The sequence below is a fragment of the Vibrio campbellii CAIM 519 = NBRC 15631 = ATCC 25920 genome (assembly GCF_002163755.1).
Lineage (GTDB): Bacteria > Pseudomonadota > Gammaproteobacteria > Enterobacterales > Vibrionaceae > Vibrio > Vibrio campbellii.
The window spans coordinates 461,372-576,714 of sequence record NZ_CP015864.1 but is presented as its reverse complement, the minus strand read 5'-3'; the positions used below and the strand labels follow the sequence as shown (position 1 = coordinate 576,714).

Annotated in this window: 110 protein-coding genes, 7 tRNA genes and 7 pseudogenes; 38 read left to right on the top strand and 86 right to left on the bottom strand. The window is 43.6% G+C overall.

From position 1 onward, the window contains the following. The first annotated feature begins 123 nt into the window (after positions 1 to 123). From A8140_RS18400 to A8140_RS18380, 5 genes are all read left to right on the top strand, one after another. The gene (locus A8140_RS18400; protein ID WP_005531361.1) at positions 124 to 369 is read left to right on the top strand and encodes a hypothetical protein; all 246 of its coding nucleotides are present in this window, start codon (positions 124 to 126) and stop codon (positions 367 to 369) included. A 577-nt stretch (positions 370 to 946) separates the two neighbouring features. After that, positions 947 to 1,819: a DUF5677 domain-containing protein gene (locus A8140_RS18395; protein ID WP_005531364.1), complete on the top strand. Its 873-nt coding sequence runs from the start codon at positions 947 to 949 to the stop codon at positions 1,817 to 1,819. A gap of 104 nt (positions 1,820 to 1,923) precedes the next feature. Next, entirely contained in the window at positions 1,924 to 2,532 is a 609-nt protein-coding gene (locus A8140_RS18390) for a hypothetical protein (RefSeq protein WP_005531365.1), read from the top strand. Positions 2,533 to 2,537: 5 nt separating this feature from the next. Further along, entirely contained in the window at positions 2,538 to 3,524 is a 987-nt protein-coding gene (locus A8140_RS18385) for a DUF262 domain-containing protein (protein ID WP_005531367.1), read from the top strand. A gap of 136 nt (positions 3,525 to 3,660) precedes the next feature. After that, positions 3,661 to 4,371: a phospholipase D family protein gene (locus A8140_RS18380; protein ID WP_005531369.1), complete on the top strand. Its 711-nt coding sequence runs from the start codon at positions 3,661 to 3,663 to the stop codon at positions 4,369 to 4,371. A 33-nt stretch (positions 4,372 to 4,404) separates the two neighbouring features. On the opposite strand, the pseudogene A8140_RS25700 reads toward A8140_RS18380, so the two are convergent. Continuing rightward, positions 4,405 to 4,497: pseudogene (locus A8140_RS25700) on the bottom strand (regulator); the annotation flags it as partial. A gap of 74 nt (positions 4,498 to 4,571) precedes the next feature. On the opposite strand from A8140_RS25700, the gene A8140_RS18375 reads away from it, so the two are divergent. Beyond that, positions 4,572 to 4,757: an antitoxin MazE-like protein gene (locus A8140_RS18375; RefSeq protein WP_005531371.1), complete on the top strand. Its 186-nt coding sequence runs from the start codon at positions 4,572 to 4,574 to the stop codon at positions 4,755 to 4,757. A 225-nt stretch (positions 4,758 to 4,982) separates the two neighbouring features. On the opposite strand, the gene A8140_RS25450 is transcribed toward A8140_RS18375, so the two are convergent. Next, positions 4,983 to 5,351 carry a hypothetical protein gene (locus tag A8140_RS25450; RefSeq protein WP_005531372.1) on the bottom strand — a complete coding sequence of 123 codons (369 nt, stop codon included), beginning with the start codon at positions 5,349 to 5,351 and terminating at the stop codon, positions 4,983 to 4,985. A gap of 207 nt (positions 5,352 to 5,558) precedes the next feature. Here A8140_RS25450 and A8140_RS18365 point away from each other — a divergent pair, with 207 nt between their 5' ends. The 3 genes from A8140_RS18365 (at position 5,559) to A8140_RS18355 (ending at position 7,611) form a co-directional block, all read left to right on the top strand. Next, positions 5,559 to 5,933 (top strand): hypothetical protein, encoded by a 375-nt coding sequence (locus A8140_RS18365; protein ID WP_005531375.1) that lies wholly within the window; start codon positions 5,559 to 5,561, stop codon positions 5,931 to 5,933. A gap of 129 nt (positions 5,934 to 6,062) precedes the next feature. Further along, a complete protein-coding gene (locus A8140_RS18360) occupies positions 6,063 to 7,106 on the top strand; it encodes a hypothetical protein (protein WP_005531376.1) in 1,044 nt (347 codons plus the stop codon). After that, on the top strand, positions 7,081 to 7,611 hold the full coding sequence (locus tag A8140_RS18355; protein ID WP_157722012.1) for a hypothetical protein: 531 nt from the start codon (positions 7,081 to 7,083) through the stop codon (positions 7,609 to 7,611). The genes A8140_RS18360 and A8140_RS18355 overlap by 26 nt, the downstream gene beginning before the upstream one ends. Positions 7,612 to 7,631: 20 nt before the next feature. Here A8140_RS18355 and A8140_RS18350 read toward each other — a convergent pair whose 3' ends face one another. Next, positions 7,632 to 7,997, bottom strand: coding sequence for a phage protein (locus A8140_RS18350; RefSeq protein ID WP_005531381.1), 366 nt, complete (start codon positions 7,995 to 7,997; stop codon positions 7,632 to 7,634). A gap of 273 nt (positions 7,998 to 8,270) precedes the next feature. Here A8140_RS18350 and A8140_RS26020 point away from each other — a divergent pair, with 273 nt between their 5' ends. Both A8140_RS26020 and A8140_RS18340 read left to right on the top strand, forming a co-directional pair. Next, positions 8,271 to 8,600, top strand: coding sequence for a helix-turn-helix domain-containing protein (locus tag A8140_RS26020; protein ID WP_005531383.1), 330 nt, complete (start codon positions 8,271 to 8,273; stop codon positions 8,598 to 8,600). Positions 8,601 to 8,911: 311 nt separating this feature from the next. Then, positions 8,912 to 9,442 carry a hypothetical protein gene (locus tag A8140_RS18340; protein ID WP_038862909.1) on the top strand — a complete coding sequence of 177 codons (531 nt, stop codon included), beginning with the start codon at positions 8,912 to 8,914 and terminating at the stop codon, positions 9,440 to 9,442. 1,190 nt (positions 9,443 to 10,632) lie between these two features. On the opposite strand, the gene A8140_RS18335 is transcribed toward A8140_RS18340, so the two are convergent. From A8140_RS18335 to A8140_RS18295, 9 genes are all read right to left on the bottom strand, one after another. Next, complete coding sequence (locus A8140_RS18335; protein WP_005427041.1) at positions 10,633 to 10,788, bottom strand: YoaH family protein; 156 nt, start codon at positions 10,786 to 10,788, stop codon at positions 10,633 to 10,635. A 42-nt stretch (positions 10,789 to 10,830) separates the two neighbouring features. Continuing rightward, positions 10,831 to 11,952 (bottom strand): conjugal transfer protein TraF, encoded by a 1,122-nt coding sequence (locus tag A8140_RS18330; protein ID WP_005535370.1) that lies wholly within the window; start codon positions 11,950 to 11,952, stop codon positions 10,831 to 10,833. A gap of 59 nt (positions 11,953 to 12,011) precedes the next feature. After that, positions 12,012 to 12,893, bottom strand: coding sequence for a DUF2861 family protein (locus A8140_RS18325; protein WP_005535372.1), 882 nt, complete (start codon positions 12,891 to 12,893; stop codon positions 12,012 to 12,014). A gap of 8 nt (positions 12,894 to 12,901) precedes the next feature. Further along, positions 12,902 to 13,564, bottom strand: a complete 663-nt coding sequence (vxrB, locus tag A8140_RS18320; protein ID WP_005427102.1) for a response regulator transcription factor VxrB — start codon at positions 13,562 to 13,564, stop codon at positions 12,902 to 12,904. After that, entirely contained in the window at positions 13,539 to 14,960 is a 1,422-nt protein-coding gene (vxrA, locus tag A8140_RS18315) for a sensor histidine kinase VxrA (RefSeq protein ID WP_305799927.1), read from the bottom strand. The genes vxrB and vxrA overlap by 26 nt, the downstream gene beginning before the upstream one ends. A gap of 187 nt (positions 14,961 to 15,147) precedes the next feature. Next, on the bottom strand, positions 15,148 to 16,542 hold the full coding sequence (gene pntB / locus A8140_RS18310; protein WP_005535376.1) for a Re/Si-specific NAD(P)(+) transhydrogenase subunit beta: 1,395 nt from the start codon (positions 16,540 to 16,542) through the stop codon (positions 15,148 to 15,150). Positions 16,543 to 16,554: 12 nt separating this feature from the next. After that, positions 16,555 to 18,111 carry a Re/Si-specific NAD(P)(+) transhydrogenase subunit alpha gene (locus A8140_RS18305; protein WP_005535378.1) on the bottom strand — a complete coding sequence of 519 codons (1,557 nt, stop codon included), beginning with the start codon at positions 18,109 to 18,111 and terminating at the stop codon, positions 16,555 to 16,557. A 434-nt stretch (positions 18,112 to 18,545) separates the two neighbouring features. Next, positions 18,546 to 18,827 (bottom strand): HlyU family transcriptional regulator, encoded by a 282-nt coding sequence (locus tag A8140_RS18300; protein ID WP_005535380.1) that lies wholly within the window; start codon positions 18,825 to 18,827, stop codon positions 18,546 to 18,548. 64 nt (positions 18,828 to 18,891) lie between these two features. Then, positions 18,892 to 19,260: a late competence development ComFB family protein gene (locus A8140_RS18295; protein ID WP_005535381.1), complete on the bottom strand. Its 369-nt coding sequence runs from the start codon at positions 19,258 to 19,260 to the stop codon at positions 18,892 to 18,894. A 255-nt stretch (positions 19,261 to 19,515) separates the two neighbouring features. Here A8140_RS18295 and A8140_RS18290 point away from each other — a divergent pair, with 255 nt between their 5' ends. Next, positions 19,516 to 20,760 (top strand): GGDEF domain-containing protein, encoded by a 1,245-nt coding sequence (locus tag A8140_RS18290; RefSeq protein WP_005535382.1) that lies wholly within the window; start codon positions 19,516 to 19,518, stop codon positions 20,758 to 20,760. 122 nt (positions 20,761 to 20,882) lie between these two features. On the opposite strand, the gene A8140_RS18285 is transcribed toward A8140_RS18290, so the two are convergent. Beyond that, positions 20,883 to 21,842, bottom strand: coding sequence for a diguanylate cyclase (locus tag A8140_RS18285; RefSeq protein WP_005535383.1), 960 nt, complete (start codon positions 21,840 to 21,842; stop codon positions 20,883 to 20,885). Positions 21,843 to 22,086: 244 nt separating this feature from the next. On the opposite strand from A8140_RS18285, the gene A8140_RS18280 reads away from it, so the two are divergent. Beyond that, on the top strand, positions 22,087 to 22,524 hold the full coding sequence (locus A8140_RS18280) for a DUF3069 domain-containing protein (protein WP_005427129.1): 438 nt from the start codon (positions 22,087 to 22,089) through the stop codon (positions 22,522 to 22,524). Between the two features lie 67 nt (positions 22,525 to 22,591). On the opposite strand, the gene modC is transcribed toward A8140_RS18280, so the two are convergent. The 4 genes from modC to A8140_RS18260 form a co-directional block, all read right to left on the bottom strand. Further along, a complete protein-coding gene (gene modC / locus A8140_RS18275) occupies positions 22,592 to 23,698 on the bottom strand; it encodes a molybdenum ABC transporter ATP-binding protein ModC (protein WP_005535386.1) in 1,107 nt (368 codons plus the stop codon). Further along, positions 23,695 to 24,384, bottom strand: coding sequence for a molybdate ABC transporter permease subunit (gene modB, locus A8140_RS18270; RefSeq protein WP_005535387.1), 690 nt, complete (start codon positions 24,382 to 24,384; stop codon positions 23,695 to 23,697). Before modB ends, modC begins: the two co-directional genes overlap by 4 nt. 12 nt (positions 24,385 to 24,396) lie before the next feature. After that, the gene (gene modA / locus A8140_RS18265) at positions 24,397 to 25,149 is read right to left on the bottom strand and encodes a molybdate ABC transporter substrate-binding protein (RefSeq protein WP_005535389.1); all 753 of its coding nucleotides are present in this window, start codon (positions 25,147 to 25,149) and stop codon (positions 24,397 to 24,399) included. A 90-nt stretch (positions 25,150 to 25,239) separates the two neighbouring features. After that, positions 25,240 to 26,691 (bottom strand): cobyric acid synthase, encoded by a 1,452-nt coding sequence (locus tag A8140_RS18260; RefSeq protein WP_033000569.1) that lies wholly within the window; start codon positions 26,689 to 26,691, stop codon positions 25,240 to 25,242. Positions 26,692 to 26,855: 164 nt separating this feature from the next. Between A8140_RS18260 and A8140_RS18255 the strand changes: the two genes are divergently transcribed. Together A8140_RS18255 and A8140_RS18250 are read left to right on the top strand one after the other, a co-directional pair. Continuing rightward, a complete protein-coding gene (locus tag A8140_RS18255) occupies positions 26,856 to 27,227 on the top strand; it encodes a YgiW/YdeI family stress tolerance OB fold protein (protein WP_005535393.1) in 372 nt (123 codons plus the stop codon). A 165-nt stretch (positions 27,228 to 27,392) separates the two neighbouring features. Next, on the top strand, positions 27,393 to 27,929 hold the full coding sequence (locus A8140_RS18250; protein ID WP_005535395.1) for a hypothetical protein: 537 nt from the start codon (positions 27,393 to 27,395) through the stop codon (positions 27,927 to 27,929). A gap of 112 nt (positions 27,930 to 28,041) precedes the next feature. On the opposite strand, the gene tnpA is transcribed toward A8140_RS18250, so the two are convergent. The 4 genes from tnpA to A8140_RS18230 form a co-directional block, all read right to left on the bottom strand. Further along, positions 28,042 to 28,476 carry an IS200/IS605 family transposase gene (tnpA, locus tag A8140_RS18245; protein WP_033007908.1) on the bottom strand — a complete coding sequence of 145 codons (435 nt, stop codon included), beginning with the start codon at positions 28,474 to 28,476 and terminating at the stop codon, positions 28,042 to 28,044. A gap of 185 nt (positions 28,477 to 28,661) precedes the next feature. Continuing rightward, on the bottom strand, positions 28,662 to 29,339 hold the full coding sequence (locus A8140_RS18240) for an ATP-dependent zinc protease family protein (protein WP_005536078.1): 678 nt from the start codon (positions 29,337 to 29,339) through the stop codon (positions 28,662 to 28,664). Between the two features lie 12 nt (positions 29,340 to 29,351). Next, the gene (locus tag A8140_RS18235; RefSeq protein ID WP_005536081.1) at positions 29,352 to 30,539 is read right to left on the bottom strand and encodes an amino acid aminotransferase; all 1,188 of its coding nucleotides are present in this window, start codon (positions 30,537 to 30,539) and stop codon (positions 29,352 to 29,354) included. 155 nt (positions 30,540 to 30,694) lie between these two features. Beyond that, complete coding sequence (locus A8140_RS18230) at positions 30,695 to 31,552, bottom strand: AraC family transcriptional regulator (RefSeq protein ID WP_005536083.1); 858 nt, start codon at positions 31,550 to 31,552, stop codon at positions 30,695 to 30,697. Positions 31,553 to 31,707: 155 nt separating this feature from the next. Here A8140_RS18230 and A8140_RS18225 point away from each other — a divergent pair. Then, positions 31,708 to 33,092: pseudogene (locus A8140_RS18225) on the top strand (MATE family efflux transporter). Between the two features lie 148 nt (positions 33,093 to 33,240). Here A8140_RS18225 and nrdG read toward each other — a convergent pair. Next, positions 33,241 to 33,711: an anaerobic ribonucleoside-triphosphate reductase-activating protein gene (gene nrdG / locus A8140_RS18220; RefSeq protein WP_005536085.1), complete on the bottom strand. Its 471-nt coding sequence runs from the start codon at positions 33,709 to 33,711 to the stop codon at positions 33,241 to 33,243. 85 nt (positions 33,712 to 33,796) lie between these two features. Further along, positions 33,797 to 35,917, bottom strand: coding sequence for an anaerobic ribonucleoside-triphosphate reductase (gene nrdD, locus A8140_RS18215; RefSeq protein ID WP_005536087.1), 2,121 nt, complete (start codon positions 35,915 to 35,917; stop codon positions 33,797 to 33,799). A gap of 308 nt (positions 35,918 to 36,225) precedes the next feature. Here nrdD and A8140_RS18210 point away from each other — a divergent pair, with 308 nt between their 5' ends. After that, on the top strand, positions 36,226 to 37,089 hold the full coding sequence (locus A8140_RS18210) for an endonuclease/exonuclease/phosphatase family protein (RefSeq protein WP_005536091.1): 864 nt from the start codon (positions 36,226 to 36,228) through the stop codon (positions 37,087 to 37,089). 54 nt (positions 37,090 to 37,143) lie between these two features. Here the strand turns inward: A8140_RS18210 and A8140_RS18205 are convergent, their stop codons facing one another. From A8140_RS18205 to A8140_RS18195, 3 genes are read right to left on the bottom strand one after another with little or no spacing between them, the layout of a single operon-like run. After that, complete coding sequence (locus A8140_RS18205; protein ID WP_005536093.1) at positions 37,144 to 37,584, bottom strand: YeeE/YedE family protein; 441 nt, start codon at positions 37,582 to 37,584, stop codon at positions 37,144 to 37,146. Positions 37,585 to 37,598: 14 nt separating this feature from the next. After that, entirely contained in the window at positions 37,599 to 38,000 is a 402-nt protein-coding gene (locus tag A8140_RS18200) for a YeeE/YedE family protein (RefSeq protein WP_033000633.1), read from the bottom strand. Between the two features lie 26 nt (positions 38,001 to 38,026). Continuing rightward, complete coding sequence (locus A8140_RS18195) at positions 38,027 to 38,320, bottom strand: ArsR/SmtB family transcription factor (protein WP_005536098.1); 294 nt, start codon at positions 38,318 to 38,320, stop codon at positions 38,027 to 38,029. Between the two features lie 151 nt (positions 38,321 to 38,471). On the opposite strand from A8140_RS18195, the pseudogene A8140_RS18190 reads away from it, so the two are divergent. Next, positions 38,472 to 40,175: pseudogene (locus tag A8140_RS18190) on the top strand (FAD-dependent oxidoreductase). 48 nt (positions 40,176 to 40,223) lie between these two features. Here A8140_RS18190 and A8140_RS18185 read toward each other — a convergent pair. Next, a complete protein-coding gene (locus A8140_RS18185) occupies positions 40,224 to 40,442 on the bottom strand; it encodes a DUF6500 family protein (protein WP_005536101.1) in 219 nt (72 codons plus the stop codon). Positions 40,443 to 40,724: 282 nt separating this feature from the next. Next, positions 40,725 to 41,357: a DUF3299 domain-containing protein gene (locus A8140_RS18180; protein ID WP_005536104.1), complete on the bottom strand. Its 633-nt coding sequence runs from the start codon at positions 41,355 to 41,357 to the stop codon at positions 40,725 to 40,727. Between the two features lie 696 nt (positions 41,358 to 42,053). On the opposite strand from A8140_RS18180, the gene A8140_RS18175 reads away from it, so the two are divergent. From A8140_RS18175 to A8140_RS18165, 3 genes are all read left to right on the top strand, one after another. After that, positions 42,054 to 43,316 carry a hydroxymethylglutaryl-CoA reductase gene (locus A8140_RS18175; protein ID WP_005427148.1) on the top strand — a complete coding sequence of 421 codons (1,263 nt, stop codon included), beginning with the start codon at positions 42,054 to 42,056 and terminating at the stop codon, positions 43,314 to 43,316. A 534-nt stretch (positions 43,317 to 43,850) separates the two neighbouring features. Continuing rightward, on the top strand, positions 43,851 to 45,413 hold the full coding sequence (locus A8140_RS18170; RefSeq protein ID WP_005532159.1) for a DUF1800 domain-containing protein: 1,563 nt from the start codon (positions 43,851 to 43,853) through the stop codon (positions 45,411 to 45,413). Between the two features lie 9 nt (positions 45,414 to 45,422). Beyond that, the gene (locus A8140_RS18165; protein WP_005532157.1) at positions 45,423 to 46,748 is read left to right on the top strand and encodes a DUF1501 domain-containing protein; all 1,326 of its coding nucleotides are present in this window, start codon (positions 45,423 to 45,425) and stop codon (positions 46,746 to 46,748) included. Positions 46,749 to 46,816: 68 nt separating this feature from the next. On the opposite strand, the gene A8140_RS18160 is transcribed toward A8140_RS18165, so the two are convergent. Next, a complete protein-coding gene (locus tag A8140_RS18160; RefSeq protein WP_005532156.1) occupies positions 46,817 to 47,914 on the bottom strand; it encodes a ketoacyl-ACP synthase III in 1,098 nt (365 codons plus the stop codon). Between the two features lie 165 nt (positions 47,915 to 48,079). Here A8140_RS18160 and trxC point away from each other — a divergent pair, with 165 nt between their 5' ends. Next, a complete protein-coding gene (trxC, locus tag A8140_RS18155) occupies positions 48,080 to 48,514 on the top strand; it encodes a thioredoxin TrxC (protein WP_005532152.1) in 435 nt (144 codons plus the stop codon). Positions 48,515 to 48,690: 176 nt separating this feature from the next. Then, positions 48,691 to 49,851 carry an MFS transporter gene (locus A8140_RS18150; RefSeq protein WP_005532149.1) on the top strand — a complete coding sequence of 387 codons (1,161 nt, stop codon included), beginning with the start codon at positions 48,691 to 48,693 and terminating at the stop codon, positions 49,849 to 49,851. Positions 49,852 to 49,891: 40 nt separating this feature from the next. On the opposite strand, the gene A8140_RS18145 is transcribed toward A8140_RS18150, so the two are convergent. Then, complete coding sequence (locus A8140_RS18145) at positions 49,892 to 50,278, bottom strand: nitrous oxide-stimulated promoter family protein (protein WP_005532146.1); 387 nt, start codon at positions 50,276 to 50,278, stop codon at positions 49,892 to 49,894. A 57-nt stretch (positions 50,279 to 50,335) separates the two neighbouring features. Then, complete coding sequence (locus A8140_RS18140; RefSeq protein ID WP_005532142.1) at positions 50,336 to 50,845, bottom strand: GNAT family N-acetyltransferase; 510 nt, start codon at positions 50,843 to 50,845, stop codon at positions 50,336 to 50,338. A 72-nt stretch (positions 50,846 to 50,917) separates the two neighbouring features. Between A8140_RS18140 and A8140_RS18135 the strand changes: the two genes are divergently transcribed. Continuing rightward, positions 50,918 to 51,106 (top strand): DUF2986 domain-containing protein, encoded by a 189-nt coding sequence (locus A8140_RS18135; protein WP_005427046.1) that lies wholly within the window; start codon positions 50,918 to 50,920, stop codon positions 51,104 to 51,106. 58 nt (positions 51,107 to 51,164) lie between these two features. Here the strand turns inward: A8140_RS18135 and A8140_RS18130 are convergent, their stop codons facing one another. Next, positions 51,165 to 52,781, bottom strand: a complete 1,617-nt coding sequence (locus tag A8140_RS18130; protein WP_005532139.1) for a methyl-accepting chemotaxis protein — start codon at positions 52,779 to 52,781, stop codon at positions 51,165 to 51,167. Positions 52,782 to 53,246: 465 nt separating this feature from the next. Here A8140_RS18130 and A8140_RS18125 point away from each other — a divergent pair, with 465 nt between their 5' ends. After that, positions 53,247 to 54,578: an anaerobic C4-dicarboxylate transporter gene (locus A8140_RS18125; protein WP_005532136.1), complete on the top strand. Its 1,332-nt coding sequence runs from the start codon at positions 53,247 to 53,249 to the stop codon at positions 54,576 to 54,578. Between the two features lie 102 nt (positions 54,579 to 54,680). On the opposite strand, the gene A8140_RS18120 is transcribed toward A8140_RS18125, so the two are convergent. Continuing rightward, positions 54,681 to 55,169 (bottom strand): LabA-like NYN domain-containing protein, encoded by a 489-nt coding sequence (locus A8140_RS18120; RefSeq protein ID WP_005532134.1) that lies wholly within the window; start codon positions 55,167 to 55,169, stop codon positions 54,681 to 54,683. Positions 55,170 to 55,289: 120 nt separating this feature from the next. On the opposite strand from A8140_RS18120, the gene A8140_RS18115 reads away from it, so the two are divergent. Continuing rightward, complete coding sequence (locus A8140_RS18115; RefSeq protein WP_005532132.1) at positions 55,290 to 55,730, top strand: DUF4174 domain-containing protein; 441 nt, start codon at positions 55,290 to 55,292, stop codon at positions 55,728 to 55,730. Positions 55,731 to 55,751: 21 nt separating this feature from the next. On the opposite strand, the pseudogene A8140_RS18110 reads toward A8140_RS18115, so the two are convergent. From A8140_RS18110 to A8140_RS18085, 6 genes and pseudogenes are all read right to left on the bottom strand, one after another. Beyond that, positions 55,752 to 55,919 (bottom strand): annotated as a pseudogene (locus tag A8140_RS18110) (uroporphyrinogen-III C-methyltransferase); the annotation flags it as partial. 100 nt (positions 55,920 to 56,019) lie between these two features. Further along, positions 56,020 to 56,268, bottom strand: coding sequence for a hypothetical protein (locus A8140_RS25690; protein ID WP_086015955.1), 249 nt, complete (start codon positions 56,266 to 56,268; stop codon positions 56,020 to 56,022). 6 nt (positions 56,269 to 56,274) lie between these two features. Then, positions 56,275 to 56,717, bottom strand: a pseudogene (locus A8140_RS18100) (hypothetical protein). A gap of 172 nt (positions 56,718 to 56,889) precedes the next feature. Beyond that, positions 56,890 to 56,963: transfer RNA gene (locus A8140_RS18095), tRNA-Cys, on the bottom strand. A gap of 180 nt (positions 56,964 to 57,143) precedes the next feature. Next, positions 57,144 to 57,217 (bottom strand) — tRNA-Cys (locus tag A8140_RS18090). Positions 57,218 to 57,355: 138 nt separating this feature from the next. Continuing rightward, a tRNA-Leu gene (locus tag A8140_RS18085) sits at positions 57,356 to 57,442 on the bottom strand. A 385-nt stretch (positions 57,443 to 57,827) separates the two neighbouring features. Here A8140_RS18085 and A8140_RS18080 point away from each other — a divergent pair. Beyond that, positions 57,828 to 58,616, top strand: coding sequence for a lipase family protein (locus tag A8140_RS18080; RefSeq protein WP_005532123.1), 789 nt, complete (start codon positions 57,828 to 57,830; stop codon positions 58,614 to 58,616). Between the two features lie 82 nt (positions 58,617 to 58,698). Here A8140_RS18080 and A8140_RS18075 read toward each other — a convergent pair whose 3' ends face one another. The 11 genes from A8140_RS18075 to A8140_RS18025 all read right to left on the bottom strand — a co-directional run bounded on the left by A8140_RS18075 (position 58,699) and on the right by A8140_RS18025 (position 69,333). Next, positions 58,699 to 58,944, bottom strand: a complete 246-nt coding sequence (locus tag A8140_RS18075) for a hypothetical protein (RefSeq protein ID WP_005532120.1) — start codon at positions 58,942 to 58,944, stop codon at positions 58,699 to 58,701. A 137-nt stretch (positions 58,945 to 59,081) separates the two neighbouring features. Then, positions 59,082 to 60,605 (bottom strand): alpha-amylase, encoded by a 1,524-nt coding sequence (amyS, locus tag A8140_RS18070; RefSeq protein WP_033000179.1) that lies wholly within the window; start codon positions 60,603 to 60,605, stop codon positions 59,082 to 59,084. A 319-nt stretch (positions 60,606 to 60,924) separates the two neighbouring features. Further along, positions 60,925 to 60,998, bottom strand: a tRNA-Cys gene (locus A8140_RS18065). Between the two features lie 5 nt (positions 60,999 to 61,003). Continuing rightward, positions 61,004 to 61,079, bottom strand: a tRNA-Gly gene (locus A8140_RS18060). A 97-nt stretch (positions 61,080 to 61,176) separates the two neighbouring features. Further along, positions 61,177 to 61,263, bottom strand: a tRNA-Leu gene (locus A8140_RS18055). Positions 61,264 to 61,508: 245 nt separating this feature from the next. Then, positions 61,509 to 63,215, bottom strand: a complete 1,707-nt coding sequence (dld, locus tag A8140_RS18050; protein WP_005532117.1) for a D-lactate dehydrogenase — start codon at positions 63,213 to 63,215, stop codon at positions 61,509 to 61,511. 447 nt (positions 63,216 to 63,662) lie between these two features. Continuing rightward, the gene (locus A8140_RS18045; protein WP_005532115.1) at positions 63,663 to 64,565 is read right to left on the bottom strand and encodes a LysR family transcriptional regulator; all 903 of its coding nucleotides are present in this window, start codon (positions 64,563 to 64,565) and stop codon (positions 63,663 to 63,665) included. A 152-nt stretch (positions 64,566 to 64,717) separates the two neighbouring features. Beyond that, on the bottom strand, positions 64,718 to 65,485 hold the full coding sequence (locus A8140_RS18040) for a hypothetical protein (RefSeq protein WP_005532112.1): 768 nt from the start codon (positions 65,483 to 65,485) through the stop codon (positions 64,718 to 64,720). A gap of 414 nt (positions 65,486 to 65,899) precedes the next feature. Next, positions 65,900 to 65,973: transfer RNA gene (locus A8140_RS18035), tRNA-Cys, on the bottom strand. 234 nt (positions 65,974 to 66,207) lie between these two features. Beyond that, the gene (gene viaA / locus A8140_RS18030) at positions 66,208 to 67,662 is read right to left on the bottom strand and encodes an ATPase RavA stimulator ViaA (protein WP_005532110.1); all 1,455 of its coding nucleotides are present in this window, start codon (positions 67,660 to 67,662) and stop codon (positions 66,208 to 66,210) included. A gap of 9 nt (positions 67,663 to 67,671) precedes the next feature. Next, positions 67,672 to 69,333, bottom strand: coding sequence for an ATPase RavA domain-containing protein (locus A8140_RS18025; RefSeq protein ID WP_005532109.1), 1,662 nt, complete (start codon positions 69,331 to 69,333; stop codon positions 67,672 to 67,674). A 271-nt stretch (positions 69,334 to 69,604) separates the two neighbouring features. On the opposite strand from A8140_RS18025, the gene A8140_RS18020 reads away from it, so the two are divergent. From A8140_RS18020 to A8140_RS18000, 5 genes are all read left to right on the top strand, one after another. After that, positions 69,605 to 70,120 (top strand): NUDIX hydrolase, encoded by a 516-nt coding sequence (locus tag A8140_RS18020; RefSeq protein ID WP_005532107.1) that lies wholly within the window; start codon positions 69,605 to 69,607, stop codon positions 70,118 to 70,120. 24 nt (positions 70,121 to 70,144) lie between these two features. Next, positions 70,145 to 71,149, top strand: a complete 1,005-nt coding sequence (ltaE, locus tag A8140_RS18015) for a low-specificity L-threonine aldolase (protein ID WP_005532104.1) — start codon at positions 70,145 to 70,147, stop codon at positions 71,147 to 71,149. A gap of 81 nt (positions 71,150 to 71,230) precedes the next feature. Continuing rightward, positions 71,231 to 71,557, top strand: coding sequence for a c-type cytochrome (locus A8140_RS18010; RefSeq protein WP_005532103.1), 327 nt, complete (start codon positions 71,231 to 71,233; stop codon positions 71,555 to 71,557). A gap of 218 nt (positions 71,558 to 71,775) precedes the next feature. Next, positions 71,776 to 73,308 (top strand): putative basic amino acid antiporter YfcC, encoded by a 1,533-nt coding sequence (gene yfcC / locus A8140_RS18005; RefSeq protein WP_080619524.1) that lies wholly within the window; start codon positions 71,776 to 71,778, stop codon positions 73,306 to 73,308. A gap of 146 nt (positions 73,309 to 73,454) precedes the next feature. Beyond that, a complete protein-coding gene (locus A8140_RS18000; protein WP_005532098.1) occupies positions 73,455 to 74,450 on the top strand; it encodes a succinylglutamate desuccinylase/aspartoacylase family protein in 996 nt (331 codons plus the stop codon). A 65-nt stretch (positions 74,451 to 74,515) separates the two neighbouring features. Here A8140_RS18000 and A8140_RS17995 read toward each other — a convergent pair whose 3' ends face one another. The 7 genes from A8140_RS17995 to A8140_RS17965 form a co-directional block, all read right to left on the bottom strand. Then, entirely contained in the window at positions 74,516 to 75,037 is a 522-nt protein-coding gene (locus A8140_RS17995; RefSeq protein ID WP_005532090.1) for a lipocalin family protein, read from the bottom strand. Positions 75,038 to 75,093: 56 nt separating this feature from the next. After that, positions 75,094 to 75,621, bottom strand: a complete 528-nt coding sequence (locus tag A8140_RS17990) for a histidine phosphatase family protein (protein WP_005532088.1) — start codon at positions 75,619 to 75,621, stop codon at positions 75,094 to 75,096. 27 nt (positions 75,622 to 75,648) lie between these two features. Beyond that, on the bottom strand, positions 75,649 to 76,077 hold the full coding sequence (locus tag A8140_RS17985; RefSeq protein ID WP_005532086.1) for a hypothetical protein: 429 nt from the start codon (positions 76,075 to 76,077) through the stop codon (positions 75,649 to 75,651). Continuing rightward, a complete protein-coding gene (locus A8140_RS17980; protein WP_005532083.1) occupies positions 76,064 to 76,717 on the bottom strand; it encodes an aspartate/glutamate racemase family protein in 654 nt (217 codons plus the stop codon). Before A8140_RS17980 ends, A8140_RS17985 begins: the two co-directional genes overlap by 14 nt. Before the next feature lie 70 nt (positions 76,718 to 76,787). Then, a complete protein-coding gene (locus A8140_RS25915) occupies positions 76,788 to 76,976 on the bottom strand; it encodes a hypothetical protein (RefSeq protein WP_331437029.1) in 189 nt (62 codons plus the stop codon). A 121-nt stretch (positions 76,977 to 77,097) separates the two neighbouring features. Continuing rightward, positions 77,098 to 77,640, bottom strand: coding sequence for a P-loop NTPase family protein (locus A8140_RS17970; protein ID WP_005532081.1), 543 nt, complete (start codon positions 77,638 to 77,640; stop codon positions 77,098 to 77,100). Between the two features lie 190 nt (positions 77,641 to 77,830). Next, positions 77,831 to 79,513, bottom strand: a complete 1,683-nt coding sequence (locus A8140_RS17965; protein ID WP_005532076.1) for an immunoglobulin-like domain-containing protein — start codon at positions 79,511 to 79,513, stop codon at positions 77,831 to 77,833. Between the two features lie 373 nt (positions 79,514 to 79,886). Here A8140_RS17965 and A8140_RS17960 point away from each other — a divergent pair, with 373 nt between their 5' ends. Next, the gene (locus tag A8140_RS17960; RefSeq protein WP_005532074.1) at positions 79,887 to 80,267 is read left to right on the top strand and encodes a cystatin domain-containing protein; all 381 of its coding nucleotides are present in this window, start codon (positions 79,887 to 79,889) and stop codon (positions 80,265 to 80,267) included. Between the two features lie 87 nt (positions 80,268 to 80,354). Here A8140_RS17960 and A8140_RS17955 read toward each other — a convergent pair whose 3' ends face one another. The 8 genes from A8140_RS17955 to A8140_RS17920 all read right to left on the bottom strand — a co-directional run bounded on the left by A8140_RS17955 (position 80,355) and on the right by A8140_RS17920 (position 89,826). Then, positions 80,355 to 83,411 carry an AAA family ATPase gene (locus A8140_RS17955; protein ID WP_005532072.1) on the bottom strand — a complete coding sequence of 1,019 codons (3,057 nt, stop codon included), beginning with the start codon at positions 83,409 to 83,411 and terminating at the stop codon, positions 80,355 to 80,357. Positions 83,412 to 83,420: 9 nt separating this feature from the next. Beyond that, complete coding sequence (locus tag A8140_RS17950; protein ID WP_005532071.1) at positions 83,421 to 84,560, bottom strand: exonuclease SbcCD subunit D; 1,140 nt, start codon at positions 84,558 to 84,560, stop codon at positions 83,421 to 83,423. A gap of 304 nt (positions 84,561 to 84,864) precedes the next feature. Continuing rightward, on the bottom strand, positions 84,865 to 85,830 hold the full coding sequence (gene pip / locus A8140_RS17945; RefSeq protein WP_005532070.1) for a prolyl aminopeptidase: 966 nt from the start codon (positions 85,828 to 85,830) through the stop codon (positions 84,865 to 84,867). A 174-nt stretch (positions 85,831 to 86,004) separates the two neighbouring features. Beyond that, on the bottom strand, positions 86,005 to 86,523 hold the full coding sequence (locus A8140_RS17940) for a GNAT family N-acetyltransferase (RefSeq protein WP_005532069.1): 519 nt from the start codon (positions 86,521 to 86,523) through the stop codon (positions 86,005 to 86,007). Positions 86,524 to 86,619: 96 nt separating this feature from the next. After that, on the bottom strand, positions 86,620 to 87,150 hold the full coding sequence (locus tag A8140_RS17935; protein ID WP_005532067.1) for a GNAT family N-acetyltransferase: 531 nt from the start codon (positions 87,148 to 87,150) through the stop codon (positions 86,620 to 86,622). Between the two features lie 110 nt (positions 87,151 to 87,260). Next, positions 87,261 to 87,719, bottom strand: coding sequence for a GNAT family N-acetyltransferase (locus A8140_RS17930; protein WP_005532064.1), 459 nt, complete (start codon positions 87,717 to 87,719; stop codon positions 87,261 to 87,263). A gap of 237 nt (positions 87,720 to 87,956) precedes the next feature. Then, entirely contained in the window at positions 87,957 to 88,949 is a 993-nt protein-coding gene (locus A8140_RS17925; protein WP_005532063.1) for a D-2-hydroxyacid dehydrogenase family protein, read from the bottom strand. 259 nt (positions 88,950 to 89,208) lie between these two features. Further along, positions 89,209 to 89,826, bottom strand: a complete 618-nt coding sequence (locus A8140_RS17920) for an RraA family protein (RefSeq protein WP_005532060.1) — start codon at positions 89,824 to 89,826, stop codon at positions 89,209 to 89,211. Positions 89,827 to 90,177: 351 nt separating this feature from the next. Between A8140_RS17920 and A8140_RS17915 the strand changes: the two genes are divergently transcribed. Continuing rightward, positions 90,178 to 91,707: a response regulator gene (locus A8140_RS17915; RefSeq protein ID WP_005532058.1), complete on the top strand. Its 1,530-nt coding sequence runs from the start codon at positions 90,178 to 90,180 to the stop codon at positions 91,705 to 91,707. 12 nt (positions 91,708 to 91,719) lie between these two features. Further along, complete coding sequence (locus tag A8140_RS17910; RefSeq protein ID WP_005532056.1) at positions 91,720 to 92,055, top strand: Hpt domain-containing protein; 336 nt, start codon at positions 91,720 to 91,722, stop codon at positions 92,053 to 92,055. Between the two features lie 99 nt (positions 92,056 to 92,154). Here A8140_RS17910 and A8140_RS17905 read toward each other — a convergent pair whose 3' ends face one another. The 5 genes from A8140_RS17905 to A8140_RS17885 form a co-directional block, all read right to left on the bottom strand. Beyond that, on the bottom strand, positions 92,155 to 93,792 hold the full coding sequence (locus tag A8140_RS17905) for a methyl-accepting chemotaxis protein (RefSeq protein ID WP_038863269.1): 1,638 nt from the start codon (positions 93,790 to 93,792) through the stop codon (positions 92,155 to 92,157). A 466-nt stretch (positions 93,793 to 94,258) separates the two neighbouring features. Beyond that, positions 94,259 to 94,696 carry a GNAT family N-acetyltransferase gene (locus tag A8140_RS17900; RefSeq protein WP_005535909.1) on the bottom strand — a complete coding sequence of 146 codons (438 nt, stop codon included), beginning with the start codon at positions 94,694 to 94,696 and terminating at the stop codon, positions 94,259 to 94,261. A gap of 45 nt (positions 94,697 to 94,741) precedes the next feature. Beyond that, the gene (locus A8140_RS17895) at positions 94,742 to 95,263 is read right to left on the bottom strand and encodes a GNAT family N-acetyltransferase (protein WP_005535907.1); all 522 of its coding nucleotides are present in this window, start codon (positions 95,261 to 95,263) and stop codon (positions 94,742 to 94,744) included. Next, positions 95,253 to 95,630 carry a MazG nucleotide pyrophosphohydrolase domain-containing protein gene (locus tag A8140_RS25445; protein ID WP_033000616.1) on the bottom strand — a complete coding sequence of 126 codons (378 nt, stop codon included), beginning with the start codon at positions 95,628 to 95,630 and terminating at the stop codon, positions 95,253 to 95,255. The genes A8140_RS17895 and A8140_RS25445 overlap by 11 nt, the downstream gene beginning before the upstream one ends. A 998-nt stretch (positions 95,631 to 96,628) precedes the next feature. Next, positions 96,629 to 96,904, bottom strand: a complete 276-nt coding sequence (locus A8140_RS17885; RefSeq protein ID WP_005535903.1) for a nitrogenase-stabilizing/protective NifW family protein — start codon at positions 96,902 to 96,904, stop codon at positions 96,629 to 96,631. A gap of 253 nt (positions 96,905 to 97,157) precedes the next feature. On the opposite strand from A8140_RS17885, the gene A8140_RS17880 reads away from it, so the two are divergent. Then, a complete protein-coding gene (locus tag A8140_RS17880; protein WP_005535901.1) occupies positions 97,158 to 99,005 on the top strand; it encodes an acyltransferase family protein in 1,848 nt (615 codons plus the stop codon). 55 nt (positions 99,006 to 99,060) lie between these two features. Here the strand turns inward: A8140_RS17880 and A8140_RS17875 are convergent, their stop codons facing one another. The 6 genes from A8140_RS17875 to A8140_RS17850 form a co-directional block, all read right to left on the bottom strand. Then, positions 99,061 to 99,531: an RES family NAD+ phosphorylase gene (locus A8140_RS17875; protein ID WP_005447071.1), complete on the bottom strand. Its 471-nt coding sequence runs from the start codon at positions 99,529 to 99,531 to the stop codon at positions 99,061 to 99,063. 1 nt (position 99,532) lies between these two features. Then, the gene (gene parS, locus A8140_RS17870) at positions 99,533 to 99,985 is read right to left on the bottom strand and encodes a type II RES/Xre toxin-antitoxin system antitoxin (RefSeq protein WP_005426938.1); all 453 of its coding nucleotides are present in this window, start codon (positions 99,983 to 99,985) and stop codon (positions 99,533 to 99,535) included. Between the two features lie 219 nt (positions 99,986 to 100,204). After that, on the bottom strand, positions 100,205 to 101,617 hold the full coding sequence (locus tag A8140_RS17865) for a coniferyl aldehyde dehydrogenase (RefSeq protein WP_005535899.1): 1,413 nt from the start codon (positions 101,615 to 101,617) through the stop codon (positions 100,205 to 100,207). Positions 101,618 to 101,745: 128 nt separating this feature from the next. Beyond that, positions 101,746 to 102,156, bottom strand: a complete 411-nt coding sequence (locus tag A8140_RS17860) for a GNAT family N-acetyltransferase (protein WP_005535897.1) — start codon at positions 102,154 to 102,156, stop codon at positions 101,746 to 101,748. A gap of 3 nt (positions 102,157 to 102,159) precedes the next feature. Next, a complete protein-coding gene (locus tag A8140_RS17855; protein ID WP_005535895.1) occupies positions 102,160 to 102,714 on the bottom strand; it encodes a GNAT family N-acetyltransferase in 555 nt (184 codons plus the stop codon). Positions 102,715 to 102,727: 13 nt separating this feature from the next. Next, a complete protein-coding gene (locus tag A8140_RS17850) occupies positions 102,728 to 103,180 on the bottom strand; it encodes an NUDIX hydrolase (protein ID WP_005535892.1) in 453 nt (150 codons plus the stop codon). 150 nt (positions 103,181 to 103,330) lie between these two features. Between A8140_RS17850 and A8140_RS17845 the strand changes: the two genes are divergently transcribed. After that, the gene (locus tag A8140_RS17845; protein ID WP_005535889.1) at positions 103,331 to 104,230 is read left to right on the top strand and encodes a DMT family transporter; all 900 of its coding nucleotides are present in this window, start codon (positions 103,331 to 103,333) and stop codon (positions 104,228 to 104,230) included. 110 nt (positions 104,231 to 104,340) lie between these two features. Here A8140_RS17845 and A8140_RS17840 read toward each other — a convergent pair. Next, positions 104,341 to 104,487 (bottom strand): annotated as a pseudogene (locus tag A8140_RS17840) (DMT family transporter); the annotation flags it as partial. Between the two features lie 338 nt (positions 104,488 to 104,825). Between A8140_RS17840 and A8140_RS17830 the strand changes: the two are divergent. Beyond that, the gene (locus A8140_RS17830) at positions 104,826 to 106,190 is read left to right on the top strand and encodes an endonuclease/exonuclease/phosphatase family protein (RefSeq protein ID WP_005535885.1); all 1,365 of its coding nucleotides are present in this window, start codon (positions 104,826 to 104,828) and stop codon (positions 106,188 to 106,190) included. A 73-nt stretch (positions 106,191 to 106,263) separates the two neighbouring features. Here the strand turns inward: A8140_RS17830 and A8140_RS17825 are convergent, their stop codons facing one another. From A8140_RS17825 to A8140_RS17775, 9 genes and pseudogenes are all read right to left on the bottom strand, one after another. Next, a complete protein-coding gene (locus A8140_RS17825; protein ID WP_005535882.1) occupies positions 106,264 to 106,803 on the bottom strand; it encodes a phosphatase PAP2 family protein in 540 nt (179 codons plus the stop codon). Positions 106,804 to 107,167: 364 nt separating this feature from the next. After that, positions 107,168 to 107,380: pseudogene (locus tag A8140_RS17820) on the bottom strand (DNA mismatch repair protein); the annotation flags it as partial. 62 nt (positions 107,381 to 107,442) lie between these two features. Beyond that, on the bottom strand, positions 107,443 to 108,348 hold the full coding sequence (gene rarD / locus A8140_RS17815) for an EamA family transporter RarD (protein WP_005532449.1): 906 nt from the start codon (positions 108,346 to 108,348) through the stop codon (positions 107,443 to 107,445). Between the two features lie 82 nt (positions 108,349 to 108,430). Further along, on the bottom strand, positions 108,431 to 109,153 hold the full coding sequence (locus A8140_RS17810) for a sulfite exporter TauE/SafE family protein (RefSeq protein ID WP_005532450.1): 723 nt from the start codon (positions 109,151 to 109,153) through the stop codon (positions 108,431 to 108,433). A gap of 179 nt (positions 109,154 to 109,332) precedes the next feature. Continuing rightward, positions 109,333 to 110,313: a chemotaxis protein gene (locus A8140_RS17805; protein WP_005532451.1), complete on the bottom strand. Its 981-nt coding sequence runs from the start codon at positions 110,311 to 110,313 to the stop codon at positions 109,333 to 109,335. Between the two features lie 260 nt (positions 110,314 to 110,573). Next, positions 110,574 to 111,296 carry a nitroreductase family protein gene (locus A8140_RS17795; RefSeq protein ID WP_005532452.1) on the bottom strand — a complete coding sequence of 241 codons (723 nt, stop codon included), beginning with the start codon at positions 111,294 to 111,296 and terminating at the stop codon, positions 110,574 to 110,576. A 368-nt stretch (positions 111,297 to 111,664) separates the two neighbouring features. Continuing rightward, on the bottom strand, positions 111,665 to 112,075 hold the full coding sequence (locus A8140_RS17790) for an outer membrane protein assembly factor BamD (protein WP_005532453.1): 411 nt from the start codon (positions 112,073 to 112,075) through the stop codon (positions 111,665 to 111,667). Positions 112,076 to 112,489: 414 nt separating this feature from the next. Then, positions 112,490 to 112,891, bottom strand: coding sequence for a hypothetical protein (locus A8140_RS17780; RefSeq protein ID WP_005532455.1), 402 nt, complete (start codon positions 112,889 to 112,891; stop codon positions 112,490 to 112,492). After that, positions 112,888 to 114,867 carry a lysozyme family protein gene (locus A8140_RS17775; protein WP_005532457.1) on the bottom strand — a complete coding sequence of 660 codons (1,980 nt, stop codon included), beginning with the start codon at positions 114,865 to 114,867 and terminating at the stop codon, positions 112,888 to 112,890. The genes A8140_RS17780 and A8140_RS17775 overlap by 4 nt, the downstream gene beginning before the upstream one ends. Positions 114,868 to 115,343 lie beyond the last annotated feature (476 nt).

The window sequence follows — 115,343 nt, the reverse complement described above, 5'->3', positions numbered from 1 at the left end:
CAATGAGCAAGGCCATATATGGGTAAGTTCATTTGCTATCAAAATACGAACCGGTACCAGGATTAATCATGACATTTTGCAATCGTAACCGAACCAGGGAACCAGCTGCAGCAAGGAAAAATGATGGCAATTACCATTAGAGATACACAAGAACACTCCGAAATGCTCTCACAACTCAAAGAACAAACTGGCACGTCAACAATGAGTAAAGCGTTGCTCAAAGGTGGCTATGATGCGCTTAGGTACAAAGAGCTATACCTAGCAGAATGTAAGAAGAACAAACAGCTTAGAGATGAGCTCTATCAGCACACTGAAGCGATAAGTGACTATGTGAGTGCGCTGGATGGCCTACGAGAACTGGCAGAATAAGTGGGCATCGCCCCGACCGAAGGGAGTCACCGAGATATAAGGAGTTGCGAAGCGACGACGAGGCACCAAGCCGCTCACAAAATTCAACATAGCGTAACAATCAAATCGGCGCGGTTAGCAGCCAAAACACACTTGGATGCTGCCGCCCTCCTTCCTGCCAGACCAGCCTTGCAGAGACGGCCAACACCAAAGGCGCGTTAACCTACCGGAACCCTGCGTAATATCAACAACAAAGCTTTGCGAGTGCCGAGCAAGGCTTATGCTGCTTTTTGGGTGTCACACCGACGGGAGCGCGGAGCAAATGAGGACGGACTAGGACGAGAGCGCGACGAGCGGCGGGAGGTCAAAACCCCCGTATCTGTATTACGGGGGTAAATTCCACCATACCTCAACGGTTCGATGAAATCGTGATTAGGCTCAAATAAGCAACCAAACATCTATGCAATTAATTTATATTATTGAAACTAAGAAGTTTATCTATTGAGATGATTACTAAAAAACGGCACAATGTGCGGATAAATGAGGCTAAAAGCCGCATAACAAGCGTTAGCCATTTTGATAACTATCGAGGTAGTCTTTGGAAGAGTTCGAGGCAATTTTACAAAAATACGAGCCTAGCTTTATTTCGTCTAGATTAGGTTCTTTAGAAGACATCAATGAACTTGCAACGATCTTTTATCGAGATGTTGCGGAAATATATGACTGTCTTACGAGAGTCAAAAACATCGAAAGAAACCCTTCAGGTTACTCTTTGGATGATGCACCTATTATCGGTTTACTGGTAAAGGTGTGGAAGTTAATGAAAGAAATCGTTAGTTATTATGAGGTTGAGAACGCTGAAATAATTAGTGTGCTAGAGCGCCCTTTGCTTGAGTCAGCGGTTACTGCTAGCTTTCTATTGAAGTCAAATTCTGAAGTTATAGAGGATTATAGGAAAGTGTCATATAAAGATCGCTTACGAATCCTTCGAGAGTGCGATGATGGTAATTCTTTTTTTGAGACTAAAGCAGGGAAGCGTATTTATCAATCCGTGATGGATAAGCTCGATATTGAAGGCTTTGATCGCGATTCATTCTCTACACAGAAGAAAAACCGCTGGAAGCTTCAAGGTAAGAATTTCTTTGAAATATTCAAAGAGGTTGAAGACCCCAAACAATATACTTACACATTTGGGATGATGTCTGAGTCAATTCATGCATCGTGGAATGACTCATTGGACTGGTGCCTAGCTCGGAATGAAGATCATACATACGATCCATTTCCTTTTTACCATCCGCCAGATATTCGATATATGGCGACGACTTTAACTTTTTGCAACAGACCTTATAAGTTGTGGTTAGAGCATATTGGAATTGATGGCTACCCTATTGAGGTGTTGGACTGGATAGAACGAGTAAACTCAATTCTGTATGTTCATTTCGACAAATTATATGGTGATGAAAACGGCTAACAAAGCATTTAAGAGTGATTCGCAACGCTTGGCAGTTTCGCTTCGCTCAAGTATAGCCAAGCGTAGCTCACACCTTAATGTGGCGTTAGAAGGTAGGAGGTCTATTGGAACTTAGTGATTTTATAGATGAGTTAGTTAAGCTTGATACACCGGATAAGATTTTCGACTTCAGTAGGAAACATGTTCTTCATGGTACACCACATGTTTTTAAGGAGAGAGAAAATGACTTCTATGAGTTCAGGAAAAAAATAGCTAGCAAGTTTGATATTTCATTCCATGAAATATACATAACGGGCTCTGGGAAGTTGGGGTTTAGCCCTTTCAAGAGAAAGGTGTTTGACTATGACTCAGATATTGATGTAGCGATTATCTCGCCAAGTCTATTTGAGAATATTATGTGGGATATCTCGAAATATCAGATGCGTTTCAGAAAAGCCCGGGCGACAGTGCAAGAGCATGAACTAGAAATGTATCACGAATTTCTGGAGTATGTCGCTTTAGGTTGGGTGAGACCTGACAAATTGCCTGTTTCTTTCCAGATGGGAAGCGTCAAATCAGATTGGTTTGATTTTTTTAATACTTTGTCATACGGTCGTTCCGAGGTCGGAAACTACAAAGTTAGTGCTGGTGTATTTAAGAGTTATAAGCATCTAGAAAACTACATTGTTAGTGGTCTTATTGACGTACAAAAAAGAGCCAAACTTAGGAAGTAATTATCATGGGACATCAAATTAAACCTTCAGTTACAAACCCGACCATTGCAGACTTGTATGAGAAAATCGAAGATAACAAGTTAGATATATCTCCAGACTTCCAACGTAAGTTTGTATGGACTCAAGAGCACCAAGAGCAGTTTCTAGACACCATTATTAACGGTTACCCATTTCCTGAAATATATGTTTGCCAAGGGAAAATCGACACTAAGAAGTTAAGAACTTCTCAAAAAGTGATTGATGGACAGCAGCGCTTGACCACTATTCGCAACTATATCGATGATACGTTTGAAAAGCCTTTGAGCTTAGTTAAAAGGTTTGAAGACCTAACCGAAGAGGAGAGAATTAACTTCTTGGAGTATCAGGTTGTCGTACGAGATATTGGTAAAGTTGAAGAATCGTTAGTTAGAGAAATTTTCAGACGTATCAATCTAACGAAATTCAAGCTTGAAGATATTGAGATTCAGAATGCTATCTATGACGGTAAGTTTATTCAAGTTGCTAAGGAACTCTCAAGTGAGATCGAACTTGGCGAGTTTGGTGTATTCCATGATTCCGAATTTACGAGAATGGCTGATGTACATTTCTTTTTACAAGTAATGTCGACTATAGAGCGAGGCGGTTACTATCATAGGGATAATGAACTAGAGAAGTGCGTTGCGGAGTTCAATGAAGAATATATTAACGCCCATAAAACGAAGTCTCTTATTCTAGAGGCTATCAGTGTAGTCAAAACATTGGAACTTGAGCTAGATTCAATCTGGTTTAGGAAATCAAACTTTTTCACTTTAGTAGTTGAGATCTGTCTCGCCGAAAGTATTCCAACGGACTTTAAGTCTAAGTTACTAGAGTTAGAGGGACACGTAATGGCTAACCGCAATACTAAAGACAATGATTTTGGCGTTTATTACGGGTATATGTACGCTGGAACAAATAATAGGAAGTCTCGCGTCACTAGGTCAGAAATCTTTAGAAATTTCGTATTCGGTTAGAACCTTCTAACAAACTGTTTAAGAGTGATTCGCAACGCGTGGCATTTGACCACGCGTTTTTCATTTCAGCTACTTGATCCCATATGCCCTTAGAAGTAGCCTATATGCGCTAGGTTTTATATGTCAAGGATATGAAATGGCTAAGTTTTTAAATACAAGTGCTACAAACTACTATCTCGAAGAACTTATCAAAAACGCTTCAGAGAGACTGATTCTTATCAGTCCTTTCCTCAAACTTAATGATCGTATTCGAGAGCTTTTAGAGGACAAAGACCGCTTAAAAATCGACATCAGAATTGTCTATGGTAAGAGCGAATTGCAGCCCGATGAGATTAACTGGCTCAAAGGACTCTCTTTTGTTCGCACTAGCTTTTGTAAGAACCTTCACGCCAAGTGCTACATGAACGAGAGCTCTTGCATTATTACAAGCTTGAACCTGTATGAGTTTAGTCAGGTAAACAACAATGAAATGGGTATCTTTATTGGCCGTGATGAAGATGCAGAGATTTACAAAGACTCTTACGAAGAAGCACAACGCATCATCCGTATAAGTGATGAGGTGAGAATATCTTTAGAGAAGGTGCAAGCTGAATCAGCCCCTTCCGAAAGTAGTGAGCCAGCTTCTAACGTTCAAGAACAAACGAAGATCACCTCTTCTAAGTTAGCGCAAAAGCACAAACTCAAAACGGACGATTTCCTTAAACTGTGTGTGACCAAGGGTTACCTATCTTTTAGTGATGGCAAGCATTCGTTAACAGATGAGGGTAAGTCGCTTGGTGGCGAGTTCAAATACAGTAAGCGTTTCGGCCCCTACTTCATTTGGCCTGAGTCACTCGAGGTCGTATAGATTCAAAGAAGGCTCCACTCGGAGCCTTTTTTATTACACCATATTCTTCAACACTCTCGCATACTTCAGTATTTGTTGAGCAATTGCCATATCATTTGAAGCGCTTAACTCTAACAATGCTGCACCTGTTTTTAACGAGAGTGAATCTTGCACTGAACGATCTTGTATGATCAAATACTTATGATTTTGGAGAACGTTCAATGAGTAGAAACAAGAAATACGAAGAAAAGATGAAATCACAAGGATTTAAGAAGGTAACTATCTGGGTTCCTGCTGATAGAGAATCAGATCTAAAACAAGCTGCATCTGAAATGTGTGAACACGAAAACCTAACCGTCGGTGTGTTAAAAGACTTGAATACGGGTCGTATGGTTTCTATGCATTAAAAGGTATGTCACTGGTGACAGGCGTAAAAAAACCGAACCCCATCGCTAATAAGGTTCGGCCTGTTTAACTGTCGAGGTCAATCGACGTTGGAAATATAATGCTTTTAACGCTTTGCTACATGTGGGAGTGACCTATTCTCGATACACATCGCAATATCTCCTACTTTAACAACTTACTTACTGAACATTTCGCGGCTCAAATCGCTTTGTCCACTTTTATCCAACTCAGTTTTTTGTTCTCTCGAATGCAGCGATACCTGCTTCACATAGAGGTCTTGTTACAGGTTTGAAGGCATTTTCCGTTTTTTTTAGCCCAGAATCCGTATATCTAGCACACCACACATTATCCTTTCTTCCTGTAGTCTTATTCAAATAGTGGACACTTAGATAACTGTAATCGTTGATCTCGACTTTTAGTATGTCAGATACATCATAGTTGTTAGGTAGTGAGACCACCACTTCGTTGTTATTCCTTGTCTGGTGATTTGTACGGTTCGCAGGCTCACTTGAGGTGTAGTCGTGAAAAGCAGATGTCTGACCGTGTGCAAGGCCTGAGACAGTAGCAAGGGCAATTATTAGAGGGGTATATTTCATCTTCTAGTTTTCCTCCTTGGGATGTTTGTGATTTTGTTAGCGCGAATTCTCATTAAAATCACATTTAAGATCAATTGCACATGAGTAACCTGATGAATAGATCACAAGCTTCTCTTTTCAACTTTTTTATCAATATCGGAGGTTTGGGTTTATGTATTAGAGCCACCTTTGCTAATATATGTATATACATACAGTATTGGTGATTTTATGCTGATTAGATACGTAAAGAGCCACGTTGGCTACCTACTCGACTCTGACGGTTTAGACATATACGGGAAGCGGATTGACGTCCCCGCTTTACTTCGTGATGGTGAACATAGGCACAGTAAATTTGGAGGTATGATTAACGCTTTTGAGTGTGGTTCCTTCCAACGAGTTAAGTTGGTTGGTTTCACTGAGTACAGTTTCGATGATGGTAAGAACTGGATAAAGATACCAAAGAATCACTATCTGATTGGTATCAGGAAATGTGGCGAGTTTTATGTTGTTCTGTTCAACGGTAAACCTAGAGTCAATGAATACTCACCAAAACAACCAGAACGTTACACTAACAATGTTCACTTCATTCGCAAGACACGCTGACAATAAAACCTCAATTCGGCTGTATTGGGGAGTAAGCCCATAAAAAACATAAGGCTTATTAGCTCTCACCATTGCAAAACAAGTATCATATTAATTAAAATACCGCAAAAACAAACATAGAGATTAATTATGATAAAAAAGATTGAGCTAACTTGTTATCGCTTAGATAAGCTAGGTATTTATAGCAACGAACACGAACCTTATCTCACACCAAAGAGCTTAATGAAAGAGTTGAAAGGATGGGCCTTTGACTCGAAAAAACCTTTAGTAGAGACTCAAACTTTCATGCCTAATAGCCAAACTCTAGAGGCATATTGTCTAGATTTTATTGAGCGAGATGGTGACTACATACTTGGGCTTTGGAACAAAGTGCAAGCTTCAACAAAGGGTGTTGGCTCTGTAAAGAAAAACACAACACCAGAAAATGCGAAGGTAAGCCACACTAAAATAGACGAAGATAGCATTCCCGGCTTCCCAACTTACTTTTTTATCTCACCGAAGCGTAACTTAATCGCCCCTATCAAAATGGATCTGAAACAGAGCGGCATTTTGGCATTTCGCTATTACATGAGGGGTTATCTAAGACACTTTTCGTCTCACTATGTTGACCGTGTTGATGGAGAGACTCGCATACGTGGACTATGTAAAACTTCAAAAATCGGAATGATAGAAGATAATAGGTTTCCTGATAAAGGTGCACAACCTCTGGTCATGTTTGCTTTGGATATTGAAAGTGTAGAAAAGAGACATTTTATTGAAAATGCACACAACATAACCAAAGTGGTAAAAGACTTATCTACTGAAGAGCTTGTTTATGATGAGGACCAGACGCACATTGAGCATCTCGTTAGAGCTTTTAGAGGGCTGCCAATGACAAAGAGAAAGTCAAGCCGTGTTACAATGCCTGTTAACCTTACACAAGTACATGTTGAAAGCATGTTTGAGTCATACGAGGCTAACGAAGGCTCTGATGAGTACAATGTTGGATTCGTAATGAAGGGTGAAAGTAGTAAAATCCATTGGATGTCTGGAGCAGCCAAAACAATCGAATTAGAGGGTCGTGTTGACTTCCATGAAGTAGACCAACCTGACCTAGAATCACTTATGAAATTAATACAAAGCGCGGGAGTTGGTTCAAGTGTACAAAGTGGAGAACAACAAGACGTTGCTTAGATACGCCAACGTAGCGTGTCTAATTTTCGTTATAGCCACTGGTTTTGGTTACGGTGATAATGTTAAAGGATCTAGCCAAAAAGATTTTGTAAATATGCTCATTACGGTCTCAGCAATTGTCTTCGGTGTTATGGGAGCTTGGTTGAGCTTGATGAAAATTGAACTTCAAGTCGGGATAGAGAGTGCTAGCACTGTCCAAGAAGCGTCTTCTCACATGAAGCGCGGTCGCGGTCTGATTTATCCGATCACAATCTCATCCATGATTTTGATTGGAAGCGTGTTGTTTTCATTATCATTCTATATTTTACCGAACTTGGCGCTAAGCTCTGACTGGATTGGCTATATTAAAAAGGTTAGTTTTTCTGCAATATGTACGGGTGCTTACGGGATAATTTATACACTCTGTATTGTCATCTTCCAAGGAGCCGAGTTTTTGATTCAGTTATCGGACATAAATCAGGAAACTAGAGCCCGTCTGCAACGAAATCAACATAGAAAAGAATAGGCTCCAATCGGAGCCTTTTTTTATACCATATTCTTTAACACTCTCGCATACTTCAGGATTTGGTGAGCAACTGCCATATCATTTGAAGCACCTAACTCTAACAATGCTACGCCAATCAATACTTGCTGAGCCGTCACCCGCTGGCCAGTTGGAAGCTCTAGGCGATCATGCCTCATTACGAAGTTTTCCCACTCATCGCAGATGCTCAGTTCCCTGCCCTTGTTCATACGCATTAGCCGTCTACACTCTGGCGGAATGGCTTTTCCCTTATCCCACTGTTTGACCGTCCTCACACTTTTTAAACAAAGTTCAGCTGCTTCCTCAACGCTTAAACCACATTCAAATTCACGAAAAATATAGTTTTTTGTCATTTCGTGATACTTCATTGAACTGTCCCTCAAAAGCGGGACATTTTATAAATAAGTGATATGCAACTGCATTAAGCATAAGGGCCCATAATGCGCACTGAATCTGTTAGGGCAATTTAGTAATGTCCGGTTTTAGCCACTTTAAAATGTCCTCCTAAGATTAACAACATTGCTTTTGAGGCTTTAACCGATGTTGATTACGATGAGTGAAAAAGATATTTACCGATTTAAGGTTCTGTCTGACGCCCGTGAAAGCGATTACGTCAAGTTGATGCTGCAGTTATTCTATATGTGTCTGTTCGTCATGTCCGGCGTTTACTCAATCGACTTTCCACTTTAGGAGCTCAAAGTCTCGCGCACGCAGCTCGCGGTCGCCCAAGTAACCGACGTTACTCTGAAGATTTTAAAGTTGAAATACTAAAGATCATTCACAAGTATTATTCTGATTTCTCACCAACGCTCGCTCTAGAAAAACTCTCAGAGCAACACAACATCGCTGTATCTAAAGAGACTCTACGTCGATGGATGATCGCCGACGGACTTTGGGTCCCACACTCTAAACGCAAGCCCCGAATTTACCAACCTCGCTACCGACGTGATTTTTTAGGCGAGCTCGTTTAAATTGATAGCTCTCACCATGATTGGTTTGAAGGATGCGCTGGCAAATGTTGTTTACTGGTCTTCATCGATGATACGGCTGATCGTCTGATGAACTCAAGGTTCAGCGAAACCGAATCGGCCTTTGATTACATGCTCACTCTGACGGTTTATTAAGCCAAACGATAGTTCTATTTAAAATGAGAACTAAAGTTTAATCTGGTCGTTTATGGGATCCTCGATAGATTATCGTGATTTTATAAAATTAACCATTGCACTCAATTACCTCAGAGAATATATATTGCTCGCAAATTCATAATAAGAGTCAATATGTTGTGCTAATTACAAAATCAAAAGCATTATGCCTACCCCTACTTTTCCTATCTTGCAATGCAGTGGCTGAAAGCGATTTCTCTGTAGAAACGATCTTAAGTGGTCATCAAGTGTCTCAGTTTGCTTTGGGTGACACAGATGGAGATGGCAGAGACGAGATCATTTTTCTTGATCAATATGGCACCATGAGAATCGCCAGAAACTTCGCGAACCCAAGCTCGATCAACATGCTAACGAACACCAGGTGGAGTCTATCTGATAATTGGAAGCTTCAGTTCTTAGATCAAGCTTACCCAACTACCGATATCCGAGTACAAATGACCTACGAGCATAATGGCAATGTATTTAAATCCGGTGTTGGTGTCGCAACTAAAAAAGATGGAAAAATAGAAATCAATATTAACGGATATAGTGGAAACCCAGCTGTGACGATCAACTATCTGTCTGTTTCCAATGGTTCAATGAAAGGCAACTATAAAGACATCCAATACGGTAACTCAAGAAGCTACCCTATGAATGCCCGTATGGATTGATACTAAAGATTAGTTTGGCCTTGTATTCCAACTAACACGGTAAGCCTTTCATCGACACGCTATTTCGTCGTTGTTACGGTTGGAAAAGAAGCGGATCAACATACCATTAAGAACAAAAAGCCGAACCCCATCACCAAGGGTTCGGCTTTTTAGTAACCTTCTCACTGATCATGGAAACGTAAGTATTAACATTTTCGAAGCCCGTCTAGGTCAATAGACATGCCCAAGGTATCGGTTCAGATTATGCTGTGTAAATAATCATTAGTACGGTTCTGAACTCACTCGAAAGGTTTAAACGTTTTGAAGTTCCACATTACACAATGTTTAGACACACTCTACATAACTAACCCAGCAGAACACGCTTCTGTTTCCTTTTGGATCCCGCCACTCCGGTTTCTGTTTTGAGGGTTTCCGTCTTGAAGCGAAATCAAGTAAAGAAAGGAAGCGACCCTCCAAGCAGTAATTAATGTTCGTTACCAATGTTTGCTCTCTGTATCCGTTATCAAAGGCACGAGCGTCTGGTCTTCTCCCTTTTTATTAGACTAAAAGTTACGATGTAACACGAAAGTAAAACTGCTCTCTAAAGTGCTATGGTTCGCTATGTAGCCCAGTGATCATTTTCTCTCACATAACGGCTCTAACTGGACGTCCAACCAATCTCAATTCTTACGATTTAGGCTTTTAGATTTTCTGTTTTCCTCGAGTATTTCTGATCCGATGGAATTTAGTCCGCAAGTACTTACTGCCTTTAAAAGACCCTATAAAACTGAGTTAAATTATCATCAATCAAAGTGACGGTGTCTCTTTTAGATTTTTACAGGATATTCCACTACTCGGAAATTCCTCTTAATTAAGCTTTGTAATTTAATTACAACCTCCAATGAAAAGCAAGTATACACCAGTTATTTATATTGATATAAGCCACTGTATTTAAACAAGTTGATGCTTGTGGTGGATTTTTTTTGCAGGGTTTTCGGCTGTTTGGAGAAAGAGACAGTTAATTGTAATTAGTAAAATTTTACCAGTGTATTATGGCAGTGTTTTCCACTCTACTTTGATTTCATGAGTGTGACGCGGTAACTAAATGTTTTGTCAGATGAAACTGGCGGAAAGGTGGTGAGTTGTTTGTTTTCGAGGGATATACAACGGGCGTAAAAAAGCAGGGTCTGTGCCCTGCTCTTTGTAATTTCTTAGTCTTGTTTCTTTGCGGCGTATTCTGCTCGAATTTGCTCTGCAACGATCTTAATCGCTTCTGCGGTACTTGTGCCCTTTTGCATTAGTTCTTGAATACGTTCTACAGCTTGTTGCTGTTCTTGATGGGACAGAGGTGGTAAATCGTCAAACATAAAAAAGCTCCTCAATGTGAGGAGCTGACTATAACGATTCGCTTAATAGGTCGCAAGGAAATTAATTGAAGCGCCCATTGCATCCGCGTTGGTGTATCGGGCAGCAATGTCTATTTCAATTAAGTTAAGTGGCGATAAGCCAAGACCGGCAGTGATCGTCCCCTCGTCATCTGAACGAGCCAGGTTTGTCATATAACCGCCACGAAGTGCAAGCTGGCGAAGTACGTCAATCTCAAAACCGGCGCGTAGCATTTGTGTGTTGTCATCAAATGTAGTGAACTTCTTCTCTTCGTTTAAATCGTAATCAACACTAAAGCTAAAGTAATCGGCTACGTAACCCGCACCAACGGTGTAAACTGGTCGCATGCTGTACTCATAGGATTGGATCGTGTCGCCGATGTATGTGAACGATTTGGTTTTCACGTCGCGGCCAATCAAGTTCTTGGCAGAGATACCCACGCGATATGGTCCAAAGAACCAAAGTGCGCCGGCATCTAAGTTGAACATGGTTTCTGCGGTTTCATTTTCACGCAGGTTTTTAGTGTCAAATGCGGCAAAGCTGGTCGCGTATGAATAGGTGTAGATGCGTTGAAGTTTTGGTGTGATACCAAATGACAGGTGCTGGTTCATGAAGTTGGTGTACTTCGCCAGTGAAATACCCGCTTCCGCTACGCCAATGGAGACACCGCGCACGTAACTGTCATTTAACGGATCGCCGCTCACTGTATCGATGGTCGGCTCAACGAAAGATTCAGTATACAGTTTGCCGTATGCTGTTGCAGATAAGAACTTGTTTGGGATACCAACTGCAACCACACCGCCTAAATCGAAGTCCATTTTCTGGCCATCAATGGCATTTAATGAGTTCACGATCTCGGTTGGGTCCGTGAGTTTGCCTATTCGCTCAATCTCATCGATTAAACCGTTTTGGTCGTTATAGTTGATACCAAAGCTTGGCACAATCATACCTGCGTCGTCGTTACGTCGGTAAATGGCGGTAAGCGCTGGGTTAAAGAATGGTGCGGTTAGGTAAGAGGCAGATACGGTGCCCACGCCACCCATTGCATCACTGCGCGCTTCAATTGCGTAAGTGGCAGCAGAAGCAGCGCCTGAGAATAGCGCTGCAGTCATAGTGGTGGCTAAAATTTTGTATTGTGTCTTCATACTACATTTGTGTTTTCGTTCTTCCTGAACTTATATCGGCACAAGTGTAATATCTTTAGCTATTCTTCGAGGGAAACATCATAAGTTCGGCTAATAGTTTGAGCTTGCTCAACAATAATGTCTCCTTGCCAACGGCGACTGTTAATGCTTACAGCCAAAACGTAGCGATCGTTGGGAACACCATCGAGTTCAAGTGCATTTGGGTAGTTCGATTCGTAGGTCTTTTTCCACACTTTATCGTATTGCCCCCCGATGTAGTCGTATAAACTTACTTCCAATTGCGGTAAAGGACAGTGCGGATTACGAAGCGCACTCTTTTCTACTTTCCAATTCTCTTTTGATGTCCAACGAACGTATTGCGATGAGCTTGAATCCCCTAAAATCACCCAAGTGCGATAAGTGCGCTTGTCTTTTGTGGTGATAGAGAGATGGTACAACCCCGCGTCTAAATTACCGGTTAAGTTATAACGTTTAATAAAGTTGCGTTCGTTAGCCAGCTCCGTTTCCTCTTGCGGCTCTTCATAATTGAAGGAGCTATCGGAAGAGATTGAGCTATCAACCCAACGACGAAATAAGACGTTTTCGATATCGGTTGTCGCGCGCAGCTTAACCACAAGTCGGTAGGTATCTCGCCCTGGGCTTTGAATGGTTTGACGGATAACGTTAATTCCGCTGATCCAATCTGGAAGCGTAACGCCAGTGAGAGACTTACCACAGTCTTTTGATAATGATTGAGCGAGCAAGTCATTGAGATGCGGTATGGTTTCTTTGTTGGGTTCGCTTTGCCAAAGTTCAACAAGGGAGTTGAACATGCCACCAAGGTCATCCTCTAGCAGATGTTGGTGTGCTTGAGTTAAAGGCACATTGGACTGAAACCAGTCCGCTGCATGGACTGGTCTCACTAACAGTAATGAGAAAACTACAGGAAGTAGTGTTTTCATTCTTGTGATTACGCTTTCATCTTGTAGCCAACGCCACGAAGTGTTTCGATTTCAAGACCTGGCAGTTTCTGACGAAGCTGCAGTACGTGTGTGTCTACGGTACGAGTTGTCGGGAAGTGGTTGTAACCCCAAACGTGGTCTAGTAGTTCATCCCGTGTAAACACGCGCCCAAGGTTTGATGCCAAGAACAACAACAGGTCAAACTCAGTTCGAGTCAGTGTGATCATTTCGCCTTTGAATACAACTTCGCGTGTCGCGCGGTCGATTTCTAAGTCTTTGGTCATCACTTTGTCAGCGTTGCCCTGTTCTGCTGCATCTGGTGCACGAAGTTGTGCACGAATACGAGCAAATAGCTCGGCTTCAGCGAAAGGTTTTGTTAAGTAGTCGTTCGCGCCAGAATCTAGGCCAGCAACTTTATCTTTAACAGTAACAAGTGCAGTAAGCAGGATTACTGGAACATCTTTAATTTTTTTCCATTCAGGAAGAGATTGTACTGAATCGCCATCTGGTAGTTGGCGGTCCAGAATGACTAAGTCAGCCTTTTTCCATTGTGGCTCAACGTCTGAAATACGCTCCACATGTAAACACTCATATCCTGCTTGTTCCAGGCTTACTAACAGGCCGTCAGCCAAGTTTTTATCGTCCTCAACGAGAAGCAGTGTCTGTTTCACAAGGTATCTCCAATATAAAGGTTGTAGGTGGTCCCATTAGGGACATTTTTCCGCCCATGCGGCCTACCATTGATTCAACTATTGTTAATCCAAGCCCTAATCCGCTCTTACTTACGAACGGTTTTCTTAGGTTTGCCCAATCTTTTGCAGTCAAGCTGCCGGCATCTATGACTTGGATAATGATCTTATCCGCACGGGTTTCTACACGTAGTTCTACCGGTGCTTCACCATACTTCAGTGCGTTTCGTAGCAAGTTGTCGATACAGGTCCCAAGCCAGTACACGTTAACTTTAGCAGCTACATCTTCATTTATTTTGAATAGTACAGCGTTATCAAATTCTTCTTCAATCTTATATTCTAGCCATTCTGCAACCGATGGAACCCAGTCTGTTGCAAGCATTTGGTTATCAGATTGCAAATAATCTTTACTTGCCTCCGCTAACTGGCGTAATCGGCGCGTATCTTCACACAATCGGCGAAATTCGTCGTAAACACTTTCAGGTAAATGTTCAAACTCGCGACGAAATCCCTCAACGGTTAAAGACAACGATGCAATTGGCGTTCTTAGTTCGTGCGTTAGAATCTGCAGTACCAGCATCCGGCTGCGCATTTCTTCACGCTTGCTGTTCCAACGATACACTGCCCAGCCTATTACCAGCAAGATGTTGGCAATCACAAGGACGATCATGCTGATCCGTAACACTTGTGAGTGATCTTCTACACCCCAGCAGATATTGCCGCGTTTTACGAAACAGCTTCGGCTTTCTGATGCTAATTCGTAAGACAGGCCTGCGTTTGCAACGTTTTCTTGCCATACGTTTTCGGCGAATACAAAATAATGATCGCCACGGCGTAACCACAACTCTTTACCCTCAATAAACATGCTCGCGCCGGCGATGAGTGCGTTGATCGCATCGTCATCCATATTCTGTAGGCTTGCGAGTAGTTCGTCACCTTCATCGTTAGTTCGCTCTTTAATATGCATGTATTGAGCAAGTTTAAGACGAAGATCTGGATACTTTTCTACATAACGCGCTGCATAGGTTCCCCCCCCGGGGTGGATCAAGCCGCTGCGCGAGAACCAACGCGGTGTCAGTTGCGTCCCCTTACATATGGCACGCGTAAAGACTAAAGGTTCAGTAATTAAAGGGCTTAACGGTAATTTTCCGCGACACGTGTTGGCTAAACGGTACAACTGCTGAATATCTTTCAGCGGATAGTCTGCCGTTTGCGGCAACATTGAGTCCGGCGAGAGCAATTTGGTTGGGTAGTTAGATTGCAGTATGCGTATATCATACGATTTAAGGGCTACTTCGTAATTAAATAGCTCTGTAAACGTATCTATTCGTTCTGGTAATGAATCTGCAAATGCGGGTGCCGAGAAAATTGACAGCATTAAAGCAGAACGGAGCAAAAACTGTTTAATCAACTTGTTACCGTTACTTGTTATATTAGCCAGAACTATACATCAATAAACAAGCGAATGACATTGGGCTGCTCAAGGATTTGCAGTACTATAACATTGAAGCCCCACAAAAAAAGGCCAGCGAATGCTGGCCTTGGTTAGTTTTAGAGCAAATATTTTACAATGCTTTGAAAATTGCCTCGACGCTTTCTTTCGCATCACCGAATAGCATTGAAGTGTTTTCTTTAAAGAACAGTGGGTTTTGTACGCCAGCGTAACCGGTATTCATTGAACGCTTGAATACGACTACGTTTTGCGCGTTCCAAACTTCTAATACAGGCATGCCTGCGATTGGGCTGTTTGGATCTTCAAGCGCTGCTGGGTTCACTGTATCGTTCGCGCCGATAACCAGAACCGTATCTGTCTCTGGGAAATCATCGTTGATCTCATCCATTTCTAGCACGATATCGTAAGGGACTTTTGCTTCTGCCAGTAGAACGTTCATGTGACCAGGCAGACGGCCCGCTACTGGGTGAATACCGAAGCGAACTTCAATACCTTGCGCGCGTAGCTTCTCAGTAATCTCATGCACAGGGTATTGCGCTTGAGCTACTGCCATGCCGTATCCCGGTGTGATGATCACTGATTTTGAGTTCTTCAGCATTTCTGCCACTTCTTCAGCTGACGTTTCGCGGTGTTCGCCCTGCTCTTCATCACTTGAAATCACAACTTCTTGACCGAAGCCGCCAGCGATAACGCTGATGAACGAGCGGTTCATCGCTTTACACATGATGTAAGAAAGGATCGCACCCGAAGAACCAACTAGTGCACCTGTCACAATCAATAGGTCGTTTGCAAGCATGAAACCTGCCGCCGCCGCTGCCCAACCTGAGTATGAGTTCAGCATTGAAACCACAACTGGCATATCTGCACCACCGATAGACGCCACTAAGTGGTAACCGAATGCGAATGCAATCAGCGTCATTACGATCAGTGCGAACATGCTGCCGTCCGCTTTTATGAAGTAAATCATAAGAAGCGTAGAAACAACGATCGCCGCAAGGTTCATTTTGTGCTTGTGAGGCAAGTTAAGTGGCGAAGATGAGATCGTGCCGCGTAGCTTACCGAAAGCAACGACTGAACCCGTAAAGGTTACCGCACCGATGAACACGCCAAGGAAGACTTCCACTAGGTGAATCACGTGCTCAGCGTGAATACCAGCAAGATCAGTTGAAACTGGTGCTGGTGGCTCAAGGTAGCTGTTGTAACCTACCAAAACTGCAGCCATACCTACAAAGCTGTGTAGGATCGCAACCAGTTCTGGCATTTGAGTCATTTCTACTTTCTTCGCGTAGTGGATACCGATGCTCCCACCGATGACCATCGCGATGATGACCCAAACAAACCCTTCCGCATTCGGGCTAAAGATTGTCGCAATAAGCGCAATCACCATACCCGCAATACCGTAGTAGTTGCCCTTTCTTGCCGATTCTTGTTTAGAAAGTCCCGCGAGACTTAAGATGAAAAATAGCGCAGCAATAATGTACGCCGCTTGTACTAATCCTGCAGACATTGGTCACTCCTATTATTTATCTTTGCGGAACATTTCAAGCATACGTTTGGTCACGGTAAAGCCACCAAAGATGTTTATGCTTGCAATGAGTACAGCAATGAATGATAGGAAGGTAACGACGCCATTACCCTGACCAATTTGCAGCAGTGCACCTACTACGATGATGCCTGAAATCGCGTTGGTTACAGACATAAGTGGAGTATGCAGTGCATGTGTTACGTTCCAAACTACGTAGTAACCTACCACACACGCCAGTACGAATACGGTGAAGTGAGATAAGAACGCAGCCGGAGCAACAGAAGCAACCCAAGCAAAGGCACCTAAACCGACAGCGAGTGCACCGAATTTCTTCACTGGTGAGGTTGGCTCTTCAACTTTAGGCTGAGGCTTAACGGGTTCTTGCTGTTTAGCTTGTGGCTGTGCCGACACCTGAATTGGTGGCGCAGGCCATGTCAATTCGCCTTCTTTTACTACTGTTACGCCACGAAGTACAACGTCTTCGAAGTCGATATCGATGTTGCCATCTTTCTCTTTGCAAAGCAGTTTTAGAAGGTTTACAAGGTTGGTTGCGTAGAGCTGAGAAGATTGCGTAGGCAGGCGACCTACCATGTCGGTATAGCCAACGATTTTCACGCCGTTCGCCGTGGTGATCACTTGATCTTTTACTGTGTATTCGCAGTTACCACCGTTTGCGGCAGCAAGGTCGACGATTACGCTGCCCGCTTTCATGCTATCCACCATTTCTTTGGTGATAAGCGTTGGCGCAGGTTTACCAGGAATCAGAGCCGTTGTGACGATGATATCAACGTCTTTCGCTTGCTCAGCGTATAGCTCAGCGGCTTTTTTGTTGAATTCGTCCGACATTTCTTTCGCATAGCCGTCACCTGAACCGGAATCTTCTTTGAAGTCTACGGTTAGGAACTCTGCGCCCATCGATTCAACTTGCTCTTTTACTTCAGGACGAACGTCAAAAGAGCGAACTATAGCGCCAAGGCTACCAGCAGCGCCGATAGCAGCAAGACCTGCAACACCTGCACCTGCAACCAGTACTTTCGCTGGCGGCACTTTACCTGCTGCGGTAATTTGACCGGTGAAGAATCGACCGAATTCATGGGCAGCTTCAACCACCGCACGGTAACCGGCAATGTTCGCCATAGAAGAGAGTGCGTCTAATGCTTGCGCACGAGAGATACGAGGAACCGCGTCCATTGCGAGAACGTTGATGTTCTTGCTAGAGAGTTGTTCCATTAACTCAGCATTTTGAGCTGGCCAGATAAAGCTCACTAATGTTGCGCCATCTTGCAGTAATGCGATTTCGTCGATGCCTTTTTCTTCATCTACGAGTGGCGCGTTCACTTTAAGGATTAAACCTGACGTCCATACTTCTTCACTAGATACAATTTTCGCCCCTGCTGCTTCATAAGCGGCATCATCGAAACTGGCTAGCACCCCCGCTTGTGATTCGATTGCGACATCGAACCCCAACTTAATTAACTGCTCGACCGATTTAGGTGATGCAGCTACTCGCGATTCACCTGCGAGTATTTCCTTAGGTACACCGATTTGCAAAACGCATACTCCTTGTATACATATCAATAATTAGTCCCAAAACAGAGCGTCGCTCTACTCTAATTCTTTTTTATTTCTATCTGTTTACTACGCAAGAAAACACAAACGAATGATGGTGTTTGGGGTCACCCATTTGCACAGCCACATCTTGACTAACAGCCCTGTTATTCTTCTGTTTTTATCGAACGTCTACCGTGACTTCAAGTATTTTGTAATAAAAATACTAAAATTCATTACATATAACGCTAAGTAATGAATATTTGCCTACTTCGCACTGAAAAATAACTACGACTGGCGCTACTCAGCAGAGGTCTAACCAGGCATGTGTTAATTGCTTGTTTTACAGATATTTAAGCCTAAAAAAGAAAGAGAGCCATCAGCATATACACTAATGGCTCTCTTTAAGATGATTCGTATCAAGTTGCTGTGATTTCTTAATAGAAGATCTTTTCGCCCATTTGGTCGATAAACATCTGCGATTTTTTCAACATCAACTCGTTGGCGTCTTGCTCTGACCCCATCAAATCCGATCGGATAAAACGGTGTGATTTAACTTCTCCGTCGAAGTCTTTTTCGATGCGTCCAGCAATGCGGTACTGGCCGCCTTCTGAAAGGCTTTCTTGATAGATCAGGTAGCCCTTGTACTCGACAGGTTCGACGGTTTTTACTTCAGCAGTTTTATCACTGCCACCAAACAAGCGCGAAAAAAATCCCACGGTTCCTCCTTGGGGACGCCCACTCTTCTGTATATTGATTCTTATATACGGTAGCGAACATCATTTACTTTATGTTGACGTTGAGAATCGGTTTTTCGAACCAATCCAGTTCTTTGTCTTCATCATAACTGGTATGCGACAAAATTACAGGAACATCATTGTTACGATTTTTGCGTCTGTCTTCTTGAATCATTGTTGCTGCATTCTCAACAGCGACATCAACACTTTGTTTGAACTGCGCCAATTTGCGTTCTGGGAGTGCCGACAGAAAATCGATATCATGACGAATATAAACAGGCTTAAGCTGGAACAGAGCTAAACACGCGATATCCGCCAGTTGTTCGTTGTCGAATTGATCTACGTATTGGTCTGAAGCGAGCACCTGTCCAACCAAGGTTTCCATGTAATTGTGTACGTCTGAACTGATCTGCATCGATTTTTCTCCTTTGTTCAACACCTTGAAATTATAGCAGTCGAACTCGCTCTGCAACTCGTTGATTGCTCTTAATTTAATCAACCTCTCTCTTTTTGTCAGCGTTCGCTGTAAAACACTTGGAAAATTCGGAAATACACGTATTCTTGTTAGTTTTGAAAGCGTCTGAAATTATACTGTTTACGCACGGTATTAATTGAATGCTTAATGTAACCCTCTAGATATATTTAACTATTTTTAGGTAATTTGTAGTAGATGGCATCATCTTTAATGACCTCCCCAGGCTTCCGCTTCCTATTCCCAGTCTTGTTATTGGTCATGGTCAGTTTGGGTATGGATAACATCATTCAGATGACCCAATCTAACTGGGGAATTGCTGCAAACTTGCCCTATATTTTGCTCGGTTGTGCGTTGTTGATGTGTTACTCGTTCAAGCAAGGACGAGAGTCCATGGTGTGTATTGCCATGTTGCTCGCCTACTTTGTGATTCAACATCGTTTACAGGTGCCACTACAAACTGGCACGGCGCTTTTAGAGCTCACTATTTTAGCAAGCCTCCTTCCCGTTTCGTTCTTGGCCGTGTTCCTCTTCAATAAAGAGGGCTTCGATTCCAAAGCGACACTCACTTATGTACTTATGTTGAGTATGTTTGTGTTTTGGTCTTACGTAACCTTGACCTACTATGTAGAAGGTGGGTTTGAGGAGTGGACCAATGGCATCTTGTTTATTGTTCCAACCGTTTCAAAGTTACCATTGGTTTTAGTGCTGTATTGCATTGGCATTGTGTGCTTTTTGGGCATTTTGGTCTTAAAGAAAAACAAGATCATTCATGCCATGACATACTCAGCCATGGTATTGGCATCAGCGACGTTTATCTTCTTCGATGTTCAATACATTTCGAGCACCATGTTTACCCTTACGGGTTTGCTGATCATCATCTACTCGACATCAGCCAGCCACCAACTGGCTTTCACCGACAGTTTGACGCTCATCCCTAGCCGTCGCGCATTGGATCTCGACCTTAAGCATATGGGACGCAAGTTTACTATCGCGATGCTGGATGTTGACCACTTTAAGAAGTTCAACGATACCTATGGCCACGATACCGGCGATGATGTGCTCAAAATGGTCGCTTCTCGATTGATGAAGACACAAGGCGGCGCAAAGGTTTACCGATTTGGTGGAGAAGAGTTCACCATCGTGTTTAAAGGTAAATACACCGAAGATTGCGAAGCGCATTTAGAAGAAGTTCGTGAGCTTATTGCTCAGTATGACATGATTCTACGTGACCAAGACAACCGTCCTGACGACAATAAACAAGGACGCAAAAAACGCGGTAACGCAGAATCGAAGCAGAAAACGGTATCTGTAACAGCCAGTTTTGGTGTTGCGGATAGCCGTAGCGCGTGTAACCCTGCTGATGTGATTAAGCTGGCAGATGATGCTCTATATAAAGCAAAAAAAGCGGGCCGTAACTGTGTGAAGTACTGCCACGCGTAATTCTTTCTTCCCAATTCTTTAAAGCTTGTTTTTTGGTTCTAAGACTTCTCAAGCCTTACCTAAGAAAACCCCCAATATAAGTGACAATGTCACTACGCTTTGGTGTTTTCTATCCTTATGATTTATCTAGCATTTACTACAGTGTAAGTATTTCTCCCCAAGGATTTAGACGTATATAACGCCCTGTCTGCAGTTGCGTACAAATCGGCGACTTTATCTTTCCCCGTTGGTTGGAGTGCAAATACACCTTGTGACACTGTCACTCTACTTGCTACGCTTGAATATGCATGTGGGTAATCTAAGAAGTATAATGCCTCTTGAATCCTCTCCGCTTCTCTTTCTGCGGTTTGCGCGTCGGTACTATTTAGAAGGATGACAAATTCTTCACCACCATAACGGCCGACATATTCTCCAGAACGACAGAAGGTTGCTTTAAGTTGATTTGCGATGGCTTGTAGGCAGCGATCCCCTTCTATATGGCCGTAGTTGTCATTGAATGGCTTAAAGAAGTCTACATCCAAAAGAATCAACGCCATTGGCATATGATGACGTCCATGCCACGCAATCATGGTTTCTAGCTTTTGGTCTATATAGCGACGGTTATAGAGCTTGGTCAAACTATCTTCGTTGGCTTGTTCTTGCAATAAAGAGTTCATTTCCTCTAACTGGGCAGTCGCTTGCTTGAGCTCACGACGCATATGCGCAATACGCTGCATTGCCATGAGCTTAGAGTTGAGAACAAGTTTGTCGACAGGTTTGATCAAGTAGTCATCACCACCTGCTTCTATTGCTTTTGCGATCATTTCGGGCTCTTCGTGACTACTCAAGAAGATGATTGGGATCCAATCTGGGAAGGTTTCTCTGATATGAAGTGAGACTTCGAAACCATTCATGTCTGGCATCGCGATATCCAGCAGTACGAGCTCTGGGTCGAAGCTTTCATAAGTGTTCAGTGCTTCTATCCCGTTGCCAACGGCTTTTACAATGTGACCTTGCTGTTTTAATCGTATAGCCAACTGCATTCGGTCTAGTTGTACGTCATCAACCAGGAGAATGCGCATAGAGGTCCCTGTCGGTTGCATAGCGCGTTCCATTTTTTTCTCAGTCTTTACTAAACATATATCATACGCGCACGGTTGTTGCATTATGCGACAAATTTCGTGCTATATTTTTTTGTTGAACGGTCACGTAATCAAATAGTTCTTATGGTAGCTATTTGATGCATTTGGTATTAATATTCCCGCCTTTTGTAGCAAGAGCCACTCGAATCTCGTTACAACATGCACTATAAATAATGTGCGCTTTTATGTACTAACAGGACTCACCATGTCAGAAGCAACTAACAACGAAAGCAAAAAAATCGATCTAGAAACTATTTCTCCAGAACTACGTAAAGTTATCGAATTTGACGAAGTTCCTGAGCAAATGTTTGAGATGGTTACCTCTATCCATGAAGTGTCTGAAGAAGCTGTTCGTGAATCTTGGAATGAAATGCCAGCAAGTGCACAAAACATTCTGGACAACTTCGAGCAATTCCACGCTCTAGTATCTGTAGGCCAAGCTTTCGCTGGTCTAAACGTAATGGAAGAATTCCCGACTCTAAACCTGCCAGAAAACATGACAGATGAAGATAAAGAAGACTACCGTGCTCAACTGCTAGACAATGTTCTACACAACTGCGTGAAAGACATGGTTAAGCAACTTAAGAAAGCACGTCGTGATCCTCTTCTTAAGCGTGAATTCAAAGAAGTATTCGTGAAGTAATTCCGACACTCTCTTTAATAATAAAGGCCGCACCTGCGGCCTTTTGCGTATCTGCGGTTTAGTCAATTTAATGGTGCCCCAAAGCAATATCGCGTTGTGTGACACTCACACCTTTAACTTGCGCATAAACCTTATCACCGACTTTTAAGTTCAAGTCATCCAATGCCCACGGTGTTATCGTCGCCCATAAGTGGCATTCTTCATCTAACTTAAGTGAAACGGTGATACTTTGCTTGTCGTCGCCCTTAGTCAGCTCTTCTATAGATGCAACGGTCGCTAGTAGCACGTTACGAATCGACGTAGAGACCGGTTTTTCTAACGCGATAGAAACATCGTTTGCACGCACTTGAAGCCGGATTGGCGTATCTGGCTCGCCATCGACTTTTTGCACCCACAGACAAGCATTTGGTGCGAGCTTCACACACGTCAACGCGTATTTCTCGTGATGAGTCGCGATCTTTCCTTCAAACAAGCTACTGTGGTCTGAGAATGACTGCCAAGGGCGCATGGCATGAGAAGCCCACACCTCTTCTAATTTACCCGACGTCATGATTCTGCCTTTATCGAGAATCGACAGGTGCTGTGCCAGGCGAAGGATCTCTTGCAAGCTATGAGTAACGTAAACGATTGGAATGTTGACCTGCTCAGACAACTCCTCCAAAAATGGCATCACTTCGCGCTTACGTGGCATATCTAATGATGCCAATGGTTCATCCATCAATAGTAGGTTAGGTTTTGAGAGCAAGGCTCGAGCGATGGCGACACGTTGTTTCTCACCACCGGATAAAGAGATTGGGAAGCGCTTCAATAGTGGTTTAATAGCGAGTAGCTCTGTCACTTTATCGAAATAATCATCATCTTTTTCGACTACGCCGTAGAGTAAGTTGCCTTTCACGGAGTAATGCGGAAACAAACGAGAGTCTTGGAATACATAGCCAATCTTGCGCTTGTGTGTCGGTAAATTAATTCCGGCATCACTATCGAAAAGAAGGTGTTCACCAATCGACACTTTACCTTGCTTTGGCGTCACCAACCCGCTGATAACGTTGATTAGTGTGGTCTTTCCGGCACCAGAACGGCCAAACAACGCACTTATTCCGTTACCCGGTAACGATAAGGCGATATCAAAATCAGTTTCACCAAGTGATTGTTTAAATTGAATTTCTATGCTCATCGTTTAGCTCCTAGACGCGCTGAAGCCTTGCGATTTAACCACTCTGACATCATTAATGTCGAGAGAGCCAAAGCAATGGAAATGATGCACAAGCGCGCGGCTTCCATCTCTGCTCCCGGCGTTTCGATGAAGTTGTACATCGCCAAAGGAATGGTTTGGGTCTCGCCGGGAATGTTAGAAACAAAGCTGATCGTTGCTCCAAATTCGCCCAAGCTGCGAGCGAAAGAAAGCATAGTGCCAGTGATAATGCCTGGGATCGTCAAAGGCAGCGTGATGGTAAGGAATACCTTTAAAGGTGATGCGCCTAACGTTGAAGCCGCGTGTTCTAGTTTAGGATCAACATTATCTAAGCTAAGGCGAACGGAACGCACCATCAAAGGCAGCGCAACAACGATACAAGCGATAACCGCCCCCTTCCAGTTGAAGCTGAACACCAAACCAAAGTGTTCATAAAGCCAACTGCCAAGAAACCCCTGTCGACCTAATGAGATCAGCAATAGATAACCAATCACCACTGGCGGCAATACCAGAGGTAAATGGATCAGACTGTCGAGAATGGATTTACCGATAAACTGTTTTCGAGAAAGTAACCAAGCGAGAGCAATGCCGAGTGGTATTAACCAAACAACGGCATAGGCGCCGACTTTTAGGCTTAGTATTAAGGCTTGGTATTCAAGTTCTGTCACTCTGTGCCCTTTTTATTGAAATCCGTATTGCACAAATACTTGTTTGGCATCGTCGGATTTCAAGTATTCAAAAAACTGCTTAGATTGCGTTGAGTCTTTTACGATTGCCGCTGGATAAACAATGTCCGCGTGGGTGTTATTGGCAAACTCACCGACCACTTTTACTTTATTCGTTAAGAGTGCATCGGTTTTGTAGACAACGCCAAGTGGTGCCTCACCGCGTTCAACTAACGCTAATGCAAGACGAACATTTTTTGCTGGCGCCACTTGTCGCTCAAGCTGCTTCCAAACGCCAAGGTTGGTAAGAGATTCACGAGCATACATACCAGCAGGCACCGAGACCGGGTTGCCAAGCGCAAGGCGATTACCTGCTAATGCTTGACTCCATGCATTGGCATCTGAAAAGTTGAAAGAAGTAACCGTTGAAGCTTGTAGTGCAATAAGAACGAGACTGTTGTGAACTAATTTAGTGACATTGTCACTCTTTACTGCTTTTGATTTTACTAGATAGTTCATCCACTTAGTGTTTGCAGAGATAAACACATCAGCTGGTGCGCCGTTTAGAATTTGGCGAGCGATGGATGAGGAGCCTCCGTAAACCGGCGTGACTTTTACGTCATACTGTTGCTCAAACTTTTGCGCGATATCATCAATCGCGTTAGTCATTGACGAGGCCGCGTAGACTTTAATATCAGTCGTTGCGTTTGCTGTTGATGAAACGCTCAATATTGCCACTAGGCAAGCATGAATCTTCCATGCTTTCATAAAAACACTCCAGTGCTAGAGAGGCAGAAAAAGAAAATGTAGAGCACAATGCCTACTTTTATTTATGCTTCAAACAGTTAAAAACTGGTTTTATTTGAACAGAAAGTCAAGATTCATATGTTGTTCTATCGCATCTGCAATGCGATTAATGCCCTGTTCTTTGAGCTGTTCAAAATCTTGCTGTTTGATTTGAGTGCCGTTTACCCATTCAGACACGAGGCTCAACACATCGGCCTCATCGAAAAAACCGTGTAGGTAGGTTCCCATAATTTGGCCACACTCACTGATCGCACCATCTGCTTCGCCAGAACTTAACCTCAAAGGTTGCGCACCCTGCACTTCACTTCGTCCAACATGGATTTCGTAACCTTTCACATTCGCTGTTTTACCGTTTAAGCAAAGCTGCGCTTGTGTGTTGGTCAGTTGTTTGCTGTCGGTTAGCGTCGTAGTAATGTCTAGCAACCCAAGCCCTTCACTCTTCCCTGGACTGCCTTCGACGCCATTAGGGTCGTCAATTAATTTGCCAAGCATCTGGTAACCACCACAAATGCCAATGACTTTGCCGCCCAGACGAATGTGACGTTGAATGTCTTTATCCCAGCCTTGGCTGCGCAAATAATCTAAGTCATCACGAACTGATTTGGTTCCCGGTAGGATCACCAGATCGGCTTTGTCGATCTTTTCGCCTTTGCCAACGTAGCGAAGATTAATGTCTGGGTTTAGGCGCAACACATCAAAATCGGTATGATTACTAATGCGCGTTAATACGGGTACCACAACATTGAGTTTCACTTTTGAAGACAGCTCTTGCTCTGCCGTTATGGCGTCTTCTGCCTCTAGGTTTAAACCGTGCAGAAACGGCAATACCCCCAACACTGGTTTGCCTGTCTTTTCTTCTAACCAATCAAGGCCAGATTCAAGTAAACCGATGTCACCACGGAAACGGTTGATCACGAAGCCTTTAACGCGTGCTTTTTCTGATTCGGATAATAACGCCAAAGTGCCGTACAAGTGGGCAAATACGCCTCCTCGGTCGATATCCGCAATAATAATAACGGGTACGTCAGCTTCTTCAGCAAACCCCATGTTCGCGATATCATTCTCTCTTAAGTTGATTTCTGCAGGGCTGCCAGCGCCTTCAATCATGACGGATTCGTATTCATCCGTTAGTTTTGCAAATGAATCCAGCACCGTTCCCATTGCCACTCTCTTGTAATCATGAAACCCGACAGCGTCCATATTCGACAATGCTTTGCCTTGTAAGATGATCTGAGCACCTGTATCGCTGTTAGGCTTAATCAGCACAGGATTCATGTGCACCGTAGGCTCAACATTGCAAGCTTGGGCCTGAACGGCTTGAGCACGCCCAATCTCTCCGCCATCTTTGGTTACTGCGCTATTGAGGGCCATATTCTGTGGCTTGAATGGGGCAACCTTTATCCCTTTTCGGGCTAAGACACGGCATAAACCTGCCACAAGGACGCTTTTTCCGGCATCTGAGGTGGTGCCTTGAACCATTAATGATGGGATTGGTGATTTCATGAACGTTTAATACGAGAAAAAAGAAGGTGAACAATCATAACGTTATCTCAGCATAGGACTCAAGAAAATGAATCGAATATGAATGTTCGAATCAGTAATGGTTCAAATAAGGTTTGTTTTAATAGCACCATCAAAAACGAACACCTATATAGAGAAACCAAATTATGAAAAACACTGTTATCGCTACTATCGCTGCACTTGCTATCGCTCCTACTGTTGCAATGGCAAAAGACCACAACCATGACCAATCAAGCATTCAATTTAATGGCCCTGTTACGGTTGAGAAAGTCGATGCACTGATGAAAGACTCAAGTATGTTCACCGAAAAAGACGTGGTTGTAGAAGGCAACCTACTTCGTCAAACTCGTGCCGACCAATTTATCTTTAGCGACGGTTCTGGTGAAATCATGGTTGAGCTAGATGATGATATTCGACTAACGACGCCAATCGACCAAACGACAAAAGTACGTCTATTTGGCGAGTTTGAAGGCGGCAGCAAGCCTGAAATTGAAGTTGAACACCTCGTTGTTATGTAATCTGACTTCTTAGCCGCTCAATTGAGCAGCAAAACATTGATCAGTTAGCACTTTGTCCTAGTACATTGGGTGACTATAAACGCCTAAAATGATATTTTGTAAATCTTGGTCTGCATTTTGCAGACCTTTTTTTCGTTCGTATTATTTTCTTGCCCGGAGACACCCATGCTAGGTAAAGCTCTAAAGGTTGCAGCCTTTGGTTTGTGCGCTGTTTTGCCGCTTTCTGCACATGCAAACAACTTCAACTACAACATGATGGAATTCCGCATGGGTACCAGTCCTGGTACGTTTGGTGGTGAAGTCACAACTTACTTCACCGAAAACACCCATTTCATTGGTCGTGCCGACAGTGAATTTAGCGGAGATTGGGACCTTGCCGGTGGTATTGGTTTTAACGGTCCTGCTGGACAGTTTGCCGATATTTACGGCCAAATGCTGGTTCACAACATCAAAAAAGAGAGTGGTGATCTTGTCGGTGACAAATGGAAGACCGAAGTTAACATCGGTACTCGTGTTTGGTTCATGCAGAACATTGAATTGCACGGCCGTATTGGTCAGTTAATCGATAATGATGACTCTGAGACCATCTATAACCTTGGTGCCCGCTTCCACTCGACACAGCAGTTGTCACTTGGTGCCGATTTTAAAAACAACGGTACTTACGGTCAGCAACTTGTGTTGTCAGCGCGTTTCGCTTACTAAGTTTAACTGACTAAGCTCATGCACTGACACTGAGCTAACCAATTGAATAAAGTAAATTACCACCTTCTAAAGAAGGTGGCTTTGTGTGAGCCCCCTAAAAGGGGGCCTTTGTTTAATCCAACGCCAACTGGTGCTGCTCTACTCGCTCTTGCTTCTCTTGGTGTCTTACATATCGGCGTATGATTTCTTCATTGATTCCTACACTATCGACAAAATAGCCTCTTTGCCAAAAGTGATTACCCCAAAGCCTGTTCTTCCTGAGATGAGGAAACTTACTAAATAGCTTTAAGGCTATTTTGCCTTTCAATACCCCCATCAACTTGGATATCGATAGCTTTGGTGGAATCTTTACTACTAAATGCACGTGGTCAACTTGTATATTTAACTCTACTACTTCACATCCAAGTTGATTACAGTAAACATAAATACATCGATAAACTTCTTTACCTATATTGTTCTTCAAGATCCTAAATCGATACTTTGGAGTCCACACTATATGATATTGACATCGCCAAAATACGTGGGAAGCTTGATTGTATCTACTCATGTTATTTGTCCTCTTTGACTTCTGGAAAAATCAAAGACGCATTTAGCATGAGTAGTTTTACAGGCAAAGCCGAAACGGATGATAACCACCTACTGAAGTAGGTGGTTTAGGGCTGAAAATAAAAAAGCCTCTCAGTTGAGAGGCTTTTTGTTATTCGATACGATATTTAGCGTCCGAGTATTGGATTACTTACCGCTTGGTTTGTTCTGGACGTATTTCTTAGATACATCCACAACCGCAACGTCACGGAAGAAGCTACGCCCCAACAAGATTGGGAACTTCATATGACCACGTTCTGTTAACGTAAACTCGGTTTGTTCTTTTAAGTCGCCAACTTGGATGTAGGCAACCACAACTGGGCGCTTGTCGACATCTTCTGAAGAAGACTGACGAATTTTAGCCCAGCGCTCAACAGGCAGTTTGAACTCTTTGCTCGCCTTACCATTGATGTCAATTTTGAACTGAACCCAATCTTTACCGTCACGCTCAAATGGAACCACTTCAGTCGCACTGATTGAAGATGTTGTTGCACCGGTATCAACACGACCTTTGAAAGTCTGGTTAATAGCAGGAATGTGCACCCACTCTTCCGCACCTAGAATCAGCATGCCATCAGGTGTTTTCTGTACCGTAGCTGGCTTTTCTGGTTTAGGTTCTGGCTTCTTCTCAGGTTTCGTTTCCGGTGTTGGTTCCGGCTTCACCTCAGGTTTTGACTCTACTTCAGGTTTTACTTCCGGCTTTTCAGCCGGTTGCTCCACGACTGGTTTTTCTGGCTCAACAGGCTCAGTGGTCGTCGGTGTCGACGTACAAGCAATAAGACCACCGCTCATCATTAGCGGCAGAATCAGTTTCCAGTTCTTCATTAACTCTCCCAATTAACGTTGAGATACTTTTTGGATCGCGTCAGCAACGTAAGGAATATGAGTTTCGGTCAAACCAGCGATGTTGATACGACCATCACCGACACCATAAATGCCATAATCTTCACGCAGTTGCGCCATTTGGTTTTCACTAAAGCCTAGCACAGTAAACATGCCTTTGTGACTCTCAATGAAATCAAATTGATCTGTATTATGGTTGTTTCTCAATTCGTTACACAAAGTTTGACGAAGATTCAGCAAGCGTTGCTGCATTTCGTTCAATTCTTGTTTCCAAACAGAAGTAAGGTTGGCATCTTGAAGAATGGTTTTCACCAATGCAGAACCGTGATCTGGCGGCATAGTGTAAGTTGAACGAGCTAATGTAAGAAGCTTACCTTTTGCATTTGCCACGTCTTTCGTGTTTTTACCGATCACAATTGCAGCACCAGTACGTTCACGGTACAAACCAAAGTTCTTAGAACATGAGGTTGTGATCAGCATTTCTTCAACGTTGTCAGCCATAAAGCGGAGACCTTTTGCGTCTTCCTCTAGACCGTCACCAAAACCTTGGTAAGCAATATCCACAAATGGGGTAAAACCGTTCTTTTGTGAAAGCTCTGTAATCGCTTGCCACGCAGAAAAATCAATATCTGCTCCCGTTGGGTTGTGGCAACAGCCATGCAGAAGCACGACGTCAGAAGGACCTGCTTTAGATAGGTCTTCTAGCATTTTCGCCGTATCAACTTGTTTCGTTTCTGGTGAGAAGTAATGGTAGAACTTCACCTTAAGCCCAGCCGCTTCCATCACTGGCTTGTGGTTTACGTAGCTTGGGTTTGAAATCCAAACCGTCGTATCTGGTTGTGCTACCTTCATTAGGTCACCCAGCATACGCAACGCACCACTTGCACCAGGCGTTTGAATCGCTGCCACACGATCTGTTGCTGACGTACCCGTCAGAAGTAGATCGATCATGCTTTGGTTGAATTCTTCACAGCCTGCAAGCCCAACGTAGGATTTGGTCTTTTGGTTTTCGACAACCACTTCTTGTGCCATTTGAATGGCTTTCATGATTGGCGTTTCACCAGCGCTGTTTTTGTACACGCCAATACCAAGGTCAACCTTGTTTGGACGTTCATCGCCGCGGTATGCGACGGAAAGAGATAAAATAGGATCTAATACAGGAGTTGGTAGATTAGAAAACATGAAAGTCATAACCCTTTGAAATTCAAGTATCGAACCTCACGGTAACACTTTCGTTATAAATGGCGAAACGATTTTTCACACATTTCGCCAATTAGAGTACAAAATTCTGGTGACCGGGAAGTTTTATGAGCTCAATCGGTCATAAAAAGAACGATTCACTCATTGAAGTTTGAATCTAGCTTGCCGTTTTTCCTAAATTCACGTGGCGTCATGCTCGACCAAGCTTTGAATCGTGTACTGAAGTTGGCGCCCGTTGGGTACCCTACTATTTCACCGATGTGCTGAATTGACCATTCTGTTGAGCGCAACAAACGCGCAGCATACTCCATTCGCATCCGAGTTAGATGTGCCATTGGGCTTCGCCCAAACTGCTGTTGGGTCAAACGATGCAAGTGGGGTTCAGAGCATGGGTACAAGGCTGCAAGTTGTTCTACCGTCCATTCTTTATGGAGTTGTCTCTGAACCAAATCGAATACGCGGCGCAACTTTAACTGGTTGCGTGATATGGAATCTGAGTGCGGCATATTCAGCATGAGCTCTAACTGGGCAACACTGTGTGCACCGACTTCACCGCCGTAATCGATAGGTAGATTGATACTTCGCAATAGAGCCTGAATACAGAAATACATCACTTCTGGTGCTGGCGTAAGTTGATACTCAATCTCGTCATTCACCATTGACCATTCTTTATCTTGGGAAAGAAACACCCACGCGATTTGCCACGTTTCGTCTTCCATTCCAAAGCCATTTTCGATACCTGCTGGCACGATCACTAACGATCCGGGCTCCAGTTCATAACGACAGGCTCCGCTCTCCAACCAGCCTTTGCCACGAACCGTGTACAACAACATGTGTTTCTTCTGGTTTTTTCGATAAACGGAAAAGAACTCTCGGCAAGTGGCGATTCCACATTGAACGATGCCTCTTTCTTCAAGAGCAAGCACGCGAGTGTGGTCGATGAACTCTTGATAAGTCTTTTCTGAAATGGTGTAACGTTCTTGCTTTTCTTCCATGATTCGATGGCTCACAAATGCACTCACGGCAAACGTGTTCTATCAAACCATCGATAAAGACTGGATAGTTTGACAAAACTTTTGGATGTCTTCGAAAAATACACCGCCAAATCATACGGATAAACTACTCACATTGTTCTTAGAGGAGAAATGCGATGCTCTTAACACGTCAATACATAGACAAAGCATTTTGGAAAAAGCTGATTGCGATCGGCGTCCCTGTGTCACTGCAATCCATGCTGTTTTCACTGCTCGGCGCGGTGGACATTTTTATGGTGAGCCAACTTGGTGAATCTGCAACGGCCGCGGTTGGCGTTGGTAACCGAATCTTTTTCTTTAACCTCGCCGTGGTGTTTGGATTGTGTGGCGCAGTGACGGTTTTAGCTTCTCAGTATTATGGCTCTGGGAACCTCTCTGGTATACGCAGAACGTTAGCGCAATCTTGGTTTATTTCGCTAGTGGTGACTTTGCCATTTATTTGGCTGTATGTGGTTTATGACAAAGAGATAGTCTCTTTTATGGCGGACGATCCTGAGTATGTTGGTTAGGCGAGAGATTACTTAGTAGTGACTGGCTTGAGTCTCATAGGTACCGCTATCGTCGTTCCCATTGAGTCGGTGTTGAAATCCGTCGGTGAGGCGAAGATGCCAACTTACGTCAGCATTGCTGCCATCGTTGTGAATGTCTTCCTCAATGCGGTTTTAATCTTTGGCTTACTCGGGTTTCCACAATGGGGTGTGTTTGGGGCTGCTGTCGGTACTTTTATCTCACGCTTTTTCCAAACTGCGGTGCTGGTTTACTTCTTTTGTCGTCGATATTCACATCTGCTCCCTACTCGCTCAGACTGGCTTGAAGGCACAGTAAAGAAGTACCGAAACAAATATTTCAAAGTCTCAATGCCAATGCTTATCCATGATGCGTTGTGGACTGGCGGCTTGATTGTCTACAGCATCATTTACGGCCAATTAGGCGTAACTGAGCTGGCGATTATCTCGTTCCTATCACCCATTGAAGGTGTGTTGATTTCAACGTTTATGGGATTTGCTGTCGCAGCCTCTGTACTTTTGGGTAATGACATTGGCGCTCAAGAATATGACCGTGTAGAGAAAACCGCTTGGTGGTATGTGTTTACCAGCGCTGTACTCGCAACGATATTATTCTTAGTTGTTTGGGCATGTTCAACATTGATTCTGAACTTGCTGGAGATGAGTCCGCTTACCGATAAGCAAATGGCACTGAATGTATGCTTGGTGTTAGCACTGGGTATGATTCTTCGAGTATTCAACATGGTCGGTATTGGCGGCGTGTTGAAAAGTGGCGCTGATATTCGCTATAGCATCTTCATTGATACATTTGGTCAATGGGCGATTGGCATTCCGCTCACTTACTACACCGGGATGGTGTTAGGTTTACCGCTGCACTGGGTGTTGATGTCTCTACTGGTCGAAGAGTTGGTAAAAGGCATTCTGACCACACACCGAATCCAATCTAAGCGTGGATTAACAACATGGTTGAAGATGACTCTGGAGTGACGGCGTAACTATAAAGTTGTGCTATGTTTATACAAGGAAGAGCTAAGATAACTCTCTGTTTTTAATAAAGAGCTTTAAAGAACTCACACCAAAAGGGCACATTCGAAATATCCGAATGTGCCCTTTTTATATTTGGTTTTTCTTGAGTTGAAACCTTTAAAGCTCAGTAAATCGATGGATGATTTGATTCGAGCTGCCTCGCCATTCTAGATTGAGGTCTCGTTTATCTTGCTCGTATTTGCCATCGATTAATGTGTCGATGTATTGCGTCACTTCACGCTGCGCATCGTCGAGCTCTTCAAGCGTGTAACCTGTCCAAACCCAAATATCTTTGCCTAGGCACTCTTCTCTTACGCGTTTTACAAGCTTAAGAATGTGCGGCACGTTCGCTGGATGCAAAGGATCACCACCAGACAGAGATAAACCGCGGCGCTTGATGCGAGTGTCGTTTAGGTCTGCAATGATTTTGTCTTCCGCTTCTTGCGTGAAAAACACACCAGAATCCAAGCGTTGCGTCGACTGGTTATAACAGCCGCGGCACTGGTGTACACAGCCCGACACAAATAACGTGCAGCGTGTACCTGGTCCGTTAACAACGTCGATTGGATAGTATTGGTGGTAATTCATAATCGTGCCTTGTTTTGCTGGCTAGAAAAGAAAATCAACCCACGACAGGTTGATTTTCATTATTGGGTTTGAGCTTAAGTAAACCTTACAGGTGCTTAACTCGACGCTTCACTTCTTCTTGCTTACCGAAGTTAAACGGACGCGCATCTGGGCTGCCTAGGTAGCCACAAACGCGGCGTGTTACTGACACTTTGGTTGAGTCATGGTTGCCACAGCTTGGGCAAGTGAAGCCTTTACTAGTACAGTCAAACTCGCCGTTGTAGCCACACTCGTAACACTCATCAATTGGCGTGTTAGTACCGTAGTAAGGTACGCGGGTGTAACTGTAGTCCCATACGTTTTCTAGTGCTTCAACGTTACGTTGCATGTTTGGGAACTCGCCGTAACAGATAAAGCCGCCGCTTGAGATTTCTGGGTAAGGCATCTCAAAGTCGATCTTGTCGTATGGGTTCACCTTCTTTTCAACATCTAGGTGGAAGCTGTTGGTGTAGTAACCTTTGTCTGTTACGCCTTCAATTACACCGAATTCTTTCGCGTCGATGCGGCAGAAACGGCTACATAGGTTTTCACTTGGCGTCGCGTATAGGCTGAAACCGTAACCAGTATCTTCTGCCCAACCGTTTACTGTGTCTTTCAGGTGCTTGATGATTGCTACTGCTTTTTCACGTAGAACAGCGTCATCGTAAACGTGCGCTTCTGTACCGAATAGCGCGTTGATTGTCTCGTGTACACCGATGTAACCAAGAGAAATAGACGCACGACCGTTCTTGAAGATATCTGCGATTGAGTCGTCTGCTTTCAGACGAACACCACACGCACCTTCCATGTAAAGGATCGGAGCAACACGTGCTTTCACGTTTTCTAGACGAGAGATACGTGTTTCTAGTGCTTTACGTGCAAGACGTAGGCGATCGTTTAGAAGCTCGTAGAATTTCTCTTCACTGCCGTTTGCACGAATAGCGATGCGAGGAAGGTTCAAGCTTACTACACCAATGTTGTTACGACCTTCGTGAATCAACTCGCCGTTTTCTTCGTAAGTACCAAGGAAGCTACGACAGCCCATTGGCGTTTTGAATGAACCCGTTACTTCCACTACTTTGTCGTAGTTAAGAATGTCTGGGTACATACGCTTAGACGCACACTCAAGCGCAAGTTGCTTGATGTCGTAGTTTGGATCTTCTGATTTGTGGTTCAAGCCATCTTTGATGCCGAATACCAGTTTAGGGAATACCGCTGTTTTACGGTTCTTACCTAGACCTGCAATGCGGTTCTTCAGAATCGATTTCTGGATAAGGCGTGATGCGCAGCTTGTACCAAGACCAAAACCGAACGTAACGAATGGTGTTTGACCGTTCGCTGTGTGTAGCGTGTTTACTTCGTATTCTAGAGATTGGAACGCGTCGTAACACTCTTTCTCAGTGCGTGCATTTGCGAACTCTTCTGGTTCAGCAATGTTCCACTCTTTTGCAATCTCTAGGTGTTTCTCGTAGCTTGTGATTACGTACGGTTCTAGAACTTCATCAATACGGTTGATGGTTGTGCCGCCGTAAATGTGGCTCGCTACTTGAGCAATGATCTGTGCTGTTACTGCTGTTGCAGTCGAGATTGATTTAGGAGTATCAATCTCAGCGTTACCCATTTTAAAGCCGTGCGTTAGCATGCCTTTAAGATCGATAAGCATACAGTTAAACATTGGGAAGAACGGAGCGTAATCCAAATCGTGGTAGTGAATGTCACCCACTTCGTGCGCTTGAACCACATCGCGAGGAAGGATGTGTGTCTTCGCGTAGTGTTTCGCTACGATACCAGCCAACAAGTCACGTTGAGTCGGAATTACTTTACCGTCTTTGTTCGCGTTCTCGTTGATTAGGTCTAGGTTACTTTCTTCAATCAGGCCTTCGATTTCGCGAGTGAGTGCATTTTGCTTCTCACGAGCGATGTCGCGATCATGGCGGTATTCAATGTAAGAACGTGCTAGGGCTTTGTAAGGACCTTGCATGAGTTCATTTTCGACTAAGTCTTGAATCTCATGAATGTGAACTTCATCGTGATCCTGAAGCTGCAACTCAACTGCCAGAGCAACATTTAGTGCATAAATGGCGACATCTTTGTCTTTGTTTTCCGCTGCGGCTTCTACTGCTGCTTGGATACGATCCCTGTTGAACGGAGCTCTTGAGCCGTCACGCTTGATTACGATTGGTTTCACTTTTTCTCCTTACCCCAAAATACTCACAGACTTATCCACAAATACACTATATGGGGTTATTTCTTATTCTGATGACACAATATATTGTGGCGTATTTAACGAGAAGCACCAATTGAAAACATTGATTTTGATCAATAAAAAATGGGTAGCGAACAAGAACAAATCGATCTTATTAGCGTTGATCTCAGTTGCGAAGAAAACTGTGAAAATTGCAAAATTGGAGCGAAATCCACTTGCTTTTTTTCGAGGTCTTATAGGATAAAGGATAGAAAGGAATGCGCTAAATAATAGGAGTGCTACAGACCAAAATGCGATCACTTTTTGTTACGACGATATTACTTTTTAGTTCTTTTTCATTTGCTCAAAATTCCGTCAACTTAACCAGCTGGAATATTGAATGGTTATCTATAGATGGTGGAAAAGTGTCGAGAACACTACAAGATTTTGAAAAGCTGAACCACTATGTGGATAAAACACAAGCCGACATTCTCGCTTTTCAAGAAGTCGAGAGTGCTGCTGCTGTCCAAAAAGCCGTTGGCAATGACTTCACTATTTATCTTTCCGATCGTTCAAACGCCTCTAACCGACACCTTCAGTTCAATGACACCAATCAATATACAGGTTTTGCGGTACGTAATGGTGTGAGCGTGTTGGACAAGCCAGACTTTTCTATCACACGAGGCAACAGCAAGCTCCGCTTCGCCAGCTACCTTGTTTTGAATCCAGACCAAGATAACGAAACTCACCTACTCTCTGTGCATCTAAAAGCGGGGTGCAGTGGTGCGTATCGCAATAATCGTGACTGTAAGATCGTGAAACAACAAGGACAGGCACTAGCCAAATGGATAAAAACGCGCGAGGACAACAAACAACAATATGTGGTGCTTGGCGACTTTAACCACAATTTGGGTTATCAAGGAGATTGGTTATGGGACGTGCTATCGGACAATACCAATGCAAGGCTAGTAACCCAAAATACCAAAGCGGAATGTAAAGTACGTTCTAATCGTAATCCGAAGAAAACCCACCAATTCCGCTCTGTGATCGATCACATCATTGTGAGTGGTGATTTAAAGGCGTCGTCTGGTGTTCAAACCGTTTTCAAAACACAAGATGTGCTCGACTACAAACTGAGTGATCATTGCCCGGTTTCAACGACGCTCTCTTTTTAGCGTTTAAGATCTCTTTTTAACGTTAAGATTCTCTTTTTTGCATCAAACAACTCTTTAGCCGCGAACCATTCTTTTAGCGGTAAACGAACCAACCAACATTGCCGCTATAAAGAACAAGACTTGTGTGTTGCCAGTGAAAAGGCTGGCAACCGCAGGACCAGGACACACACCGAGTAAGCCCCACCCAAAACCAAACAGAGCTGCACCACCAACTAGCTTTTTATCTATCGTTTTAGAAGTCGGACAGACAATCTCATCACCAAACACAGATTCGCTTCTTGGCTTTATTAATAAAAGATAAGCAGGAAAGAACACCGCAAGTGCTCCTCCCATAATGAAGGCTAAGCTTGGATCCAATTCTCCGGTAATATCTAGGAAGCCGATCACTTTTGCCGGCTCAGCCATACCGGAAATCACCATACCAATACCAAAAACCACACCAGAAAATGCAACGATGGAAATTTGTTTAATACTTTTCATTACGTGAGTTTTCATAACGACACTATTCCTCACGATACCAGTAAGACGGTTAACATCGCTGCGGCCATAAAAGTACACGTCGCAACGACGGAACGGACAGAGAAACGCCCCACCCCACAAATGCCATGGCCACTTGTACAACCGTTGCCGATACGTGTACCGACCCCAACAAACAAACCAGCTACTACAACTAAAACAAGATTGCCGCTGTACTCAGTTGGTACATGCCCGCCAAGAACATAAACGGCAAACACACCGCCCAATGCCATCGCAATTAAAAACACAATTCGCCAAATTCTGTCGGCATTCTCAACGGCACCATTTAAGATCCCGCTGATTCCCGCGGTCTTGCCATTGAAAAGCATCAATACTACCGCTGATGCGCCAACCATGACCCCGCCCAAAAGCGACACCCAAGAAACTTCAAATATAACAACCACCTGTATAAAGTTCTGAATTACTGCTTACAGAAAACTTGGTTAAACGCTTCGATCAGCGGAGCGACTCTTCCATCAGAAATCGAATAGAACACCTGCTGAGAAACCTTTCGTGCTTTGATGATGTTGTGTTTTCTCAATACGGTGAGGTGTTGTGAAAAGGCAGATTGGCTTAATGTTGAGCCTTCAAACAGTTCACCGACCCCTTTTTCACCTTCAATCAGCTTGCACATCACGATTAAGCGCTCTGGATGAGCCATTATTTTAAGTAGCTCACTCGCTTCGGTCGCGCTTTGTAGCATACTGTCGCCCATTCTTACGCCCCTTCATCAATACGTTAAATTTTATTAGATATTACTAATGAATATAATTAAGTCAATGCTAATGTAGATTATATAACATTAGATAAAGCTAATTCGTTTAAGTGAGGTGTAGGCGTTTTCGATCATTCAGTAGGAGAAATCCATGAGCAAAATCGTGATTATTGGTGGTGTTGCTGGCGGTGCGTCTGCAGCAGCTCGCGCTCGTCGTCTTAGTGAAGACGCAGAAATCATCATGTTTGAACGCGGTCCATTTGTATCATTTGCAAACTGTGGCTTGCCGTACCACATTGGTGGTGATATCCAAGAACGCAGCAAACTGCTTCTTCAAACGCCTGAAAGCTTTTTAGCGCGCTTCAATGTTGATGTCCGTGTGATGAACGAAGTGGTTTCAATTAACCGCCAAGACAAATCGGTTACGGTTAAGAACCTGCTTGATGGGTCAGAATACCAAGAGAACTACGACTTTCTTCTACTCAGTCCTGGCGCAGGTCCAGTTGTGCCGCCTATTCCGGGGATTGATAACCCACTAACGCACTCGCTGCGCAATATTCCAGATATGGATCGCATCATTAAAACGATCGAAACCAACAAAGTTGAACACGCTTCGGTCGTTGGCGGTGGTTTTATCGGTTTGGAAATGATGGAAGCGTTCCACCAGCTTGGCGTAAAAACCACATTAGTTGAAATGGCGGATCAAGTGATGACGCCCGTTGACCGAGAAATGGCAGGCTTTGCGCATGCTGAAATCCGAGAGAAAGGTATCGACCTACGTTTAGGCGTTGCTCTATCTTCTGTTGAGTATGTGGCGAACCAATCTATCGCGAACATAGAAACGGGTGAAGATGACGCACACCAACACCTTCAAGGAAAACTGACGCTGTCTCTAAACAATGGTGACCAGCTTGATACCGATATCCTGATCATGGCAATTGGTGTTCGCCCTGAGACAAAACTCGCACAAGAAGCTGGCCTTCAAATCGGCTCGCTAGGCGGTATTTACACCAACGAGTACATGCAGACCAGCGACCCTTAAATCTACGCTGTTGGTGATGCGGTTGAAGAGAAAGACTTTGTCACTGGCGAACAAACACTTGTTCCGCTGGCAGGGCCAGCAAACCGTCAAGGTCGTATGGCAGCAGACAATATGCTTGGTCGCCAAGAAAATTACCAAGGTACACAAGGCACAGCGATCTGTAAGATCTTCGATTTAGCCGTCGCTTCTACTGGTAAAAATGAGAAGCAGCTTAAACGTGACAACATCACTTATGAAAAAGTGTATGTCCACACAGCAAGCCACGCGAGTTACTACCCTGGCGCAGAAACTGTGTCGTTCAAAATGCTGTTTGATCCAGCAACCGGCAAAATTTTAGGTGCACAAGCCGTAGGTAAAGATGGCGTTGATAAACGTATCGACGTAATGGCAGTTGCACAGCGTGCTGGTATGACGGTAGAACAACTGCAACACCTTGAACTCACTTACGCGCCGCCGTATGGTTCAGCGAAAGATGTGATTAACCAAGCGGCTTTCGTTGCGAATAACATCATTAACGGTGACGCAACAGCGATTCATTTTGATGAAATCGACAACCTGTCAGAAGATCAAGTGCTGCTTGATGTTCGTAATCCGGGAGAATCAGAATCCGTAGGTTTCATTGAAGGCGCGATCAATATTCCTGTCGACCAGCTTCGCCAACGTATGAGTGAACTGCCTAAAGACAAAGAGATCGTGATTTATTGTCAGGTCGGCTTGCGCGGTAACGTCGCTTATCGTCAACTGGTCAACTCCGGGTTTAAAGCACGTAACCTGCTTGGTGGTTACCGTACTTACAAGTTCGCAAAAGCTTAATCTCTAATTCTGCTTAGTTAGACAAAGGGGCACGGTATGTGCCCCTTTCTACATTTCGGATTCGACTAAATGAATAATCTTGGTCGCTTTTTCGAAGTGATCGAGTTGATGAGTTTGAATCCACCAAGTCGCCGCTTCCATCAGTAACTCAGGGTTGTCATTCTTATTAGCGAAAAAGGCATAAAAGGACACGCCAACATTGTCGCCTTTCTGCTCTATTTTCTTCTTACACACCTGAATGATTTTGTCTCTTAACGCGATGTTCATTGCCTTTCCCTTTATCTTTCTCTTTGCGATAGCAAAATTAACCCAAAACAAGAATAACTGTATTTATATACAGTTATTCTTGGTGAGGCAAATAAACATAATCATCTAGATGAATATTCTCGCACGAAGACCAAAACCGCTATCGATTGAGCTAAACCTTTCTTGACGTATCGCCTCAAGCATGGAGATGTTCGACCTTCCAAACCAAATGTAACTTATGATCTCCCGCTAGTGACTCTCGCCAAGGGCGTTTCTCACGAGTATTTCAGCAATGGTGTACTCTTATCGGTAAGGTCGAATTGTAACCTCGTCCATTTGGTAGATGGTTTCTACGTTCGCAGCACCATCAGAGTATGAAACATCAGCTTTGGTCTTTTTCACATGCAGATCCCCTTTCACCCAAATTGGCTCGTAAAGAGAAGTTAGCTTTAAGCCTTTTGGATAATCGACCAAAACAATTTGGTTTGCAGGTGGTGGTGGCGTATGGATGCAAGCCCCCATGGTTGGAACCAGGAAAAACTTTGTGACAACGTCATTATAAAATTCTACTGGCGTTACAAAGCCAGGAATTTCATAAGTGTCTTCTGTTAGCGTTGCGTTTGGCATCGATGCAAGCATGCGACGATGCTCAGTAATTTCTTCGCGCTTTTTGAACAACCATTCAATGTCTAAGTCTTCAGCCTTTAAACTATCTTCTAACTCTTTCATGGTTTGCTTTTGTTGCTCATTAAGATTTTGAGAATCGCGATATCTTGCAAGAGAGCCCAGTTCAAAAAGTTGTTGGTCTGTGAGTTTTACAAATGGGTCTTCAATCTGAGGAACATTCACTGGCAACAATTGCTCCCAGCTTAATTGATCGGCGGATACATTTGTTGAAGCCAGCAAAACTAAGCCAGCCAATAGGTACTTCTTCATACGTTCCCTTGAATAGTTTTTTGTCTTTTAGAGAAAAATTTGGGGACATCCAACGTCCCCAAATAATCGAAACAGTTTACTACAAGGTATTCTTGAGGGTCTTCCCGTCTTTCATAATTACTTTAAATTTATCTTGGAAATGGTTAAGAATTGTGATGTCTTGCAAAGGATTTCCATACACCAGTATCAGCCTCCAGTACTACCACGCCTATTTTCGTATTTTTGTGGATTCATGCGAACAACACAGCACTTCTACGTCCTGAACTCGAAAATAAACAATCATACGTTACCCTCAATTGAAAACGTGGGGCTATTATGCCGCGGCGCAACTCAAATTATTTACCATTTTACGCCATGCCAGAACATTTCAATCCCATCTTTTTGATGTTCAAAATTAGAGTAATTAACCCACCTTGAGCAATTTTAACAATAATAAGAATTTAGACTTTCGGTCATTTCTCACTCATTCACCATCCGTAACAAGCTATCTTTAAAGTTATTTTTTTCAATGAGTTAAGCTGGTTCGCAATTGTATTGTTTGTTTTTTGTCTCGCCGATAGCTCGTAATCTTCGGTTCAAGACAAATGCTCATCCCTTTGAAGCTGAGCAACCTTTTGTTGCAAAACGTATACGCGGGATTGTAATCACGTTTTGTATCACTACAATTCCAAACTAAATGAATAAAGAAACGTTTGTATGCCGAAATTAAATTTAGACAGCGCAAGGAATAGCTCTGCACTCTCTGAGAATGGAACCTGCGAAAAAGTACAATCGGCATTAGAACCGAAATACCACAAGCCAGAAAAGAAACTCTGCCTTAGCGCAGGTCTGACGGAAAAGCACATTGCACGCCGTTGGAAGGTGCTAGAATCCATGACGGACAAAGATCTTCTTCTGGATCCTTTTACTCAATCGCATTACGACCAATACGCCAACAACATCGAACACTTTATTGGTACAGTTAATGTTCCTGTTGGTGTTGCCGGCCCGCTGCGTATTAACGGTCTTTATGCGAACGACGACTACTTAGTCCCTCTCGCAACAACAGAAGCTGCATTGGTCGCTTCTTATAACCGCGGTGCAAACTTAATTACTGCCGCTGGTGGCGCAAGTACCCTCTTGATCAGCGAAGGTGTTAGCCGTACACCTGTGTTTGGCTTCCAATCTCTTGCAGAAGCCGCGCAGTTCGTCAGTTGGGTGGTGACTCAATACGATATCTTCCGTAAAGAAGCAGAATCCACCACCACGCACGGCAAGCTAAAAGACATCAACGTGAATATTGAAGGCAATCATGTTTACTTGGTGTTTGAATACGTGACGGGCGATGCGTCCGGTCAGAACATGGTGACCATCGCGACACATAAGGTATTCCACTACATTCTCGAACACAGTCCTATCGCTCCGGTTGATGCTTACCTTGACGGCAACTTGTCTGGTGATAAGAAGGCCAACGCTCACACCTTGCGTTCCGTTCGCGGTAAAAAAGTATCCGCTGAAGTGACGATTCCTGCGGCTTTGGTTGAGAAATACCTGCACACCACGCCAGAAGCCATGGTCAAATTTGGCAAGATGAATACGGTCGGTGGCTTACTAAGTGGCACCATAGGTATTAACGCACACTACGCCAATGCCCTCACCGCTTTGTACATCGCATGCGGCCAAGATGCGGCTTGCGTAGCAGAATCTGCGGTTGGTATTACTCGAATGGACGTGGATTCTCAAGGAAACTTGTATACCTCTGTCACCCTGCCAAACATCATGGTTGGTACTGTAGGCGGTGGTACTGGCTTGCCAACTCAAAAAGCGTGTTTGGATATCCTTGGTTTGCACGGCAATGGTAAAGCAAAGGCGTTAGCAGAAGTCGCTGCTGGTCTGTGTTTGGCTGGTGAGCTTTCAATTGTTGGTGCATTCTGTGCCGATCATTTCTCTCGTGCACATCATAAGCTAGCAAGAAAGTAACAGCTCGAAATCTAGGAAAGCCACTCTTTGCCATTCATAGAGTGGTTTCTTTTACTACATGCCGCTAATGGCACCTCAATCAAACACTGTACAACCCCCCAGTAACCACGAACATTTCGCCTTTGGCGAGCAGTATTCCCTGAGTAACACTGGATTGAGCCATTCCTCATTCAAAATTCCTTTAAAAGCTCACACCAAGGCAACTAAGCGTTATGTCATTTACCGTACCTTACTCAAACTTGACGAAAACGTTCTCGCTACCAAAGTATGAATTCAAAAAAGTTTCATATTTTATTTGAGCCAACTCACATCAAAATACTCAATTACTATTCAATTACTTATCATTATTTCTTGTGAAAAATTAAGCTTCCACGCGACTATTTTCTGTAATTAACAACTTTGATAGCAAATTTTACCGTCTATAATCCGTTCTGCAGCTGCTTGATTTCACTAAATTTATTAATTAGCTCACCATGAGCTTCATTACTCCCGTTAAATGGATTTAAGTCGTTCCTTTGGGTAAGCGAGTTAACTATGAGACGTCAGAAACAGAATGAGATTTCTTGCTGGGTATTAGGCTTTGTTGCCATGCTGCTTTTCTTTGTTGGGCCAGTATCGGCTGACGAAGACGATCCAGATCTACCTACTGCACGCTTTTTATATCAAACCACATTTGGTCCTACTCCTACTTTAATCGACCAGGTCAACCAGACCAATTACGAGGACTGGATTTCAGAACAAATTCTTCTCCCACCGACTTATCACAGTGATCTTTACTTCACGCCCTTTAGTAAAGGGGCTCAAGCAAACCGTGAAAACGCTTGGTATCAAATCGCCCTCACCGCAGAGGATCAACTCAGACAACGCATGGCCTTTGCCCTTAGTCAAATCCTGGTTGTATCTAAGCATGGTGGTATTCTGAGCAGCAAGCCTGAAGGTCTCGTGAATTATTATGATCTACTGGTTGAAAACGCGTTTGGGAACTACCGGGAGTTACTGCTAAAAACGGCAAAGCACCCTGTTATGGGGAACTATTTGTCGATGATGGGCAGCGCCAAAGAAAACGTAAACACTGGTGCGCTTCCAGACGAGAACTTTGCTCGCGAACTAATGCAGCTTTTCAGTATTGGTTTGTATCAGCTCAACCTAGACGGGAGCATTAAATACGATCAAAAAACGGGGCATGCTCTCGCAACTTACACGCAAACCGACATCCAAGAGCTAGCTCGTGCGCTAACTGGTTGGAATAAATCGGATACTGCGTTCGTTTTGCCGATGCGAGTAATTAAAAATCGGCATGATACGAATGAAAAAACGGTACTGGGCACTACCATTCCTGCAGGTCTAACCGCGGAGGAAGAGCTTGAGCGAGTGGTCGATACTTTAATGAGCCACGATAATATTGCTCCTTTTATCTCTAAGCTGCTCATCCAACGTTTTGTGACGTCAAACCCTACGCCGGGATACGTAGCCCGAGTAGCAACCGTGTTCAATAACAATGGCCACGGCACCAAAGGCGATCTTGATGCAGTTATTCGCGCCATCTTACTTGACGATGAGGCTCGGGGGCTGACTCAAGTTCGCCCTATCAAAGTGAAAGAGCCAATCTTAGTTCTTACCAATTTCCATCGTGCTGCAGGGTTCACGCTTAGTGCAGCTCGATACGATGGCGCCGTTTCAGTGATGAACATCGCCAATCAAGGTCCGTTGCGCTCACCTTCTGTATTTAACTTCTATTCACCCGATTACCAACCTTCGGCAGACTTTGTCTTTAACGGTATAGTTTCTCCTGAGTACGAGTTACTGGATTGGTCTGTGTACACAGAGTCGGTTAACTTCATGCTTTACAGTGTTCGTAAGGGAGAGGGCTCGACCTACACACTCGACATGACAGAGCTGTACGCGTTACTCGACGATCATGACGCGTTAGTTGAAGCCATCGATGCGCGCTTCTTTGCAAGTACAGCGTCACCACAGCTGCAACAAAACATGCATAACGCATTGAATGAGTACGAAACCAATTATGTTCCCACCACCAAACTTGCCTTAGTGATTTTCACCGCAATTTCTGGCAGCGAATTCTACATTCAAAATTAGGGGTGAATTATGAAACTATCACGACGCAATTTTATGAAAGGAACCGCTTCTCTGGGCGCATTCGCTTCCGTTGGGCTTCCCGGCTATGCCTTGGCTTCACCAAGTAATGATTTTCGTGCTCTAATCTGCGTGTATTTAGATGGCGGCAATGATGCAATCAATACATTCTTACCTCTGTCTGATTTTCATTACGACCAATACGCGAATGTTAGAGGCAAACTTTCCGTCGCTAAAAACAGCATCACCCCCATCGGGTTGAATGCGGAAGATAGACAAGGAAATGATGTGCCGTTAGGCATGCACCCTAAGTTGGCTCGATTGACGGAGCTGTTTGACAACGGAGATGCAACTGTTGTTCTTAATAGCGGAGTTCTTGAACAACCCATGACTAAGGGAATGATCGACGCGGGTGAAGTCCCGTTACCCGACCAGCTCTTCTCCCATAACTCACAAACCAATGCCTTGATGCGCGGCGGCATGAATTCGTTCGCTAATCTTGGCTGGGCAGGCAGAATGCTTGATGTGATGAGTTCACATTCGGACATCACGCCACTATATAGCGTACACGGTGATTCTTTGTGGTTGCGCTCCCTTGAACACAGACAAACGGTTCTTAAGAAAGACCGAGCGGTTCAATTGAGTGCGCTTGGGAATCCTCGTTACAAAGAAGTGTACGATCAGCTTCTTGCTACTTCTGCCAGTAACCCTTTCAGTGGTCATTTTAATCTGATGGTCGATGAGTCAATGACCATGAGCGGTGTTTTAGCGGAACAACTGCACAACGTAGAAAACGCCCCGTTGTTCACATCGACAACGCTCGGTAAACAGATGCAAACGGTCTACAAGTTGATCGCAAGCCAAAGTCATTTAAGCCAGCAGCGACAAGTTTTCTTTGTAAAACATACGGGATATGACGTTCATGATTCTCAGCTTTCCAAACACCCTGCGTTACTTGGCGATCTAGCCACCAACCTATTGGCCATGTATCGTGCAATAGATGCTTTGGGCACGCGTGACAATGTCACTACATTTACCATGTCTGACTTTGGCCGCCGGATGACAAACAACGGTAATGGTACCGATCACGGTTGGGGTGGACATCAGTTGGTTATGGGTGGTGCGGTAAAAGGCTCGAAGCCGATTGGCACTTGGCCTGAATTGGTGTTAGGTGGAGAGGATGACTATTCGAAAGGGCGTTTGATTCCTAAAATCGGAACCGACCAAGTAGGATCAACTCTAGCGCAATGGATGGGTATTACCGATGGTGCAGCGTTGGATTACGTGTTCCCTAACATCCGAAATTTCTCGTCACCAAACCTTGGCTTTATGTCTTAATACCTCTGGAACTAGAAACTAAAAAGGGAGCGATATGCTCCCTTTTTATGTGATGCTAATACAAGCGCTTATGCGTCATCACCACGAGGGCGTTCATTACATAGCTTGATTGCTCGCTCTAAAAGCTCAAGTGCTGTCTTATCGCTTTCAGGTAGCGCTGCGTCACTTTCAGCAATAGGCGTTACGCGGTCACCCCATTTCAGTACCGCTGCACCCCATGTTAGACCAGCACCGAACGCTGCTAATAGCATGTTGTCGCCTGGCTTAACACGGCCTTGTTCTAGCGCTTCACACAGTGCGATTGGCACTGTCGCTGCTGATGTGTTGCCGTAGTTTTGGATGTTCACAAACGCTTTTTCTTGTGGAATACCAGAAAGGTCACACAGCGTTTGGATAATACGAATGTTTGCTTGGTGCGGGATTACCACGTCGATTTGATCTGTTGTTAGTTCAGAAGCTTTCAGAACCGTTTTCGCAGCCAGACCCATGCCTTTAACTGCGCGTTTGAAGATCTCTTGTCCGACAAAGTTGAAGTCCCAGTAACCGTTATCTTCAGCAAAGCGATCCATACATGTACCAAACTTAGGCACGGAAAGAATTTCACGACCTTTCGCGTCACAACCAATTTGCGATTGCAGTAGACCGGTTTCTTGTTCTGTACGAGTCAGAACAACTGCCCCTGCACCATCGCCGAACAATACAGCAGTATCGCGCATTGCCCAGTCAATGTAGAAAGACAGGCGCTCAGCACCAATAATGATCGCGTTACGGTAATTACCTGATTGAATCAAACGTGTGCCAGTTTCTAGGCCATACACAAAGCCAGTACATGCTGCGTTTAAATCGAATGCGGCAGCAGAACGGATACCAAGGTTCTGTTGTACTTTAGACGCAATGTTTGGGATAAGTGAGTCAGGAGAGCAAGTCGCAACAATGATTAGGTCGATGTCACTCGCTTCTACACCTGCACGGGCCATCGCATGTTGCGCAGCGACCGTTGCCATATCCGACGTGTTTACGTGGCTAATACGACGGTTTTCGATACCAGTGCGGGTGCGAATCCATTCATCTGAAGTTTCAAGGAAAGTGCTAAGGTCATCGTTAGAGAGCGTAGCTGGTGGAAGACATTTTCCCCAACCGGTAATTTCAGCGTAGTAATTTGTCATCGCAGACCTATTTATTGTTGTATTTTAATGAAATTTCTTAGAACCTGTTCGGGTCCAAATACAGACTCGCCGTCTTATATTTCGGCAGGCTAAAAAATAAGTATACAAATTATGAGGCTGACTGGTAAGTCATGTTTTCATGAAGTTGTCATAAAGGAAGAAGTCATGTCATCGTTTAAAACTCGTTGTCCGTCTTGTGGCGGTTTAAATCGTGTCCCTAATGAGCGAGTTGCAGAAGCTGCTAGTTGTGGTAAATGCAAGAACGCTCTATTTGATGGTTCACCGGTAGAAGGCACTATCGATAACTTTTCGGCGCTGCTAGAGAGCAACACGCCGGTTGTGGTCGATTTTTGGGCACCGTGGTGTAACCCTTGTGTTGGTTTTGCTCCTGTTTTTGAGGATGTCGCGCAAGAAAAGACCGGAAACGCACGTTTTGTCAAGATTGATACCGAAGCGCAACAACAGTTGGCTGCGCAATATGGTATTCGTAGTATCCCAACCATTATGGTTTTTAAGAACGGCCAACGCGTCGACATGATCAACGGCGCCCTACCAAAAACTCAATTTGATCAGTGGTTAAATCAAGCACTTAGCAAATAAATCTCTTCGCCAGCCTTATTCTTAGGCTGGCGTTTTTATTCAGCTTTTCTTCATAGAATTTCGATAAATTTCTTTTGTCGAAACGACACAAATATATCATTTTACTTGCCTATTAATTAGCCTCATATTCGCGCCGAATAAACCCTGATTTTCACTTAACTTATAGGCGCAAAACATTGGAAAACACAGCCATTCCTTCAGTATCACCACGAGTCACAGTTCCTGTCGTAGCACTGTCTCTTTATGCGGTGGCATCAGGCTATTTGATGAGCTTGATCCCTCTTATGCTTGGTGAATACAACATCTCTGCTGATTACGCGAGTTGGTTGGCGAGTGTGTTTTATGGCGGCCTATTAGTTGGTGCTATTTTCTTTGAGCGTATTGTTCGTCGTGTTGGACACCGCAAAGCGTTTGTCGGCTGTTTGGCGACCTTCTCACTGACGATCGTTGCCCTTCCACTAATTCCAAATGGCATGGTATGGCTGGCTGCACGTTTCATCGCAGGTATGGCGGTTGCTGGCGTATTTGTGATTGTGGAATCATGGTTGATGTCCGGCGATGAGTCTTCGCGCGCAAAACGCTTAAGCCTTTACATGCTATCTCTATACGGTGGCTCTGCTCTTGGTCAGTTTGGTATTGGTATCCTAGGTGTAAGCGGCGGCGTTCCTTTTGTTGCGATCACCACTCTGATCCTAATGGCAATTCTGGTTTTGCTTTTTATTGATTGCGAACAGCCAAACAGCCATGAATCAACAGCACTATCGTTTAAGCAAATTTCTAAGCTAAGCCACGCAGCCATCATTGGTTGTATTGTTTCGGGTTTAACTTTGGGTGCAATCTACGGCCTGATGCCAGTAGAGCTTGCAAACCGTAAGATTAGCCATCAAGACATTGGGACGTTGATGGCGCTTGTGATCCTTGGCGGTATGCTGGTTCAACCTATGGTTACCACGTTAAACAAATACATGGCTCGTACTGTATTGATGGCGTTTTTCTGTATCCTTGGTATTTTTTCTATCGGCCTGACTTTTGTATCTTCATCAGCGGTAGTACTCGCAGCGGCACTGTTCCTATTGGGCATGGCGACATTTGCACTATACCCAATCGCAATTAATCTGGGTTGTGAAGGATTAGAAGAGCGTTTCATCGTGTCCGCAGCGCAAGTTATGTTGTTCAGTTACAGCGTGGGTTCAGTGGCTGGCCCAGTGGTTGCTGATAAATTCATGGGTCAAATGCACGGACTGTTGGGTTACTTGTTCGCCGCTCTGCTTGCGACTTGTATCTACATGCTCATCGCAGCAACTAAGTCAAAACACCAAATGGCTGCTGGGCTGTAATATCGACAAAACAAAATATAAATACAAAAACGAGGGACTATCACCCTCGTTTTTTATTTTCCATCCGCTTATGGCGATTCGAAGCATTAGCTACGGGCTTTTTCGGATCATCACGTTTCTCGTGCACTAAATGCCGTATTGCTAGAATTGGGTGCTTAAGCAGCATTCTCGGCCCCGAGTAACGCATTACTAAACGCATTTGCTCTTTAGGCTCTGGCTTGTAACAGTGAATCGGACATTTGTTGCAAGTCGGCTTGTCTTCTCCGTAAGGGCAACGATCAAGCCGTACTTCCGCATACTCTAACAATTCGCGACATTCTGAGCATAACTCACCTCTTGTGCCATAGTGATCTTTACAATAGACCTCCACCATCGCCTTAACGGTTTTTAATTCTGTGGCGAGTTTGCCCAATAAAATGTCGCCCATTCTTTTCCTCTAGCTAACGCGCCGTTGATTGCTGCATCTTAATCGAAGCTTATCTGGTTACAACTTCATGGTGTAGAGTTGCAGAGTCCGGCCATTATCGTAAGTCTGCTCGACGCGTTCAAACTGAAACCCCAATTTTTCTAGTAAACTTATACTACGAATATTGTCATTACTGGTGATGGCGACTAAGTTTTCTATTTTCATTTCATCACGAGCAAAACCCACAACGACACGAGCGGCTTCTGCAGCGTAGCCTTTACCATAAGCACTCGTTAAGTAACCGTAGACAATATCAAACGCAGTTAATGTGTCACGCTTGACCAAACCACAAATACCGATGGGTTCTCTTTCGTGCTTGGTTTCTACCACCAGCAAGCTGACTCCTTTGAGCTCTTGCATGCGTAGCATGTTGTCATCGATATAACGCTCAGCTTCTTCTAGGGTTCGAATTTGCTTGTCACCAACGAAGCGATAAAAATCCGGTTGGTTATAGAGTTCTAAAATAAACGGCGCATCTTCTACACTGACAAGACGCAGTGTGAGGCGCTCAGTAATAAGTGTTTTCATAGGAAATCCATTAGGGTTGTAACTTGACGGAAAAATCACTATCCTGCTTCGCTAAATTAAAGGACCAACACCATGAACCGCAAGAAGAAAATCAACTCGATCTTGAAAGCGAAGTTGAAAAAACAAAATGCAAAGCTTCATAAGAGCAACAAGCCTCGCTACATCTCAAAAGCAGAACGCGCGAAGATGGAAGCCGAAGAGCAAGCAAACGAGCAAACTTCACAAGTAGCTGAAGAGACTCAAGCAACAGATGAAGCATAAAAGAAAAGCCGCATAACGCGGCTTTTCTTTTACTTGTACTTGTCTTCGCACTTAAAAATTAGACTTTAAAGTATCTCAGTTGATCATGAAGAATCTCAGAGGTTGCCGCTAAGTGCTGGCTTTCCTCTGCAAGCATTTGCGACGCTTCTTTCACTTCATTTGCTGCTAGGTGAATGGTCGTGACATTTTGTGTCATCTCGTTCGCCACTAAGCCTTGCTGCTCTGACGCTGCGGCAATCTGAGCCACCATATCATTCGAACGTATCAACTCCTCAACCATGGTTTCTAATTGCGTTTGTGTAGATTCTGAAATGCCGACACTCAGCTCCACTTTTGCATTGCTGCGCTCCATCGCTTTAACTGTACGCTCTGTACGATCAATCAATGAATCGATGGTCTGTTGAACTTCGTCGGTCGATTGTTGTGTGCGACTCGCAAGGTTTCGTACCTCATCGGCAACAACGGCAAATCCACGGCCCTGCTCACCTGCACGTGCTGCTTCAATCGCTGCATTTAAAGCAAGCAAGTTTGTTTGCTCAGAAACTTCTCGAATCACACTCACAACCGCTCGGATTTCATTCACACCCGCTTGAAGTTCTGCGACCATCTGGTCCGCAGCGGCAATGTCTTGAGAAACCTCAGCAATGGTTTGTGAAGTTTGCTGCATCTCTTTCCCGCTTTGCTCAGCATGATTGGTTACAAGTGCCGTGCTGTGCGCAGTATTCTCTGCATTGTTGGCAACATCTGAAATGGTGGTACTCATTTCCGTCATGGCTGTTGAAAGTTGCTCTAATTGTGCATGCTGACTGTTTACACTGGTCGCAGCCTCTTCACTTGCTTGTGCAATGCTTTGTGCCATATTGGCAGACTGCTGCGCAGATTCGTGGGCCGCTAGTAAAGTCCCTTGTAGCTTTTCTAGCATACGGTCAATCTCGTTACTCATCTCACCCAGCTCATCTTTACGAGATGCATTTAGGCGCACAGTGAGATCACCATCGGCAATTTTGTGGGTGTTGCTAATCAGTCTTTGAAGAGGATCGATGATGTTACTTGAAATGATGTAACCAAGAGCCGCTAGCGCACCAATTAATACCGTAGCGATGATTACCTCTTTGATCGCTTCTTTATAAAAGGCTTCTTTAATATCGGCAACAAGGATGCCTGAACCAACGATCCATTGCCACTCAGGGTAGATTTGTACGTAGGAGACCTTATCTTTTAATTTCCCTTCTGGGCTTTTCCAGTGGTAATCCAAAAAGCCTGAGCGCGTGGTTTTGGCTATCTGAGCCATTTCACGCCAGTGGAACTTACCTGCACCATCTTTAAAGTTGCTCGCATCTGCACCGTTGAGGTCAGGTTTAGTCGGATGAAGCAAGACTTTGAGTTCAGGCGTCAGTACCCAGAAGTAGTTGTTGCTGTCATAGCGCAATGTTTGGATCGCATTCAGCGCTTGTTGTTTTGCATCCTCAACCCCCAACTCACTTCGCTGCTGGTAGTAATGGTCAATCAAGCTAATGGCAACTTCAACTTGTGCACTGAGTTTGCTCTCTCGTTCGCTTAACGAGTTTTTACGTTGTTCATTTAAGTTGTATACGCAAGCCGCAATCAGAAGGAATGCAGAGAAAATAACAAGCGCAAGCAGCTTGTTTCTAACGGACAGGTTACTAAGTTTCATAATTAAGCCATTTTTATTGTGTTTTCCAACTGGAAAGCAAAATCTACAAAACAACCAGATACTTATCCTGATGCATATCAATTTTTCTAATATTTGTTATCGCGAAGTATCTTACCTGCTTACGTGCTCACATTATTATGCGTTGCGGTTATTATGAAAGCAGCCAATATAGCTAAGCCCATCACTTATTACGTTTTTATTCACCTGTTGCTCATTGCTTAAATTACAACCTGTTAACGTCGATTATTGCACCATTTTGGACGCAATTAACTTAACCACCCGCGGATAAAAACATTCGATCAACACTGCGACAAACGCCGCGTAACACTTGTGCTTCGTAGCGTGAGTTATTCCCAATTATTGGACATTGCTGTTTCTTATAAAATGGAATGTGAACAAGGCTAAGTATTTTTTCCTTCAATACCGAAACAATAGAAGTCCCTGTTTCTAAAAAGGAAATTAAACATGTTGTATCTTGAGTTCCTATTTTTGCTCGTGATGCTGTATATCGGCTCACGGTATGGCGGCATTGGTCTTGGTGTCGTTTCTGGTATTGGTCTGGTGATTGAGGTTTTCATCTTCAAGATGCCTCCAACGTCTCCGCCAGTGACCGTAATGCTGATCATCCTCGCGGTGGTCACTTGTGCCTCCATTCTTGAAGCCGCAGGTGGCTTAAAATACATGTTGCAGGTGGCAGAACGCGCACTGCGTAAGAACCCCAAGCGCGTCACTCTTATTGCACCGTTCGTAACTTACTTTATGACTTTCCTACTTGGTACTGGTCACGCGGTTTACTCTATCATGCCAATCATTGGCGACGTTGCGCTGAAAAACGGCATTCGTCCCGAGCGCCCAATGGCTGCAGCATCGGTTGCCTCTCAAATCGCCATCACAGCATCCCCGATTTCGGCGGCAGTGATTTACTACCTAGCGCAGCTTTCAAACATTCAACACGAAATTACCCTGCTCTCGATTCTTCTTGTCACAGTTCCTGCGACCTTGTTCGGTACATTACTGATGTCTCTTTACAGCTTGAAACGCGGCAAAGAGCTTGAAGACGACGAAGAGTATCAAGAGCGTCTGGAAGATCCGGTTTGGCGCGACAAGATCTTAAACACAACGACAACCTCTTTGGATGAAGTACTGCCGTCTAGTGCTCGTAACTCTGTTCTGCTGTTCATCCTATCGATTCTTGTGATTGTCGTTATCGCGATGTGGCCAGAAGTCCGTACCATCGCTGAAGGCTCCAAGCCAATCAGTATGGCAGTTGTGATTCAAATGATGATGCTCTGCTTCGGCGGTATCATTTTGCTAGCGACTAAGACCGATCCTCGCGACGTACCAAATGGCGTGGTGTTCAAATCAGGTATGGTTGCAGCGATTGCGATCTTCGGTATTGCATGGATGTCAGATACCTACTTCCAATACGCAATGCCTCAGTTTAAGTCAGGTATCGTAGAGATGGTAACCAACTACCCTTGGACATTCGCACTAGCACTATTCATTGTGTCTGTTGTGGTGAACTCTCAAGCAGCGACAGCTCGTATGATGTTACCAGTCGGTTTAGGTCTAGGTTTGGAGCCTGCACTGCTTATCGGCTTGATGCCAGCGGTTTACGGCTACTTCTTTATTCCAAACTACCCTTCAGATATCGCGACTGTGAACTTCGATACCTCAGGTACTACTAAGATTGGCAAGTGGTACTTCAACCACTCATTCATGTCTGTGGGTTTAATCGGCGTGATTGGTGCGTGTTGTTTGGGTTACTTGTTAGGGCAAATGATCATTCCGTCATAACCTATTCATTTGACAGCATATGGGGCGAGTCATTGTACGTTTGCGTACAGCCTGAAGTGACTCGCCCTTTCTTCTTTCTCGAAGCTATACCGTGAGGAGAGATTAAAGAAGAAAGTCTTCATCGACAGCAACAAAATGGTCCGCGCAATCAATCAAGGTTTGGGAAGTTAACTTTGGTACCCCATACACAGTGACTTTCTTGTTGAAGCGTTGCTGAATGCGTTCCACCAACAGACTGAAATCACCGTCGCCAGACACCAAAATCACTTCATCCACTTCAGGGGCAATTTCAATCGCATCTAGCGTGATACCCACATCCCAGTCACCTTTAGCACTGCCGTCACGACGTTGAATATAAGGTTTAAGCATCACCTCAAAGCCAACACCACGCAAAATATGGTGGAACTGACGCTGTTTTGGGTCATTACTCGCAATTGCATAAGCTCGTGCACTCACCACTTCTTTCCCTTGTGTCGCAACATACCAAAACTGGTTGTAATCAAAATTACTGCGGTACGCTTCACGACAGGTGTAGTACACGTTTTGTACATCGACCAAGATTGCGATCTTTTGTTTGCTTTCAGAATTCATCTATTTAATACGCTTTATTTGTTTGTCGCATACCCTATGCCACTTTGCACCAAAGCACAATGAGCTAATTCCACTAAACTTACCGTATAACTTGGTATTCGCGTTACTAGGAGTGAAGCCATGAGTAATACAACCATTGCCCTGTTGCTTTCATGCCTCATATCGAGCCAGGTATTTGGCTATCCAGCGCATGCCCAATACTGGCCGCATCGTAGCGTGTTGTATTTTGCGCCTGCTAATGACGACCACGTTAAACAGTTTTTGCTTGAGGCCCTCATGAATGAATGTGAATTGGAAGATCGCGACGTGATCACTTTAGTGATTGCTGAGGACGGTTTTACTGAACCTTCATGGCTAAAAGAGGAGTTCGACTTAAAAATGTTGGCTGCTCTCTACGAAGTCAAAGCAGGTCAACACACTGCGATTCTTTTGGGTAAAGATGGCGAAGAGAAACACCGCTGGGGAGCGAAGACCGATTGGCAATTCATCAACAACCTTATCGATGAAATGCCAATGCGGAAAAGAGAGATGCAACAGAAACGCAATCCTTGCGCGATTTAGTATTAAACAAAAAGTCCGTTGTTATCGTCCAAACCAATCCAGTTTGTTGCGCAGCTGTGTCACACTTCCCACCACAATCAGTGCATGACTCACTGCTTGCTCTGTCTCGCTAGAAAGTTCGTTCAACTTACCTTGGAGCACTCGTTGTTCTGGGCGCGTTCCATTCTCAATGATCGTTGACATTAATTCGCCACACTTGGTTCGATTTAAACAGATAGCGCACTGCTACATTTTGAGTTTTGTAATCTGAAACACCCGATATCTCAATAAACAGAAGATCATCGATCGCTCAGAAGCTTTCTTTCGTCGATGGCATCATCAGGTTGGCGTAGTTGCGACCAGCTATCGAGCCAGACAAAAACGTTACTTGAGAAGATAAATGGGTTTTCGCTATGGTTGCGGCATGCTCAATACGCATGTCCCATTCACTTTGGAAACGCGTAAACGATAAACCTAAGATAATGGAAAGAACCAACACTAGAGGCGAAAAAAACAGCACCTGGTTAATCGTCAACCAGCCGAAGACTCGATTACTCACAATCAACTACTGTTTGTCTTTATAAACACCTAGAACGGGCTCAGCACATGTACCATTGATATAAATGTCCTGATATGTCGTGTGGCAGCTCTGACAAAATGAGGGCTCTAAGGATGAGTATGGCTAATATCTTTGCCTTGACGATCATAACTACCATAGATGGCCATGCCACCGATATGCTCGGTCACCCAAACGATCCCGTCAACTTCTGAAATAGCCACAGCCGTTGGACCGTCAGTATATGGGCCGTGAGTTTTGTATTGTTCGATTTTCTGAGGGTTTACGCGGATCGTGAGTGGTGATCCTTGACCATTATTGATCCAGCTATACGATCGAACGGATTCTTGAATAAACAATTAGGTTTCAGGTGGCAGAACAGTGTCTGCAGGTAGGTTTTGTGACTCTTTAACCACTGGCCAATCTTGCCACCCTTCTGGGTAACTCGCCATTGAGGCTGCGAAAGCAGTGAGTAATGAGGGTTCTTTCGAAATTACTCACGTAAATAGTAATCAAGCGTAACGATTTTGTGGGTTCTAAGAAGTGAGTTTTGTTGGGAATTTCCAATGGTCAAAGGTCTGAACTAAGGCTTCGGATTCAATTTACGGGGGAAAAGAAAGATAATGGAGGCGCCTCCCGGAATCGAACCGAGGTCCACGGATTTGCAATCCGCTGCATAGCCACTCTGCCAAGGCGCCATTTTGTTGTTTCTAAGATGAAACATTGAGGTTTTTGTTAGGGCTTACCCTTCCGATGGTCATTGTGAAAAATTCTATTTAAACTTGCTAGAAGCTAAATCAGCTTCAAATCATTTAAATAATCACACTATCCTAATCGCACATTCGATAATGAGATGCGATGGTACTCACTCTATCGAATGGAGGCGCCTCCCGGAGTCGAACCGAGGTCCACGGATTTGCAATCCGCTGCATAGCCACTCTGCCAAGGCGCCTTACCGAATTATTGTTCTCGATGAAGTAAGTTGCTCTTACTTCTATAAGTAGATGGTGACCCGGCCGGAATTGATGGTCCGACACTCGGCCGGTCAACTCGACGACGGGATATCATATCCACGCACTCAATTAGCGGATGGTGCCCCGGGCCGGACTTGAACCGGCACAACGCGAACGTCGAGGGATTTTAAATCCCTTGTGTCTACCAATTCCACCACCAGGGCAACGCAATCAATGCGATGGTAACACCACCTGCTCTAACGACCTTCGCCGTGAGAACGAGGCGTACTTTAACGGATTAAGATTCTAGGTCAACAACAAATTTTATATTTTTATTCATGCGGTTAAAAAGCAGACTTGCATGCACAATCTGCGATCATTTTGCGCAATTGATATACATACCAAATGGCTTACCTACTATTCACTGTGGTGCCTACACAAACAAAAACACTTCAAAATCCTCATACATTGAATGAATACTGGCGCAATAATCTGCTTTCATTGACTCTTGATAAAAATGCTTCGCGATCTTGTGTCCATTTCTCTTCGTCATTTATTTTTCATATTTCACGTCTAGAGTTTATGTTGATTAAAAAACAGAACGACAACGTGAAGCCTCTAAAACGATACCAATACGAACGCTACGCCGTACTCTGCAACCTTGCCTACCCCAGAGTCTTTAAACAGACCCGCTATGGGTTTGATCCTAATGGACAGCGGATCATTAAAAACGAGTTTGGCAAAACTATGATCCGTGTTTTATGGAGTAAAAAGCGCACAGAAGTCGTTGTTGTCATTAAGGGGTCGCACAGCATTAGCGATTGGCTTTTGAACTTTGCCATGTGGACTCGTAGCTGCAAGCGCCTTGGGCTTAACTATCGCATCCATGCAGGTTTCTACCATTTGCTATTTCAAGAAAGCCAACCTTCTCGAAATGAAGATCGTCTTGGTTTGAGCGTGATTGAGCGACTAGAAGCCACCGTCGTACCACTGATTCTACAAGGCAAACGAATCACAATTACTGGGCATTCATCGGGCGGCGCAATTGGCAGCGTGTTTGCCGACTATATCGAACGAAAGTACCCCAAAAGCATCAAGCGAGTCGTAACGTTTGGTCAGCCAGCAATTGGTGATTGGACATTCAAAAAGAGATACCAGTTAGGACACAAAACCTATCGTATTTGTTGTGATATCGACATTGTGACCTTTATGCCTCCGGTACCTTTTCTCTACTGGCATGTGGGTAAAATGCTTTGGCTTTATAACGGAAGAATTTATGAGAATACGCCAACATTAATGCGGCTTGGACGTTCTTTGGTGAGTTGGATGATCCGCCCTTTTTCTTATCACTTGATGAGTAAGTACATTCGAAACAAAGACTTCTTTGACGAGCGGTAGTCAATTGCTTCACTTAGTTTGGAAAAAGAAGCAGATACAAAAAGAGCCAGTATTAAACTGGCTCTTTCCTCTTGGTTCGGAATTACAAAGACGCAATTTCTTTATCAAGTTGGTATCTGTTGTCAGTAACGATGCGCTCTAATACTTCAACACGTTGTTTTAGGTCTTCTACTTGCTTGTTCAGACCATCTCGCTCTTCTTGACTCATCTGGTTGCGTTCAGAAATCTCTAACGCTCTTACTTCCTTACGATGATTAAGAATCAGCTTAACGATACCACCACCAAATATTGCACCGAATATAATCGCAATAGTTGCAACTTCCTGCATAGATTCCTTTCCTTAATCTGCCTGTTGATAATACTTAGCTATAAAGTTACGCATATGTTTTATGAATATCAAACAAGACATTGATTAAATTTGCACTATTTTCGAAATTAGTCACACCTATAATTCTGTGAGCCTGTTTATTTAACGCCGACCCAAACAGAAACCGAACCGCCGTTCACTGGGAACTGTGCCCATCCATTAGCATTCGTCCAAACTTCTTCAGTCCGAATACCTAACTTATCGACGTAACGCGTACTTGGTGAGCCTGTGTACATCCATTTTGTACCGCCAGGGCCATCACTCATGATAACCGCCATTGAGTTCGGGTGTTCTGCATCCCCTTCTCGCGTCCAACCAATCACATCCCAATGATCAAGGTAAGAGTGCTGCTTGCCATAAGCATAATCTTTACGGGCTTTCACCAATTTCTCAATATACGGCACTTTCACCATGTTGATGTCGTGCCCTTTATCACTGTATTGCGCGCCGTAGTAATCAGCATAAAAGACTGACGGATAGCCCTCTTCACGTAACAAGATAAACGCGTACGCGAGAGGCTTAAACCACCAATCGACTGGAGATTCTAGCGCTTGAAGAGGCTGCGTATCGTGGTTCTCAACCAGAGTCACTGCTTTCACTGGGTTGTCCTTCATCAAGGTACCATCCATGATACGACGCATGTCGAAGTTACCACCTGAGCGTGAAGCGTTATAGAAGTTCATGTGTAACGGTGCATCAAACAACGACATACTGCCAGACGTCTTGGTGATAAAGTTGTGCAGATTGTTAACGTCGTAGTTCCAGTACTCACCGACAGTAAACAACTCTTTGCCCGTTTTCTGTCGCAAGTAATCGACCCACTCTTGTAGGTACTGGTATTTGATGTGTTTCACCGCGTCCATCCGGAAGCCATCCACACCCGTCATGTTTAAGTACCACTCACCCCAATCTTTCAGCTCTTGCTTAACCTCTGGGTGGTCCATGTCTAAATCTGCGTACATGAGGTAGTCGTAGTTGCCTTTTTCAGAACTGACTTCCCAATCCCATGCTTTGCCATCGCCTTTGAATTTGAAGATCGCTTTTTCTTTACCTGCGTCATCCCAGTCAACGCCGTCAAAGTGATACCACGTCCAATGGAAATCTGAGTATTTGTCGTTACGCCCCGGAAAGCTAAATTCAACCCAAGCTTCAATCCATTTGTCGCCGAGTTCAATGTTCCGATTGTTCCAATCGACTCGCTTGGTGTCGACCCACGATTTACCATCCGCACCGCCACGGTGGTTAAACACCACATCACCATAAATTTGAATGTTGTTTGCGTGTGCCGCTTTGATGGCATCGAGGTATTGGTCTTTCGTACCGTATTTGGTTCGCACCGATCCTTTTTGATCAAACTCCCCCAAGTCATACATATCGTAAACGCCATATCCTACGTCGTTGCTGCCACCAGCACCTTTATAGGCAGGCGGTAGCCATAATGCGGTAAAGCCGTTGTCAGACAGTGCTGGCGCGTTGTTTTCAACTTGTGTCCAGAGTGCACCATCATTTGGCACATACCAATGGAAATACTGCATCATGGTTCCATTTTGAGCCGCCATTACCGGCGAACTGAGCAGCAAAGTTAAAGGTAAAAGTGTGGGTGTAAGGTTGAATGTTTTCATTATTTTTCTCTCACGTTTTAGAAGGAAGTTCGAGCTTAGAGAACCAACATGACAGGAAGAAAAGATCCAACTAACCGTCTGTTGTACAACAAAAAGTTCGGACTACAATCGTGGAGAAATTATCACCAATCACCCTCTACAATTATTGAGTTGTGTAACATTTATAAAACCAATAACTAATTGAACGAAATTATTGAAACACGATCAAATAATCAGGGAGGAGATAATAAGTAAACAGCAGAAAGAGGAAGTAAGGCGCGTCAATTCTGTTGCGCTAAAACGAAGAAAGCCCGTCATGATGACGAGCTTTCGAAAATAATGGAGGCGCCTCCCGGAGTCGAACCGAGGTCCACGGATTTGCAATCCGCTGCATAGCCACTCTGCCAAGGCGCCTCAACTGGAGCGACACACGAGGTTCGAACTCGTGACCTCAACCTTGGCAAGGTTGCGCTCTACCAACTGAGCTAGTGTCGCATATTTTGAGATGATGCCCCGAGCCGGAATTGATGGTCCGACACTCGGCCGGTCAACTCGGCGGCGGGATATTAAATTCACCCACTCAATTTTCGGATGGTGCCCCGGGCCGGACTTGAACCGGCACAACGCGAACGTCGAGGGATTTTAAATCCCTTGTGTCTACCAATTCCACCACCAGGGCAACGCAATAAATGCGATGGTAACACCATCTGTTCTAACGACCTTCGCCGTGAGAACGAGGTGTACTTTAACGGATTAAGATTTTAGGTCAACAAAAATTTATTCTTTTTGATTCAGATGGTTAAAAACACGACTGAACGTATGGGAGTTGAGCGATTCGATTAAAACTCAAACGACTACTACCACCATTTATTACTAAAAAGAGCCGCTGTTAAAGCGACTCTCCACATCATATTGACTTAATGCTTAAGCACAACAGTTACAATTGCGCTTATAGCGGTCCATTTTACCTATGCCTGGGTTAAAGGTGTTGGTTGGATCAAGTTGGTGATAGAACTTTTGTAGCGAGTTTTCCGCTTCGTACAAATGCCCTACGTTGTGTTCTGCTGGGTATTTCGCGCCGCGACTATTTAGGTGATCCAGCATCAACTTCTTCATTAACTTGGTGTCGGTGCCCTTTTTGAAAACATAGTCTTGATGGAATACATAACACATAAAGTGCCCGTAATAGAGGGACTTAACGAGGTTTTTACTTACTTCCTCAGGTAATGTTTCTAACCATTCTTCATCGTTACGTCGTAACGCAATATCGAGAGCAACAATGTCTTCCACTTCATTGCGGTGAATGGTTTCGTAACGAATGGCTGCACCTGCTGCTGCAAAACGGTGTAAATATGCTTTCTTACCCTCTTCTGGCGTACATTCGAAGAAGTCACTATCCTGTTCAGCCGCCCACACCTCTTTTAGGTATTTCTGCGCTTCGGCAATGCCGCCGTCACTCATTTTAAGTACAAGATGGTGCTCGTACTTATCACGGTATTCCAACATGCGCTTAGGAAGATGCTGCGGGAATAACTTACTTGCGTAGTACAAAATCGTATCTGGCAGATATTTACTGACCAACGGAACGCGCTCTAAGAAGTTTTCAACCTTAGCTTTAAGCGAGAACATCTTAGGTAGGTTGTCCGTGCCTAATAAATCGATGGAAAGGAACACATCTTTACCGTATTTCTCTGCCATATTGAAGATATCTCGGTGAAGGTACTCACCCATCTCTGGCAAGTTTTCGAATTGAGTAAGGAAGTCTTTTCTCAGCTTGGTCAGTTTATCTGGATTGTTAGTACCCAAGTAGAACACCTGCTCTTTCTCAGGGATTGGATAGCTATCGACGCGAACAGCGAACACGCCAAGCTTACCCGCACAACCGCTCGCCTCGTAAAGACGTCTTTCATCGGCATTAAAGCGCGATGGGATATCAGAAGTCACATCACGAACACGTTCGTCGTATTCTTTATCCGATGCCATACGTTCATCATGAACCACTTTATCTGGGTCGAAATTACCATCTTGGATGTTCTGTAAGATCTCTTCAGGCGTCGAGCCTAATCCTTCAATACCAAGGTGGTTAACAAGATTGAGCTTACCGTCTTTGTCCACCTGAGCGAATGTGGCTAACTCTGTATATGCCGGACCACGTTTAACCAAAGCGCCACCAGAGTTGTTTGCAATACCGCCCACGACGGTTGCGCCAAGAGAGGAAGAACCAATCACTGAATGCGGCGCGCGATTAACCGCTCGCAACTCTTTTTCTAATGAATGTAAGCTTGCTCCCGGAAGACAAACCGCTTGCTTACCGCCGTCTAACAGATAGATTTGCTTCATCTTGGTAATATTGATCACCACCACGTCGCGGTCGTAATCACTACCATTTGGCGCTGAGCCTTCGGTCAGCCCCGTCTTAGCCGCTTGCATGATGATGATGCAATTATTGTCTACACATTGTTGGATGACCTTCCACTGCTCTAGTAAAGTCTTAGGAAAAACCACCGCCAATGCCGTGCCACTTCCTGAGCGAAAACCGCTGCGGTAATACTTGGTTTTGATTTGATCGGTAAGGACATTTTCTTCCCCGACAATGGTGACAAACGCGTCGATGAGCTGCTTCTGTTTCATATCCGTATCTCTAGTTATTATGCCCAGCCAATATAAGTAGTCCGAATCTGAACGTCCATGCCACCAAAGTCCGATAACAACGTCCAGATAAAGTTAACCACATTAATTACCAACATATTCAATTACTTAAAATCATAAGAGCTATAAAATCAACAAAGAAATTTATCGTTTCCAAAAAGAAACAATAGCAAAGTACATTGTTAACAAATGTGCACGATATCGAAGAAAAAGAAAGTCAAAAGGCTCAACAAGGCCTTATATACCTAACCTTGAAAGAATATTCAGCCAAAACAAAACCACAACATGTGAATACCATGACGTTATAGAAGCGTTATATGGCTGTGACATTGTCGGTTAATGAAGAAAGTCGATAGATTGGAGAGTTTAAAATTTAGAGCGAATTCCTTTGATCAAAGAAGAATCATTACTTTGAGAAAAGTTGAGCCACTAGAATTGATGGCTACGACGTTGAAAGCATTGATACAGATGCTCGATAAAGATCTTAATCTTTTCTGGTTGCTGACGAGTGTATGGGTACACGGCATAAATGCCCAAACACTTAGCCGTTTCGTCTTTAAACAACTGAATCAGCTTACCTTGCTGCAAGTCTTCATAAACCAGCACCCGAGGCACATAAATGATACCTTGCCCTAGCAAAGCGACGTTGCGTAACGCAGATGAGTTATTGGTACATAGATTCCCATCCACCTTAACCTGATGCACCTCGTCATCACGCTTGAAAGCCCACTCACGAGCTCCTGTCTCTTGATAGGCGTAAACCAAGCAGTTGTGCTTAGTGAGATCGTCTGGCGTTTTTGGTTTGCCATGTTTAGCGACGTACCTAGGCGATGCACACACAATCCAGTTTGCATCGACGAGCTTGCGTGCTATCAGGCTTGAGTCAGGCAAAACCCCAGTACGAATGGCAAGGTCAAAACCTTCGTTGACGATGTCGGCAAACCGGTTGTCCAGCTCCATATCAATGTTGATATCTGGATAAGCTTGGTTGAATTCAGAAATAACGGTAGGAAGGATAAGTTCACCAGAGATGGTCGGAACGGTAATCTTGATGTTGCCGGATAGGCTCTTGCCTAAACCAACAATCGACTCCTCTGCGGTTGCGACGGCTTGGTAAACGCTGCGAGCATGCTCGAAGAAGGATTGCCCTGCTTCTGTCAGTTTAAGCGTGCGTGTGGTTCGATATAGCAGTTGAACACCTATCTCCTGCTCTAATTTGGCAATGCGCTTACTGACGACCGACTTAGTGAGTTCCATTTGTCTTGCAGCGGCGCTAAATGAACCCTGTTCAACCAAATGAAAGAAAATAATGTAGTCGTCGGTATTTCTCATGTGTCTTCACTGCTTCCCTGTCGAAGAAGACATTCTAAAGAGATTTCCAATAGATTGCCGCAAGAAAGTTCACACTTGGCTTTTAAAGGCTTCCTCAACGAGAAAGGCGAGCTGGTATGGCTCGCCCTTGTTGTCAGAATTAATCGGTGGTTCTAGTTAATCCATGATACTGATGTGTCATTGTTTAACCATCCCTCTTTTGCAGAGTTACCGTTTTGCTTCAGCTCAATTTTCCTTGTATTAGGCTGAAATGTGACAGACGTTTCATCAAAATTGAAATCATCTGACGACAACTTAAAACTGTATTCAGCCCACTGATTTGTTTCTCTGTATGAGATGGCAAGTTGATTGCCGTCATCGTTACTCTCGCACGTGAGAGATGGTTTATCAAAAACACTTATTATCAAAGAGCAATATATCTGGTTAGGTATCGAAACAAGCCCTATATTAGTGTAATGATCCCCTCGCAATTCAGATTGGTCCTCAAAAATATCTTTTAGGCCAAAGGCGAGGTAAGAATTTGATTCAATATGGAAGCTCACACCAGAATCGTAAATAGAATACACTCTGTCATACCCATGTTCCGTTTCGCCAACTGGGGCTGAAAGCTTGTTTCTTAAGTCGTCTATTGTCGAATTGTCAGGTAAACCTACAGCGGAAAAGAGTCTCTCCATTTCTTCATCATAAAAAGCAGAAACAAGTCGACTTGTATTTTCAACACGTTCGACATTAATGTCTCTATTATCTTTTAAGTTTAGAACTAAACTTTCAGAAGCAAATTTAGGGGTGTATGGAGTTTGAGGTTCCCCAAGCGGTGTAACAGTTGTACCGCCGGAGTCACCTCCACAGCCTGCTAAAGCAAATAGGGTGGTAAACATCAAAAGGGAATATGCATGAGCAGCATGTATTCTAAAGGTCACGTATTGTTTTCCTGTTGTCGTATCGATTGTAAGGAGCGTTCTCCCCGTGGCACATGGGAGAGGCTACAAAGCTACAGAGATGTTAATCAGCTGCAGCTCTTATTGACAAAAATGATAACAACAAAGATTGATATACAAAATACTATACACACTCAAGAAAAGATATCGCCTCACTAAACATCAGCAGAGCGAAGCCAAAAACTTCTTTGTATCATCGGGTTAAAGATAAACTAGCAACAGCGTATTAGTTTGTATGGTGAGGTAAACTTTTGTAAGGCCGTTCTTGAGGGCTATCTAAGATACTGAATATAGCGTATTCACACACCAAATGTCGGGCACAAAAAAAACCAGCTCTCGCTGGTCTATTGTTGATGCTCTCGCATCTGAATATCGCTATTGCCATATCCGACAATATGGAGGCGCCTCCCGGAGTCGAACCGAGGTCCACGGATTTGCAATCCGCTGCATAGCCACTCTGCCAAGGCGCCAAATTGTTTACGCTTAAAGGCTCTGCCCCGTTGCGTTGGTTGCTACTTTACGGATTCAGGAAATATAGTCAAACAAAAATCCAAAATTTCTGTTTGTTTGCTTTGTTTTAAACCAATCCGATGTTAATTCGACCTACACCGCCCAGATTTACTCACTTTGGTTAAGTCAAATCAAAACAGATAGACAAAAGAAAAGCGGCAATCGATGCCGCTTTAGTATCTTTATTCTCGCGATTAACCGTTGGCAACGCGTTTAAACAAGCGCCCCACTACATTTGGATGGTAAGACCAAGTGTGGTCAAACATCGACATTAAGGCTGGGTTGCCGTACTTCGACAAGCTAATGGCATGGAATCGGTTCTTCTTCGCTTTTAACGCATCGACTTTTGCGAGCAACTCATCTTGCTGTTTTGGCGCAATGAAGTCTGAAATCACAACCATGTCGGCGTTTTTATATTTGTCGCTGTTCATCAAATCGATGGATTTAATCAACGTTGGCTCCAAATCCGTGCCACCATGGAAGCTGTAAGTTAAAAAGTCGGCAGCTTCACGTAAGCCATCCTGACGCGTTAACTCGTAAGTAATGTGCTCAGTGGAGAAGATGATCACATAACAATCACGCTGTTCAGCCAGAGCGATTTGCATAAGTGCATAAGCCATAGCTTTTGCACATTGTTCTGGGAAGCCACTCATCGAGCCTGACGCATCAACACAAACGATAAACGGTCCTTTTTCAACGTCCACCGCTTTATGATCTGGTTTGTGCGCCTTCACTTTACGCAGTGTGCGAGACTTACCTTGCGTACGGTAATTCATCAAGCGTTTATCAACCAAATGCTTGTAGAACACGACTTCCAGCTCTGGGTACGCCAAAAACATGGTTTCGTTAGGTAGCAGTTTGTTGAGATCATCACTTTCATGAATACCGACGATATCGTCTGTCGCTTCGTCACTCTTTTCCTCAACCATTTGCAGCTCTTCTGCTGGTGCGCGGTTGAGGTCAGGATCATTCACTTGTCCCGCCATGCGACCAAGCTGTTCTGCGATATCTCGCAAGCCTTTGTGCTTTTTAAGGAACTCTGCGTGGCGCTTCATCACAGTTAAGTCTGTTTTGCTCAACTTAGCTGACGCCATGTCCCATAAGCGCCCTACGCTTTCTTCGTCACCAGCTTCCGTCACTTTGTCCATGTTGCGCATGGTTTCCATACGTTGATAAAGGTCGTTAAGGACTTTTTCTTTGTTCTCTTCAAGCTCAGAAACTTGTGCTTGTTTGATTGCTTCAGCAAGGCTTTGATACCACTGGTCACAGAAGTAATGAGGGAACATTGGATTGTTCACCCCTTTGTTCTTCTCCATCATACGACGCGCTTGCATGTAAAACGCTGAGTGCCATTCAAGCTTCTTGATTACGTCATCAATGCGTTCAAAGAACTCGTTCTCATCCCAATAAATGACTTCTTGGTAAAGTGCGAGTTCTTGTTGGAAACGTTCTGTCTCACAGACTTTCGTCATGCGCTTTTTCACGTTGCCACGCCATTTAAGTAGATGGTTTTTTACTGAGGATTTCATTCCTCGGTTTTCCGCCATCATCATGACTTGTGAACGCGCCATTAAATCGTTAACCGCACTATCAATGATGCCTGAATCTGCCACCATGAGCGCTAAGTTGAGTCCGTCTGCACCTAACATGTCGTCTCCTTAAGAGAAAAACTGATGTAAGTTTTTGAAGCGTTGAATGATCTTCTCGCTTTCACCTTGGATAGACTCAAGTCTCTGGCTAACCTGTTGCAGACTCGACTCCATTAGACGTGGTAACTCTGGATCCACGAAACTGTGCGGCAATGCGCCATGGAAGTTGGCTTTAACCTTTCGCATATGATGTTCAGCTTCGCTCAATTGGCTTACTGCTTTTTCGCTTTCTGCCAACCATTTTTGGTAAAGCTCAACGTCTAAACCTTGTTGGGTAACCAAGCTCACCAACACGCCTCGGTTAGCAATGTCACGGATCACTAGGTTGTTGGCTGCATCGACATCAAAACGCAGACGACACATATTGGTGTTTTGGTTCACGTAACCATACACATCGCCATGACCTTCTTTGATCACTCGGTCAAGCTCGTCTTTTGGTACGTATACCCAGCGACTGTCGCCCTTCTCTGATTCAGAAACCGACATGTTGCTTTGCAGAATAACCAGCTTAACCAGATTCACCGCCGCGCCTACTTTGTAAGTTTTCGCTTTGGATGTATCAAAGCTCATGGTTTCTTTGCGAAGCAGACCTGTTGCCGCTTCAGCGTTTAGTGTCATGCGATATTTGTCTTCAAGCTCATGCTGTACATCAACCAAAGATTCACGACAGTATTCGATCTCTTGCTCTGCTTCTTGTTGGTCGAAGGCATGCTTAAGAGCGAACTCTTGAATCACACCGCGAACGACATCGCGTGACTCAGGGCTATTCCATAAACAATCTTGCAATAGCAGAAGATCAAGTGGGTTGATTTCGTCACGCCCATTAAAGAACGCACTTGCTTTAAGCAGTTTCACCGCTTTTTTCCAACGGCGGTCAGACACGTACATGTCTGTTAATGATGCGTCGCCAAACTCAGACTCAACTTTGGTTTCCAACATGGTTTTTAGTTGAAAAAGCTTTTCGAATGCGTTGTCCGTCAGAGTGAGTTTGTCGAGTTGCTGCTGCCAGCGGTGGTATTCTTCGTCTGTGATCGCCAAGCCCTCTGGAACTTGCGCTTCTTGAGACGTACCCACTGTCAGCATGGATTTGAAATTCTGTTTGTCCTGAATGCGGTTTACGAACACGCGCACCAACATACGATCGTAAAGTGCGTCTAAACCGCTGTCTTCATCTGGTAGCTCGTTAGATGCAGAAACCAAAAGACGCATCGGTACACGTTCAATATCGCTGCCGTTTTTAAATGTCTTTTCGTTCACAACGGTCAACAACGTGTTCAGAATGGCAGGGCCTGCTTTCCAGATCTCGTCAAGGAAAACCACCTGCGCCGTTGGCAGGTAACCTTGGGTAAGACGGACATAACGACCATTATCTTTCAGCTCTTGAATGCTCAACGGACCAAACACTTCTTCTGGTGTTGAGAAGCGAGTCATTAAGTACTCAAAGTAACTACTGTTATCAAATGCTTGAATAAGACGTTTGGCGATTAAGCTTTTTGCGATCCCAGGAGGACCAAGAAGGAAGACGCTTTCGCCGGCAAGAGCGGCAAGAAGACAAAGTTTGATGGTGTGTTCGCGTTCGTAAACGCCTTCGGTCAGTGCTTTAGCCAGCTTGTTGATACGTTCTGAAAGAAGCGCCTTTTCTGCATTTGATGCGAAAGATGGTTGAATCATAAAAGCTCCGGCTGTTGAACTGAGGCTGTATATTTAATTTTATACATTTGTTATCACTTTGTTACAAGTGTATTTTTTATTGAACCTCGGTTATACCAGATGCTCCTCGCGCGCGTGCGCGGGTAACCATAGTTTTCATTTATGGGACATAACTCACTGAAAGTGCAGTTTTCATAAGAGTATGAAACCATTTTCTACTTTTGTTTCACGCGGTTTGTGGTTAATGTGCAAAACACGTCAACACGCGGTTACAGCTAGGATCCACAACTGCATGAGCAAAACAATTCATACATGGAAGCAGATCTCTCTGGTCGAAGAGGAAATCAAGCTACCAACTGGTCGGATGATCACACATACCACTATCCAACACCCCGGTGCTGCCGTTATCTTACCCATTACTTCAGATGGCAACATCGTTCTTGTTAATCAATTCCGCCCCTCTCTTAACAAATGGCTGCTTGAATTGCCTGCTGGCACACGTGAAGGAGATGAAGATCCTTTGCACTGCGCTCAAAGAGAGTTGGAAGAAGAAACAGGATACAGCGCCGAAAAGTTCACATCGCTTGGTCAAGTTACCCCTCTTGCTGGTTTCTGTGATGAAATCCAGTACTTGTTTGTTGCTGAGCAACTGAACAGGACCAATCGATACGAGTGTGACGACGATGAAGTCATTGAAGTGGTGACATTGTCACGAGAAGAACTCGAACAACAGATTATTCAAGGCATGATTACTGATGCCAAAACTATCGCTTGCCTAAGCAAAGCTCGTCTTTGCGGTTATATTTAGGTCTTTTCGACCGAGGAGAGAATTATGGACTTTCGATCAGATACCGTTACACAACCTACCCAAGCAATGCGTGAAGCAATGTTTACCGCTCCTGTCGGCGATGATGTGTACGGTGATGACCCAACCGTTAACGAGTTAGAACATTTTGCTGCTGAGCTTGCGGGCTTTGAAGCGGCAATGTTCACAACCTCTGGCACACAAGCAAACTTACTTGGCTTAATGGCGCATTGTGAGCGCGGTGACGAATACCTATGTGGTCAGCAAGCACATAACTACAAGTACGAAGCTGGCGGTGCGGCGGTACTGGGCTCTATCCAACCTCAACCGATTGAAAACAACCCAGACGGTACTTTGCCATTCGATAAGCTAGAAGCTGCAATCAAGCCAGATGACGCGCACTTTGCACGCACTCGCCTACTTAGTCTAGAAAACACCATCAACGGTAAAGTGATTCCTCTTTCCTACCTTGCAGAGGCCCGTGAGTTTGTGAACAAACATAACTTGCAGATGCACCTAGATGGCGCTCGCGTATTCAACGCAGCCGTTGCGCTTGATGTTCCGGTGAAAGAGATTGGTCAGTACTTTGATTCAATGACCATCTGTCTGTCGAAAGGTCTGGCTGCCCCTGTTGGTTCACTGCTGCTTGGTAGTAAAGAGTACATCGCAAAAGCTCGTCGCCTAAGAAAGATGGTCGGCGGTGGTATGCGCCAAGCGGGTATCCTTGCAGCAGCTGGCAAACTAGCCCTTACCGAGCAAGTGGAACAACTAAAACAAGACCACATCAATGCAAAGACATTAGCGGAAGGTTTAGCGGAATTGCCTGGTTTCTCTGTTAATCCAGAATTTGTTCAAACCAACATCGTCTTTGCCAAGCTTGATCCACAAGTGGATATCGCTGGTATTGCAGAAAAGATGAAAGAGCAAGGCATCACGATTACTCCAGGAAACCCAATCCGTTTCGTGACGCATAAAGATATTTCGGCACAAGACATCGATACTTTCCTATCTAGCCTTAAATCTCTGCTTTAACTTGATTTTGATCATTGAGCTTCCCCTAAGGGGAAGCTTTATTCTATCTCGAAACCAATATTTTAAATTCGAGAACTATCCATGCTTAGATACGTGCTTCTAGCGTCTCTTATTCTCTCTTCCTCTGTTGTGGCGAAACCTTTTGGTGACGTTGATAAAGGCAAACTTAAATCACCAAGCTGTGTCTATTGTCATGGCTCAAACGGCATAACGACAAACGACGCTTACCCTAACCTAGCCGGTCAGAATGCTCAGTACCTGTATGATTCTATGAAAGCCTATCAAGATGGGCTTCGCTTAAGCCCTATGGCTGAGATGATGGCAGCCCAATTACGCATGTTGAATGATGAAGATTTACGCGATGTTGCCGTGTTTTATTCAGAACAAACACCTCATGCAGAAAGGTGAATAATTATGGGACTTGTGAATAGCCACAAGTCCTAACTCTATTTTCATTCGCACAACATCCAACCCAAATAATTAACCAATAAATTATTGATAATCAACCCAACCCTCTTCAGATCAAATTATTGATGAATTTATAGTTCACCAACTCAGTTAATATTGACTTTTTATTCTATTTTATCGATATTTCATGCTTTCTATTATTCGACGTGAAATAGGTTATGTCTCACACACAAGCTCAGCCATCGGAATCGGCGGCGACCCCTAAATCATGGCAGATGCCTGATACCCTCATTTTGATCTTCATTGTTGGTATTCTTGCTGCGATTCTTACCTACTTAATTCCTGCTGGTCATTTCGATAGCCAACAGGTGGCCTACATGGTCGACGGTGCAGAAAAAACTCGCACAGTTATCGATCCATCTTCTTTCTCTTATGCAACCGACGAAAATGGTGAATTGGTTTACAACAAGGTTGGACTGTTCGCTTCAGGTGGTGGCATTGGTCTAATGAACTTCCCATTCGAAGGTCTGGTTTCAGGCTCTAAATGGGGCAGCGCGATTGGCGTTATCATGTTCATGCTGGTTATCGGTGGTGCATTTGGCGTGGTAATGCGCACAGGCACAATTGACAACGGTATCCTTCGCCTTATCGATAAGACCAAAGGTAACGAAGCACTATTCATTCCAGTTCTGTTCTTGCTGTTCTCTTTGGGCGGCGCAGTATTTGGTATGGGTGAAGAAGCCGTAGCATTTGCGATTATCATCGCGCCACTAATGGTTCGCCTTGGTTACGATGGTATCACTACAGTAATGGTGACCTACGTTGCGACTCAAATTGGTTTCGCAACGTCTTGGATGAACCCATTCTCGGTAGCGATCGCACAAGGCATCGCTGGTATTCCGGTTCTGTCTGGTATGACTATGCGTATGGGTCTTTGGGCTGCGTTTACCGCGATTGGTATTGCTTTCACTATGATCTATGCTGCGCGTATCAAAGCAAACCCTGAGCTTTCTTACAGCCGCCGTACTGACAAATACTTCCGCCAGCAAGAGCTTGGTGATCACGACTCTCGTTGGAACCTAGGTGATACGATGGTTATCCTTACGGTTATCGCAACCACAGTATGGGTCGTATGGGGCGTAGTGGCTAACGCATGGTACATCCCGGAAATCGCGTCTCAATTCTTCACTATGGGCTTTGTCGTTGCGATCATCGGTACGATCTTCCGTCTAAACGACATGACGCTAAACTGCGCGGCTGACGCATTTAAAGAAGGCGCAGCAATCATGCTTGCTCCTGCTCTATTGGTTGGTTGTGCGAAAGGTGTATTGCTTATCCTAGGTGGCGGTACTACTGATGAAGCGAGCGTACTGAACTCGATCCTGAACAGCGCTGGCGGCGTGATCAGCGGTCTTCCAGATGTTGCTGCGGCTTGGTTGATGTATGTTTTCCAATCTATCTTCAACTTCTTCGTGACTTCAGGTTCTGGTCAAGCAGCGCTGACAATGCCTCTATTGTCTCCTCTTGCAGACATCGCTGGCGTTACACGTCAGGTTGCGGTTCTAGCATTCCAGCTTGGTGACGGTTTCACTAACGTTATCGTTCCTACTTCAGCGTCTCTAATGGCAACACTGGGAGTGTGTCGTATCGACTGGGGTGACTGGGCGAAATTCTGCTGGCGCTTTATGCTATTACTCTTTACCCTATCGAGCATTGTCGTCGTCGCAGCTCACTTGATGGGTTTTGCGTAAACTGATTACTAATATCCCCAAGTAACTTAAACGCGAAAGCGGAGCTTGGGTATAAAGAATAAGGCGAGACAAGGTTCTCGCCTTTTTTAATTTAAGCCGTATGGCAAACAAGCATCGAAGTAAGATGTTTTGGAGTGACAACTTTAATGGCAACACAATTTCTGGATGACGTAATTCAAGGTCATCAAGTCATTCAATCTCTTGACGTAACAGACTTGCCTGCAGGCGAGCATAAGTTTTGGTTCCGTATCGCAACCAACTCCCTATCTCAATGGCAACATTTGCCTGTGTTGGTTTTCAAAGGCGAAAAACCGGGTAAGAAAATCATGATCACAGCAGGTGTTCATGGTGACGAATACAACGGTGTTTTAGCGGCGCAAAAGACCGCACGTGAACTGATTGGTAAAGACATCGCGGGTACTGTAACTGTCGTTCCGACCATCAACCTGACGGGTATGCTGAACCACAGCCGTGACTTCTTCTCTGCGGATCCAGATGCATCTCCTGCAAACTTAAACCGTTTCTTCCCTGGCGATGCAAATGGCAACGAAGCAAACCGCTTCCTGTTTGCTTTGTGGAATAACCTTCTTAAGCCGAACGCAGAACTGGCGATTGATTTGCACACTCAAACCACTGGTGCTGCTTACCCGCTGTACGTTTTTGCCGATTTCCGTATCGAGCAATCTGTGGAAATGGCTCGCCTCATTAACCCTGACGTGATTCTTAACGATCCGGGTGACGCTGGTGTACTTGAAACTGTATGGAACAACAGCGGCATTCCAAGCATTACCATCGAGGTGGGCATGGGCCGTTACACAGAACAAGAGCTGATCGACCGTACCGTGACTGGCATCTTCAATATCCTTGCTCGTCATGACGTCGTGTCTGGTGAAGTTGCAGAGATCACGCCTTGTCTAGAAGGTAAAAACATCATCAGCATTCGCGCCGAACTGGGTGGCTTTGTACTGCCACAAGTGAAGATGATGGATAAGGTAGAACAAGGTCAGTTAGTTGCGATTCAATACGACAGCTTTGGTGATGAGATTCAGCGTTATACCGCGCCAACAGAGGGTACAGTTCTGAGTCACAACATTGAATCGATCCGCGCACCTGGTTCTTTGGTTGTTCGACTGATTAAGTAATCCCGGACTAAATAAAATGCATGCCCTACTTTTTGTAGGGCATGTTTCATTTGTCGCTGTGACTATTACTTGGTTTGGTCTACGAGAATCAATTCGTCCAACGCGAAGCCTTTCTCTTTTGCTACTTTTTTGAAGCGCTCGATCGTTGCTTTATCGACGGTTGGTGTGCGTGACAGTAGCCATAGGTAGTCGTGATTGAAACCAGAGATAAACGCGTAGTCGTAGTTCTCACCTAGCTCAAATACGATGTAAGACGAATAAAATGGACCGAAGAAAGACACTTTCAAATGCCCTGTGTTTTCACCATCGACGAAATACGCTTTGCCGTCAGCTTGCGTCCATTCTTTATCTTCTTCTGAATAGCCTCGGTTGATAACCGTTATGCCACCATCCTCACGTAACTCGTATTCAGCCGTCACATTCGATAAACCACGCTCAAAGGAATGATCAAGACGCGCAATTTCATACCACTTGCCTAGATATGGTTGAAGTTCAAAGTTGTTGACCGGCTCCACGCCGTCCGGTTTAGACGTACAGCCAAACAACGTTGCAAGGGACAAAAGTAAAAGTGTTTTAAGAGATTTCATACAGCAACCTGAAATTAAATTAGTGTCTGATTTTACTATAGAAGATAAAAATTCGATCAGAAATTAATGTATCGAAATTCTCCACAGGACAGTCCTACGTCCTGGAAACCTTGTAGTGCTTCAAACACATTAAAGTGGCTCACGACAACAACCTTTCGATATTGACGGTAACGCTCCAACACTAGCTCTGCACGCGCTTTTAACTCGTCAACATGTTCGTAGCGGGTATCAGTCATTGGAATACCTACTTTTAATAGCTCTCGATATTCGTGCCAACGTCGGTCTCTCTCATTCAAGGTAATGTAGCCACCTTCTTTGTCAGCACGCCACTCTCTCAAGTCATGCTCAACAAACAAAGGCAAACCGCGATGACGATTGAGAATTTCTGCAGTTTGAAGAGTACGCGTATAAGGTGAGCTTATGATGATTTCAGCATCATTGAAGACTGGATGATTGAGTTTTTCTTGCAGCTCGGGCAAATGCTCTTGGCAAAGCGGCGCATAATCCTTCTCAAGTTGAGTCATCTGCCGCTCATCCGCTAACGTAAAATCTGGCACGCCATGCCTTACAAATACAATATCCATATTGTGGTACTCGTCCTTGTTAAATTGCTATTGAGAAATTGGAGTCAGTTTTAGATGGGAGTGCACTTCTCCATTTTTGAATTCAATCGCAGAGTGGATGGAAGGTTCACGGTTTCCTACAACAGAAAGTTCATAAGTGTTTTCGCCTTTGTAGAGCGTGATATGAAGTACGCCAGCCTCTAGCTCCCAATACCCTTTGGTATGAAGGCGTCCAAACAAAGTGTATTCATCGAGTGAACCATCCGCATGTAAGTGCACCTCTGTGATGTAGCCACCTGTGCAGCTCTTGATCCAGCAACGATCACTGACTTCTTCCAAGCGTACTTCTCTTTTGCTTGCCTTCCATTTTGAGAAACGTTCAGACTCCGCAAAAGACACGTCGATATCGGAATGTTCTTTTATGGGCGTACCTTCAAGCTCACGTAAGCAAAGCTGAATCCAACTAGATATTTGCATGGAATGTCCTTAAGGTTTCAATCGCCCTTTTTACTCCTAAACGTGGGCTGCTTAATACTGGTATATCGACATCAACTAATGATGCCGCACCTGACATCGAAGCTTGTGCCAATACGATTACGTCATAATCACGAGCCTTTTGCTCTATTACCGCTTTGATCTTGTCGTAATAACCTTGGTTATCTTGGTCGAGAAAACGCTCCCAAGCACCTTCAACCACAAACGTATCTAACTGAAGAATACAATTGCCCTCACTTGTCTCAAGTAACGCCAAACTAGGTTCAATGGTTGTCGATAATGCCGCAAGTAACAATACTCGCTCATGAGTTACGGCTTGATCACCCATTGCGCGGTCGATACGCTGAACGTTAACGCCCTGCTCCGTAAGCGATTCAGCAAAGCGACCAATTGAAGAACAGGTACAAACCACCAAGTTTGCTTGCTCAGAAAGCTCGCTTACTTTGTCTTGTACTGATTGCTTCACCTTAGATTCGTCTTCCCCAGCAACCAAACGCTGTAACAAGTCAGCATTGGCAAAGTGTGCGACTTTTAAATCAGGTGCGAGCTCTGTCATCAGTTCGAAGAAAGGTGAAATGTGTACGGGTGAAGTATGAAGAAAATATATGTCGTATGGCTTCATGCTAAGTTGTCGATTTTTATTTCAATTTCGACAACTTAGCACAAGGCGACGGGAATTAATGCGATCAAAGTTATTGTTGTGCTTCCCAAAGACCAAGAAAGTACTTGCCGTAAACCACTTCGGTTTGCATATGCATAATCAGTAGAAATGCAATCAAAGCTAATACTATACGATTGAAATAACGGCTGACCTTGGTACGGACTTTTATATCGAATACACCGATATGAATACCAACATAGGCAAAGGGATAAACCAACAAAACAGCGAGTAATCAACCTAGGTAGCCGGATATCGCCATTTCCTCGTAACCGATCATAATACCGAATGTCAGAATTCGCACAGCTGCGATCTGTGACAGAAAAGTCACTTAAATAAGTTAGCTATTTATTTATAAAATCTTGAGAAAGCAAAAAATCTTCTGCCATTTTGGGCGAAGTGATGTGGATGAACTCGATAGGCGAACCTTTTAAATCCTCCTTCAGCTTTAAATAACGCTTCCGATTCTTTCGGTAATTCTTAATCGACCACCAAATAATCGAATCCTTACTCAAAAACGCTTTTCTAAAACTTTCTCTATTTCCAGTTCCTTCCCAGAACTCTTCTTGAGTCCATGCCCTTTTGATAGCACGAGTTACGGAGCGATAAGTGGTAATAAAACGTGAATAATCGAGCCAGATGATGGTATCGACCCTTCGCCATTTGTATGGTTGTGTTCTGCTGTAGTTCCCATCGAGTACCCAAGCGTCTTGTTGAGTCACGTCCACGACTTTATAGAAGAACGTCTCATCATCGAGTTCTTTCCAATCGGGAAGCCAGAACAACCTGTCCATTTCTATGTACGTGACACCTAATTTCATTGCGAGCTGCTTTGAAAACGTTGATTTACCGCTTCCACTGCTGCCTACTACATTGATCCTTTTCATTAAATCCTCCTAGGTGACCGTACCAAATTGACAAAGAGCGACGCACACCAACTATAGGAAAGTCGGGAAAATGCGGAGGCGAAATACTAATGATTACGCTTTAAATTTCTAGTGTAGATTCAATTAGATGTGAAGTTACGCGCATAAAAAAGCCTCCAATTAAGGAGGCTTGCAACAACTAATGGGCTAATTACAACTTATCCCAAGCGTCTGACCAGTAAACGGTTTCACCTGGCGCATAAGAAGGGTTTGAACACCAGCCCGTGTATGGCCATGGTTTACATTGATACAAGTTGCCATCTGAACCTGTGACAATGTCACCTGCTTCATACGTTTTTCCAGATTCATACGGAGGGTAACTGCTGCCATCAGAAACAATCACAGAGCGTTGTGCAGTCGTAGTTTGATTAGCACTGTCCGTTACGCGGTAAACCAAGTCGTAGACACCTAGTACGTTCAAATCTACGCTGCCTTCTACACGCACTTGATCAGTCAAATCACCGTCTTCTGCATCCGTCGCTTTTACGCCTGCCATTGGGTCAAAAGCGTCACCAAGCTGGATGGTCGTATCTGCGACACCTTCAAACTCAGGCACTAGGCTGTAAACAACAACCGTTCTACTTTGCTTGGTTTCATTGTTGTCGCTATCTTTTACACTGTAAACCAAAACATATGTGCCTACCGTGTTCACATCAACTGAACCTTCGACAGTGATGCTGTTGGTTAGGTCTCCATCTTCTTTATCAGACGCAGTAACACCTGCATACGGGTCAAATGAACTACCGTGATGCACACGAACATCGTTGAGGCCACTAAACACTGGTTCACCTTCACTTGGTGGTGGAGTCTGCCCGTGGATAAACGGACCGTAATCCTTCACGAATTTTTCACCGTACGCTTGGCCATTTTTATCGGTGCCCATATCCCAGTTCACCGACCATGTCATTACGCCACGAAGTGCCTGCCCTTGCGCTTTAAGTTGATCAAACGCGTCGTAAAGGTCTTGAGGGTTTTGAACAAAGCCCGTTGCAGCAGCATCAATGTTAGATGGGATACCAAACACCAGTTTGTCATGCGGGATTTTGTGGAAACCGCGTGTACCGTTCGATAGAGCGTCCGAAATGTAGTAAATAAACTCTTGTTTTAACTCATCATTGTTTTGCGCTATCCAACCCACGCCATCAACCCAAATACCGTCACCACCTTGATTGTAAAACTGAGGGTTGATCCAATCGTAGTACCCTTCTAAACCAGTAATGTAAGGAACATACTTGCCACCTTCTGTTAGATAAGGGAATTCAGGCGCCATCGTAATTAGGAAGTTCTTACCTTGTTGTTGATAATGCTCTTTTACAAGGCGAAGTGCAGCTGGAATTACGGTTTGGTTGTTCTCTGCCGTTACTGCTGACTGCTCTAGATCGATATCTAGACCATCAAAACCGAACTTATCCGTTAAACGAATAATCTCTTGTGCGAACGCTTGTTCGTCACCAGTTCTAAGTTCAACGTGAGCATCTGCGCCACCAAGAGCGATGAGAACGGCACGTCCTTGTTGGTTTAGAGCTTCAATTTGGTCAATAAATTGTTGTTCTGAAAGGCCGATATTTGGATCGAGCTTAAAGGTTGGAATACGACCTTCACTGGTATTGAATACCTTCATAAAGGAGACGTTAACCACATTGTACATAGGATCAACTTCATCCAATGTTACACACGGTGCATTACCTCCCTTGTAACCAGCGCCATCGCACCAGTTATGCCAGTAACCCACTACGACACCACCATCAGGATTTACCATCTCATTAGCGGATGCGACGTTCGCAAGACCACTCAAACCCATTGCTACTGCTAGATATAGCGCTTTTTGCTTCATCGTGTTACCTCTCATCCATTTTGTTTCATCACAACAATCATTCAGTACTTTGTATTGGCACTTAATGAATTTCGTTTGGATTATATTGCCGAGCTAAGAAAACAGATACACTTACAAAGTTATGTTTTTAATGTCTATTTTATAATTGTGATCTTAATTCACGACGCGAAATGAACCGTAAAGCTGCGCTCGCAATTAAGCGTGACGTTCTATCAAAATCCCACAAAAACTTAACCAATCTTCTTTTTTTGGAGCTCGCTCGCAACGATTTCATCAGGATTTAACCCTCTGCATATCAAAAGTTTGCACAACGTAGACATTGTGCTTTAACGCCGAGCTTTATAATACGTGCTTGCAAACAGAGGTTAATTTTATGAAATTAAAAACCGTGTCAGCTTGCGCTATCTTGATTCTTCTTGCTGGATGTCAGCAAAATACTCAAGATGAAGCGGCACAACCAACAACCTCGGCAGATGTATGTAATACACAAGGAAATATGCCAGGTGGGTGGAATGAATTTGACGCCACCCCAGACGCTCAAAAGGCTATGGCCTTTGTCCTAAAGAAAATGGAAACTCTCGCTTCGTTTAAACAGATCTTGTCCATTCATGCACAGGTTGTTAGTGGTGTGAACTACGCGATAGAGTTTGAATTGAATGATGGCTCAGTTTGGAACACGGTTGTTTACCGCAACCTTGATGGTGAATATGCGATTACGCAATCGCCGAAGGAAGGTCGCTTCTGCGAACAGTAAGTGCTTCGAGACAGAGAAACAAAAAGCCCCGCTACTTTACACCGTAATCTAGCGGGGCTTTTGTTTATTTACGTTTACAGGTATTGATTAAGAATCAAATGCCATCTGAGATTTCACAGAAACTGTAGAACCAAGTCGCGATGGTTCAACATCAATACGCTGTGCCATTTGCTCTTTCAGTTCAGATACGTGAGAAATCACGCCAATCATGCGACCCGTTTGCTGTAAGTCGACCAAGGTTTGAATCGCAAGATCCAATGATTCCGGATCTAAGCTGCCAAAACCTTCATCAATAAACAGCGTATCCAAGCGAATACCACCACTGTAAGACTGCACAACATCAGATAGACCGAGCGCTAATGCCAACGCTGCCATGAAAGATTCACCACCTGATAACGTCGCAACATCGCGGGTTTTACCTGTGTAGCTGTCCTCTACTACCAAATCCAAGCCCCGCCCTGCCGCACCTTTGAAGCCTTCAGTTTTACGAGCCAAGATATAACGGCCTTTGCTCATCAGGCTTAAACGCTGTGACGCTTGAATCAACACGTCGTCTAATAACACACCAAGGACAAATCGGTGCAAACTGATACGGCTACCCGTTTTACCGCTTGCAACGTCATACAAGGTGCCAAACACTTTGTATTCGTCTTCTAACTTGGTGTTCTTGTCATGTAACGTCGCGATGTCATTACGGACTTTCTCTAGACGTTCAAACAAAGAGCGCGTGCTATCAAGCTGATTACGCGCTTCAACGTAACCTTGCTGGACACTGTTTAATTTAACGTTAAACCCTTCTAAATCAGGTAACGCCAGGTCTTTCAACATGGAGCTCAAGTCTGCCAAGGTTTGTTCTAGCTTGATTTGAGTCTGTTTGAACGCCTCAATTTCTTGCTGCCAAACCTGCATCTCAGCTTCATCAACTTTACTTGCTAGGAATTGTGCTTCATCCTCGAATGCGCTCGCCTGCAACGCTTGCGCCCAATCAGTTTTGGCTGTGTTCAAACGCTCTAGTGCCTCATTCAACCACTGTTGATTGGTTGTCAGTTGGCTTTCAATATTGGTCTTCGCCAGCACGGCTTGTTGTAAATGGTTTTGTGCAGACTCGAATGCGGTATTCAACTCCGTAATCTGTTTTTGAATCACAACAATGTCTTGCTCAAGAACTTCAAGAGATGAGTACTTGGCATCTAACGAAGCAGACAGTTTAGCCAGTTGCTCTTGGTTCCCTTTTATCGTCGATTCATTCGCTGCCATCTGGTTTTGCAGATCATTGATCTTACCTTCCCCAGTAACACAACGCTGGTTTAACTCATTGACAATTTGTTCCAGCTGAACCAAGTTAATCGATGACAATTGCTGTAAACGTTCATTGAGCTGCTGCATGGACGCTTGTAACGCGCTTAAATCCATCGATGCGTTTTGGCCAAGTTCAACGGATAGTTGCTCTATCTGCTGTTTGTATTGTCCGACTGCGATATTGTGCTGCTCCAATTGATTGCTCAATTGGTTAAGCGCAACTTGCCCTTCTCGCTCCGTATTTCGAGCACGCTGAACTTGCTCTTTTGTTACCTCTTCAGCAAAAAATTGAGCGGGTTGAGGGTGTTCTACACTACCGCACACTGGACACATTTCACCGGCTTGTAAGCGCTGAGCCAATACAGCAGCTTGAGCATTGTGCCAGCTCAATTCAAGTGTATCTGCTGAGCGTTGAAGTTCTACGTATCGCGCTTTTGCTTGGTCAACCAAAGCTTGCTTGCTAGGCGTCAATGCATCCAATTTCGCTAGCTCTTGGTTTAAGCCAGTGAGCTTCTGTAGGTCTTGCATCAAACGTTGTTGCTGTTTTATCTCAGCCTCTACACTGCCAATACTTGCAACATTGACTCGGGCTTGATCCAGAGACTTCTGACCTCGTTGCGCCTCTAGCGTTAACTTCTCTTTCAGAGCGATATATTTCTTAAGCGTTGCCTCAAACTCCGACTTTTGCGTCAAACCTGCGTTAATGGCTTTCTCTAGCTCTGACTTTTCAACCAACTTTCCTTTCATGCCTTCAAGTTGGTATTGCTGCTCTGTCAGTTTTGGCAATTGAGCGGCTTGTTCTTTCGCGGTTTGCAATGCGCCTTCTTTGGATTTTACCGCGTCATTTGCCACAGTAAGATCTTGAGAAAGCTTAGCCACCTTTTGCTCAAGTTCTTGCGTTTGCTTTGAGGCATTTTGTAACGTGACATAAGGCAACTCAACCTTGCTTGCCTTCTTCGCATTGTCTAACTGCAATTGACGTGATGAGACAGCATCGCTCTGTTCTAAATGTCGCTTCAATGCAATTTCGGCTTGCTCGCGCTTTTTAAACTCATTGCTCAACGCTTCTGCTTTCTGCAGATCAGTTTTTACCGCATTTAATTGCGCCAGAGATCCTTGCTCTTGCTTTTGTACGGTTTCAAATTGAACAGATAACGCCTCACGCCGCTCTGTTAACTCTGCTTCGGAAGAAACACCAGCCACCTGCAGTGCGCCTCGAATTTGGTTATCAAACTCATCTTTGGCTTTGCTAATAGCACTCGCTTTGTCTTTCAGTGCGTATTCAATCTTCTTGTAGATATCCGTTTGGAATAGCTGACCAAAGATCTCTTCCCGCTCTTTGGATGTCGCAAGTAACAACTCTCGAAACTTACCTTGTGGCAACACCATCACTTGGCGGAACTGAGTTTCGTTCAAGCCAATAATATTGGTCACTTCTGTCTTTACTTGAGTTGTTTTGCTAGTGATGAGCTTTTCTTCGTCCGTAATCTCATACAAAGCTGCGGTATGCTTACGCACCGTCATGCCCTCACCACGCGCCTTTGGTGCTTCTTGTTCTGGTGAGCGAATCACTCGATAAGATTTGCCGTGTAAAGAGAACTCTAGCGTCACTTCGGTCAATAACGTTGGTGCTGCCATATCGCAACGCATTTGAATGCCTTGACGCTCGTTACCCGTCGTTTCACCATAAAGCGCAAAACAAATCCCATCGAGAATCGAGGTTTTACCCGAACCAGTAGGACCATTGATAAGAAACAGAGGGTTAGTACCCAGCTTGTCGAATTCAATCGTTTCTGTTTGAGCAAACGGACCAAAAGCCTGCATTGTCAGTTTAATGGGTTTCATGTTTGATCCTTACTGAGCTTGCTGAGAAAGTTGTTTGATAATGTCACTGATCGCTTGATCTTGTTCTTGCGATAATTGGCCGTCTTGCGCTTCCGAAAAGAAATCTCGGAACATGTCTATCTCACTTCTCGCCAACTTCGCTTGCGCCATTTCTTGCTCGACACCAATTAACATGCCCGGTTTTTCTAGGTGCAAAACATTTGGGTAAACAGTACGTAGCTTTTCCATTGGGTTTAAGATCGCGTGCTTATCCATCAAACGTACCAACAGGTAGTCTTCGTTTTTCGGATCGGTTTTGCCCTGCTCTATTACTTGTTCAAGTTCGCCTTCAACAATTCGCATATCATGAGGTGCGGCAAGCTCAATATGCTCTGCCGAGACAAAACCGTTTTGGTCAATTTCCACCAGCGTGAAACCTTTCTTCTGGTTTTGTTCACCAAAACTGTATTTCATCAGTGAACCAGAATAACGAATGTACTCTTCGCCTTTTTTCTGTGGCTGGTGCAAATGCCCCAACGCTACATAGTCAAAGTTGAGAAAATGCTCGTGACTGACACGGTCGGAACCGCCAATCGAAAGTGGACGCTCAGATTCAGACTCAATGGCACCATCGACAAAGCAGTGACTGACTAACACGTTGCGTTGTTCTGGCTGGAACTGCTCCGTGATTTTCTCGGCAAGTAACTTGTGCGCTTGATCGTGGGTCGAAACGGGTTCTTGGTAGGCAAAACGGACTTGCTCAGGGTCGTTATAAGGCATGCCATAAAAAGCAACTTGCCCTGCGCTTTCTGTTTCAATAACAACAGGGGTAAGCATGTCTTCGAAGTTACTGATAATGTGAAGGCCCGCATTTTTCATCTGTTCTGAACCAAAACCCAAACGTTCAGCTCCATCATGGTTGCCAGAAATCAGAATCATCGGCGTATTTAGCTCACCACAGACTCGCTTCACTACTTTGTTAAGTAGTTCAATCGCAATGGTTGGTGGGACAGAACGGTCATAAATATCACCAGCAACAACCACCGCATCAACAGGGTTGTCTTCAACGTATTGGATTAACTGGTCGAGAACCGCTTGCTGATCGTCAAGCAAAGAGACGTTATGAAACTGTCGGCCAAGGTGCCAATCTGAGGTATGGATAAACTTCATTCGAATTCACTTTCTGCCATCAATATGGCGCTATCTTATTATCCCCCTAGGATATCTTGAGTTCGTAAGCTTTTCATGTGGTTTATGACAAGGTTTAGGCATTGGAAGACGAATAGGTATAATCCAACAAGCCGTGGCTATTCAATCAAGTTTACAAATGACAGTTTGTTAATTTTGTTACCTAGCCGAGGCAAAGCATTTCCTTGTAATGTAGTGAAAAACCCAAACAATATGATTAAAACACAACGCTACTCACTCAAAGTAAGCGACGCTAAGCTAACGTTTTTAGACTGTATTATCAGGTCTAACCTTGACTGGTAAGTTTGCGCGAGATTTCATCTGTAGCATCAATAAAAGCTTGAATGATCTTGGGTCCACCATGCCCTTCGTCTTCAACAATTACAAAAGTCCCTGACCGCCATTCATTATTGATCTCCCACGCTGTAACAATAGGAGAACTGACATCCAGCCGCCCATGAATAAGAACACCAGGGATGGTATTAAGCTTGCGCATGTTATTAAGAATTTGTGAATCAGCCATGAACGCGCTGTGCTTCCAAAAGTGAATCACTTGAGTGGCGAACACTGCTCGATACTCAGAGTCATCAAATGAAGGGTTTGGCATGGCAAGTGGGTCTAAGGACACGTGAGCAACTTCCCAGCCGCACCAAGCATCATAAGCGCTCTGACGCGCTGAGATATCATGGCTTAATATAGAATCATAATACGCATCAATGAGTGATTGTCCTGATTTAGGAGATACTGCTTCTCTAAATTTCTGCCACTCCTCTGGAAAAATAACCTTGATATCTTCGGTAATCCATCGAACCTCAGTGGGAGTCGCCAAATTAATCGCAGCTATAACAAGAGCTTTAACACGGGTTGGATACGTTTGAGCATATGCTAAGGCAAGGGTCGTCCCCCAGGAGATACCACTTACCAGCCAAGATTCAATATTTAAGTGATCTCTTAGCTTTTCAATATCTAAAACAAATTGTTGGGTAGTAAAGTTATGGAGTGAATCCAATGATTCAGTAATCAGGGGTTTGCTCCGCCCACACCCTCTTTGTTCGAAGGAAACAATAAGATATCTTTGTGGGTTATATCGGCGTCGGTAGCCTGTTTTAATACCCCCGCCTGGTCCCCCGTGCAAAAAAAGTGCTGGTATTCCATCAGGGTTTCCAGAGGCTTCCCAATATACAAAAACTCCATCATCAACTTCAAGGTATCCTGATTTGAAAGGTTCGATAGCTGGATAAAGAAACTCCATGAATTCACCTACTATTCACTTTACTAGTTCGTCGTTTTGGTTTTACCAGTGTCATTTATTAAAAGAGACTTTAGCCAAAGCCTCTCGAACGTTGGTAGTTTTGAGGTTTTATCCTGCCGCATGACTTTTGACTCATCATAAGTATTTAAATTGGGGTTCTTCATTACTGTACAATTACTTACAGGTAATCCAATACCTGGCCAATGGGTTTGGGAAGACCTTACCTACAACAATATTTTCAAACTCGCCACCGTTAGCTTCGATAACACCGCGTGATGCTAAGTTATCCTTATCTGCAGTCAGTAGTGCTTTCTCAATGCCAAGCTCAGCAGCTTTCGATAGTGCTAGTTTCAGCATTAACTTACCATTACCCTTTCTGCGATATGAAGGAGCTATATCATAGCCAATATGCCCAGCCTCCAAAGCAAGAAAGTCATTTTCTATGTTGTGGCGAACACGTATGGCGCCAAGGATAGTCCTTGCACTATCTATTAACCAAAAATGGCTACATGGCACATAATCCTTACGCAGATTTATGCCTGCCGCTTCATCAGTCAAGCGAGCAATATATTTTAAAAAATCAATCTTACCTTCAAGGTAATACTCAGAATTTTCAACATCATGTTGAGCAAAATCCTCATAAAAATGTTCGAAAGCAGACTCAAACTCTGATGATGGTACAACTAACTCCATTTAATATTCTCCGATCTGATACCACGCCAAATTATCGTGTGGGCAATATAAAAACCGCCATGTGCCACGTATGATGCACAAATCTGTGACAGATATTCATAAAAAATTTTTTGCGTAAACCACTGTGCTATCTAACTCGCCAGATGGTAAACGCCTTGCGTTAGCTAAATGAGCTTCAAGCCTGTAGCCACAACGATTCGCTACTGACTGACTCTTGAAATTAGAACCAGCCATTTTTATTTCGACCCTTTGAGCCGACTTATTGTTAAATGCATATTGCTCTACCAATCCAATAGCCTCACTCGCATAACCTAAACCAGTTTTTGAAATTTTCAGCCAATAACCAATTTCAAAAAAAGGTACATTTTTGTCTCTAATAACAAACCCAATAGCCCCCACATACATCCCAGAGTCTTTCTCGATAATATTGAACCAGAACTCATCAGCGAAATTGGCAAAGTTATGTGCTGCTTCTTTGGTATTTTCTTCAAGACAAGCCTTGGTAAAGTTACCAGAAACCCAAGGCAAAAATTGAGAGAGCTCATACCTCGACTCATCTATCGCATCATACATTGCGTGAACATATTGTAATGATGGTGGAGATAATCTTAGTCTTTCACTTTCCATTTGGACTCCTGTTGGTTGTCTGTACGTAAACGCTCTGTTAAATGGTGGACAAAGTGTCGTGCACACTAAAACCAACGCATACTAGAATTGCCACGTGTTAAGAATCAGTCTTAAACAGCTTTCTTGATGCTCTCTGGCACGTTTATAAAGTTATAAAAAAGCTCATCCTCTGAGTCGATAACAAACTCCAACCGTTTGTACATGCGTGCAGCAGGTTCATTGTTTTTAAAACAGCTCAATGTTAAATCTAATTGCTGTAAATTTGCCTGTTGCTTCAGTTGTTCAAGGACCGCCGATGCGAAGCCTCTCCTTTGCTTATCCCTATATATGATAAGCATGTGAATATGGATACTGCTCGATTTTAGCCGACTGCATACATAACCAACTTTGTCACCATTGTACAAAATCCACCTAAACCACTCTGGCTTTAGCCTAGACTCAAACGATGTTCTTTGAAAATCTTCATCCCAACCAATTGCACTATCAATGATAGGCTTCATATACAATTTAAAAGCATCATATGCCGACGACTGCTCGTGTTTTTTAAATTTTGTAAGGGTGATTTCCATACTTCACCTATCGTTGCAAAAGTTCACATTTGGACGGAGCAATATTAGAGACATTAATTTAAATTAGAAATCAGGCATTCACGGAGTTTGTCTCTAATCCCGACAAAGAGGTTCGTTTCCGGACCATTCGCGACTACTTGGCAAGCGCGATCCCACCTAAGCGATTTTCCAGCTTGCAAGCTTAAAATATTGGATTTTTTATTGAAGCCTAGTGTAGAAATTAACAAGCGTTGTATATCAACCTGAAATTGTTTGTTGTGAAATCGGGGCTCTTAATGTCGATATTTTCGTGTTACGATTTAAGAAAGTTAATATATTCTCGAATGCTATTTTGAAGTAAAGCTCGTAGCTGCTTTGTTCTACGTACCCTAAATGGGGAGTGGCCGTTACTCTAGATAATGACAACAAAGGCTCGTTTTCGATTGACGCTGGCTCGTTGTCAAATACATCAACGGCAGCTCGCTTAGTTGGGACCGAGATTAACTCATTGTATAAAGCTGAGTTTTCCACAAGCTCTGAGCGGCTAGTATTAACAAACAAAGAGTCAGGCTTCATTAAACTTAAGTCCTGAGCTGTTACACACGCCCTAGTTAAATCATTCAAACGTAAGTGAAGTGACAATACATCAGAATCAGAGAAAAACTTCTCCTTTGAAGCTGAAGCTTCAAAGCCATGCTCAAGCGCAAGGTTTCTTGATTGTTCACTCCCCCAGACAACCACGGACATTTCAAATGCTTTTGCATATTGGGCAACTCGCTGGCCAATTTTTCCGTAGCCCCAAATACCAAGCTTTAGTCCCTTTAGTGTACGACCTAAACCAAGTGCATCAGAATCTTGCCATTTATCGTTTTTGAGATTGGATGAGTAAGTAGGTATGTTGCGGCTTGCCGCCATAATCAGCGCCCACGCCAACTCCGAAGGAGCGATAGGAGAGCCTCGCCCTTCCAACACTTTTACTCCATACCTTTCACATAGGTGAACATCGATATGATTACTAACTTTGCCCGTTTGACTAATAACTTTGAGGTTTGGTAACTGAGCAAGTAATGACTCTGTAATGACTGTGCGCTCTCGGATTAAAACCAGAATCTCCGTGTCTTTAAGCTTCACTGCCAATTCCGGCTCAGAAAGTGTTTCATTCAAGATCAACACATCAAGATGTGATACTAATTTGAAACAATCTAATGTTCTAACCACATTTTGGTAGTCATCTAAAACAGTTATTCTCACGGAACTCTCCTTGATATTGTAACGCTGTATTGGGAGCTAGCTCTCTAGCCCTCTCAAAGGCTTTGGATTTAAGTACGAAGTGCAAAACTCTTGGATACAAAAACAGCAAGCTGTGAAAGCCATGAAGTTTGTTCCTGACAAGAAGTAAAAACGTTAAATTTATACCTCTTGGAAAACAATAATCTAGCGCAGTTAAATCGCTAAATAACTAAGTCGTCACCAAACCACTAGGCTTTTTAAATCACTCTTGGTTTTATTGTTAAGCTTTTTGCTTAGCAGCAATTATTGCTTGAGTTATTTTGGCTCTATGACTTGCTTCCCATTCAGGTAGTGTCAGTGACGACTCCTCAGATGCTTTCTTTGAGACCGATAGAAATACTTCTTCTCTTTTTTCTTTAGGAATAACCACTATACCTTCTACATCAGCGACAATTACATCACCTGTAGACACATTTACCCCTCCACAAGTAATTGAAATACCCAACTGACAATAAACTTCTTTTTTGCCTGGAACAGGGTAAACACCTCTCGCAAAGACTGGAAATCTCATTTGTGAAATTTCACTTATGTCCCGAATTACACCGTCAATAATGAAGCCTTTTATACCCCGACTCTTGGCTACTGCACATACGTTACCACCCGCTACTGCGAACTCGTTATCAACACCATCCACAACAATTATTGAACCCTCGGGTGCTTCGTATATTGCAGAATGGAGCATTAAGTTATCACCTGGTGCTAACTGGACTGTGAATGCTTCTCCGAAGATTCGAGGTGTACCCTGCCAAAGAGGGCCAATGTTGTGGTTAATAAAGTGGTCATTGGCAAGTATATTTCCGTACTCAGTTGTCGCAAATTTAGAAAAATCTTCCTTCATCTTTACCCTCCGTGTTTGAATAAAGCCTAAGGCTTTCTATATTGACGTCTCTCCATATTCCTGAGTAAAACATTGCATTATTCCCTTATTATATCAATCTAAATCAATCACTTATCGTGAATAATTTTGACTTTAATCTCAATATGCCACATTATGCACACAAACCTTGTCCACCATAAGGGACCTTGCAAGTAAACAAACTTGTTTGTAAATGAGTACTTTCTTGCGTGAAAATGCTATTAACAAGAGACTCAGGAGCTAATGCCTTATCTTAGCCTGAACAATCACTTGCCTTTATGAAATCAGATGATTAAATATAAGGGAGCCGATTCTTAATATGTAGGTACTGGTTTGTTAACACAGCAACTCGAGATTAATAATCTCAACATTTTAGTTATTGACGATTGCACCACGTCAGCAACCCTGATTAAGCACCAACTGATATCTCTTGGAGTATCAGCGTCTAATGTCACATGTGTTCATAGTGCGATGCAGGCAGTCGCTACCGTCAAGACTCGCTTTTATTCCTTTATAATCATGGATTATCATCTTTCAACCAAGTTGACTGGTTTGGACCTTATCAATTTATTGGTTCGTGCTAAACTTATCTCTGATACCACCGCCGTGTTGATGATTTCTGGAGACGCGACTCAAGAGACTGTATTAACTGCATTAACTGGTCGAGTGAGGCATTTTTTAACAAAGCCTCTCCAAACGAAGGCACTAAGAAACAAAATATTGATCGCTCTGGAAGAGCAGCATCAATTGGTAAACGCCGAGCGACAGTTAAGCAAAATTAATGATTTGACTCTTACTGAGATAGTTTATTTACACAAAACGTATGGACAAAGCGTCTGTGTTGAATCCTTACTTATTGATACAGCAATCGACTCAGGAAAAATCGATATACTTGAAGGCCTCTTAGCCGTTTGTAGTAAGAAAGATCATGCTAGTCGTATTTGTGCAGAAGCATTTTTACTTCATCAAAAAGGCCAAGTGACTGAAGCAGTTAAAACACTGACGAATTACGTTACACATAACCCGCTGTGCCTCCGAGCAATAGATAATCTCGTCGGTTTACATGAAAGTCTTCATGAGTACAACAACGCCTCGGTATTGGCGCTTCGCGCGTTTGAGTTAACCCCGAGCAGCAGCTCACGTTTAATGACTGTATCAAGAATACTCAATAAATTAGGAGACACAGACAAACTTTTTGATGTGGGGAGCCTTTTTGCCTCGAGCGTGTCTTCTTCCGATCCGCAGTGGTTATCTGCGATGGGGGCTTATATTGATGCAATTATTGAACGCTTCAAAACCCTCAAAACTTCCAATGATAAAAGGTGTGTACTTTTAAAACTTAATGGTTTTTATTTGCTCGCAGAAAAAAGACTAGATCGAAACCAGCATAACGATCTCATTGCCTTTAAAAGATTGATGCAATGCAAGCTATTAATAGCTGAAACAAACCTGGAAGCTGCTCACAAAAAACTTATGCTATCTCTGAGTAATTACTATTCTCAACCTAATAAAATGCCTCTATTTTTATTGCGACAGTTCATCCCTTTAATGGAGTTTTTTGGCGAGTTTGAAATTCAGAGTGAGTTAATTGCACTGTCTATTAAAAAGTCGAGGATCCCTCTTGAGAAAAATGACTCTCTCAGAGAACCTAAAACAAGTCTCGATTATCCATACTCTACTGAGATTAAACTCAAAAAACTCTGCACAAGCAACATTTCAGAAACGAACTGCTCGATAAATGAAAGTATTGAATTTCTGACGCAAATCCCACTGCCACCAAATTGGTCAGATTGGTTAGCCGACTACTTAGCAGGTTCAAGTTCTCAAGATTTGCCGGAGCCCTTTAATTTTAGGATGAAATAATGGGAGTAAATGATGATCAACTTTGATTTATTAAACAGCTATATGGATCACGATCAACAAATTATTCGTGCAATTTTTTTTGCTTACATGGAAGATTATAGTGATGGTCCAGAACGGTTTAATCAACTTTTTTCCGATGAAAAATGGTCTGACTTATTCCTTCTATCTCACAGCATAAAGAGTGTACTTTCAAGTTTTGGGGCAACAACAGCGGTTTCAACTCTAATTAATATTGAAAAGTTTACTCGACAAGATGTTGCTCCCCTCGCTGCTGATATAACTTTAATAACCAAAGAGCTTGTCAATATTAATCAGCAAATTGAAATTTATTTGAGTAGTAACAACTGAGCTTGCCGGAGGCTTTGCTAAAACGTGACGAATCTTTAAACGTTTTCACGGCACCAAAATAGTGGTGCCGTAAGTTAGAAGACTTTAATCTTTGCGATGCTAAGTCAGCTTGAAGCGGTTGATGGTACTTATTAACGTTTCAGAAACACTCTTCAGGTCTTTACCAGCATTTGACATTTGAGACGACTCGTTTGATACCAATGTCGACATCTCACTCAAGCTCACAACACTTCGGTTGATTTCATTTACCGTCACCGTTTGCTCCTCAGCAGCGGTCGCAATACATTGCGACATTTCTTCTATTGTTTGAACTTCATTATTAATTTTATCAATCGTTGAGTTAGCCTGTTCAGAGAGTATGGCAACTCTATCAGCTTTTTCCGTCCCTTGTTTCATTACGACAACAGCATTTTCAGCTCCTTTCTGTAATTTCTCAACGATGTTTTGAATCTCTAGTGTTGATTCTTGAGTTCTCTTGGATAATTTTCTCACTTCGTCAGCAACAACGGCAAAGCCTCGTCCATTGTCTCCTGCTCTGGCTGCTTCAATTGCAGCATTCAACGCTAAGAGGTTTGTTTGGTCGGCCACTCCACGAATAACTTCAAGGACAGTATCAACATCTTTCGAATCGGATGCCAACTTCTGCACAATTTGACCAGCTTCAGTAATTTGCAAGGCTAACTCGCTACCCTCAATCGAATTTTTTTGAATGATTAAATGGCTGTTTTTAGTCTCTATTGCAGCAAGCTGGCTGGCTTCGTTCGCCTCAGAAGTCCTGCCAGCTACTTCCTCGACAGTCGTGAGGATCTCATTCATAGCTGTGGCAAGTAAATTCACATCGTTCCGCTGTTGCACAAGACTACTATCGATCTGATGTGCAGAATTAGATAATTGGCTGGCAGAACTGGTAACCTGAGTACCAACATCACTTACACTCAGCATAATATTCTGAACAGAAGCGACAAACTGGTTAAAGTATAGAGAAAGGTAATATAGCTCTTTACAACCAGTTTCAGGTAAGCGCTGCGTTAGATCCCCTTCCCCCTCCGAAAGCATTTTCATAGCGTGCAAAGTCTTTTGTAGTGGAGTGGTTATTGTTCTAATGAAATACGCGACGATTAGAGAAAGAACTAAAAGTATCCCAACTGCATAAGCGAGTGAGGTCACCTCCGAAGTGCGAGTTTCCGCTTCGAGTACTACCATATTGATGCCGGAGCCCACCATCCAACCCCATGGTTCAAAGAAAACCGCATAGCTGGTTTTAGGCTCAGTAGTATTCTTATCTGAGTTATTCCATTGATAGCTAACGAAACCTCCTCCACCTCTCGCTGTTTTAAATAAATCCTTTACAAAAGAGACACCGTTGCTATCTCGAAGGTGCATGATATTTTTCCCTAGCAGAGAGGGCACCCCTGTCGCAATCTGGTTACCTTCACGATCGACAGCAAAAATGTAGTTATCATCTTCAAAACGTATTGCTGAAACTACTTTTAAGGCTTCGGCTTTTGCAGCTGCTTCGGTTAAAGCTCCAATCTCACTCTGATAGTGGTAATGACGAATTATACTCACTGCACTCTGTACTAAATGCTCAACTCCCATCTCATAATTTTGGTGCATATGATGACGAGTCTTTTCGATATTTAAAATAGTATTTGCAAACAATCCGATTGCAAATAACCCGAGAATAGACCACACCCTGAATGAAATCGAAGCGCTTCTGAAGCTCTTTATAAACATATAGATCACCTACCCAACTCGGTTTATGGTAGCCCATTTAATATAGATACTAACACTCGATGCATCCCATTCTTTGGGCATGTGTTAAATTCAAAAGTAGATGAAAATCTTAATCTGTGCTTCTTTTTCTGACAGAAATATTATAAATACACCCTTAATAACAACGAAATTAATACAAGACATTGATTTATAGGGTTTGATAGGAGGTTTTAAACTTTCACGATAACTATTTATTACAGCAAAATCGGTCTGAATTCCTCTTACTCTAATGCCTTTTGAAAGGTATCTTTTCAGCTTTGGTGAGGGAGTCGGCCGAAACAGCATAAAGAAGAACAAAAGGGGCAACGTCGTTAAAGATAGTAGGGAGAGTTAGGCATGCTCTCTATTGACTTAAAATTTCGTAAGAGAGAGGCTAAGCGATGCTAGCCCCGTCTCTTCGTGATATAAGTTAAGAACAAGATGATTGCTAGAGCTTAATGATTGCTAACATGTCCTCACCATCCTCATCCATACCAACTTCTCCAAAACCAAACTGACTGTAGAAAGACTTTGCAACTGGATTAGTAGGGTTATAACAGATCTCAATCTGTTTGAGGTTCGGCGCTTGTTTGATCTCTTCTATTGCCAGTTTTAATGCAACTCGCCCTATTCCTTTGTTTTGGTGTTTGGCATCAATCATAAAACGCCAAATAGAAACTTTATCACTTGTTTCATAAACCCACATGAAAAAACCAACAGCTTCTTCACCTAGATAGATTGCACGAACCACATGACCTTCGTTGTAGAAAGACTCCACCAGCGACCACATGTTGCATGCTACAAATTCTTCTTGTGGTTTCGTTACGTCTAAGTCGCAGACGAGTTCATAGTTTTGTTTTGTTACCTCTCTCAGAGAGACATTCATGACATCCTTTCCTTATTCATGTTTAATTCGATATCCTTTATGGGGCTAATACATATACCCCAACCAATCGAGTCCACTCTTTATCATTGTTTGATCACGCAATGGCTTCACATAAAAGTCATTAAGCCTTTCTTCTGCGATGCCATAGTTTTTGTGTTCGTGTATTCTCAACCAGCTGGCTTCCACTTCTAAACCTTGAAATCCGTTTTTTAAGTACAGTGAGGAGTCATCGGCCATAAGAGCGATGAAATCAACATCTTTATCTTTGGCATACTCTGTAACGGTATTGAGCATTGCGGAAGCGACACCTTTCCCTTGGAAATCCGTATCAACACACAAATCAATGATGCCCAACACTTTGATTGGCTCTCCATTCAAGTTCATGACTCGATAGTCCAGCCCCATATAACCGATAAGCTTGTTACCTTGAAACTTAAGAGCACGATAATGAGGTAGCTGTTTGTAGTAAGAATGGGCCGACTGGTGATCTGGGAATGCTGCATTTCGCAGTGTCATGATCGCTTGATGCTCTTCTTGTGTCAGTTCGAGCTCTGGCTTAATTTTCATTCATCGCACCTAGGTATTCTTGTTGTAACTTTCGCTTTTGCTCGGCCTTCACATCCGCCCAGCTTCCATTGTTTTCAATGGTAGCGACTCGCTGCTGATACTTGTTAACCGCTCTGCTCAATACCGAGGTAGGATCGATACCTTGCTCTTTTTCCAATGCCATGAGCAGATTTAAATAGTTCCAAAGCACATCGCCAAGCTCATCCTCTAAATAACAAAGACGTGTTTGAGTGATTTCTTCACCGACTTCTTCAAGCTCTTGATATAAAGCATCAAAGTACGTCTCCGAACCTTTGTACCAAGTGTTGGTATTATCGTATTTCGCTTTTCTCCGTGCGATGTCGATCAAGGAACTGAAATGGCCCAAGGTTTGAGCATTCTCAGCTTGTTGGATATCTTCCAGCTCTCTAATGTCGATTCTGTCGACTTCCCGATTAAGAACTCTTTTGTACTCAATGAGAGAGTTAATATTGATGACAGGTAAAGCAAGCCCATGAAAGTCGCGCTGTACGGATTCCGCCAAATCAACATCAAGTGATACCCATTGTTGGCTTGAGGTGTTGAAGATATTAGTTCCCGGACTCAAACCAATCTCTATTTTCTGGTTTTCATAAATCAACTGAAGATATTCTAGGTCCCACTCTTCTTCGCGGTAGTGTTTAAGCGGTTTACTTACAAAAGGTTGAAAGAACGGTAGAAGCGCATTTACATCCTCTTTTTTAATATAGAGGTCGATGTCAGCAATTGGCCGAGAACCGCCATGAAGATGGACGGCGAAACCTCCAACAATTTGGTAGCGAACCCCTTGACCATCCAGTATTGCTTTTAGCCAAGACATTGCACGATACACTGATTCATTCATCCATTGTCCTTGTGTTTTATTAATATGCATCCATTTCAGTAATCAATCAATGTAAGTGATTTATTTTAAAAATAAAAGGTTAAAGTGCCTTACACTTTAGTCGCGTCTATCGAACCGTTAAGTGAATCAATTGCTCGAAGGTATCGATAACATAATATTATCCAAATAATAAATGATAATTATATATTTCCATGTCTTGCCTTTATCTTTAGCTTCAACAACGTTGTTTGTTGAGATGACTCTGTCACTCCAATGAAAAACGGTGAACCCCACATCACATTCATTAAAGAAACTATTGGGTGCTAAACCGAATTGATTAAAAAAAACAAATAAGGAGGTTAATTATGAAAGAAAATTTGTTTAGATAGTTTCAACAGGGTTCTCTAACTCTTCAGAACCGCATCGTTGTGCCGCTAATGGTTCGTTCTCGTTTAAGCCAACCTAGTAACGACACGAACAACATGATGGCAGAGACATACATAGTTTGGGTGTTAGGATACTTTCTAGCGACGCTGACAAGAAGTACAACCACGACAAGCCGAGCGTGTGGTTTTATCCAACAAACTACGCTGCACTTTGCAATATGCGTTCTTTAATGCACGGCGAGCCGCAAACCAATCTTCAGGCTTAGTCAGGATCAAATAGCCATTGAAGCGCTTCACTAGCTCCACTCTGTGTTTATCAATAAAGCGGCTATCAAAACCAATATCGAAGTAATCCAAAGCTTCTTCGATACAAGTAAAGCTGGCAATCTTGGTTTGAATATCGTTTTGGCTCATAGCCTCGTTTCTGAGTTTATTTACTTAACTTAGAGTATAAGGAGTTCCGTTCAACTGATCTTTGATTTACATCTGTAGCACGTCATTTTGCTAGAAACCGCAAGCTTCCAGTTTTCAAAATGAAAATCAATATAAGAAGCCACCCTGCAAAACTGTTTTTACCTTCATAACCGCCACTAACACTCTGATCTTCAAAGACCAAATTTTGGTGCGCATTTTGCGTTAGGTATGTCGTTGACTAGGGAGGAAGGCAATGACATACAGAGCAGAGATTGATGGATTAAGAGCGATTGCCGTCCTATTGGTGATTTTTTTCCATGCAGACATACAAGCTTTTGCTGGTGGCTTTATTGGCGTAGACGTGTTTTTCGTAATCAGCGGTTATTTAATTACCACTATTGTGATAAACGATTTAGATAAGAATCAATTCAGCCTTTTCGATTTCTACGAGCGCCGTATTCGTCGGATCCTACCCTTACTACTGCTCGTTATTGCAGTGTGTTATTTACTCTCTTGGTGGTTGTTCCTTCCCCACGCACATAAAGAAGTTGGTGAGTTTTCGGTATCTTCCATTCTGTCCGCCTCTAACGTTTTGCTTTACCTCAAAGGCCACAATTATTTCGGGCTGGAAGAGCAAGCCAACCCACTCTTTCATACTTGGAGCTTAGGTGTCGAAGAGCAATATTACGTCGTGATCCCTCTTTTGCTTATGTTGCTGGCACGTGGCAAGCTCATGTCTTATCTCACCTTCTTCATCGTAGTATTTGCACTAAGTTTGATGACGGTTTGGTACGCCAGTGGTGATCCTGATTTCGCCTTTTACATGATTTTCTCCCGTGCTTGGGAGTTGGCAGCAGGCTCTCTGATTGCTCTAGCGATGCGTAAAACTGTTATCAAGCCCAACAACACACTTGCCATGATCGGCTTAACACTGGTGCTTGCCTCCTCCTTATTGTTCGATAAATCAAAAGATGGCACCGGGATCATGCTGTTGATCCCTGTGATTGGCACTACGCTGATCATCTTGTTCTCATCCAAAGACAACACGCTGGGTAAAGCCCTAAGCCTCAAATCTGTCGTTTTTGTTGGGTTGATCAGCTACAGCCTTTATTTGTGGCACATACCGTTGCTGGTTTTTTATCGATATGTGCTGACCGCCGGACAAGACTTTAGCCTAGCGTTTTATCTTGTCGCTCTATTTGCCTTTTCTTGTTTAACTTGGCGCTTTGTTGAAAAGCCTTTCCGTAGCCGCAAGAAAATCGGCATGAGCACACTTACGGCCTCACTTGTTTTAGTTACCCTGCCACTGCTTGCTTTTGGGTTCGTCGGCCATAAAAACGGAGGTTTTCCAGGCCGCAGTGCGTTCTTTGAAGCCATGCGCGTTAACAATGGCTACGGCATCGCATGTAACGGTAATACCGGCATCAATGACACCTGCTCTTCATCTTCCCAGCCTAGTGTCGCTGTATTGGGTAACAGCCACAGTATGGTCTTTGTCCAGCAACTCGCGAAAGACACACCAACAGGGGTTGTTCAACTTACGCAAGACTCCTGCGCGGTTGGCTATGTCGATAAAGTTTCAGGTACAAACCGTTTGTCTTGCAGCAATTTTTTCACTGATGCAATAGAAACCATTTTGAATACCCCTTCTATCCGTCGCGTAGTGATTTCTTCTAACTTCAATAAAGAGCTATCCAAACAAGACTACCAAGCTTCGCTCACTCGCCTTTTGAACGAGTTAGAAGACCGAGAGGTTTTGGTCTTTGGTCCAACACCTTCCGCACCACATGCCATTGGTGAATGTTTGTGGAAAGCGCGACTGTTTGGAGACAATACCGGTAATGAATGTGACTTCACGCCAAGGCAATCACATCCGCATCATGTAGCAACGCTGGCAGCGTACTTTGACCAATTTGAACATGTGGAGTTTGTCGACCTTACTAGCTACATCTGCCAAGAGGGAAAATGTGCAATGAAAGTGGGCAGCAACAATGCCATGTACACCGATGCAAGCCACCTCTCTTACAAAGGCGCAGAGATCGTATTAGGCAGCTACCAGAAAGAAGTAATGAGCAATCAACAGTTAACTGCTCAGTATTAACCCAATGGAAAAGAGAGAAAGAAAAGCTCAGCGCGAATTCAAACGCTGAGCTTTTTTATTTGAAGATTCTTGGATCAAAAGCAAAATCGAGCTTCTCTGCTTTCTTCAGGATATCTTTCATCTTGGGATGGTTTGGATTGACGACGTAGTTGTTGTCACGAGGAGAAATTGTCGAGGGCACTTGCAGTGCAGCAAACTCAGGGTGCGGATCGTTGAGAAACTGGTCACCAATGTATTGTGTGGATTCACTAGCAGGAATGGAGCGCCAAGTGACCGGTAAGTCTTCTTCATCCAGTGCGGCAATTAAGTACTCTGGCATCTCGATACGATACAAATCGTAAAGCTTGGTGATCGCCGGATCGTTGTTTACATGCACGAAAACTTCCAACGAGCAGAGAGATTCGGATTGAGAAAAGTACAGTGCTTCGGTTCCTTTAGAGTTCCATCGCCCGCCGTATAGCTTGGCACCGATTGGGCTAAATGGAGACTCAGAGAACTTCTTTTGAGTCAGTCGATAGAGCTTCATATTACGAGAATACCCCGTGCTCTAGTCGTCCAATCAAATCTTTGACGATTTCAAAATCAACCGTGGTTGAAACCATGTCTAGTGGGCGCTTTCCACCCAAACCATAAACATTCTCTCGCATCCAACCTAGTGCGCGTTCTTCATCATCAAACAGTTCTGTTGCTAGCTTAAGTAGCATCGCTAAACGATAGATAGCATCACTCTCTTGAGTGTTGAAGCGCTCTTCGTTTTTGAGTCGACGTTTGATGGTGCTCACCGGGATCAATGTGACGTGTTGGAATTCGCTTTGAGAAAGCTTCACACGCTCGACGATATTACGATATACCTTTGGCTCAAAGCCTTTATGAACCGCATCGGTACGACCGGTTTCGGCATCTTCAATGCCCAGCATAAACCAGAAGTTTGCCTTATGAGGCAGCTTCGGTTTAAAGCTTTTTAATGTTGCCGTTGCCATATTGAGCTCCTGCAGACCAAATGGTCTTGATATTATGGACCATATGAGCTCAATTATCAATCATACAATAAAGTGCCACTTTCGATATACAGTTCCATATGTTTATTCAATACTCTATTAACTAACGTTATTTAAACTTGCATTCGTTATTTAAAACTACATTAGTGAAAGAGCCGTGTTGCTCACGACTTTGATGATTGAAGTACCGAACCATAAGACTCACCTCATAAAGCATTTCTGTAATGCTTTGATTGCCATACCACGGCGTTCCATCAACATACCTACACGCGGTAACCACGTTGGTGTACTTAGAATGGTTTTGGCGTGACTAAAAGTTCTAAAGCCTTCTTCGCCATGGTAGTGGCCGATACCAGATTCCCCAATACCACCAAATGGCGCGTCTTCCGCACCAACATGTAAGATGGTGTCATTCACCCCGACCCCGCCACTGTGAGTATTACGGGTAATACGCTCAATAACACTTTTATCTTCTGACATGATGTATAGAGCAAGTGGGCGTTGATTCTGATTGATGTAACTAATGACCTCTTGGATATCACGGTAAGGCTTGATTGGCATAAGAGGCCCAAAAATCTCTTCCTGCATAATGACCATCTCTTCCGAAACATTGGTCACTAGGTGCGGATATAATAGTCGGCCTTCTGCGCTCGTCTCGGACACGGTGTGTATTTCTGCTCCCTTGACTTTGGCATCTTCCAATACTGCCTTCAAGCGGTCGTACTGACGTTGATTGATGATATGAGTAAAGCCTTGGTCGTTTTGGCCTTTGAGGTACAGCGCTTCAAAACGTTGTAGAAACAGTGCGACAAACTCGTTGATTCTTCCCTCGGGTACAAAGGCATAATCTGGCGCAACACAGATTTGCCCGGCATTGATGCACTTACCAAACAGTATCGCATCAACCGCTTTACTCAAGTTAGCGTCATCCGCCACGATGACTGGAGATTTACCACCGAGCTCCAACGTAATTGGGGTTAAATTTTCCGCTGCAGCACAAGCAACCGCGCGACCAACATTGGTTGAGCCGGTAAACAGAAGATGATCAAATGGCAACTTGCTGAACGCTTGTGCAACTTCCGCTTCGCCTTCTACGACTTCAACATCTTCAGGTAACGCTCGGCAAATCTCAGAAATCACTTTGTTGGTCATCGGGGTGAATTCGCTGAGTTTCATCATCACTCGGTTACCCGCAGCAAGCGCAGTCACTAATGGCGATAAACTTAGAATAACTGGGAAGTTCCATGGAGAGATGATGCCGACTACGCCAACCGGTTGGTATTGAACGGTGACTTTTGAAGGCGCAAGCAACAAACCTGCATGACGACGACTTGGCTTACACCATTTATTGAGGCGTTTTAGGGTGTAATTGATCTGGGCAACCGTCGGCAATACATCCGTCATTGCCGTATCAAATTCAGAGCGGTAACCAAAGTCGGCACTTAAGGCTTCCACCAGCGCTTGCTGGTTATTCAAGATAGTCTGCTTAAGAAGGTTAAGCTTCTGTTTTCTTACCTCTAAGATCGGATAAGGTTCGGCATTGTATGCGGCTTTGAGCTTATCCAATTTTTGTTGCAGCAGTTGACCAACTTCAACGTCGACGATCGCATTCATGATGTTCTCCTTGTGCACCCAATCAAGGGCAATGTCGCACTTATGTACGATTCAAAGTTAACACAAGGGCAACATTCTGACTATTAACGCACTAAGGAAATTAGAGTTCAAACTCAGATATATTTTGGTTAAAGCGCAAGCTTCATTTTGTAATAAGGAACGTCAGATTTGTAGAAGCGCTCACCTTCAACTTGCATCCCAAACTTTTCGTAGAAAGCCAAGGCCGATTCTCTTGCATCGCACCAGAAATACTCAACAGGTGAAAACTGAAAGCTTTCTAACACACATCGAATCATGGACGAACCAATACCCTGCCCTTGATACTCAGGCAAGATGGCCAACTTACGCAATCGAGCTTGATTGTCATCTCGGTATATCGACGCCACCCCCACCAATACGTTGTCGACGAATGCGCCAAAATGCTCCGCTTCCTCGTCACCTTCTACTTGGCAATGTTCGATGGGTTTATTTGCCCATAGTACTTGATGGCGAATTGGCATCGCGTCTTGCCAAGTGATTTTATCTATTATGATGTTCATGCGTTACGACTCTCCCAAGCGCAATTCATAAATGCCCAAACGCTGGTTGGCGTCGAGCATCTCAAAATCATGATCAATGTATTCCTTTAGCGTCGCACCAGCACGCTCAGCAATTTTGATGCTTGGTATGTTGCCTTCCATACAATGGAACTGGATAAAGTTAGCGTTGCCTCTCTCTTGAATCAGTGGCACTAACGTCATCAAGACCAAATCGATAATTTGATGACCACGACCTTTCTCTGCCAACCAATATCCAATCTCAGTCACTTTGCTTTGTGTTTCGATACCTTTGATGCCAAGCACTCCCACAAACTCTTGATTTAGGTTTATCGCAAACCAATAAGCATCGAGAGCATTGGAATTGATTCGTTGGGAAATATACGCAACCGCCTCCCTATGGTTAGTGACCCAATCTGTCCAAGGTAGATATTGAGATAAATTCTCCCGACTCTCATTAACCGCCGAGAGTAAGATAGCGGCATGCATAGTCAGTAAAGGCTCAATGGAAATTCGCTCTGAAATTTGCAGTGCCTGATGTTGTTCATAACCTTGGTACATAGTGATTCCGTAGTTAACTTTGCTTAATCAAAGTGAAAGGTGTCGGTTCGCTCTCAACATAGTGCTTCCATACATGCTCGTACAAATGATGTTGATTGGCAAATGGCGCAAGCTGTTTTGCTTCTTCTAATGTACACCAACGATAGTCAGTATGTTCATGGTTTAGCGTTACCGTTTGATTCGGTTTACAGAACAAAACAAAGCAAGGGAGAACCATGACTCGATCCTTGTGCGCTTCATAAAACTGTTCTAGATAGTCTGCACTATGAAGCTCTACATCTTCGATTTGTGTTTCCTCCTTAAGCTCCCGCACGATAGTTTGCCAACCAGTTTCGCCTTCTTCCACACCACCAGCAACATGACACCAATAACCGCCTTTCACTCGTTCTAGTAATAGCATTTTCTTTATGCCGTCGAATTCAGAAATTACCACACCGGACACATGCGTTGCTTGAATAGGAATCATCCCTTTCTCCTTATGTATTTATTGTTTTTATGTCTGAACGAGACAGTCTACCTTGGTTCAAGAAGATTCGAAGCCTTAATCACAAGGTGCTGATCTTTTTGTGAGTTTAGTGTGCTAAAGTGCGATCTCCCGCAATAAACGAGCAGTAAGATGTCTAACTCACTCAACTCAATGATTCCCATTGGCGTGCGCTTTATGGTGCTGTCCGCGTTTGGTTTTGCACTGATGTCTGCCACGGTCAAGTACGTTAGCTTGCACGGTATTCCCGTATTTGAAATCGTAGCTGCTAGGGCTCTGGTTTCGCTGGTGATCAGCTATCTCGACGTGAAACGCAAAGGCATTTCTGTCTGGGGTAATAACAAGCCCTTGCTCTTTGCTCGCGGTGCTGTTGGAACCATGGCTTTGATGTGTGTGTACTATTCCGTTACAACGCTACCTCTCGCGGAAGCGACCATTTTTCAGTACATCCACCCTGTATTTACTGCCTTACTTGCGGTTTTCTTCCTTAAAGAACGTATCCAGTCTTCGACGTTTATCTGTATCGCCCTCTGTTTGCTTGGGTTATACGTCATGGTGACACCAGAAACCGGTCCAGACGCGGAGCATGCATTACCCATGTTTAGTGTGATGATCGCCATCTTAGGTGCTTTTGGTAGCTCCATTGCGTACGTAATCGTTCGTAAGCTGAGCCAGACCGAGGACAGCTCCGTGATCATCTTTTACTTCCCGTTGGTGGCACTGCCTGCATCGATTATTTTGATTGGGGATCAATTCGTCATGCCAGATTTGTACCTAACCATGATGCTCGTTTTGGTCGGCGTCTTTACGCAAATAGGACAGTTGGGATTAACAAAGGCAATGCAAACACAAGAAGCCGGAAAAGCATCAGCCTACTCTTATGTTCAGATCATTTTCTCTGTCATTTTGGGCATCGTTTTCTTTGGCGAATTACCTTCGGCGTGGACATACTTAGGTGGCGCATTAATCGTAACAGGCGCGCTGATCAACGTATTTGGTCAGCATCTCAAGTTGCCGTTTATAAAACGATAGCAATCCCCCTTCTACTTACGTTTCGTTTGATCGAAAAACAATAAAGCCAGAGCATCACTCTGGCTTTTCTTTTGGCTGTATTTGTAATGCTAAGCTGCGAACTTCAAACCCGCGATACCCAGTAACCAAAAGCTCAACCCCATAAATCCAATAGTGAATGCCGATGGTACAAGCTTACTAAAACCTTCGGTGTATTTGAGCCCGACCGCCCATGCGACTTCGCATAGACCAGCAAGAAAAAGAATTGCCCAAGCCATTGAGAGATTCCAAATGATTGGGGTCGTCCTCACTTCTGTTAGACCCCTAGTATAAAGAAAAATTTCCCACTACTAAAACTCAGATGAGTAACGAACAAAATCTATCCAAACTGATTAATATGAAATATAAATCTAAGCACATTAAATAAAATAGACATCATTATTTAACAGTTTGAATATAACCTTCTGCTGTTGAAAATGATGCTTTTATTGCATTAATCACACAAAATATAAACAAACATGTAACTACGCAATCGTTTGTGTGACCTAGATCGCTTACAAAAGCTACTGATAACTTTAGTATTTGCGCGAATCCAATTATAAGGTATGACATACCCATGAAATACATCAAAACCCCTCTTGCTCTCCTAATCGGCGCTGCACTACTGACTGGCTGTAACGACGACACTGAATACGTAGATGTTCAACCTAAAGAAGTAAAGATCGCCACTTATAACCTCTCTTTTGATCGCAGTACTTTTGAAGATCTCGTTGCAGAGATGCAAGTTGAACCAGCCAAGCAAACTGAGCTTGTCACCGCTTACCTTGACGGCAGCATCGCGGATGCAGACAAAACAATGGCTGAAAAAGTCATTCAAATCCGTAACGTTGCAGCAATCATTCAGAAAAACCGTCCAGATGTTCTTATGATGGCGGAATACAACAACGACGGTACAGGTGAAGATAAGGTGGCACTGGAAGGCTTCCAGAAAAACTACCTATCTGTTGCACAAAGCCTTGAAGGTGCAGGTGGTGAAGCGAACCTAGAACCAATCGAGTATCCTTACACCGAGTCTTACTCAACAAACACAGGTCTAAACAGCGGTCTTGACCTAGATAACAACGGCACAGCTGGCCAGCTTCCTGGCGATGCTTGGGGCTTTGGTTTCTACCACGGCCAATACGCTTTCGCGTTGATGTCTAAATACGAGATCGACACAGAAAACACTCGTACTTTCCAAGAGTTCAAATGGAAAGACATGGAAGGCGCAGAAATCCCTAAAATCACAATCTGTGACGGTTCACAAACCATTCCAGAGGGCATGCAGTGTGGTGATGAATGGTACACAGCTGAAGAGTGGGATGTCGTTCGTCTATCTTCTAAAAACCACGTAGATGCACCAATTATCATCCCTACTGAAAAAGGTGATGAAGTGGTTCACCTGCTGATGTCTCACCCTACTCCGCCAGTATTCGATCCAGGCAAAAACAAAGTACAAAATGGTGCTGAAGTTGAGTTTTGGCATCAATACGTACAAGGTAAAGAGTACTTCTACGATGATGCAGGGAACAAAGGTGGCTTAGCTGAAGGGGCGAAGTTTGTGATGATGGGTGACCAAAACCTTGATCCACTGGATGGCGATGGTTTCAGTGAAATCATGCAAGCTTTCCATAACGATCCATTGGTTAATCAAGATGTGATGAATGGTGAGCTTTACCCTACTAGCTATGGTGCAGCCGAGCATGCGGTAGATAAAAACTCGACTCACCCAATTCCAAACCGCATCACGTCTACGTTCGGCCTTGGTGTTGACTATGCGATGCCATCAGCAAACCTAAACGTTGTGGACTCTGGTGTATACTGGGCTGCATCTTACGAAGAAGGTCGTAAACTGTTTAACGACGACCGCATCGGTAAGTACGGTAACGGTAAAGATGTGTCTTCTGACCACCGCATGGTTTGGATCAAAGCGCAGTTTTAACTACTGAGCCTCTTACATTTAGATACAACAAAGCCTCGGTCTATGCCGAGGCTTTTGTTTATTGGGGTGAACACTACCAACGGTATGTTAGTGAAACACCCACATCTTCGCTCGTCACCCAAGGTACAAGCTGAACATTTTCATCGTATGCATCTGTAAATACATACGCGCTTAAGGTGCCAAGTGCAGCGCCAGCGAGTACGTCACGCCAGTAGTGCTTCTTCGCCTCTACTCGCCCTACGCTGACTAAAGCAGCAACACCGTATGCAGGTAAGCCTGCTTCCCAGCCATAACGCAAATGAAGGTTTGTCGCCGAAGCAAAAGCGTTAGCCGTATGGTTGGAAGGGAAACTGTCATTGCCACTTTTATCCGGGCGTTCTGCGTCGATGGTCGTTTTACCAATCAAACCAATTCCTGAAGCAGCGCCAATACTGAAACCGGCTTGCCAAAAACCTTCCCAGTCCCCTTTATATGCAGGTACTGCGGCAGCCGTTGCAACCAAACCATAAGCACCGATATCGGTAAGCACGTCCCAATCTTTTTCACTCATCGCATTTGCCGATTGAGCGCCAAAAATAGAGACAACACCAACTAAACGTACAACTTTCTTCATTAATACAACCAATTAGAATTTATATGCGCGCGAAAACTACCACAGCCATCGGCATTATTCGACTGGAAACTGTAACAATTAAAACGTGAATTGATTGTGAAAAAAAAGCCAACCACAAGGCTTGTGATTGGCTGTATATACGTGTGAACAATTGGGTTCACTAACAACGTCAGTTGGCTAGGTGACCCTCGGCTTAAAGGGTCATTGCAGCTAAAGCATTAGGCATGCCAACTTTTTGATGCACTTAAATCGATTGATATTTAATCACTTGCAATAAAATTGTACGAATATTAATCCTTGCACTTTCCATATGGATGCATATTGCAAACGGTCCTTTGCAAATCGCAAATGATTTGCGTTACCCCTAGGGTTTTCGCGCAAGGTCTCGCGCTAAAATCAACGCTAGGCCAAAGACCTGAAGAAACAGCCCGATGCTCTTACACCAAGCGATCTTTTCTTCTAGATTCGACATGACTTCAGTTACCTCAAGGTTTTCAAGGTAGTAACTGTCAATGCGGTCTCGATAGTTAGTTTGAGCTTGATTGATTTCGGACATCAACTTAGGCAGTTGAGTAATATCAAAGACGATAGCTTCACCTAAAATATAAGCTAGCCCTATGAACCTAAAGAAGGAATGGGTTAAATTGAGTGGTCAGCAAGCTTTCTTCGCTTTGATAGCTTGGCCACACCCTCAAAAATCGTAAACAGTAGACCAACCCAGATAAAGGCAAATGTCACCGCTTTTACGCTGTCGAACAACTCACCAAAGAACACGACAGCCAACACAAACTGTAGGCTTGGCTCAATGTATTGCATAAGTCCAACTGTAGACAAGTTTGTAATTCGGATCGCGATCGAGTAGAAAATCAACGGTAGAATCGTCACCGGTGCACTGCCTAAATAGAGCATGAAGGTCGTCATATCTACCGTAGAGGCCAACTCTCCTAACGCTACTTGTTTCACAATAAGATAGGTAAATGCGATTGGTGTCAGCACTAACGCCTCAATAAACAGCGTTGTACTCCAATCAAAATTAATCTTCTTCTTAAAAAGACCATACAGAGAAAAGAAAAAGCCCATCGTCAGTGCCACTAGCGGTAATTGACCGTATTGGAAAACCTGATATAACACGCCAATAGTCGCTAAAAGAATCGCAATAAATTGCCCTTTGGATAGCTTATCACCCAAGATAAACACACCAAGCGCGACAGAAATAAGAGGACCGATGAAGAAACCCAAGCTAGCGTCAATGACTCGGTTATTGGTCAGCGCCCATGTAAAGGCAACCCAAGAAATACACATGAGGCTACTGGCGAGAAACGTATACCAAAGTGACTTTTTATCTTGCCAAACCTTAGACCATTTCGGCATATGGCGCGTCATCGCCAATACTAAAATAATCCCTACTGGCACCGAGCCAATGATGCGCAACGCCAACAGTTCATCCATCGATGCATTTGGCAGAAAGCGATAATAAATAGGCAACAATCCCCAAATAACAAAGGACAATGCAGCCATTAAATTGCCGTAAAGACTGTTGTTCATAACTAACTCGACTCATAAAAATTGACGCGATTCTATAGCGCAAAGTCTTTTTGTAAAGTGAATTTGAGAGCGAAGATCGCCTTTACAAAGCTAAGCCTTGAATCACTGCTGTAATACCGCTAACAAAACAGAGTGTCAGCGCACCAAAGCGAATTTTTTCTTTTGGCAAAGATTGCGTTGTTTTCATTGCCAGCCAGTAGCCAAACGCCCCTGCTGGCAGCAATGGCAAAGTAATCACTAAATGATGAAGAGTGAAGAAACCAACCGGAATTTGTACCACTAGCGAGATAATAGAGCTGAAAACAAAGAAGGCAGAAAGGTTACCACGTAACTGATTTGCTTCTTGATGTTGCAGCAATAACGCCATCGGCGGACCGCCAATGGCAGAGCTCGTACCAAATAAGCCAGAGAAGAAACCAGCAAACGTCATACGCCCAGGCGTTGGCTCAATACGAAACGGAAGTACACTTACTGCCACGGCAAAAAGCACAAGGAATCCTATCCAAAGTGTCAGTGCTTCTGTAGAGACAAAAAACAGCAATGCCCCACCCGCTAATGACCCTGGCACGCGACCAATCAGTGCCATCTTTAAACCGCCGACTTCTACACTACTGCGGTGCTTCATTGCGTTCATCAAAGATATAAACAGCGCAACAAGACAGATTGGTGCCGGCACATACTCCGGCGCCCAAAGAATCAATAATGGTGCAGACACAATAGCCAGGCCAAAACCTATGGCAGTTTGTACGTAAGAGCCGAGGAAAATCAGACCCATAGCAAGCAAAGTAGTTAAATCGAAATCCATGGATATGTTCTTATATTGTAATTATTTATTAGAGAGCCAGATGAATATATAAAAATTATTAATGGCCAACTCTCACCCTGCGAAGAGTTTATTGATCGCATAAAAACACAATCGAAAAACTATCTTTTTATAACCAAAAGGCTGCCAATTCGGCAGCCTTTTTATTATCTCGAGATAATTTATGCGAAATTAAATACGTGCTTATCCATCATATTCACCATGCGGCCAATCTCTGGCTTGGTGATGGTGTCATTAGCACCAAGGGACAACGCCTTCGCACGGTTATCTTCACTCATTAATGAAGAAAACATTACGATAGGCATTTCGTTATATTCTTGCGTATCACGCAGTCGTTTGACTAAGTGCATACCATCCATACGAGGCATTTCTACGTCGGTTACAACGGCATCAAGCAATTCACGAACTGGCAAGTTTTCTTCTTTCGCAACTTCGATCAAGCTCATCAACTTTTCATACGCTTCGCCACCATCTTTACAGGTGATCACGTTATAACCCGCAGAAGCCAATGTATCTTGAATCAATGAACGAATAAACGCAGAGTCATCCACCACCATGACGGTTTTTGCGTTACGCTTACCTACCATACGTTGGTTCAAGTCTACTGATTTATCGCCAGTTACATCGTATTTTTCCATACTCAGTTCTGGGTTGATGTCTGCAATGATTTTCTCGAAATCCAGAATCATGATCAGGTTGCCATCTTTACGAACAACAGCCACAACACAATCTTGCTCACCCGCCTCTAAGAATTGGCTTGGAGATTCCACATCGTTCCAAGAAATACGGTGGATACGCGAAATACTGTCAATCAAGAAGCCATTTGTCATCTTGTTAAAATCGGTAACGATAACGAACTTACGCTCAAGATCACGGCGAGTAGGAACACCTAACCAACCAGCAAGGTCAACCAGAGGTGTTAATACTTCGCGCGACGAGAATACGCCGATCATGTGAGGTTGTGCATTCGGATAATCAGTAGTCTCTGGTACGCGAATCACTTCTCGTACTTTAGCGACGTTAATACCGTAATAACATGTTTTTGTGCTGCCATCTGGCAATTGTTTTTCTAAATGGAACTCAATGATTTCAAGCTCATTGGTACCACTTTCAGTCAGAATAGTACTGGTTACGTTACTCATAAACCCAATTATCCAAAATACGCATCAAGAAGTGGCTTGATGCAATGCCACAGAGAATCACTTCACAGGCGTAAATTTCCAAGAGTCCTTTTGTAGTCTTTGAGACAGAATTTGTAAATAATCAAAAGGATGCTGACTGCACACTTCTATATCAAATGCTGAAATTTCGTCTAATTTTTGAACAAAAAACAGCCATACGTTCAATATGGAAAGGCGTTCTAGTTATTAGCGGCAGCTCGAACAAAAAGTTTAGCGATAAATTAGTGCGTTTTAATCACTGACTCATTCGCGACACGATGACGTTCTCCGTATACGCCCTCATCGGTTCTAACACCACAGCTAACAACCATTGTGATCTGGTCGCTGTCTCTTAAACCGAGTAGCTGTTTTACGCGTTTTGAATCAAAGCCCTCCATCGGGCATGTGTCATAACCTTTCTCGCGCATTGCGTACATAAAGGTCATCGCAGCAAGTGAAACGCTCTTGTGCAAACAAACACGTACGTCCGATTTACTCACTTCTCGCACCATGGGTTTGTTTCTACCTAACCACCAGCTATATGCCTTCCTCAGTAAACCGCGGACACCAAACATGTCGTTGTTGTAAACCATTGGGATGAGTTTTTCGTAATAATTAAGGGCGCGCTTGGCCGCAACGTCGTCACGGCCTTTAAAAGCTTGACGCACAGTCTCTGCGTTGCGCTTCGCGCGCTCTCCCCAGTTGTGGGTCGTTGCGACAAAAACCACCAGTTCATTCGCGGTTTTGGCTGCATTTTGTCCCATACAGTATTCTGCTAGCTTTGCTTTTTTCTCATCCGAGATAACTCGATGAAATTCCCACATCTGCATGTTGCTGCTATTGGGGCTTAAAGTCGTCAACTCTAGGGCCGTTGCTACATCGTCGTGGTTAAATTCAGCATCCGCATCGTATTTTCTAACTGAACGACGTAAATGGACAATAGATTCGAAAGAAGATTGGCTCATAACAAACTCTAAATATGGAAAAAGTGATCTTTACTGATTCATCGATAAGCTGCAAGTGCAAATACAACACCAAACTTAAATCCACGTCAGACTGTTTGTTGTTGCTACGCCAATAAGTGACAATGGGATAGACAGATAACTAAACATTATTACCTCCTCTTCCACTTCCCGATTACCAGCAGAGTTAGAAGCAACGACTTTCTGTCACCGTATTTAATTGACTGGATTATTTTCGCCCATTACTCAATGTTTTTTCTTACAATTCGACTCCATTAAAGGGATCAGAAAAGAGGGGCCGAATATTGGGTGCTATATGTACGGGGAGCGTAGAGGGAAAAAAGCGCCGAAAGGCGCTTTAATAGAAACGTTTAGTTCCAAACAGGTTCACCGTGCTCTTCACAACGTTGTTTATTATAATTTTCAATACGCCCACCCCTACCGACAAACTTTGCCGTCACGACCATTCCTGCATCTACAAACTCGCGAAGATAATCACATGACACATGAAAACTGCTGTCCTGAATTACGACAGGTACCCATTTGTAGCCACCGCTACGAGGTAAGTACGAATTGAAAACGATTACACCATCGTCTGAAACTTCAATCGCTTGGTCGTATTCATTAAGTTTGTAAAAACGTTGTCCGTCGAGTTCGGCTTTTGCTTTTTCAATGGTTTCTTTTGTCGCCGTAGGAGTCAATGCTTGACTCGACATAGTTTGACAACCAACAACCGATGTCGCTGCTGTAAGCAGTAAAATTAATTTAATTGTTTTATTCATTATTCCTAACCACTTTGGTGCTGTTTATTATTTTTTAAATTATATTACGCATAAATTGCATTTAAAAGAAAAATACCTCTCGGGGTTTATTTCACTGAAAAAATATCCGTATCCTTAATCCCAAGACTCAAACTTATTGGGCTTTACGTGCTTTATTTTTAATCTAACGTTAGGAGCCAGAGCTGTTTCAGTCCCCATTTCACAGAAGTATTCAACAGCATCTTCGTCTTCGATCATGTCAACGGAGTTCGCAACGACACTCAACCGTCCACCACTTCTAGTCAATGAAAAGTACGCATTCTTGCTTTTATTTACTTCAAATTTAAAAAAACGTATTCTTTCTATCTAGAGATAAATTTCTACAATCATCCTCTGTACAATTAAAAATTAATTTAATATTTACAACATTTATAATTATTTGCTTTTAATAAGTTCATTCTCATCTAATATGTAGCACTGGTTCTCATATATAGTCTTATCGTATGCACTTACCCCAGAAATACACAGCTTTTCTGACTTAATAGAGTTCTTAACTTCAAATTCTCTTTGTTCATCAACTATATAATTATCTGGAAAGTTTACAACTATTCCTACTTCAGGTAGATAGACTCCACCACAGATCGCACCACCACCACAGCTGTATGTAAAAACTAACTTATTGGAGTCAAAGTTAAAACCCGTTGCTAGGCCCTCTTTAATCGCATTTTCGACTATAGGGTCAATTCTTTCATTGTGCGTATTAACATCCATCGTTTCGCGACTTTGAGCAAAAAACGATATAATGAAACTTAATACTAACCAAATAAATTTATTCATTTCATCTCCTCTATTGCTTGGTTTAATGAGCGTTTCATTTCTTCTGGTAAAATATGGGCTTTATTGAGTCCATCACCTGAGTAGTATGATTCTCCACCTACAGCTATCCTTCCTTTTGATATTTTTCTTCCTCTCTCAACACCAGCTGAAGCAAACTCTTTTGCCCAATCATAGATGGCATCTTCAATTCTTCCCTTTCCTTTAAGGAATCGTATTATATTTGGCCTCTTCTTTGTAATCAAATACTCATCAAAAATCCTATCTTGTACTTCCGGAGAGAAAGTATCTGATGTATCAATACCTAAGTAATTTACAGCATCTTTGAGAGTGGTTGGAATTAACTGAAATCTCCCTGCCGCAAATATTTCTCTAGATTTTTGTTTTTCCATAACCTCTTTGATCGTCATTTGATCGAGGTTGGTGTTATAAAATGCCCTTAATTTAGGATAAGTTTGGTTATAAGCAGAGTAGTCATTCCTTGTTTCAACTTTCCCGATCAAATTTCCAAAAGTAGTATTGGCCCAGCGCTTAACACTTTTATTATTAACAAAAGGCCAATAATGCCAAAGACTCTTATCACTACCTAGTTGCAAGTCACCTTGTAAATCTTGCATCCATGAGAACTTATCTGCTCTTTCCAGTTCGAATTGCGAGAAAAGATCAAAGCTATCCATCACTTGATCGCGCCATGGGGAATTAAGGTAGTCTTCTTCAGTCACAAAACCGGCCGAGCACTTGATATCTAGAGCTTCCTTCGCGGTCTGATGGATTGATTCATAAAGACTTTGTGACGATTCTGTATGCCAATCTGTAGGATGTTTCACAATAAATCGCTCAAAGTGTTTACGTTTACCATCTAAGTATACTTTGGCATCACGGGCAGTGAACGAGGAAAAATCCGTTACTTGATCTTCTGTCACAGATTCAAGTAACTGCTGAATAAACGAATTACTCATATCAACGGCACCGCTACTGTCGGCTCCATCGAGAATGACCAGTGGATTTTCTTCCGCATTTTTGGGAGAAATCTGTTTTTTGAAAAATTCGGGCGGCTCATCAAAAGAGAACATCTCGATATGCACACGATTATCGTCTTTCTTAGTTCCTATTGCATCGTTGCTATATTCGTGTAGTCCCATGTAGCCGATATCTTCCCCAGCTGAAACCTTTATCCCGTCTTTAAATAAGATCGGGAGTAAAGAAACTACACTACCGTCCCTAATCATTGCCGCATTGTCCGACATCCACTTTGGTTCTGAAACTGGTTCTGATAGGACAGCAGAGGAATCTTCCAAAATGTCAAAGTCACTATTGAGACCCGAAGCAAACCAAACAATCTTGTTTAACATTGCTTTTTCTCCGCCACTTGGTGACTCGCCATTCTCTACCACACGGCACTTTATCATTTTGTATGTATTTTTGCCGATCTGGTATGGGTGGGTTTCCTTCTCTTCGGCATACAGGTATTCAAGTAATGTTCCTTTAGACATCGACTGCTTTTTTGCACCGGAATTAGTAGGCACATCACTGTGTTTGAAAGTGCGTACATTTCTCGCTTCTTGTAAACGGTAACGCGTAGTTATAGATGAATTGGCACCAATATCTGAAGGTGGCGCAAGGTGCATATAAAGTGTATAGAATTTAAAAACATCTTCACTATCTTCAGGGTTTTCTACCTCGTGTTCAATAAGCACAAAGTTATTACTGTATTTAAATTCTTGATCTTGGTAGGTGGCAACTTGATAATCGGAGTGAATCCGAAACGCTACAATTTTACCATCAAGCATCGCTTGAATAGGTCTGAGCCCTTTACCCCAAGGTAGCATTTTTGAAGTTAAGTGAACCCCACTATGCCAGCCGTAACCTTGCCCTATTAAATAACGTCCGCTCTTAGCTTGATCAAACAACTTAGTAAAATCACTGAGCGTATGGTACGCATCACCTTCTCGTTGCGCTATCGGGAAAACTGCATCCATAGTTTAGTATCCTAGTCTGAAAAGTTGTCATCAAAAATGACAAATGATGGACGGTTTAAGTTGTTTGACTTCGTGTAAACCACGGCATTTACACGACCAAGGTTAGTTGCAAAGCCTGATTGACCTGTGATGTTTACGACACTTCCTACGGCCATTGCCGAGATAGAGATTAGGGTGTCATTTTTGCTCTCGAAAATTTGGCTAATGACGTCTGGAAGTGCTTGTTTGAAGTGGTTAAGGGCTTTTTTATAACCGTTTATACCCTCTTCAACAGAACTCAGCGCTCTCGCAGAAGCCTGGCTTTGTATAAAATCTAATCGACCGATAATTTCACTATTTAGCTCATCGATGTATGAACAGATTTGATTGTTTATCAACGTCCACAGGACTAACTGCAAATAATTCACGGTATTCCCTGTCCCCAAAAGGCGAAGTTTCGCAAGTAGTTCATAAGGAGGCTCAAACACGTCCGCTTG

Excerpts from the sequence above, each read along its gene's own strand:
- A8140_RS18290 (WP_005535382.1), top strand. The coding sequence starts at position 19,516 with ATGGCATCATCTTTAATGACCTCCCCAGGCTTCCGCTTCCTATTCCCA.
- A8140_RS17885 (WP_005535903.1), bottom strand. The coding sequence starts at position 96,904 with ATGAGCCAAAACGATATTCAAACCAAGATTGCCAGCTTTACTTGTATC.
- A8140_RS17900 (WP_005535909.1), bottom strand. The coding sequence starts at position 94,696 with ATGAATGTCTCTCTGAGAGAGGTAACAAAACAAAACTATGAACTCGTC.
- A8140_RS17920 (WP_005532060.1), bottom strand. The coding sequence starts at position 89,826 with ATGAAGGAAGATTTTTCTAAATTTGCGACAACTGAGTACGGAAATATA.
- A8140_RS17895 (WP_005535907.1), bottom strand. The coding sequence starts at position 95,263 with ATGAAAATTAAGCCAGAGCTCGAACTGACACAAGAAGAGCATCAAGCG.
- A8140_RS17955 (WP_005532072.1), bottom strand. The coding sequence starts at position 83,411 with ATGAAACCCATTAAACTGACAATGCAGGCTTTTGGTCCGTTTGCTCAA.
- A8140_RS17825 (WP_005535882.1), bottom strand. The coding sequence starts at position 106,803 with ATGAAGAAAGTTGTACGTTTAGTTGGTGTTGTCTCTATTTTTGGCGCT.
- A8140_RS18250 (WP_005535395.1), top strand. The coding sequence starts at position 27,393 with ATGCTAGGTAAAGCTCTAAAGGTTGCAGCCTTTGGTTTGTGCGCTGTT.
- A8140_RS17875 (WP_005447071.1), bottom strand. The coding sequence starts at position 99,531 with ATGAAGCTCTATCGACTGACTCAAAAGAAGTTCTCTGAGTCTCCATTT.
- A8140_RS18020 (WP_005532107.1), top strand. The coding sequence starts at position 69,605 with ATGAGCAAAACAATTCATACATGGAAGCAGATCTCTCTGGTCGAAGAG.
- A8140_RS17795 (WP_005532452.1), bottom strand. The coding sequence starts at position 111,296 with ATGAGCCAATCTTCTTTCGAATCTATTGTCCATTTACGTCGTTCAGTT.
- A8140_RS17940 (WP_005532069.1), bottom strand. The coding sequence starts at position 86,523 with ATGGAGTTAGTTGTACCATCATCAGAGTTTGAGTCTGCTTTCGAACAT.
- A8140_RS17830 (WP_005535885.1), top strand. The coding sequence starts at position 104,826 with ATGAAATACATCAAAACCCCTCTTGCTCTCCTAATCGGCGCTGCACTA.
- A8140_RS17930 (WP_005532064.1), bottom strand. The coding sequence starts at position 87,719 with ATGGAAATCACCCTTACAAAATTTAAAAAACACGAGCAGTCGTCGGCA.
- A8140_RS18380 (WP_005531369.1), top strand. The coding sequence starts at position 3,661 with ATGGCTAAGTTTTTAAATACAAGTGCTACAAACTACTATCTCGAAGAA.
- dld (WP_005532117.1), bottom strand. The coding sequence starts at position 63,215 with ATGAAACAGAAGCAGCTCATCGACGCGTTTGTCACCATTGTCGGGGAA.
- A8140_RS18350 (WP_005531381.1), bottom strand. The coding sequence starts at position 7,997 with ATGAAGTATCACGAAATGACAAAAAACTATATTTTTCGTGAATTTGAA.
- A8140_RS18045 (WP_005532115.1), bottom strand. The coding sequence starts at position 64,565 with ATGAGAAATACCGACGACTACATTATTTTCTTTCATTTGGTTGAACAG.
- A8140_RS18140 (WP_005532142.1), bottom strand. The coding sequence starts at position 50,845 with ATGAAAACACTTATTACTGAGCGCCTCACACTGCGTCTTGTCAGTGTA.
- rarD (WP_005532449.1), bottom strand. The coding sequence starts at position 108,348 with ATGAACAACAGTCTTTACGGCAATTTAATGGCTGCATTGTCCTTTGTT.
- A8140_RS18365 (WP_005531375.1), top strand. The coding sequence starts at position 5,559 with ATGCTGATTAGATACGTAAAGAGCCACGTTGGCTACCTACTCGACTCT.
- nrdG (WP_005536085.1), bottom strand. The coding sequence starts at position 33,711 with ATGAATTACCACCAATACTATCCAATCGACGTTGTTAACGGACCAGGT.
- A8140_RS17860 (WP_005535897.1), bottom strand. The coding sequence starts at position 102,156 with ATGAACATCATAATAGATAAAATCACTTGGCAAGACGCGATGCCAATT.
- pip (WP_005532070.1), bottom strand. The coding sequence starts at position 85,830 with ATGGAGTTTCTTTATCCAGCTATCGAACCTTTCAAATCAGGATACCTT.
- A8140_RS17780 (WP_005532455.1), bottom strand. The coding sequence starts at position 112,891 with ATGAATAAATTTATTTGGTTAGTATTAAGTTTCATTATATCGTTTTTT.
- A8140_RS18285 (WP_005535383.1), bottom strand. The coding sequence starts at position 21,842 with ATGCAACCGACAGGGACCTCTATGCGCATTCTCCTGGTTGATGACGTA.
- modC (WP_005535386.1), bottom strand. The coding sequence starts at position 23,698 with ATGAGCATAGAAATTCAATTTAAACAATCACTTGGTGAAACTGATTTT.
- A8140_RS18075 (WP_005532120.1), bottom strand. The coding sequence starts at position 58,944 with ATGCAGGAAGTTGCAACTATTGCGATTATATTCGGTGCAATATTTGGT.
- A8140_RS18385 (WP_005531367.1), top strand. The coding sequence starts at position 2,538 with ATGGGACATCAAATTAAACCTTCAGTTACAAACCCGACCATTGCAGAC.
- A8140_RS18325 (WP_005535372.1), bottom strand. The coding sequence starts at position 12,893 with ATGAAAACACTACTTCCTGTAGTTTTCTCATTACTGTTAGTGAGACCA.
- A8140_RS18025 (WP_005532109.1), bottom strand. The coding sequence starts at position 69,333 with ATGATTCAACCATCTTTCGCATCAAATGCAGAAAAGGCGCTTCTTTCA.
- A8140_RS18170 (WP_005532159.1), top strand. The coding sequence starts at position 43,851 with ATGAGACGTCAGAAACAGAATGAGATTTCTTGCTGGGTATTAGGCTTT.
- A8140_RS18400 (WP_005531361.1), top strand. The coding sequence starts at position 124 with ATGGCAATTACCATTAGAGATACACAAGAACACTCCGAAATGCTCTCA.
- A8140_RS17850 (WP_005535892.1), bottom strand. The coding sequence starts at position 103,180 with ATGATTCCTATTCAAGCAACGCATGTGTCCGGTGTGGTAATTTCTGAA.
- viaA (WP_005532110.1), bottom strand. The coding sequence starts at position 67,662 with ATGTTAGGTGCAGACGGACTCAACTTAGCGCTCATGGTGGCAGATTCA.
- A8140_RS17995 (WP_005532090.1), bottom strand. The coding sequence starts at position 75,037 with ATGAAATCTCTTAAAACACTTTTACTTTTGTCCCTTGCAACGTTGTTT.
- parS (WP_005426938.1), bottom strand. The coding sequence starts at position 99,985 with ATGGCAACGGCAACATTAAAAAGCTTTAAACCGAAGCTGCCTCATAAG.
- tnpA (WP_033007908.1), bottom strand. The coding sequence starts at position 28,476 with ATGAGTAGATACAATCAAGCTTCCCACGTATTTTGGCGATGTCAATAT.
- A8140_RS18185 (WP_005536101.1), bottom strand. The coding sequence starts at position 40,442 with ATGAACATCGCGTTAAGAGACAAAATCATTCAGGTGTGTAAGAAGAAA.
- A8140_RS18255 (WP_005535393.1), top strand. The coding sequence starts at position 26,856 with ATGAAAAACACTGTTATCGCTACTATCGCTGCACTTGCTATCGCTCCT.
- A8140_RS17910 (WP_005532056.1), top strand. The coding sequence starts at position 91,720 with ATGATCAACTTTGATTTATTAAACAGCTATATGGATCACGATCAACAA.
- A8140_RS17980 (WP_005532083.1), bottom strand. The coding sequence starts at position 76,717 with ATGAAGCCATACGACATATATTTTCTTCATACTTCACCCGTACACATT.
- yfcC (WP_080619524.1), top strand. The coding sequence starts at position 71,776 with ATGTCTCACACACAAGCTCAGCCATCGGAATCGGCGGCGACCCCTAAA.
- A8140_RS17960 (WP_005532074.1), top strand. The coding sequence starts at position 79,887 with ATGAAATTAAAAACCGTGTCAGCTTGCGCTATCTTGATTCTTCTTGCT.
- A8140_RS18205 (WP_005536093.1), bottom strand. The coding sequence starts at position 37,584 with ATGAAAACTCACGTAATGAAAAGTATTAAACAAATTTCCATCGTTGCA.
- A8140_RS17855 (WP_005535895.1), bottom strand. The coding sequence starts at position 102,714 with ATGTACCAAGGTTATGAACAACATCAGGCACTGCAAATTTCAGAGCGA.
- pntB (WP_005535376.1), bottom strand. The coding sequence starts at position 16,542 with ATGTCTGCAGGATTAGTACAAGCGGCGTACATTATTGCTGCGCTATTT.
- A8140_RS17905 (WP_038863269.1), bottom strand. The coding sequence starts at position 93,792 with ATGTTTATAAAGAGCTTCAGAAGCGCTTCGATTTCATTCAGGGTGTGG.
- A8140_RS17880 (WP_005535901.1), top strand. The coding sequence starts at position 97,158 with ATGACATACAGAGCAGAGATTGATGGATTAAGAGCGATTGCCGTCCTA.
- A8140_RS18165 (WP_005532157.1), top strand. The coding sequence starts at position 45,423 with ATGAAACTATCACGACGCAATTTTATGAAAGGAACCGCTTCTCTGGGC.
- A8140_RS18335 (WP_005427041.1), bottom strand. The coding sequence starts at position 10,788 with ATGTTTGACGATTTACCACCTCTGTCCCATCAAGAACAGCAACAAGCT.
- A8140_RS17950 (WP_005532071.1), bottom strand. The coding sequence starts at position 84,560 with ATGAAGTTTATCCATACCTCAGATTGGCACCTTGGCCGACAGTTTCAT.
- A8140_RS25450 (WP_005531372.1), bottom strand. The coding sequence starts at position 5,351 with ATGAAATATACCCCTCTAATAATTGCCCTTGCTACTGTCTCAGGCCTT.
- A8140_RS18145 (WP_005532146.1), bottom strand. The coding sequence starts at position 50,278 with ATGGGCGACATTTTATTGGGCAAACTCGCCACAGAATTAAAAACCGTT.
- A8140_RS18180 (WP_005536104.1), bottom strand. The coding sequence starts at position 41,357 with ATGAAGAAGTACCTATTGGCTGGCTTAGTTTTGCTGGCTTCAACAAAT.
- A8140_RS17805 (WP_005532451.1), bottom strand. The coding sequence starts at position 110,313 with ATGAGTAACGTAACCAGTACTATTCTGACTGAAAGTGGTACCAATGAG.
- A8140_RS17775 (WP_005532457.1), bottom strand. The coding sequence starts at position 114,867 with ATGGATGCAGTTTTCCCGATAGCGCAACGAGAAGGTGATGCGTACCAT.
- A8140_RS18000 (WP_005532098.1), top strand. The coding sequence starts at position 73,455 with ATGGCAACACAATTTCTGGATGACGTAATTCAAGGTCATCAAGTCATT.
- A8140_RS18280 (WP_005427129.1), top strand. The coding sequence starts at position 22,087 with ATGTCAGAAGCAACTAACAACGAAAGCAAAAAAATCGATCTAGAAACT.
- A8140_RS18240 (WP_005536078.1), bottom strand. The coding sequence starts at position 29,339 with ATGAAGAACTGGAAACTGATTCTGCCGCTAATGATGAGCGGTGGTCTT.
- A8140_RS18375 (WP_005531371.1), top strand. The coding sequence starts at position 4,572 with ATGAGTAGAAACAAGAAATACGAAGAAAAGATGAAATCACAAGGATTT.
- A8140_RS18135 (WP_005427046.1), top strand. The coding sequence starts at position 50,918 with ATGAACCGCAAGAAGAAAATCAACTCGATCTTGAAAGCGAAGTTGAAA.
- A8140_RS17845 (WP_005535889.1), top strand. The coding sequence starts at position 103,331 with ATGTCTAACTCACTCAACTCAATGATTCCCATTGGCGTGCGCTTTATG.
- A8140_RS18330 (WP_005535370.1), bottom strand. The coding sequence starts at position 11,952 with ATGAAGACACAATACAAAATTTTAGCCACCACTATGACTGCAGCGCTA.
- A8140_RS17985 (WP_005532086.1), bottom strand. The coding sequence starts at position 76,077 with ATGCAAATATCTAGTTGGATTCAGCTTTGCTTACGTGAGCTTGAAGGT.
- A8140_RS17970 (WP_005532081.1), bottom strand. The coding sequence starts at position 77,640 with ATGAAAAGGATCAATGTAGTAGGCAGCAGTGGAAGCGGTAAATCAACG.
- A8140_RS18125 (WP_005532136.1), top strand. The coding sequence starts at position 53,247 with ATGTTGTATCTTGAGTTCCTATTTTTGCTCGTGATGCTGTATATCGGC.
- A8140_RS17935 (WP_005532067.1), bottom strand. The coding sequence starts at position 87,150 with ATGGAAAGTGAAAGACTAAGATTATCTCCACCATCATTACAATATGTT.
- A8140_RS17865 (WP_005535899.1), bottom strand. The coding sequence starts at position 101,617 with ATGAATGCGATCGTCGACGTTGAAGTTGGTCAACTGCTGCAACAAAAA.
- A8140_RS17990 (WP_005532088.1), bottom strand. The coding sequence starts at position 75,621 with ATGGATATTGTATTTGTAAGGCATGGCGTGCCAGATTTTACGTTAGCG.
- A8140_RS18160 (WP_005532156.1), bottom strand. The coding sequence starts at position 47,914 with ATGACAAATTACTACGCTGAAATTACCGGTTGGGGAAAATGTCTTCCA.
- A8140_RS18235 (WP_005536081.1), bottom strand. The coding sequence starts at position 30,539 with ATGTTTTCTAATCTACCAACTCCTGTATTAGATCCTATTTTATCTCTT.
- A8140_RS18360 (WP_005531376.1), top strand. The coding sequence starts at position 6,063 with ATGATAAAAAAGATTGAGCTAACTTGTTATCGCTTAGATAAGCTAGGT.
- A8140_RS18010 (WP_005532103.1), top strand. The coding sequence starts at position 71,231 with ATGCTTAGATACGTGCTTCTAGCGTCTCTTATTCTCTCTTCCTCTGTT.
- A8140_RS18175 (WP_005427148.1), top strand. The coding sequence starts at position 42,054 with ATGCCGAAATTAAATTTAGACAGCGCAAGGAATAGCTCTGCACTCTCT.
- A8140_RS18210 (WP_005536091.1), top strand. The coding sequence starts at position 36,226 with ATGCGATCACTTTTTGTTACGACGATATTACTTTTTAGTTCTTTTTCA.
- modA (WP_005535389.1), bottom strand. The coding sequence starts at position 25,149 with ATGAAAGCATGGAAGATTCATGCTTGCCTAGTGGCAATATTGAGCGTT.
- A8140_RS18230 (WP_005536083.1), bottom strand. The coding sequence starts at position 31,552 with ATGGAAGAAAAGCAAGAACGTTACACCATTTCAGAAAAGACTTATCAA.
- A8140_RS17790 (WP_005532453.1), bottom strand. The coding sequence starts at position 112,075 with ATGAATAAAACAATTAAATTAATTTTACTGCTTACAGCAGCGACATCG.
- A8140_RS18260 (WP_033000569.1), bottom strand. The coding sequence starts at position 26,691 with ATGAAATCACCAATCCCATCATTAATGGTTCAAGGCACCACCTCAGAT.
- A8140_RS18295 (WP_005535381.1), bottom strand. The coding sequence starts at position 19,260 with ATGCAGATCAGTTCAGACGTACACAATTACATGGAAACCTTGGTTGGA.
- ltaE (WP_005532104.1), top strand. The coding sequence starts at position 70,145 with ATGGACTTTCGATCAGATACCGTTACACAACCTACCCAAGCAATGCGT.
- A8140_RS17810 (WP_005532450.1), bottom strand. The coding sequence starts at position 109,153 with ATGGATTTCGATTTAACTACTTTGCTTGCTATGGGTCTGATTTTCCTC.
- vxrA (WP_305799927.1), bottom strand. The coding sequence starts at position 14,960 with ATGCTGTCAATTTTCTCGGCACCCGCATTTGCAGATTCATTACCAGAA.
- A8140_RS18195 (WP_005536098.1), bottom strand. The coding sequence starts at position 38,320 with ATGGGCGACAGTATGCTACAAAGCGCGACCGAAGCGAGTGAGCTACTT.
- A8140_RS18120 (WP_005532134.1), bottom strand. The coding sequence starts at position 55,169 with ATGAATTCTGAAAGCAAACAAAAGATCGCAATCTTGGTCGATGTACAA.
- amyS (WP_033000179.1), bottom strand. The coding sequence starts at position 60,605 with ATGAAAACATTCAACCTTACACCCACACTTTTACCTTTAACTTTGCTG.
- A8140_RS17965 (WP_005532076.1), bottom strand. The coding sequence starts at position 79,513 with ATGAAGCAAAAAGCGCTATATCTAGCAGTAGCAATGGGTTTGAGTGGT.
- trxC (WP_005532152.1), top strand. The coding sequence starts at position 48,080 with ATGTCATCGTTTAAAACTCGTTGTCCGTCTTGTGGCGGTTTAAATCGT.
- A8140_RS18115 (WP_005532132.1), top strand. The coding sequence starts at position 55,290 with ATGAGTAATACAACCATTGCCCTGTTGCTTTCATGCCTCATATCGAGC.
- A8140_RS18130 (WP_005532139.1), bottom strand. The coding sequence starts at position 52,781 with ATGAAACTTAGTAACCTGTCCGTTAGAAACAAGCTGCTTGCGCTTGTT.